At 68.3% G+C, this 111,484-nt stretch carries 105 protein-coding genes, 1 tRNA gene and 14 pseudogenes (2 of these 120 only partly in view); 53 read left to right on the top strand and 67 right to left on the bottom strand.

Features of this window, described 5'->3' with window-relative positions; genetic code table 11:
- From QF027_RS48425 to QF027_RS48400, 6 genes are all read right to left on the bottom strand, one after another.
- Nucleotides 1-2,618, bottom strand: partial view of an FAD-binding and (Fe-S)-binding domain-containing protein gene (locus QF027_RS48425; protein WP_307082050.1) — the 5' portion only. It extends 310 nt beyond the left edge of the window; the window shows 2,618 of its 2,928 coding nt (coding positions 1-2,618); the start codon lies at nt 2,616-2,618; its stop codon lies off the left edge, out of view.
- A 165-nt stretch (nt 2,619-2,783) separates the two neighbouring features.
- A complete protein-coding gene (locus QF027_RS48420; protein ID WP_306972421.1) occupies nt 2,784-3,638 on the bottom strand; it encodes an alpha/beta fold hydrolase in 855 nt (284 codons plus the stop codon).
- Between the two features lie 149 nt (nt 3,639-3,787).
- Nucleotides 3,788-4,513 carry an alpha/beta fold hydrolase gene (locus QF027_RS48415; RefSeq protein WP_306972422.1) on the bottom strand — a complete coding sequence of 242 codons (726 nt, stop codon included), beginning with the start codon at nt 4,511-4,513 and terminating at the stop codon, nt 3,788-3,790.
- A 156-nt stretch (nt 4,514-4,669) separates the two neighbouring features.
- Nucleotides 4,670-5,545, bottom strand: a complete 876-nt coding sequence (locus QF027_RS48410) for an alpha/beta fold hydrolase (RefSeq protein WP_307082048.1) — start codon at nt 5,543-5,545, stop codon at nt 4,670-4,672.
- Between the two features lie 688 nt (nt 5,546-6,233).
- Nucleotides 6,234-6,719 carry a DUF1269 domain-containing protein gene (locus QF027_RS48405; protein ID WP_306972424.1) on the bottom strand — a complete coding sequence of 162 codons (486 nt, stop codon included), beginning with the start codon at nt 6,717-6,719 and terminating at the stop codon, nt 6,234-6,236.
- Between the two features lie 121 nt (nt 6,720-6,840).
- Nucleotides 6,841-9,135 carry an ATP-binding protein gene (locus QF027_RS48400; RefSeq protein ID WP_307082046.1) on the bottom strand — a complete coding sequence of 765 codons (2,295 nt, stop codon included), beginning with the start codon at nt 9,133-9,135 and terminating at the stop codon, nt 6,841-6,843.
- A gap of 165 nt (nt 9,136-9,300) precedes the next feature.
- On the opposite strand from QF027_RS48400, the gene QF027_RS48395 reads away from it, so the two are divergent.
- Complete coding sequence (locus QF027_RS48395) at nt 9,301-9,684, top strand: DUF2630 family protein (RefSeq protein ID WP_307082044.1); 384 nt, start codon at nt 9,301-9,303, stop codon at nt 9,682-9,684.
- Here the strand turns inward: QF027_RS48395 and QF027_RS48390 are convergent.
- Together QF027_RS48390 and QF027_RS48385 are read right to left on the bottom strand one after the other, a co-directional pair.
- The gene (locus tag QF027_RS48390; protein WP_307082042.1) at nt 9,672-12,005 is read right to left on the bottom strand and encodes an ATP-binding protein; all 2,334 of its coding nucleotides are present in this window, start codon (nt 12,003-12,005) and stop codon (nt 9,672-9,674) included. The two genes, QF027_RS48395 and QF027_RS48390, sit on opposite strands and share 13 nt — an antisense overlap.
- 161 nt (nt 12,006-12,166) lie before the next feature.
- Entirely contained in the window at nt 12,167-12,592 is a 426-nt protein-coding gene (locus QF027_RS48385) for an SsgA family sporulation/cell division regulator (RefSeq protein ID WP_307082040.1), read from the bottom strand.
- Nucleotides 12,593-12,817: 225 nt separating this feature from the next.
- On the opposite strand from QF027_RS48385, the gene QF027_RS48380 reads away from it, so the two are divergent.
- Together QF027_RS48380 and QF027_RS48375 are read left to right on the top strand one after the other, a co-directional pair.
- Nucleotides 12,818-14,560, top strand: a complete 1,743-nt coding sequence (locus QF027_RS48380) for a pyruvate dehydrogenase (protein WP_307082038.1) — start codon at nt 12,818-12,820, stop codon at nt 14,558-14,560.
- 356 nt (nt 14,561-14,916) lie between these two features.
- On the top strand, nt 14,917-15,915 hold the full coding sequence (locus QF027_RS48375; RefSeq protein ID WP_306972430.1) for a helix-turn-helix domain-containing protein: 999 nt from the start codon (nt 14,917-14,919) through the stop codon (nt 15,913-15,915).
- A gap of 424 nt (nt 15,916-16,339) precedes the next feature.
- Here QF027_RS48375 and QF027_RS48370 read toward each other — a convergent pair whose 3' ends face one another.
- Together QF027_RS48370 and QF027_RS48365 are read right to left on the bottom strand one after the other, a co-directional pair.
- A complete protein-coding gene (locus tag QF027_RS48370; RefSeq protein WP_307082036.1) occupies nt 16,340-16,540 on the bottom strand; it encodes a hypothetical protein in 201 nt (66 codons plus the stop codon).
- A 250-nt stretch (nt 16,541-16,790) separates the two neighbouring features.
- Nucleotides 16,791-17,141 carry a UBP-type zinc finger domain-containing protein gene (locus QF027_RS48365; protein ID WP_306972432.1) on the bottom strand — a complete coding sequence of 117 codons (351 nt, stop codon included), beginning with the start codon at nt 17,139-17,141 and terminating at the stop codon, nt 16,791-16,793.
- Between the two features lie 353 nt (nt 17,142-17,494).
- On the opposite strand from QF027_RS48365, the gene QF027_RS48360 reads away from it, so the two are divergent.
- From QF027_RS48360 to QF027_RS48350, 3 genes are all read left to right on the top strand, one after another.
- Nucleotides 17,495-18,835, top strand: a complete 1,341-nt coding sequence (locus QF027_RS48360; RefSeq protein ID WP_306972433.1) for a CHASE3 domain-containing protein — start codon at nt 17,495-17,497, stop codon at nt 18,833-18,835.
- Nucleotides 18,836-19,883: 1,048 nt separating this feature from the next.
- Nucleotides 19,884-22,562, top strand: coding sequence for a helix-turn-helix transcriptional regulator (locus tag QF027_RS48355; protein ID WP_307082034.1), 2,679 nt, complete (start codon nt 19,884-19,886; stop codon nt 22,560-22,562).
- Between the two features lie 89 nt (nt 22,563-22,651).
- The gene (locus QF027_RS48350; RefSeq protein WP_306972435.1) at nt 22,652-23,290 is read left to right on the top strand and encodes a response regulator transcription factor; all 639 of its coding nucleotides are present in this window, start codon (nt 22,652-22,654) and stop codon (nt 23,288-23,290) included.
- Between the two features lie 22 nt (nt 23,291-23,312).
- Here QF027_RS48350 and QF027_RS48345 read toward each other — a convergent pair whose 3' ends face one another.
- From QF027_RS48345 to QF027_RS48335, 3 genes and pseudogenes are all read right to left on the bottom strand, one after another.
- The gene (locus QF027_RS48345) at nt 23,313-23,678 is read right to left on the bottom strand and encodes a response regulator (protein ID WP_306972436.1); all 366 of its coding nucleotides are present in this window, start codon (nt 23,676-23,678) and stop codon (nt 23,313-23,315) included.
- Nucleotides 23,679-24,121: 443 nt separating this feature from the next.
- The gene (locus QF027_RS48340) at nt 24,122-25,096 is read right to left on the bottom strand and encodes an alpha/beta hydrolase (protein ID WP_307082031.1); all 975 of its coding nucleotides are present in this window, start codon (nt 25,094-25,096) and stop codon (nt 24,122-24,124) included.
- Between the two features lie 552 nt (nt 25,097-25,648).
- Nucleotides 25,649-25,873, bottom strand: a pseudogene (locus QF027_RS48335) (IS3-like element ISMyma3 family transposase); the annotation flags it as partial.
- 37 nt (nt 25,874-25,910) lie between these two features.
- Between QF027_RS48335 and tpg the strand changes: the two are divergent.
- A pseudogene (gene tpg, locus QF027_RS48330) lies at nt 25,911-26,183 on the top strand (telomere-protecting terminal protein Tpg); the annotation flags it as partial.
- A gap of 123 nt (nt 26,184-26,306) precedes the next feature.
- On the opposite strand, the gene QF027_RS48325 reads toward tpg, so the two are convergent.
- The 3 genes from QF027_RS48325 to QF027_RS48315 all read right to left on the bottom strand — a co-directional run bounded on the left by QF027_RS48325 (nt 26,307) and on the right by QF027_RS48315 (nt 30,119).
- Nucleotides 26,307-27,023, bottom strand: coding sequence for a hypothetical protein (locus tag QF027_RS48325; RefSeq protein WP_307082028.1), 717 nt, complete (start codon nt 27,021-27,023; stop codon nt 26,307-26,309).
- A 720-nt stretch (nt 27,024-27,743) separates the two neighbouring features.
- Nucleotides 27,744-30,044 carry a hypothetical protein gene (locus tag QF027_RS48320; RefSeq protein WP_307082026.1) on the bottom strand — a complete coding sequence of 767 codons (2,301 nt, stop codon included), beginning with the start codon at nt 30,042-30,044 and terminating at the stop codon, nt 27,744-27,746.
- Between the two features lie 3 nt (nt 30,045-30,047).
- Nucleotides 30,048-30,119, bottom strand: a tRNA-Gln gene (locus QF027_RS48315).
- A 133-nt stretch (nt 30,120-30,252) separates the two neighbouring features.
- On the opposite strand from QF027_RS48315, the gene QF027_RS48310 reads away from it, so the two are divergent.
- From QF027_RS48310 to QF027_RS48300, 3 genes are all read left to right on the top strand, one after another.
- Entirely contained in the window at nt 30,253-30,792 is a 540-nt protein-coding gene (locus QF027_RS48310; RefSeq protein WP_307082025.1) for a hypothetical protein, read from the top strand.
- 69 nt (nt 30,793-30,861) lie between these two features.
- Nucleotides 30,862-31,251 carry a nuclear transport factor 2 family protein gene (locus QF027_RS48305; protein ID WP_307082023.1) on the top strand — a complete coding sequence of 130 codons (390 nt, stop codon included), beginning with the start codon at nt 30,862-30,864 and terminating at the stop codon, nt 31,249-31,251.
- 16 nt (nt 31,252-31,267) lie between these two features.
- Nucleotides 31,268-31,651: a hypothetical protein gene (locus QF027_RS48300; protein ID WP_306972442.1), complete on the top strand. Its 384-nt coding sequence runs from the start codon at nt 31,268-31,270 to the stop codon at nt 31,649-31,651.
- A 380-nt stretch (nt 31,652-32,031) separates the two neighbouring features.
- Here the strand turns inward: QF027_RS48300 and QF027_RS48295 are convergent, their stop codons facing one another.
- The 5 genes and pseudogenes from QF027_RS48295 to QF027_RS48280 all read right to left on the bottom strand — a co-directional run bounded on the left by QF027_RS48295 (nt 32,032) and on the right by QF027_RS48280 (nt 34,233).
- Nucleotides 32,032-32,592 (bottom strand): GNAT family N-acetyltransferase, encoded by a 561-nt coding sequence (locus tag QF027_RS48295; RefSeq protein WP_307082021.1) that lies wholly within the window; start codon nt 32,590-32,592, stop codon nt 32,032-32,034.
- 42 nt (nt 32,593-32,634) lie between these two features.
- Nucleotides 32,635-32,818 (bottom strand): annotated as a pseudogene (locus QF027_RS49930) (hypothetical protein); the annotation flags it as partial.
- A 135-nt stretch (nt 32,819-32,953) separates the two neighbouring features.
- Entirely contained in the window at nt 32,954-33,250 is a 297-nt protein-coding gene (locus tag QF027_RS48290) for a hypothetical protein (protein ID WP_306972444.1), read from the bottom strand.
- The gene (locus tag QF027_RS48285; protein WP_306972445.1) at nt 33,247-33,444 is read right to left on the bottom strand and encodes a YlcI/YnfO family protein; all 198 of its coding nucleotides are present in this window, start codon (nt 33,442-33,444) and stop codon (nt 33,247-33,249) included. Before QF027_RS48285 ends, QF027_RS48290 begins: the two co-directional genes overlap by 4 nt.
- 630 nt (nt 33,445-34,074) lie before the next feature.
- Nucleotides 34,075-34,233, bottom strand: coding sequence for a hypothetical protein (locus QF027_RS48280; protein ID WP_306972446.1), 159 nt, complete (start codon nt 34,231-34,233; stop codon nt 34,075-34,077).
- A gap of 427 nt (nt 34,234-34,660) precedes the next feature.
- On the opposite strand from QF027_RS48280, the gene QF027_RS48275 reads away from it, so the two are divergent.
- The 4 genes from QF027_RS48275 to QF027_RS48260 all read left to right on the top strand — a co-directional run bounded on the left by QF027_RS48275 (nt 34,661) and on the right by QF027_RS48260 (nt 37,128).
- The gene (locus tag QF027_RS48275; RefSeq protein ID WP_306972447.1) at nt 34,661-34,867 is read left to right on the top strand and encodes a hypothetical protein; all 207 of its coding nucleotides are present in this window, start codon (nt 34,661-34,663) and stop codon (nt 34,865-34,867) included.
- 245 nt (nt 34,868-35,112) lie between these two features.
- Entirely contained in the window at nt 35,113-35,718 is a 606-nt protein-coding gene (locus tag QF027_RS48270; protein ID WP_306972448.1) for an RNA polymerase sigma factor, read from the top strand.
- Nucleotides 35,711-36,409: a hypothetical protein gene (locus QF027_RS48265; RefSeq protein ID WP_306972449.1), complete on the top strand. Its 699-nt coding sequence runs from the start codon at nt 35,711-35,713 to the stop codon at nt 36,407-36,409. Before QF027_RS48270 ends, QF027_RS48265 begins: the two co-directional genes overlap by 8 nt.
- A 359-nt stretch (nt 36,410-36,768) precedes the next feature.
- Nucleotides 36,769-37,128: a hypothetical protein gene (locus QF027_RS48260; protein WP_306972450.1), complete on the top strand. Its 360-nt coding sequence runs from the start codon at nt 36,769-36,771 to the stop codon at nt 37,126-37,128.
- A gap of 167 nt (nt 37,129-37,295) precedes the next feature.
- Here the strand turns inward: QF027_RS48260 and QF027_RS48255 are convergent, their stop codons facing one another.
- The 5 genes from QF027_RS48255 to QF027_RS48235 form a co-directional block, all read right to left on the bottom strand.
- Nucleotides 37,296-37,976, bottom strand: a complete 681-nt coding sequence (locus tag QF027_RS48255) for a GNAT family N-acetyltransferase (RefSeq protein ID WP_306972451.1) — start codon at nt 37,974-37,976, stop codon at nt 37,296-37,298.
- 210 nt (nt 37,977-38,186) lie between these two features.
- Nucleotides 38,187-38,600 carry a VOC family protein gene (locus tag QF027_RS48250; RefSeq protein WP_307082019.1) on the bottom strand — a complete coding sequence of 138 codons (414 nt, stop codon included), beginning with the start codon at nt 38,598-38,600 and terminating at the stop codon, nt 38,187-38,189.
- Nucleotides 38,597-39,850 carry an IS256 family transposase gene (locus QF027_RS48245; RefSeq protein WP_307082017.1) on the bottom strand — a complete coding sequence of 418 codons (1,254 nt, stop codon included), beginning with the start codon at nt 39,848-39,850 and terminating at the stop codon, nt 38,597-38,599. Before QF027_RS48245 ends, QF027_RS48250 begins: the two co-directional genes overlap by 4 nt.
- Before the next feature lie 201 nt (nt 39,851-40,051).
- Nucleotides 40,052-40,969 (bottom strand): alpha/beta hydrolase, encoded by a 918-nt coding sequence (locus tag QF027_RS48240; protein WP_307082015.1) that lies wholly within the window; start codon nt 40,967-40,969, stop codon nt 40,052-40,054.
- A gap of 89 nt (nt 40,970-41,058) precedes the next feature.
- Nucleotides 41,059-41,226: a hypothetical protein gene (locus tag QF027_RS48235; protein WP_307082013.1), complete on the bottom strand. Its 168-nt coding sequence runs from the start codon at nt 41,224-41,226 to the stop codon at nt 41,059-41,061.
- Nucleotides 41,227-41,521: 295 nt separating this feature from the next.
- Between QF027_RS48235 and QF027_RS48230 the strand changes: the two genes are divergently transcribed.
- Complete coding sequence (locus tag QF027_RS48230) at nt 41,522-41,983, top strand: TSCPD domain-containing protein (protein WP_307082011.1); 462 nt, start codon at nt 41,522-41,524, stop codon at nt 41,981-41,983.
- A gap of 183 nt (nt 41,984-42,166) precedes the next feature.
- Here the strand turns inward: QF027_RS48230 and QF027_RS48225 are convergent, their stop codons facing one another.
- Nucleotides 42,167-42,829, bottom strand: a complete 663-nt coding sequence (locus QF027_RS48225) for a GntR family transcriptional regulator (protein ID WP_307082009.1) — start codon at nt 42,827-42,829, stop codon at nt 42,167-42,169.
- 128 nt (nt 42,830-42,957) lie between these two features.
- Between QF027_RS48225 and QF027_RS48220 the strand changes: the two genes are divergently transcribed.
- The 5 genes and pseudogenes from QF027_RS48220 (at nt 42,958) to QF027_RS48195 (ending at nt 46,371) form a co-directional block, all read left to right on the top strand.
- Nucleotides 42,958-43,389 carry a VOC family protein gene (locus QF027_RS48220; RefSeq protein WP_307082007.1) on the top strand — a complete coding sequence of 144 codons (432 nt, stop codon included), beginning with the start codon at nt 42,958-42,960 and terminating at the stop codon, nt 43,387-43,389.
- Between the two features lie 47 nt (nt 43,390-43,436).
- Nucleotides 43,437-44,090, top strand: a complete 654-nt coding sequence (locus QF027_RS48215) for an NAD(P)H-binding protein (protein ID WP_307082005.1) — start codon at nt 43,437-43,439, stop codon at nt 44,088-44,090.
- A gap of 93 nt (nt 44,091-44,183) precedes the next feature.
- Nucleotides 44,184-45,020, top strand: a complete 837-nt coding sequence (locus QF027_RS48210; protein ID WP_307082752.1) for a hypothetical protein — start codon at nt 44,184-44,186, stop codon at nt 45,018-45,020.
- 200 nt (nt 45,021-45,220) lie between these two features.
- Nucleotides 45,221-45,735: pseudogene (locus tag QF027_RS48200) on the top strand (transposase); the annotation flags it as partial.
- Between the two features lie 468 nt (nt 45,736-46,203).
- Nucleotides 46,204-46,371: a hypothetical protein gene (locus QF027_RS48195; RefSeq protein ID WP_306986849.1), complete on the top strand. Its 168-nt coding sequence runs from the start codon at nt 46,204-46,206 to the stop codon at nt 46,369-46,371.
- Here QF027_RS48195 and QF027_RS48190 read toward each other — a convergent pair.
- The 4 genes and pseudogenes from QF027_RS48190 to QF027_RS48175 all read right to left on the bottom strand — a co-directional run.
- Nucleotides 46,361-46,616: pseudogene (locus QF027_RS48190) on the bottom strand (helix-turn-helix domain-containing protein); the annotation flags it as partial. The gene QF027_RS48195 and the pseudogene QF027_RS48190 overlap by 11 nt on opposite strands.
- Before the next feature lie 98 nt (nt 46,617-46,714).
- Entirely contained in the window at nt 46,715-47,215 is a 501-nt protein-coding gene (locus QF027_RS48185; RefSeq protein WP_307082750.1) for an ATP-binding cassette domain-containing protein, read from the bottom strand.
- Nucleotides 47,216-47,242: 27 nt separating this feature from the next.
- Nucleotides 47,243-48,970, bottom strand: coding sequence for an ABC transporter ATP-binding protein (locus QF027_RS48180; protein ID WP_307082004.1), 1,728 nt, complete (start codon nt 48,968-48,970; stop codon nt 47,243-47,245).
- A gap of 24 nt (nt 48,971-48,994) precedes the next feature.
- Complete coding sequence (locus QF027_RS48175; protein WP_307082002.1) at nt 48,995-50,320, bottom strand: FAD-binding oxidoreductase; 1,326 nt, start codon at nt 50,318-50,320, stop codon at nt 48,995-48,997.
- Nucleotides 50,321-50,449: 129 nt separating this feature from the next.
- Between QF027_RS48175 and QF027_RS48170 the strand changes: the two genes are divergently transcribed.
- The 4 genes and pseudogenes from QF027_RS48170 to QF027_RS48155 form a co-directional block, all read left to right on the top strand.
- The gene (locus tag QF027_RS48170; RefSeq protein ID WP_307082000.1) at nt 50,450-51,415 is read left to right on the top strand and encodes a helix-turn-helix transcriptional regulator; all 966 of its coding nucleotides are present in this window, start codon (nt 50,450-50,452) and stop codon (nt 51,413-51,415) included.
- Nucleotides 51,416-52,124: 709 nt separating this feature from the next.
- Nucleotides 52,125-52,562 carry a hypothetical protein gene (locus tag QF027_RS48165; RefSeq protein WP_307081998.1) on the top strand — a complete coding sequence of 146 codons (438 nt, stop codon included), beginning with the start codon at nt 52,125-52,127 and terminating at the stop codon, nt 52,560-52,562.
- 29 nt (nt 52,563-52,591) lie between these two features.
- On the top strand, nt 52,592-54,016 hold the full coding sequence (locus tag QF027_RS48160) for a hypothetical protein (RefSeq protein WP_307081997.1): 1,425 nt from the start codon (nt 52,592-52,594) through the stop codon (nt 54,014-54,016).
- Nucleotides 54,017-54,411: 395 nt separating this feature from the next.
- Nucleotides 54,412-54,621 (top strand): annotated as a pseudogene (locus QF027_RS48155) (IS110 family transposase); the annotation flags it as partial.
- On the opposite strand, the gene QF027_RS48150 reads toward QF027_RS48155, so the two are convergent.
- The 3 genes and pseudogenes from QF027_RS48150 to QF027_RS48140 form a co-directional block, all read right to left on the bottom strand.
- The gene (locus QF027_RS48150) at nt 54,618-54,926 is read right to left on the bottom strand and encodes a hypothetical protein (RefSeq protein WP_307081995.1); all 309 of its coding nucleotides are present in this window, start codon (nt 54,924-54,926) and stop codon (nt 54,618-54,620) included. The pseudogene QF027_RS48155 and the gene QF027_RS48150 sit on opposite strands and share 4 nt — an antisense overlap.
- A gap of 369 nt (nt 54,927-55,295) precedes the next feature.
- Nucleotides 55,296-55,595 (bottom strand): annotated as a pseudogene (locus QF027_RS48145) (transposase family protein); the annotation flags it as partial.
- 76 nt (nt 55,596-55,671) lie between these two features.
- On the bottom strand, nt 55,672-55,986 hold the full coding sequence (locus QF027_RS48140) for a DUF6223 family protein (protein WP_307081993.1): 315 nt from the start codon (nt 55,984-55,986) through the stop codon (nt 55,672-55,674).
- A 92-nt stretch (nt 55,987-56,078) separates the two neighbouring features.
- Here QF027_RS48140 and QF027_RS48135 point away from each other — a divergent pair, with 92 nt between their 5' ends.
- The 5 genes and pseudogenes from QF027_RS48135 to QF027_RS48115 form a co-directional block, all read left to right on the top strand.
- The gene (locus QF027_RS48135) at nt 56,079-56,654 is read left to right on the top strand and encodes an SMI1/KNR4 family protein (RefSeq protein WP_307081992.1); all 576 of its coding nucleotides are present in this window, start codon (nt 56,079-56,081) and stop codon (nt 56,652-56,654) included.
- 618 nt (nt 56,655-57,272) lie between these two features.
- Complete coding sequence (locus QF027_RS48130) at nt 57,273-57,671, top strand: hypothetical protein (RefSeq protein ID WP_306972477.1); 399 nt, start codon at nt 57,273-57,275, stop codon at nt 57,669-57,671.
- A 59-nt stretch (nt 57,672-57,730) separates the two neighbouring features.
- Complete coding sequence (locus QF027_RS48125) at nt 57,731-59,017, top strand: VanZ family protein (RefSeq protein ID WP_307081990.1); 1,287 nt, start codon at nt 57,731-57,733, stop codon at nt 59,015-59,017.
- A 103-nt stretch (nt 59,018-59,120) separates the two neighbouring features.
- On the top strand, nt 59,121-59,762 hold the full coding sequence (locus QF027_RS48120; RefSeq protein WP_307081988.1) for an HAD family hydrolase: 642 nt from the start codon (nt 59,121-59,123) through the stop codon (nt 59,760-59,762).
- Between the two features lie 5 nt (nt 59,763-59,767).
- Nucleotides 59,768-59,875 (top strand): annotated as a pseudogene (locus tag QF027_RS48115) (IS5/IS1182 family transposase); the annotation flags it as partial.
- Nucleotides 59,876-59,888: 13 nt separating this feature from the next.
- On the opposite strand, the gene QF027_RS48110 reads toward QF027_RS48115, so the two are convergent.
- From QF027_RS48110 to QF027_RS48100, 3 genes and pseudogenes are all read right to left on the bottom strand, one after another.
- Nucleotides 59,889-60,164 (bottom strand): transposase, encoded by a 276-nt coding sequence (locus QF027_RS48110; protein WP_307082748.1) that lies wholly within the window; start codon nt 60,162-60,164, stop codon nt 59,889-59,891.
- A gap of 41 nt (nt 60,165-60,205) precedes the next feature.
- Nucleotides 60,206-60,652 (bottom strand): NUDIX domain-containing protein, encoded by a 447-nt coding sequence (locus QF027_RS48105; protein ID WP_307081986.1) that lies wholly within the window; start codon nt 60,650-60,652, stop codon nt 60,206-60,208.
- Nucleotides 60,653-60,717: 65 nt separating this feature from the next.
- A pseudogene (locus tag QF027_RS48100) lies at nt 60,718-61,671 on the bottom strand (IS481 family transposase).
- A 198-nt stretch (nt 61,672-61,869) separates the two neighbouring features.
- On the opposite strand from QF027_RS48100, the gene QF027_RS49925 reads away from it, so the two are divergent.
- Together QF027_RS49925 and QF027_RS49920 are read left to right on the top strand one after the other, a co-directional pair.
- Complete coding sequence (locus QF027_RS49925) at nt 61,870-62,133, top strand: hypothetical protein (RefSeq protein ID WP_373431991.1); 264 nt, start codon at nt 61,870-61,872, stop codon at nt 62,131-62,133.
- A gap of 425 nt (nt 62,134-62,558) precedes the next feature.
- Nucleotides 62,559-62,978, top strand: coding sequence for a transposase (locus tag QF027_RS49920; protein WP_373432482.1), 420 nt, complete (start codon nt 62,559-62,561; stop codon nt 62,976-62,978).
- A gap of 261 nt (nt 62,979-63,239) precedes the next feature.
- On the opposite strand, the gene QF027_RS48090 is transcribed toward QF027_RS49920, so the two are convergent.
- From QF027_RS48090 to QF027_RS48050, 9 genes are all read right to left on the bottom strand, one after another.
- The gene (locus tag QF027_RS48090; RefSeq protein ID WP_307081982.1) at nt 63,240-64,433 is read right to left on the bottom strand and encodes an ABC transporter substrate-binding protein; all 1,194 of its coding nucleotides are present in this window, start codon (nt 64,431-64,433) and stop codon (nt 63,240-63,242) included.
- Nucleotides 64,430-65,485, bottom strand: coding sequence for a branched-chain amino acid ABC transporter permease (locus tag QF027_RS48085; RefSeq protein ID WP_307081979.1), 1,056 nt, complete (start codon nt 65,483-65,485; stop codon nt 64,430-64,432). Before QF027_RS48085 ends, QF027_RS48090 begins: the two co-directional genes overlap by 4 nt.
- Nucleotides 65,482-66,354, bottom strand: a complete 873-nt coding sequence (locus QF027_RS48080) for a branched-chain amino acid ABC transporter permease (protein WP_307081977.1) — start codon at nt 66,352-66,354, stop codon at nt 65,482-65,484. The genes QF027_RS48085 and QF027_RS48080 overlap by 4 nt, the downstream gene beginning before the upstream one ends.
- A gap of 47 nt (nt 66,355-66,401) precedes the next feature.
- The gene (locus QF027_RS48075; protein WP_373430908.1) at nt 66,402-67,121 is read right to left on the bottom strand and encodes an ABC transporter ATP-binding protein; all 720 of its coding nucleotides are present in this window, start codon (nt 67,119-67,121) and stop codon (nt 66,402-66,404) included.
- Nucleotides 67,118-67,864, bottom strand: a complete 747-nt coding sequence (locus tag QF027_RS48070; protein WP_306972494.1) for an ABC transporter ATP-binding protein — start codon at nt 67,862-67,864, stop codon at nt 67,118-67,120. Before QF027_RS48070 ends, QF027_RS48075 begins: the two co-directional genes overlap by 4 nt.
- A gap of 963 nt (nt 67,865-68,827) precedes the next feature.
- The gene (locus QF027_RS48065) at nt 68,828-69,877 is read right to left on the bottom strand and encodes an ABC transporter permease (RefSeq protein WP_307081975.1); all 1,050 of its coding nucleotides are present in this window, start codon (nt 69,875-69,877) and stop codon (nt 68,828-68,830) included.
- A gap of 48 nt (nt 69,878-69,925) precedes the next feature.
- Complete coding sequence (locus tag QF027_RS48060) at nt 69,926-70,348, bottom strand: hypothetical protein (protein WP_306972498.1); 423 nt, start codon at nt 70,346-70,348, stop codon at nt 69,926-69,928.
- 432 nt (nt 70,349-70,780) lie between these two features.
- Nucleotides 70,781-71,866 carry an MBL fold metallo-hydrolase gene (locus tag QF027_RS48055; protein ID WP_307081973.1) on the bottom strand — a complete coding sequence of 362 codons (1,086 nt, stop codon included), beginning with the start codon at nt 71,864-71,866 and terminating at the stop codon, nt 70,781-70,783.
- Nucleotides 71,867-71,932: 66 nt separating this feature from the next.
- A complete protein-coding gene (locus QF027_RS48050) occupies nt 71,933-72,286 on the bottom strand; it encodes an antibiotic biosynthesis monooxygenase family protein (protein ID WP_306972500.1) in 354 nt (117 codons plus the stop codon).
- Nucleotides 72,287-72,687: 401 nt separating this feature from the next.
- On the opposite strand from QF027_RS48050, the gene QF027_RS48045 reads away from it, so the two are divergent.
- Entirely contained in the window at nt 72,688-72,837 is a 150-nt protein-coding gene (locus QF027_RS48045; protein WP_307081971.1) for a hypothetical protein, read from the top strand.
- A 583-nt stretch (nt 72,838-73,420) separates the two neighbouring features.
- On the top strand, nt 73,421-73,732 hold the full coding sequence (locus QF027_RS48040; protein WP_307081968.1) for a hypothetical protein: 312 nt from the start codon (nt 73,421-73,423) through the stop codon (nt 73,730-73,732).
- Between the two features lie 1,038 nt (nt 73,733-74,770).
- On the opposite strand, the gene QF027_RS48035 is transcribed toward QF027_RS48040, so the two are convergent.
- On the bottom strand, nt 74,771-75,331 hold the full coding sequence (locus QF027_RS48035; RefSeq protein WP_307081966.1) for a TetR/AcrR family transcriptional regulator: 561 nt from the start codon (nt 75,329-75,331) through the stop codon (nt 74,771-74,773).
- 96 nt (nt 75,332-75,427) lie between these two features.
- Here QF027_RS48035 and QF027_RS48030 point away from each other — a divergent pair, with 96 nt between their 5' ends.
- Together QF027_RS48030 and QF027_RS48025 are read left to right on the top strand one after the other, a co-directional pair.
- A complete protein-coding gene (locus tag QF027_RS48030; RefSeq protein ID WP_306986415.1) occupies nt 75,428-76,171 on the top strand; it encodes an SDR family oxidoreductase in 744 nt (247 codons plus the stop codon).
- A 190-nt stretch (nt 76,172-76,361) separates the two neighbouring features.
- Nucleotides 76,362-77,351 (top strand): ornithine cyclodeaminase family protein, encoded by a 990-nt coding sequence (locus QF027_RS48025; RefSeq protein ID WP_307081964.1) that lies wholly within the window; start codon nt 76,362-76,364, stop codon nt 77,349-77,351.
- A 357-nt stretch (nt 77,352-77,708) separates the two neighbouring features.
- On the opposite strand, the gene QF027_RS48020 is transcribed toward QF027_RS48025, so the two are convergent.
- Entirely contained in the window at nt 77,709-78,590 is an 882-nt protein-coding gene (locus QF027_RS48020) for an NmrA family NAD(P)-binding protein (RefSeq protein WP_306972513.1), read from the bottom strand.
- Nucleotides 78,591-78,712: 122 nt separating this feature from the next.
- Here QF027_RS48020 and QF027_RS48015 point away from each other — a divergent pair, with 122 nt between their 5' ends.
- Nucleotides 78,713-79,621, top strand: a complete 909-nt coding sequence (locus QF027_RS48015; RefSeq protein ID WP_307081962.1) for a LysR family transcriptional regulator — start codon at nt 78,713-78,715, stop codon at nt 79,619-79,621.
- Between the two features lie 375 nt (nt 79,622-79,996).
- On the opposite strand, the gene QF027_RS48010 is transcribed toward QF027_RS48015, so the two are convergent.
- Nucleotides 79,997-80,140: a zinc-binding dehydrogenase gene (locus QF027_RS48010; protein ID WP_306972517.1), complete on the bottom strand. Its 144-nt coding sequence runs from the start codon at nt 80,138-80,140 to the stop codon at nt 79,997-79,999.
- A gap of 142 nt (nt 80,141-80,282) precedes the next feature.
- On the opposite strand from QF027_RS48010, the gene QF027_RS48005 reads away from it, so the two are divergent.
- Nucleotides 80,283-81,800: a hypothetical protein gene (locus tag QF027_RS48005; RefSeq protein WP_307081960.1), complete on the top strand. Its 1,518-nt coding sequence runs from the start codon at nt 80,283-80,285 to the stop codon at nt 81,798-81,800.
- Between the two features lie 67 nt (nt 81,801-81,867).
- Here QF027_RS48005 and QF027_RS48000 read toward each other — a convergent pair whose 3' ends face one another.
- Nucleotides 81,868-82,746, bottom strand: coding sequence for a phytanoyl-CoA dioxygenase (locus tag QF027_RS48000; protein WP_307081959.1), 879 nt, complete (start codon nt 82,744-82,746; stop codon nt 81,868-81,870).
- A gap of 119 nt (nt 82,747-82,865) precedes the next feature.
- On the opposite strand from QF027_RS48000, the gene QF027_RS47995 reads away from it, so the two are divergent.
- On the top strand, nt 82,866-83,732 hold the full coding sequence (locus tag QF027_RS47995) for an AraC family transcriptional regulator (RefSeq protein WP_306986416.1): 867 nt from the start codon (nt 82,866-82,868) through the stop codon (nt 83,730-83,732).
- 304 nt (nt 83,733-84,036) lie between these two features.
- Here QF027_RS47995 and QF027_RS47990 read toward each other — a convergent pair.
- Both QF027_RS47990 and QF027_RS47985 read right to left on the bottom strand, forming a co-directional pair.
- Nucleotides 84,037-84,261: pseudogene (locus tag QF027_RS47990) on the bottom strand (hypothetical protein); the annotation flags it as partial.
- Nucleotides 84,262-84,359: 98 nt separating this feature from the next.
- Nucleotides 84,360-84,500: a hypothetical protein gene (locus QF027_RS47985; protein WP_307081957.1), complete on the bottom strand. Its 141-nt coding sequence runs from the start codon at nt 84,498-84,500 to the stop codon at nt 84,360-84,362.
- A 595-nt stretch (nt 84,501-85,095) separates the two neighbouring features.
- Here QF027_RS47985 and QF027_RS47980 point away from each other — a divergent pair.
- Nucleotides 85,096-85,287, top strand: a pseudogene (locus QF027_RS47980) (IS630 family transposase); the annotation flags it as partial.
- A 108-nt stretch (nt 85,288-85,395) separates the two neighbouring features.
- On the opposite strand, the gene QF027_RS47975 reads toward QF027_RS47980, so the two are convergent.
- From QF027_RS47975 to QF027_RS47965, 3 genes are all read right to left on the bottom strand, one after another.
- Entirely contained in the window at nt 85,396-86,202 is an 807-nt protein-coding gene (locus QF027_RS47975) for an SAM-dependent methyltransferase (protein ID WP_307081955.1), read from the bottom strand.
- 82 nt (nt 86,203-86,284) lie between these two features.
- Entirely contained in the window at nt 86,285-86,536 is a 252-nt protein-coding gene (locus QF027_RS47970; RefSeq protein WP_306986269.1) for a DUF397 domain-containing protein, read from the bottom strand.
- On the bottom strand, nt 86,533-87,408 hold the full coding sequence (locus tag QF027_RS47965; RefSeq protein WP_307081954.1) for a helix-turn-helix domain-containing protein: 876 nt from the start codon (nt 87,406-87,408) through the stop codon (nt 86,533-86,535). Before QF027_RS47965 ends, QF027_RS47970 begins: the two co-directional genes overlap by 4 nt.
- Nucleotides 87,409-87,805: 397 nt before the next feature.
- Between QF027_RS47965 and QF027_RS47960 the strand changes: the two genes are divergently transcribed.
- Nucleotides 87,806-88,123 (top strand): inositol monophosphatase family protein, encoded by a 318-nt coding sequence (locus QF027_RS47960; protein WP_307081952.1) that lies wholly within the window; start codon nt 87,806-87,808, stop codon nt 88,121-88,123.
- Nucleotides 88,124-88,338: 215 nt separating this feature from the next.
- Here the strand turns inward: QF027_RS47960 and QF027_RS47955 are convergent, their stop codons facing one another.
- Together QF027_RS47955 and QF027_RS47950 are read right to left on the bottom strand one after the other, a co-directional pair.
- A complete protein-coding gene (locus QF027_RS47955; RefSeq protein ID WP_307081950.1) occupies nt 88,339-89,133 on the bottom strand; it encodes a S1 RNA-binding domain-containing protein in 795 nt (264 codons plus the stop codon).
- Between the two features lie 114 nt (nt 89,134-89,247).
- Nucleotides 89,248-90,059: pseudogene (locus QF027_RS47950) on the bottom strand (telomere-associated protein Tap); the annotation flags it as partial.
- A gap of 291 nt (nt 90,060-90,350) precedes the next feature.
- Between QF027_RS47950 and QF027_RS47945 the strand changes: the two are divergent.
- Nucleotides 90,351-91,019: a Type 1 glutamine amidotransferase-like domain-containing protein gene (locus QF027_RS47945; RefSeq protein ID WP_307081948.1), complete on the top strand. Its 669-nt coding sequence runs from the start codon at nt 90,351-90,353 to the stop codon at nt 91,017-91,019.
- A 451-nt stretch (nt 91,020-91,470) separates the two neighbouring features.
- Here QF027_RS47945 and QF027_RS47940 read toward each other — a convergent pair.
- Nucleotides 91,471-92,031, bottom strand: a pseudogene (locus QF027_RS47940) (alpha/beta hydrolase fold domain-containing protein); the annotation flags it as partial.
- A gap of 874 nt (nt 92,032-92,905) precedes the next feature.
- Here QF027_RS47940 and QF027_RS47935 point away from each other — a divergent pair.
- Nucleotides 92,906-93,109: a hypothetical protein gene (locus QF027_RS47935; RefSeq protein ID WP_307081946.1), complete on the top strand. Its 204-nt coding sequence runs from the start codon at nt 92,906-92,908 to the stop codon at nt 93,107-93,109.
- A 214-nt stretch (nt 93,110-93,323) separates the two neighbouring features.
- Here QF027_RS47935 and QF027_RS47930 read toward each other — a convergent pair whose 3' ends face one another.
- Nucleotides 93,324-93,641, bottom strand: a complete 318-nt coding sequence (locus QF027_RS47930; RefSeq protein ID WP_306972531.1) for an ANTAR domain-containing protein — start codon at nt 93,639-93,641, stop codon at nt 93,324-93,326.
- A 354-nt stretch (nt 93,642-93,995) separates the two neighbouring features.
- Between QF027_RS47930 and QF027_RS47925 the strand changes: the two genes are divergently transcribed.
- Entirely contained in the window at nt 93,996-94,352 is a 357-nt protein-coding gene (locus QF027_RS47925; protein WP_306972532.1) for an STAS domain-containing protein, read from the top strand.
- Between the two features lie 255 nt (nt 94,353-94,607).
- On the opposite strand, the gene QF027_RS47920 is transcribed toward QF027_RS47925, so the two are convergent.
- Together QF027_RS47920 and QF027_RS47915 are read right to left on the bottom strand one after the other, a co-directional pair.
- Nucleotides 94,608-94,958, bottom strand: a complete 351-nt coding sequence (locus QF027_RS47920) for a DUF4333 domain-containing protein (protein ID WP_307081944.1) — start codon at nt 94,956-94,958, stop codon at nt 94,608-94,610.
- Between the two features lie 164 nt (nt 94,959-95,122).
- Nucleotides 95,123-95,614 carry an NUDIX hydrolase gene (locus QF027_RS47915; RefSeq protein ID WP_307081943.1) on the bottom strand — a complete coding sequence of 164 codons (492 nt, stop codon included), beginning with the start codon at nt 95,612-95,614 and terminating at the stop codon, nt 95,123-95,125.
- Between the two features lie 199 nt (nt 95,615-95,813).
- Between QF027_RS47915 and QF027_RS47910 the strand changes: the two genes are divergently transcribed.
- Complete coding sequence (locus QF027_RS47910; protein WP_307081941.1) at nt 95,814-96,137, top strand: hypothetical protein; 324 nt, start codon at nt 95,814-95,816, stop codon at nt 96,135-96,137.
- Between the two features lie 9 nt (nt 96,138-96,146).
- On the opposite strand, the gene QF027_RS47905 is transcribed toward QF027_RS47910, so the two are convergent.
- Nucleotides 96,147-97,037: an NAD-dependent epimerase gene (locus QF027_RS47905; protein ID WP_307081939.1), complete on the bottom strand. Its 891-nt coding sequence runs from the start codon at nt 97,035-97,037 to the stop codon at nt 96,147-96,149.
- Nucleotides 97,038-97,108: 71 nt separating this feature from the next.
- On the opposite strand from QF027_RS47905, the gene QF027_RS47900 reads away from it, so the two are divergent.
- On the top strand, nt 97,109-98,050 hold the full coding sequence (locus QF027_RS47900) for a GlxA family transcriptional regulator (protein ID WP_307081937.1): 942 nt from the start codon (nt 97,109-97,111) through the stop codon (nt 98,048-98,050).
- A gap of 77 nt (nt 98,051-98,127) precedes the next feature.
- A pseudogene (locus QF027_RS50080) lies at nt 98,128-98,424 on the top strand (DUF3885 domain-containing protein); the annotation flags it as partial.
- A gap of 53 nt (nt 98,425-98,477) precedes the next feature.
- Here QF027_RS50080 and QF027_RS47890 read toward each other — a convergent pair.
- The gene (locus QF027_RS47890) at nt 98,478-99,062 is read right to left on the bottom strand and encodes a YrhB domain-containing protein (protein WP_307081934.1); all 585 of its coding nucleotides are present in this window, start codon (nt 99,060-99,062) and stop codon (nt 98,478-98,480) included.
- A gap of 367 nt (nt 99,063-99,429) precedes the next feature.
- Between QF027_RS47890 and QF027_RS47885 the strand changes: the two genes are divergently transcribed.
- The gene (locus QF027_RS47885; RefSeq protein WP_307081933.1) at nt 99,430-99,834 is read left to right on the top strand and encodes a DUF4440 domain-containing protein; all 405 of its coding nucleotides are present in this window, start codon (nt 99,430-99,432) and stop codon (nt 99,832-99,834) included.
- A gap of 631 nt (nt 99,835-100,465) precedes the next feature.
- Here QF027_RS47885 and QF027_RS47880 read toward each other — a convergent pair.
- From QF027_RS47880 to QF027_RS47865, 4 genes are all read right to left on the bottom strand, one after another.
- Entirely contained in the window at nt 100,466-101,782 is a 1,317-nt protein-coding gene (locus QF027_RS47880) for a replication-associated recombination protein A (RefSeq protein WP_307081932.1), read from the bottom strand.
- A 58-nt stretch (nt 101,783-101,840) separates the two neighbouring features.
- Nucleotides 101,841-102,266 (bottom strand): PPOX class F420-dependent oxidoreductase, encoded by a 426-nt coding sequence (locus QF027_RS47875; RefSeq protein ID WP_307081931.1) that lies wholly within the window; start codon nt 102,264-102,266, stop codon nt 101,841-101,843.
- A gap of 73 nt (nt 102,267-102,339) precedes the next feature.
- Nucleotides 102,340-102,702: an MmcQ/YjbR family DNA-binding protein gene (locus QF027_RS47870; protein WP_306972548.1), complete on the bottom strand. Its 363-nt coding sequence runs from the start codon at nt 102,700-102,702 to the stop codon at nt 102,340-102,342.
- An 8-nt stretch (nt 102,703-102,710) separates the two neighbouring features.
- Nucleotides 102,711-103,094: an MmcQ/YjbR family DNA-binding protein gene (locus QF027_RS47865; RefSeq protein ID WP_307081930.1), complete on the bottom strand. Its 384-nt coding sequence runs from the start codon at nt 103,092-103,094 to the stop codon at nt 102,711-102,713.
- Between the two features lie 763 nt (nt 103,095-103,857).
- On the opposite strand from QF027_RS47865, the gene QF027_RS47860 reads away from it, so the two are divergent.
- The 6 genes from QF027_RS47860 to QF027_RS47835 form a co-directional block, all read left to right on the top strand.
- Complete coding sequence (locus QF027_RS47860; RefSeq protein WP_307081929.1) at nt 103,858-104,892, top strand: LacI family DNA-binding transcriptional regulator; 1,035 nt, start codon at nt 103,858-103,860, stop codon at nt 104,890-104,892.
- Between the two features lie 133 nt (nt 104,893-105,025).
- Nucleotides 105,026-106,306, top strand: coding sequence for an extracellular solute-binding protein (locus QF027_RS47855; RefSeq protein ID WP_307081925.1), 1,281 nt, complete (start codon nt 105,026-105,028; stop codon nt 106,304-106,306).
- Nucleotides 106,307-106,401: 95 nt separating this feature from the next.
- Complete coding sequence (locus tag QF027_RS47850; protein ID WP_307081923.1) at nt 106,402-107,331, top strand: carbohydrate ABC transporter permease; 930 nt, start codon at nt 106,402-106,404, stop codon at nt 107,329-107,331.
- A 1-nt stretch (nt 107,332) separates the two neighbouring features.
- On the top strand, nt 107,333-108,244 hold the full coding sequence (locus tag QF027_RS47845; RefSeq protein WP_307081921.1) for a carbohydrate ABC transporter permease: 912 nt from the start codon (nt 107,333-107,335) through the stop codon (nt 108,242-108,244).
- A gap of 79 nt (nt 108,245-108,323) precedes the next feature.
- Complete coding sequence (locus QF027_RS47840) at nt 108,324-109,865, top strand: glycoside hydrolase family 32 protein (protein WP_307081920.1); 1,542 nt, start codon at nt 108,324-108,326, stop codon at nt 109,863-109,865.
- Nucleotides 109,820-111,484, top strand: the 5' portion of a protein-coding gene (locus QF027_RS47835) for a glycoside hydrolase family 32 protein (protein WP_307081918.1). The gene runs 888 nt beyond the window's last position; 1,665 of the gene's 2,553 nt are visible here — the first part of the coding sequence; the start codon lies at nt 109,820-109,822; its stop codon lies beyond the right edge, outside the window. Before QF027_RS47840 ends, QF027_RS47835 begins: the two co-directional genes overlap by 46 nt.

Raw genomic sequence — 111,484 nt, 5'->3', positions numbered from 1 at the left:
ACCGCGCTGTCGACCTTGCGGTGGGCGGTGAGGCCGGGCAGAAGGTCACGGGCGGCCCACACCAGTGAGTCGACGACGTCGAGCCGTTCGTGCCGGTGTCTGTTCTCCGGTGTCAGGTACGGGATGATCTCGTGTCCGATGCCGAGGGTGCAGGAGGAGGCGTCGACGACCAGGGGGAGCCGGCCGCCCTCCGTCCACTCCCAGGCCCGTTCCACCGTCCGGTTGGCCATCAACCTGTTGCCGTCGTCGTAGCCCTTGGAATGCCAGATGGTGGCGCAGCAGGATCCGGTCAGGTCGGAGGGCACCCAGACGGGGCGGCCGGCCCGCTCGGAGAGCTTGACCACGGCCTCCGGCAGGGAGAGTTTCTCCCCGCCCTCGGGGCCGGCGAAGATCCGGTTGACGCAGGCCACGAAGTAGACGGCGGCGGCGCCCCGGCGGTCGGTCGCGGGCAGGCGCGAGGAGGCGGGGCCGGGGATCGCGCTGATCCACTCGGGCACCAGGTCGGGGGTGACCGCCTTGCGGGCGAGCCGGGTGGCGCGGTTCAGCAGGCCGTCGTCGACGTGCTCGGCGATGCCCAGAGTGGCGCGCACCGACTTCTCCACCGCGGCGAAGTGCCGGGCGACCCGCTCGGCGTTCCGCTCGGCCTGTCCGCCGTGCCGCCGGTGGCGGAACCCCTTCATCATGGCACCGGTGTCGATCCCGACCGGGCAGGCGATCTTGCAGGTGGAGTCCCCGGCACAGGTGTCGACGGCGTCGTAGCCGTAGGAGTCGAGCAGGTTGTCGGTGACGGGTGAGTCGGCGGGCTGGCGCAGCATCTCGCGGCGCAGCACGATGCGTTGCCGGGGTGTGGTGGTCAGGTCGCGGCTGGGGCAGACAGGTTCGCAGAAGCCGCACTCGATGCAGGGGTCGGCGATCGCCTCGATGGTGGGGATCGTCTTGAGGTGCTTCAGATGGGCCCGGGGGTCGCGGTCCAGCACCACGCCCGGGGCGAGCACGCCGTCCGGGTCGAACGCCTCCTTGATCCGCCACATCACGTCGGTGGCGACGGAGCCCCACTCGGCCTCCAGGAAGGGAGCCATGTTGCGGCCGGTGGCGTGTTCGGCCTTGAGCGAGCCGTCGAACCGGTCGGTCACCATGGCGCAGAACTCGTCCATGAACGCGGCGTACCGCTCGACGTCGTCGGGGCGGGCGGCGTCGAGGGCGAGCAGGAAGTGCAGGTTGCCGTGGGCGGCGTGGCCGGCCACCGCGGCGTCGTAGCCGTGGCGCCGCTGCAGCTCCAGCAGCGCCTGGCACGCCTCGGCCAGGTGGGAGGGCGGGACCGCGAAGTCCTCGGTGATCAGGGTGGTGCCGGTGGGGCGGGCCTTGCCGACGGCCGTCATGAACGCCTCGCGGGCGTGCCAGTAGGCGTGCGCCGTGGCGGGGTCGGCGACGAAGGCGTTCGTCACCGACGGCACGGGCGTCACCAGTTCCAGTCCCTCGACGACCCGCGCGGCGGCTTCGCGGTGGGCGAAGTGCTCCTCTTCGGTCGCGGCCCGGAACTCGACGAGCAGCGCGGTGTTTTCCTGCGGCACCTCCCGCCAGTCAGCCGGTACCCCGTCCACCGCGGCACAGGCGCGCAGGGTGCTGCCGTCCATCAGCTCCACGGCGCGGGCACCGGCGTGGTTGAACAGTGGCACGGCCGCCGCGGCGGCGGGCAGGTCGGGGAAGAACAGCAGCGCCGTCCAGGTCCTGCGGTCCAGGGGGACGGTGTCGAAGACCGTCTCGGCGATGAAACCGAGCGTGCCCTGGGAACCGACCATGAGCCCGCGCAGGATCTCCACGCCGGTGGTGCCGTCCAGGAAGGCGTCCAGCCGGTAGCCGTTGGTGTTCTTCAGTTCGTACTTGGCGCGGATGCGCGCGACCAGCTCGCCGTCGTGCTCGATCTCCTCCTTGAGCGACAGCAGGGCCGCGTGCAGCCGCGGCTCGGCCTCCCGGAACCGCGCGTCGGCGTCCGGCGCCCCGGTGTCGACGACCGTTCCGGAGGGCAGCACCACGGTCAGGGAGGACAGAAGCCGGTAGGAGTTGCGGATGGTGCCGGCGGTCATGCCGGAGGCGTTGTTGGCGACGACACCACCGACGCAGGCGGCGCTGGAGCTGGCCGGGTCGGGGCCCATCAGCCGCCCGTGCCGGGAGAGCGTGATGTTGGCGCGGCCGATGGTCGTGCCGGGCCTGATCCGTGCCCGGGTGCCGTCGTCCAGCACCTGCACCCCCGTCCAGTGACGGCGCACGTCGACGAGGATGTCGTCGCCCTGGGCCTGGCCGTTGAGGGAGGTGCCGGCCGCGCGGAAGACGACGTGCCGGCCGTGCTCGCGAGCGTGCCGCAGCACCGCGGAGACGTCGTAGACGTCCTCGGCGATGACGACGACGCGCGGCACCAGACGGTACGGGCTGGCGTCGGAGGCGTAGCGCACCAGGTCGGATATCTTGTGCAGGACCTTGTCGGGGCCCACTTCCAGGGCGAGGGCGTTCCGCAGACCGTCCGGAGTACCCGATGCCCGGTCGTCGGCGACCCGGTCGACGGCCGGGCCCTGCGCCGGGTGCGGGCGCAGCTTCCCCGGCTTCGGTTCGAGCAGCGGCATGCGGTGTTCCTTTCTTCGGGCCGGTACCGCCCTGTCACCGCCGAGTCGGCGGTGACAGGGCGGCGGTGCCATGTCGTCGTCAGAACGTGACCCGTCGCGACCGTGGACAGATCGCGGTGGTACGGCGGGACGCCCGTGGGAGTCCGCTTCGGCCGGCGCGTCCCGTCAGTGTCCGGCGCGGCAGGCGTGCGCGGCCTGGTCGAGCAGGTCGGCCACCGGACGCGGGTCACTCACCGCCACCGCGTGCGGAGCGGAGACGGTGACCGTGTGGGCCTTGGCGCGCGAGGCCATCCACCGCTGCGCCTTCGGCGGGATGTTGCGGTCCTCGGTGGCGATGAGGTACCAGGTGGGCAGGTTCTTCCAGGCCGCCGCGGTAGCGGGCTCGTTCAGTGCCGCCACCGTGATCGGACGCTGGCCCACCGCCATCGTCCGGGCCGTGGTGCGGTCGACGCCCGCGGCGAACTGCTGCGGGAACAGGTCCTGCTGGATGACCAGTTCGTCGCCCTGCCCGCCGCCGGCGAGCGGGTACTGCTGGACCACGGTGGTCCGGGCCAGGGAGCTGCCGGGGTACTTGTCACTGAGCGCGGCGGCGCTCTCGCCGACGTCCGGGACGAAGGCCGCTATGTAGACCAGGCCCTTGACCTGGGCGTAGCCGACCGCGGCACGGCTGATGACGGAACCGCCGTAGGAGTGCCCGGCCAGCAGGACCGGACCCTCGATGCTGTCGAGGACGCTGCGTATGTACGCGGCGTCGCCGGCCACGCTTCTCAGCGGGTTCGCCGGGACCACGACACGGTGGCCCTTGCGCTGGAGCCGCTCCACCACGGGGGTCCAGCTGGAGGAGTCGACGAAGGCGCCGTGCACCAGCACGATGGTGGGGAGGTCCCCCCGGCTCGTGGAGGTGCCGGTAGCGGACGGCGTCTGTGCCGGGGCCGCGTGGGCGATCGCAGTGGCGCCCAGGGCGGCGGCCCCGGCCACCATGGACACGGTCACGGTGCGGCGCGGAATCGAGTCGTTCATCGTTCTCTTTCTGCTCGTGGCTGTCCGCCCGCCGGGCGGGCAGCCCCACGCCCACGGCCCATGACCGTGCCCGGAGGCGGCCCGGCGGGAAGGACCGTCTGAGAGGTACTGCTGGTGGTCGCAGGGGGACCGGTCGCAGGGGGACCGGTCTACTTGGAGGTGGCCTCGATGGCTTCCTCGATGAAGGCGACGACCTGCTTGGGGTGGGCGAGCATGACCAGGTGCGAGGAGTTGACCTCGATGGTGGTCATGCCGGCGCGCTTGTAGCCGAAGCGCTCCACGTCCGGGTTGATGGTGTGATCAGAGGAGGACACCAGGCCGAAGGACGGCTTGGACTTCCACGCGGCGGCCGGGGCGGCGTCGGCGAAGGCCTGCGCGGCCAGGGGGCGTTGCGAGACCGCCAGCACCTTCGCCAGCTCGGGATCCACGTCGGCGGCGAAGATCGCCGGGAACTTGTCGACCTGCACCGACACGTCCGTGCCCGGCGTGTCCGAACCCTCGATCGGGAACGGCGTGTAGACGAGCGCGGCGGCCAGGTCGGAGTCGGGGAAGCGGCCCTGCAGCTCGCCGAGGCTCTCGCCTTCCTCCAGGGCGTAACCCGACAGGTAGACCAGCGCCTGGACGTTGTCCTCCACACCGGCCACCGTGATCACGGCACCACCGTAGGAGTGGCCCACCAGGACGACCGGGCCCTCGATCTGGCGCACGACGGAGGCCACGTACGCCGCGTCCCCGATCAGGCTGCGGTTGGGAACGGCCGGGGCCACGACCTTCAGACCGCGGTTCAGCAGTTCGGGGATCACGGCGGAGTAGCTGGACGCGTCCGCGAACGCACCATGCACCAGGACGACGGTCGGCTTCTCGGAACGGGACATGGTCTGACTCGTTTCTCTTTGCTCAGGGAAATGGTGATCGGCTGAGTGATCAGCTGAAAGGAAATCTACTGTCGGGAGATGAGGGGAAGTTGTCTCTATGTGTCTCGCCCCTTGCTCAAGAGCGATGCGTTCCCGCCACGCGCGACGGCGGGACAGTCAGCCGTTCCAGCCCTCCAGGAAGGCCAGCAGCTCCGCGTTGACGACCTCTGGCTTCTCCTCCTGGCAGAGGTGCCCGCACTCGGGGATCGCCACACCGCGGACGTCGCGCGCCATGCCCTTCCAGACGTCCAGGACGTCGTACGCCTTGCCGACGGCGCTGAAGTCCTCGCCCCAGATCGTCAGCACGGGGCAGTCAATGGGCTGGTCCTCGTCCTCGCGGTCCTGCGCGACGTCCTGGGCTGCCGCGCGGTAGTCCATGCACGAACCGCGGACCGCTCCCGGCTGCCGGTAGGCGCGCACGTAGACGTCGATCTCCTCGGCCGACAGCATCTCCGGGTTGTAGGACCAACTGCGGTAGAAGTGCGTCAGCCACGCCTCCTCGTTGCCCGCGATCAGCGCCTCGGGCAGGTCGGGGACCTGAAGGAAGGTGAAGAACCAGTAGCCGGCCCGGGCCATGGCCACGTCGTAGGTGTCGGCGATGACCCTGGTCGGGATGTTGTCCATGGCGACGAACCGGTCGACGCGGTCACGGAAGTCCTTCGCGAAGCGCGTGCCTACGCGCGCGCCCCGGTCATGACCGATCAAGGCGATCTTGTCGTGGCCCAGGTGATTCATCAGAGCGAAGGTGTCATTGGCCATCGTGCGCTTGTCATAGCCGGACGCCGGCTTCTCGGTGTCCCCGTATCCGCGGAGGTCCGGCGCGATGACCGTGTACCTCTCCGCCAGCACCGGAATCTGCTTGCGCCAGCCGTACCAGGTTTCCGGGAAGCCGTGCAGCAGGTAGACCGGGGGTCCCTGCCCCGCACTCACCCAGTGCTGGTTGATTCCGTTGAGCGTCGCGGTGTGATGCCTGATGTCGGTCGGAACTGTCATGCTGACTCGCAGATGTCAGAGGGACGGGAGCTCTTGACCTGGAACGTCGAGACAGACATGCCGCACCCCTGTCGGTGACGGACCGGTCACTCTGCGGTCGAGTCTGTACTCGATCCCGGGGAGGCGCTTGCCCGAGTGCGCATGGTCTCTGTTCCCTCTGTGCCACCATCGCTGCCGCAACGGGTCAGGCGGAGGTACGCGCCAGATGATATTTGCACTGACCTGACAGGACCAACTCGCCTTTCTGATTGCAAATTGTCGCTCGCGCGCTGACGATACTGTCGCTCTCGCTCAACTCAAGAGCAGTCACTATGAGGGTTGGGTACAGGACATCACCGGGATGCACTTCCGCCAGGTACCGGCAAGCCATCTCCAGACACTCACCGAACACCTCTTCAATGAAGCGGGAACGCTGTGACACCGTCACGAAGCTGACCGCGTGTACGTCGGTGAGCGTGCGGCATGCGGATCTCAGTACGTCCCCTACACGGGGAATTGCGAAGTCAGGTCGAGGGCAGGCGACTCTTCGCGTGAACTCCTCAATTCTCAACTTTCTCTCCTCGGTTTCCAGTGACTGTCTCGCGCCTGGAAAGTCGGACCGCGCGGCACCATGCGAAAAGGGCCGCCCGAACGCTCCACAGCGTCAGCGGCCCTCTCAGATCCCGTGCCTGCCGGCTACGAAGGCCGTTCAGCCTTCGAACACTTCACGCAGGCGTGCTTCCTGCTCCCGGTCGAGGTTGGAGCGGATCAACTCCGCGTGCTGCGAGGGGAATACCTCCTTCACCCGGCCGAGCACCTCGTCCTGGGTCAGCAGGAAGAGCGCGGAGGTCCCCTGGGTCACCTGTGACTTCACGGAATCGATGAAGTCGTCGTCGATGCCCACGTCACTCAGCTTGCCGCCCAGTGCGCCGGCAGCGGCGCCGACGGCGGCGCCCAGAAGCGGCATGAGGAAGATCAGACCAAAGAGCAGACCCCAGAAGGAACCGGACAGAGCGCCCGCTCCGACCAGATCGGTGAGCTGCTTCGTCTTGGGCTTCTTCGCTTCCGTCGGCCAGCTCACAGTGGCGGCGTCTAGCACCGTGATCAACTCCTGCTTCTGCAGGGCGAGCAGCTTCTCCTCCACCTGCTGAGCACTGCGAGGAGCGTCGAACTTCCAGACCGTCAACGTGGCCATTCGTTTCCCTTTCGGAGTGGCTTCTGCCCCAGTAGATCGGCAGTGGCGTCGGCACGACACCCGCAACCGCAGCACCGTGCGGTCCTGGCACACTGCCGTGCGTTGAGGGAAAGAAGACCCGTCAGGTCGCGTCGTCCAGGCGGTCGAGACGCCGGTGCGCGTCGGCGAGGACGTGCGGGTCGGCGTCGCCGCCGAGCGCCAGACACGTCCGGAACGCCTCACGCGCCTCGTCCGCTCGTCCCGCGGACAGCAGCACGTCTCCCAGGTGGAGCAGGTGCAGGCTCTTCACCGGGAGATTACCGAGGCCGTCGCTGAGGCTCACTGCGTCACGTACGTACGCGACGGCTTCGTCCCACTGGTCGAGCAGCCCGAGACTTCTGCCCATTCCGGAGGTCACTCCGATGCGGGACGTCTCAGCGATGTACGGCTCGATGAGTTCCCCGGACTCATCCAGGAATGTCAGAATCCGCTGGAAAGCATGAAGGGCAGCGGCGCCTTCTCCTTGCAACAGGAGGTTGTGGGCGAAGCCGTGGCGGGCTTGAAGACTGCCGTGCAGATCGCCCACCGAAGCGAACAGAGGAATCGCGCGGCTGTAGTACTCGGCTGCTTCCTCATGGAACTCACGGACCCGTTGGGCCCAGCCCAAGTAATAGTAGGCCCACGCCTGCTGCCGCGAGTCCTTCCCCCGTTCCGCCGCGGACAGCGCTTCCCGGGCCACGGGCAGGCTGTCCTCGGGACTGCCCTCGCAGACGATGAGGGTCCAGGCGTGGTAATTCAACTGTGTGGCGCGCAGGACGTCGTCGCCCAGGGCCTGAGCGCTGCGAGCGGCCAGGCTGAAAACCTCGGTCCAGTGTCCCCAGAAGATCCACTGGTCCGAGAACCAGTGCAGGGACTCCGCCACCTCCACCACCAACGCGTGCTCACCGGCGTCGGCCATGGCGCCCAGGGCGGCGAGCCAGTTGATGCCCTGGCTCTGCAACCACTGCCGGGCCAGGTCGGCGGAGGAGAGGTCGACCAGCCCGTGCCAGTCCACCGGTGGAGCCCCGTGGTCCGGCTCGAACCAGCGTCCGGCGACGATGGTCGTCTCCAGCAGCCAGCGGTAAAGATCCGTCCGGAGCTGCTCGACTCGCTCAGGGCCCTCCTCGGTCGCAAGACGGCCGCCGGCGTAGAGGCGGAGCAGGTCGTGCAGTCTGAAGCGGTCGCCGTGCGTTCCGAGCAGACCCGTTTCCACCAACTCGTCGAGGATGTCCTCGGCGCTCGGCAGATCCTGTCCCAGGAGTTGCGCGGCACAGGCCGACCCCGCATCGGGCCCCGGCACCAGGGACAGCCTCCGGAACAGCCGGGCCGCGTCGGGTGTCAGCTGCTGGTACGACAGGTCGAAGGCGACGGACACCTTCCTGTCTCCGGCGACCAGGGCCTCCAGACGGCGCCCGTCCACGGCGAGCCGGTCGGCGAGACGCTGCACCGACCATCCGGTCCGGGTCGCCAGCCAACTGCCGGCCATCCGGAGGGCCAGTGGAAGGTAACCACACTGCCGGGCCACCTGGCTCAGTGCCGAGGATTCACGCGCGGCCCGTTCCTCACCGATCATGCCGGCCAGGAAGGCGATGGCCTCGTCGGGAGCCAGCTCGCCCAGCCCGATCCGGTGCACGTTCCGCAGCCCGGTGAGCACCCTTCGGCTGGTCACCAGCACCATGGCGCGCCCGCGGGCCGGGAGCAGCTGCCGTACTTGGGCTTCATCACGTGCGTTGTCGAAGATCAGCAAGCAGCGCCGGTCGGCGAGGAGGTCCTGGTAAAGGGCGGCATGCCCGTGCGGTCCGGCCTTCATCAGGTCCGAGTCGGCGACATGGAACGCCTTGAGCACGCCCAGCATCAGTTCCGCAGGGGACGGAGGGCTCTCGTCCATGCCACGCAGGTCCAGCATCATCTGGCCATCGGGAAAGGACTTCGCCAGTTCCTGGGCCGCGTGCAGGACGAGCGCGGTCTTCCCCATACCGGGCGAACCGGACACGATCATCACCACCGGCCCGGGGCCACTGCTTGAAGGGGCAGTGGTACCCGCCCCGCCCCCCTTCAGCCCCGCTGCCAACGTGGTCAGCGAAACCAGCTCACCGCGGCGTCCGACGAAGTCGTCGACGTCTCTTGGGAACGTGCGGACCGACACGGGCGTCGGCTGGTCGACGCGTCCCGCACGTGCGGCCGCCAAGAGCCGGTCGCGCTGTTCCGCGTCCAGTCGCAGGCCGTCGGCCAGAGCAGCAACGGTGCGCCGCTGCGGGGCCGCCCGGCGCCCGCGTTCCAGGTCCCCGATGCCCCGGACGCTCACGCCCGACGCCTCGGCGAGGCCCTCCAAGGTCAGGAAGACGTTCAACCGCAGTTGTCGCAGCAGCGCTCCGAAGTCCTCTCCCCCGCCACCCACCGTGCCCGTTCCTCCCGTGCTCCACGCCGTGTCAGGCACTCGGGAGCGCATTGAAACAGGAGGTACTGATCCGACACATTCCGACATATGCCGCCAACACGGACCAAGGGTCCGTTGACAAGTGTAACCTCTGCCGTTATTGCGTAGCCCTGCCCTCACCACGTCGTGATCAGCGGTATACGCACGGAACTTGCACCTCAGTGCCCGGCGCCGAACCGCGTCAGGCTCGTGCCGCCGGCGGTCACCGTCCCGCTCGCCCCTCCGCAGGAAGAAACAGGGATGTCGGGACATCGCACTGGAACGACGACTGACACGAAGATCTTCGGCCGGATCACGGAGATGACCGGCGAAGAGAGACAACCGCGCGAGGAGCTCGCGGCCGGCAGCATCGACCGGACGACCGAGCACGGCCGTCCGACCCGCCTGGAGGCTGAACTCGACCAGTGCCGGCATCTTCTACAACAGCGCCGTGCGCATGTGGCGGCCGATGAGGACCCAAAGGAGGCCCGCGTGCGACCGATCGCGCAGGTGGAGCACTACCGGTCCTGAGGTCCGGTCGGGCTGTCCCCCGTGCTCGTGCGGGCGTCGAGGGACGCGATCAGCGCGGCGGCCTCCCGAGCGGCATCAGGGTCCGCGTAAGGCCCCAGAGAGACCAAGCGGCTCAGAGCCTCCCGCGCCTCCACCGTACGCCCCATGCCGAGCAGTAGTTCACCGAGTCGACGGAGGTATCGGCTCTCCAGCCCGATGTTGCCGACGCGTTCGCTGATGTCGACGGACTTTCGCAGATGGGCGACGGCTTCCTGAGTCCGGCCGAGACTCTCGCAGCTGCGCGCCAGCCCTGAGTAGCTGCCCGCCCGTGCGAAGTCCGCGGCATGCGGCTCGATGCGGTCGCCCGCCGTCTCCAGGAAGTCCAGCGCGCGGCGGTAGGCGCCGATGGCCTCTTCGCTGCGACCGGAGTCGGCGAGGATCAAGGCGACTCCGTGCAGGGCGGTGAGGCTTCCCTGCGGGTCCTGCGCGGTCTCGAAGAGATGCCCCGCCCGGCTCATGTGCTCGGCCGCCGTCTCGTACTCGGTGAGTTCGCGGTGCGCCCACCCCTGGTAGACGTACGCCCACGCCTGCTGGCAGGTGTCACCGGCCTGCCGGGCGAGAGCCAGGGCCCGCACCGAGTGGGTGAGGCTGTCGCGGTAACGCCCTTGGCACAGCAGCCTTGCCCAGGCGAGGTAATTGAGGTGGGTCGCCTGCAGGACCGGATCTCCGAGTACCTCCGCGCTGTCGGCGGCCATGCCGAAGACCTCGGGCCAGTACCCCCAGTAGATCCACTGGTCCGAGAACCAGTGCAGGGACTCGGCCACCTCCACCACCAACGCGTGCCTGCCCGACTGGCCGGCCGCGCGGAGTGCGGCCAGCCAGTTCGCGCCCTCGTCCTGGAGCCAGGCGCGGCCTCTGTCCGCGGAGGAGAGGTTGACGTCCCCGTTCGGGGTGCCGGGCGGGGTACCGGCCCCCGGCTCGAACCACCGGCCGGCCACGATCGCGGTCCGCAGCAGCCAGTCGCAGAGTGCGGCCCGTGCCTCGGCCTTGTCCTGCGCGTCCTCCTCGGCGTCCAGTTTGGCCTGCGCGTACAGCCGCAGCAGGTCATGCATCCGGTAACGGTCACGTTCGACACCCAGCAGACCCGCCTCCACCAGTTCCTCCAGGGTGTCCTCGGCGTCGAAGGAACTCTGGCCGCACAGCTGGGCGGCTCCGGCGGCGGAGACGTCGGAGCCGGGGACGAGGGCGAGTCGGCGGAACATGCGGGCGGCCGGGGTGCTGAGCTGGCGGTAGGACAGATCGAAGGCCGCGGAGACCTCCAGGTCCCTGGCCGCCAGCGTCCTCAAGCGCTCCTCGTCGGGCGCCAGCCGCTCCACGAGCCGGGCCACCGGCGCTGTCCTGTTCACGGCGAGCCAACTGCCGGCCAGGCGCAGGGCGAGTGGAAGGTGGCCGCAGTACTGAGCGATCTTGTCGAGTGCGGCGGTGTCGTCGGCCCGCTCGTCGCCCACCAGGGTCGACAGCAGCATCGTGGCCTCGCGTCTGTCGAGTCCGTCCAGGCCGAGACGGTGCACGCCTTCCAGGCCGGTCAGCATGCGCCGGCTGGTCACCACCACGATCCCTGTACCGGATCCGGGCAACAGGGGGCGCACCTGCGCCTCGTCCCGGGCATTGTCGAGGACGAGCGCGAACCGTCGCTGTGCGAGCGTCTGCCGGTACAGGTGGACATGCCCCTCCGGACCTGCTTTCGCCACTTCCCGATCGGCCACCCGCAGTGCGCGCAGTACCCCCAGCATCAATTCCGCGGGCGTCGGCGGCTCGGCATCGAGACCTCGCATGTCCACCACGATCTGGACGTCAGGGAAGTCTTCGGTGAGCCGACGGGCCGCCTGGAGCGCCAGCGTCGTCTTGCCCATACCCGGCGGTCCGGACACCGCCACGACCGCCGGCGGTCCGTCGGGGTCTGTCCTCGCTCCCCCGCCTCGCGGTGCCCGCCTGTCCGCGACCCGCCTCGCGAGCCCGGTCAGGTAGGCGAGTTCCCGTTCCCGGCCGACGAAGTCGAGATGACCGGGGGGCACGACCTGCACGCCGACCGGCGTGTACCCGTCGCTGCGCCCGGCTCGGGCCGTGCTCAGCAGGCGCCGCCGCTGCGGGGCGGCCAGCCGCAGACCATCGGCGAGCGCGTTCACCGTGCGCCGCTGCGGTGCCGTGCGCCGTCCGCGTTCGAGTTCCCCGATACCGCGCACACTGACGCCGGATGCCTCTGAAAGGCCTTCGATGGTCATCGATGCCGTCTGACGCAGCTCCCGGAGGAGTGCGCCGAAATCCGGCTCGTCCTGTGTCATTGCCTCTGAGCCCACGGCCGCCACAACTGAAGTAGGTCCCGCACCGACAGGTCGACCTGTCAGCGTACAGACGTCGGCACGGACACCTGAGTACGGGGTGGAGCGACCTGCTATGCGGCACCTGTGCCGGGTCGACATGGCGGTGGTCCTGCCGGAAGGGATCAGTCGCTGCGGCCCGTGAGCTGTGCCAGTCCGCTGTCGACATCGACATACGCGCTTTCCGTGCCAGGAGGCACCAGTACACCGGTGTCCGCCAGGAAGCGCGAGACTGTCGACGCCGGGAGCTCTATCAGGGCGGCACCGGCGCGGGAGCGCAGGACGACCCGCATGGTGTCCGGCAGGCAGCGGTGCCGGGGAAAGACCAGGACGTCCCCGATTCCGGCCGGCCGGCTCAGTCCTTCGGCAAGCAGGTCACGCGCGAACACCCAGACGACCGGCACCGCATCCGGCGCCCCCAGAAGAAGCCGAACCGCGTACGGATCTTCTCGGCCGTAATGGAGTCGCGCGGGCAAGGGAACCCGTCGGTCTTCCGAAACGCTGACGAGGGCCGGAACGTCACACACGATGGACACGTAGGGCTGACTCATCGGTTCTCCTCAAGGAACTGCAGAGTGTCTTCGGGTGCGACAGCTTAAAAAGCCATATGTGTAATGCCTTGCCGCTGAGCGCATGCGTCGTTGCTCTTCGAAGAACGCGTACCGGACACAATTCCGCCGCAGTGCGCTGTCGGTGTCCACATCGTGCGCTGAAGAGCAACGCGGCGGAGCACTCCCCGCCTAACGTGGCCGCGCCCGAACAATCTGAGGAGTGCCGTGGCCAAGCAGAGCATTGCCGAGCAGTACGTCGATCTTCTGGCCCGCGCGGGCGTACAGCGTGTGTACGGCGTGGTGGGTGACAGTCTGAATCCCGTGGTCGACGCCATCCGGCGGCACGACGCCCTGGACTGGATCCAGGTGCGGCACGAGGAGGTGGCCGCTTTCGCCGCCGGCGCCGAAGCACAGCTCACCGGTCGGCTGGCCGCCTGCGCGGGCTCCTGCGGTCCGGGCAACCTGCACCTGATCAACGGCCTGTTCGACGCGCACCGGTCGATGGCACCCGTGCTCGCCCTGGCCGCGCAGATACCGAGTGGCGAAATCGGCACCGGTTACTTCCAGGAGACCCACCCCGACCGCTTGTTCGAGGAGTGCAGCCACTACTCCGAGCTGATCTCGTCGCCCCGTCAGATGCCCCGGGTGGTGCAGACGGCGATCCAGCACGCGGTGGGGCGGCGGGGAGTGTCGGTGGTGGCACTCTCCGGGGACGTGGCGGACGAGGAGGCTCCGAGCGAGGGGACCGAACTGGCAATTCCGCTGGACCTGCCCGCCATCCGCCCGGCCGACCACGAGTTGTCCCGGCTGCGGGAGATGGTGGACGCGGCCGAGAAGGTGACCCTGTTCTGCGGACGCGGGGTGGCGGGCGCCCACGCCGAGGTGATGGCCTTCGCCGAGAAGATCAAGGCGCCGGTGGGCCATGCGCTGCGTGGCAAGGAGCACATCCAGTACGACAACCCGTACGACGTCGGCATGTCCGGTCTGTTGGGCTACGGTGCCGCTTACGAGGCGATGCACGAGGCCGACCTGCTGATCCTGCTGGGTACGGACTTCCCGTACTCGAACTTCCTGCCGCGGCACGTGAAGACCGTGCAGGTCGACGTGCAGCCCGAGCGGCTCGGCCGGCGCACCTCCCTGGACCTCGCGGTGTGGGGCGATGTGCGCGAGACACTCACATGCCTGACTCCCGTGGTGCGCGAGAAGCAGTCCCGGCGGTTCCTCGACCGCATGCTGCACCGGCACGTCCACGCGCTGGAGAAGGCAGTCGGTGCCTACACCCACGACGTCGAGAGGCTCTCTCCCATCCACCCCGAGCACCTGGCGTCGGTGCTGGATGAGGAGGCGGCGGACGACGCGGTGTTCACCGTGGACACCGGAATGTGCTGTGTCTGGGCGGCCCGCTACCTCACTCCGAACGGGCGTCGCCGCATCCTCGGCTCCTTTGTGCACGGCTCCATGGCCAACGCCCTGCCGCAGGCGATCGGTGCCCAGTTCCTCGACCGCGGGCGGCAGGTGGTGTCCCTCTCCGGCGACGGCGGTTTCTCCATGCTGATGGGGGACTTCCTGACCGCGGTGCAGTACGGCCTGCCGGTGAAGGTGGTCGTCTTCAACAACTCGTCCCTCGGCATGGTCGACCTGGAGATGATGGTCGACGGTCTGCCGCCGCACGGCACCGGATACCCGCACACCGACTATGCGGCGATCGCCACCGCTGCGGGCGCGCGCGGCATCCGCGTGGAGGCCGCGGCCGACGTGCGCGGCGCACTGCGCGAGGCGTTCGCACACGACGGACCGGTTCTGGTGGACGTGGTCACCGACCGCGACGCGCTCGCCATTCCGCCGAAGACGTCCGTCGAGCAGATCAGTGGCTTCGCCCTGTCCGCGAGCCGCACCGTCCTCGCCGGCGGAGTCGGCCGCATGATGCACCTGGCCCGCACCAACCTGCGCAACATCCCGCGGCCCTGAGCGCCGACGGTTGAGTCCGTCGCACGCAGTCACACCGTTTCTCCGCCATTGACGCGGCGTCCGCCCTGCCGGCGGACGCCGCGTTCGGCGTCCGCGACGCCACTTGCCCACCGTCCCTTTCTGCCTGCGATGTGCCTGGAACCGACATCGGTGAACTGATTGGCTGGTCAGGGCGGGGAACCGGGCCGCAGAGCCGCTGTCCGGCTCCCGTCGTGGCGCGTTGGGCGCGACGGGACTTCCGCACTTGCCCTGGGTGATGACCGTCGTCTCCACAAGGAGCCGATTGTCCGCCCGGTCTGTGCGCGCTGCGACTCCAGAGTCTCCGCCCGTGGCAATGGGTTGGAGAGGAGTGCCGGATGAGTCCGGTGTTGTTGACTTCGTTGGTACCCGATGAGAAGAGACTCGCTTACTGGCGCAACGCTGTGAACCGGGCGCTGGTTCCCATGACCGTCGTGCCGCGTGACGAGGGAACCTTCACGGGGAGGATTGCCACCGATCAGGTGGGAGCCCTGCGCGTGTCTGTCGTCGAAGCCGACGCACAGCGTGCCAAGCGGACGCAGGCACACATCGCGCGGACGCCGGTACCGCTTGTGGCGGTCGGTGTCCAGATGACGGGCCGGACGGTACTCGTCCAGGAAGGCCGCCAGGCCACGGCGGACCGGAACGACCTCTTCGTCTACGACACCTCTCGCCCGTACTTCCTCGACCAACCGGAGCGCTTCTCCACCCGCGTGGTACTCATCCCGCGCCGCATGCTGGACTTGCCGGACGAAATTCTCCACAGTGTCAGCGGCACCGTCATCGGCACGGGCAGCGGATGCGCCGCAGTGCTGAGACCCTTCCTCACCACCGTGACCGCATCCGCCCACGTCTACTCGCCGTCCGCCGCGGGCGGGCTCGTGAGCGGGTTCATCGACCTCTTCTCCACCTTGGTGGCGGAGCAGAGCAGGGTGCTGACGGCGGGCGCCGAGACCACACGGAAGCATCTCGTGCGACGCGTCCGCGAGTACATCGACCTGAATCTGGGTGATCCCGCCCTGTCGCCGGATGCGGTGGCGAAGGCACAGCACATCTCGGTGCGGTATCTCCACCGTCTCTTCGAGGACGAGGGCATCACGGTCGGCCGTCTGATCCAGCGCCGCCGACTTGAGGAATGTGCGCACGAACTGTCCCGTCGCAGCCGCACATCGCCCACCGTGTCAGCCATTGCCCAACGCTGGGGATTCGTCAATCCGACCCACTTCAGCCGGGTTTTCCGGGATGCCTACGGTCTCTCACCCCGCGCGTGGCGCACTGTGCGACTTCAGGCGCGTGACGATGTCCACCAGCAGGTCGGCGCGCTCACCCCGTGGTGAGCGACTCCGCTCAGCCCCATCGGTGTGACGTCGTGACGGGCACGTGGGAGGCGGTCGCGGGACCCTCGGCCTCGTCTCTGGTGCGCAAGGCTCACCCGGTGGAGCTGCTCGCGCGCGTCGAGGTGACGCCGAGCCGGTGGTGAGCGGTGCGTGGACCGGGTCTGGTCACGGCAGCTGGGCAGAGGTGTACTGCTCGGGGATTTCGTCGGTGTGTACCCGCGGTGTGCCGTCGGCAGCGTCGGCGAGTGAGGTGGGGTGGCTCGCGGAGACCGCACGACGAACGCGGCCAGGTCGGTCACGTCCGCGCTGTGGTGGGGCGGGTGCTCTCGGCGAGCCCGCCGCGGGAGGCGCCGGTGACACCGGACAGCAGTACTCCCATGGTGCCGTGGCCGGTGTCAGCGGACGCCGCGGGTGGGCCGGATGGTCAGGGCGGGGGCCGGCGAGTGCCCGGCGCCCACGGCCGGCAGCCGCGGGCGACCGACCGCAGCAGGACGGTGGCGATGAGGAGGACGCCGAACTTATCGGCGGCCCCGCCACGGCTGTCGGGCAGCACTTCGGTGACCAGCGCCGTGCCGACGGCGAAACGGAAGCCCCGGCCGAACCCACCGTGCGCCATGGCCGGCATGAGCAGGGGTATCGACGTGCCGAACGGACGCGCACCAGGGACGAATCCCTCAGCGGCCCGCCGTCACACCGGCGGTCCGCTCCCTCAGAAGTGCCACACCGCCCGCCGCGGCCAGCGCCACGGCAGCCGACACCACCATCGCCGTGTCCGCGCCCCGCGCGGTGCCTCCCGCCGACGCCGTGAGGGCGATCGTCGGGGCCGCGCCCCTTCGCGTACGGCGGAGCGCACTTCAGCGGGACGGGCGGAGAGATCAGCCGAGGCGGTCCGCCCAGTCGGTAGGCACCCGTCCCAAGGGTCCGGGAACGGGCTGATCGACCGGGTGGCTCTGGGGAGGGGCCAGCTGCGGACCCGACTCGTACAGGGTGGAGGTGTCGTAGTCCCAGAACCAGCTCTCCCCCGGTTCGAAACTCTGGATGATCGAGTGGCCACTCGTCCGGGCGTGCGCGGTGGCGTGCTTCGAAGGCGAGTCGTCACAGCAGCCGATATGTCCACAAGTGGCACAACGCCTCAGGTGGAACCACCACCCACCGGTGGCCTCGCACTCGCCGCAGCCGGTGCCACTGGGCGGGACGTCCGGATCGATACCGGTCGGGGTGCTCATCGGGTCTCCCTGTGTCGTCATTGAGGGAAGGGGCCGAGACCGCGGAGCCGACGTCAACGGGGCTCGTACCGAGAACCGGCCTCTTCACCGTGAACCTAGACGCGGTGCCGCCTTTGCGTTTTCCGGGAGCGCACCCGCCCATGTCCGTAAGCGCACGGTGACCGCAGGCCCATCCCGACAGGTCCCTCCTCAAAGATCGACCTGTCCCTCAGAGCACACTTGCCCGATCACTCTTCTGTTCTGCTGTGGCCCTATTGCACACTCTTGTCTCAATCAACTTCATCGGTGGGCGGTCCATGAGAACAGCACGGGAACACAGAAGTCGGCGATGGGGGCTGACGAGCCTCACGATCGTGGCGAGCGGTCTACTCGCCCTGCTGATCGGCGCCGGCTTCGCCGTCCTGCTGTGGGCGATCTCCGACGCAAACAGCTCCATCTCGGCCAGGCGCGCGTCTCGATCCGCTCTCGTCGAAGCCGGCACCATGGAAAAGCTCCTCATAGACATGGAGACAGGGCAACGTGGCTACATAATCACCAAGCGTGAGGAGTTCCTCGCCCCCTGGCACACGGCACGCGAAGCATTGCCCGAGGAGGCACAGCAGTTCACTGGGATGACGACCTCACGGGACCAGCGGCGTGCCGCCGAGCGCATCGCACAAGGAGTTGAGTCCTTCCTCTACGACTACTCGGTCCCTCTGGTCGACATGGCTCGTCGGGACGATCCTGCCGCGCTCGACTTGAAGCATGCCGCCGAGGGCAAGGAGCGCATGGACGCCCTACGGCTGCAGTTCGACCATTACGTGGCGGACGAGCGCACTCAGCTGGGGAAGCGGGAAGACGTCGCGAGAGCCAACAGCCATCAGGCGGTCGTTGCCGCCGCTCTCGGGCTTGCTGCGTCGATCGGGCTCATAGCCATTTTTACGGTGCTGCAGCACCGCGCCGTGGTGCGGCCCGTGCGCGGAGCGGCGGCGGCCGCGGAGAAGCTCGCGGATGGTGACCTTACTGCACGGGTGCCACCTAGCAGGGTGAAGGAAATCGGAACTCTGGGCACCTCCTTCAACAACATGGCCGCCTCGCTCCAAGGCAGCCGCCGACGCATCATGGAGAGCACCGCAGCCGTCCACCGGCGTACGGCCCGAGACCTGCATGACGGAGCGCAGCAGCGCCTGGTGAGCCTGATGATCGGGCTCCGGCTGGCACAAGAGATGCTTCCCGGCACGGAGAAGGCCGTATCCGATCTACTGGACGAGTCGATCGAGAACGCTCAGACGGCCGTCAACGAGCTGCGGGAATTGGCCACAGGGATATACCCGCTCGTGCTCACGGTGAAAGGCCTGGTAGCGGCAGTGAACGACCTGGCGCGCCGATGTCCGGTGCCTACGATCGTCGAGAGCACGGACGAACGCAGGATCTCTCCGACCATCGAGTCGAACGCGTACTTCGTGGTGGCCGAGGCCGTCACCAACGCGGTCAAACACTCCCAGGCATCTCGCATCGACGTCCATGTCGAGTTCAGCGACATGCTGCGGATCAGGGTGGCCGATGACGGCATCGGCGGCGTGGACAAGGCGACCGCCGGCAGTGGCATGACCGGACTGGCGGACCGAGTGGCGTCCTTCGACGGCGAGTTGGGCATCGTCTCCCCACCCGGCGGCGGCACCGTCATCCGGATACAGATTCCGATAGGCGACTGATTCATCGCCCTCGGGAGCAATCGGCGCAGGGGGCAAGAAGGGGAATGCGGCCATCAGCAGACCAGCCGATACCGTCACCGCGTTCACCAACTACCGGTCCGCAGGCCCAGCCAGAACACGGTGCTGGATCCGCCGTGCAGCAAGGCCGCAGTCAGTAGGGGGGCAGCCAGGCCCCCGGCAGACAGCAGCCAGCGAACCGTCGTCGACGCCCCGCCCCCGCGTGCGGCGAGCAGTTGCAGCACTCCCTGAGCGGCCGTACACCCCCCAGAGAGTGCTCCGGCGAGGGCCAGAGTCCGCATCCGAGCGACCATCAGCATGCCTCCTGCAGTCGCGGAAAGTAGTGAACCGGCCAGCGTGGCCGCCCGGGTGAGGGTGCCGCCGGGGCCGGCAACCGCCCGGATGCCGGGACGCTCTCAAAAGCCTCGGCGCTCGGTCCCGGATATATCCACCCGTGCCATGTCCGGTTCCTGTTCGCCAGCCACACGTGCGCGACGCGCCACGGTGCGTACCCGTCGAGTGGAAATTCCGTCGGCCCGTTCAGGCCGGCGGGCCCGAGGGTGCCGGGTATGGACCGGAGTCCCGGTCAGATCCCAGGCTCCAAGCCTCTGCCAAGGCCGACGTGAGGTCTGTCGTGTCTTCCCTCACGCTGCCTCGGGACTCCCGTCACTTCCGTAGGGTTTACCCCACAGCTGCCCTGTGGGCCGCCTCCCTGCATGTCTCTGGCGGCCTTTACAGCCGTCGACCACCGCCGTTACGCATCCTGTGTCCGGGGGGCGGAGGACGCGTCTGAAGGCCACGAGAGAGCCGCCGGTTCCGATCGGGACCGGCCTGGTGGTTGTGATGCTCGCGGCCCGTGGCCCGGCGCGAGAGCCGTCCCTGCCGCACGAACCACGGATCACCAATGGGGGCTGTCTTGTTCCGAGCGACTGGCATACCGACGACAGGCACCGCCGACCGAGGGCCCGGGACGATCTCACGTCCGCTTGGAACGCCTCCGCAGCAGCTCCTCAGGACGATACGGCGCCTCGTACACCGGCGCGAGGGCGGAGTGCTGTGGCTGGAGGGCCCCGCGGACTCCGGCAAGTCCCACTTGCTGACACTGGCGGCCGAGGAGGCGGGTGCAGCCGGGGCACTGATCCTGAACGGGCGGGGCGGTGATGGCCTGTCGCCACTGGCACCGCTGCTGGACGCCTTCGCGCCACTGTCCGTCTCCGGCGTCAACGACCCGGGATTCCCACTCCGATCGATGCGCTGGATCGATGACCGGCTGCGGGGATTCGCCCAAGTCCGGCCGCTCCTCGTTGTCCTTGACGATGTACAGCACTGCGACAGTCATTCCCTGCTCACCATACGCACACTCACCTCGCGTCTCCTCGACCTGCCGGTGCTATGGCTGCTCGCCGCACGGTCCCATCTGGACGTACCGGCCGCTTTGACGCTGCGACGCGATCTGATCGGGGAGCGAGCGGCCCGGCTTGAGCTGTCCCCCTGGGAATCCGAAGACGTACAGCTTCTCGTCCGGAACCTGCTGGGGCGACGGGCCGGGGAAGCCGAACCGTACCTGCCGTTTCTCGGCGGTCTGCCCGGCGCCGTCGTGCACCTGTGCTCCCTGCTCGCCGCCGAGTACGGCTTGAGTGGTGATCCCCGCACCGGACGCGACATGGTGACGGAAGCCGTCGTCACCCGTCGTATGGAGCAGTTGACACCGAGCGCGAGGGACCTCGTGCTGACGGCATCGGCCTTGGGCGCCGGTGTCGGTGTCAGGCATCTGTGCCAAATCCTCGGCCGCGACGAGACCTCACTCCTGCGGCCGCTGCGGGAGGTATTGGCTGCTGGACTCATGCGGGCGGAACAGGAGAGCCTCGCCTTCACGCATCCCCGTGTGCGCGACGCCGTCGCCGCCACGCTGCCCTCACCCGTACGGCTGTCCTTGCGCCGCCGCTCAGTCGACCTGCGGCTTTCGGACGGCACCTCCCCGATATTCCTGGCGACGGAGATGGCCGAGATCGCCGAGCCCGGTGACGAGCGCGCCCTGAGCGTCCTGGAGGACGCGGCCCGGGAAGTGGCGCCCACAGCACCGACCACAGCCGCGGCACATTTGCGTCGCGCGATGAGCCTGAGCCGAACCATGCCGTCCCGGCGGATGCGACTGGCCGCCCGACTGGTGCCGCTGTTGCGGGAGACCGGGGAGATCGACGAGGCACGCTCCCTCGCCTGTGACGTGCTCCAGGCACCGCCGGACGCTGCCACTCACGCCCAGGTGTGCCTGGAACTGGTCCGCCAAGGCTATGTGTTCCCGGTGCCCCAGACTGACGCCCACCTGCGCCGGGCATTCCATCACGACGACGTGCCGCCGCCGGTGAAGGACCAACTGCTGTTGGCGCTCATGTTGCGCCGCCTGTTGGCCGGCGAGGCCGAGGAGACGGTTCGAGCGGCGGAAGGGGGCCTGGCACACACTCCCAGCGCACACCCACTCAGTGACATGACTCAGCACACCTTGCGGTCGATGCACGCCGGCCGCCGCCAGCGATGGGCGGATGCTCTCAAGTGCAGTGAGGCCGTGCCGGCGAAAGCCACCGAACTGAATTCGACGGACGGCTCCGCCCTGCCAGAAGTGGTCGTGTCCATCGCCTGGCGTGCCGCGCTGCTGGCCTTGACGGGTGCCGGCCAGGCTGCCTCGGAGCTCATCGAGAGCGGTCTGGCGGACGCGGAGAGGAGCGGCCGGCTGACATACCTGCCCCTGTGGCGGACCGCGCGGGCCGGTCTGTTGCTGGACGCGGGCAGACCAGCCGACGCGGCACGCGAGCTGGCCGCGGTGATGTCCGGACCGCGGCCACCGGGTGCCTCCGCGGCCTATGAACCCGCCGTGGCGTGCACCAGGGCCCGGACCGCCCTCCACACCGGCGACGATGCCGAACTGGAGTCGTGCGCGGCCGTGGCGGACACCTACCTCGCACAGGACCATCCGCGACTACGGGGCGCTGGAGGGTGGATCGCGCTCCTGACTGCGGAATGTCGCAACCAGGTGCTGACACAGGACCAGCTCCGGGCCGCGGCCGCCCATCTGCGCCGCGGATTCCTGTACACCACGTGCTTCGACGCCGGGGACGTGATGCTGCTGGTGGCTGCTGCGATCGCCGCCGGACATCGAGAAGTGGCTGCCGAAGCTGTCGCATTCGCCGAGGAACGGGCCCAGAACAACCCCGGCCTGCCGCTCTTCACCGCCGCCGCCATTCACGCGCGGGGCCTTTTCGCCAACGATCCCGGACTGCTGCTCGATGCGGCGGAACGCCACGGCGATGTCCGTCCTCTGCTACAGGCTCGTGCCCTGGAGGATGCCGGGGACAACACCGCGGCGGTTGGCGGCGCCCTTCCCCACTACGAGAAGGCACTCTCGTTGTACGACGCCGGCGGGGCCGAGCGTGACAGGCGGCGGGTCCGCAGCAAACTGCGCGGGCTCGGCGCGCGGACGCTACCCGTCGCAGGCCCTGTGTGTTCCACCCCCGCGGACACGGAGTGGCGCGGATTGACCAGATCGGAGCTGGGCGTCGTGCGGTTGGTCGCATACGGTGCCACCAACCGGGAGGCGGCACAGCGACTGTTCGTCTCCCCGCACACCGTGAACACTCACTTGAGGCATGCCTTCGAGAAGCTGGGCGTGCACTCCCGAGCTCAGTTGGCCCGCCTGTACGCGCGCGAGGTCGACACGGAGGCCGCCACCGCGTGACACCAGGAGCCTCGCCCATCAGTACCTCGTCATGCAGGCGTGAGGGACCTGAAGGCTAGGATGCGGTCATGAGCCAACCACTTCGGGCAGTGCTCGGGGAAGACCAGCCAATCGTGCGTGTGGGCATCGCAGCCATTCTGCGCACTGCGGGCGTGGACGTGGTCGAGGCCGTCGACAACGCGGTGGATCTCGTGCGCGCCGCCGACGAGCACCTGCCCGACGTGGTGATCACCGACATCCGCATGCCACCGGCACTGGAAGCGGACGGTCTGGACGCAGTGCGCAAGATCCGTGCCGCGCGGCCGGAGACCGCGGTCATCGTCCTTTCCCAGTTTCTCGACGCGTCCTACGCTCTTGACCTGGTCGGGGACGATCCGAGTGGTGTGGGATACCTGCTCAAGGAGAAGGTGGCCAGCCCACAGCTCCTCATCGACGCCGTCCAACGGGTTGTGGCCCGGGACTCCGCACTCGACCCGGACGTCATCTCGGCGCTGTTGGGGCGCAAACGTCCCGAGGACCCGCTGGCCGGTCTGACGCCGAAGGAGCATCAGGTCTTGGCGTTGATGGCCGAGGGCCACTCCAACACGGGCATCTCCGAGCAGCTCTTCGTGAGCGTCGCGGCCGTGGAGCGGCACATCACGGGCATCTTCATGAAACTCGGGCTCAGCCAGGCGACGTCCGGCCGGCACCGCCGGGTGCTGGCGGTATTGCGCTATCTCGGACAGTAGTGGCGGCCGACGGACAGCCCGGTCAGGGCCGGGTGGCGGCGAACAAGGCCCGCAGATCGGCGTCGAACAGTTTGTCCTTGGCCACGAAACGCTCGATGCCCGCGTACTCCAGCTCCTTCTGCGACCAGAACGACTCGTCGGTAGAGGTGAGCACGATCCGTGGTGGGTCGTCTTCCTCGGCTACCTGACGGGCCACGCTCAGACCATCCAGATCGGGCAGGTGCAAGTCGAGCAGCAGCCCATGGGGGCGGTGTGCCCGCACCGCAGCCAGGCACTCGGCGCCGTCCCCGGACTCCGCCACTACACGCAGTCCCCGTGCCGTCAGCAGCATCGTGGCAATGCGGCGGAACTCGGGGTCGTCGTCCACGACGACGATGTTGATGTACATGCTTCCAGCATGCACACCGGTTTCATGTGCGGGCCATAGGGGAAACCCTACGGTCCGTATTCCACTCGTGCAGGGCTGTTTGTTCACCGCCGATGGGCCCCGAAGCCGTGTTCGCGCGAGCGGAAGTCTTTGGACAGAACGCACGGCGGCCCGGTCGACGCCGACCGACATACTTCAGCGGCGAGACCGGACTTCGGGAAAAGGCGACGGCGCTGTGCCGTTCGCGCGCCTGCACCAGGGCGATGCTCTGTCACGGCATTGTATGTGGCCCGCGCCGGACGCGAGGGCGCGCAGAGGTTCGGTGCCACCACGGAGATGCCGTGAAACTGCGTCTCCGTGGTGACACCGGGCCAACTACCAGCCGCCGGAGAGGTCGGGACGAACGGTGCGACCGGGGTGAAGACCATGCCTGTGCGACGTGTGACGAGGGACCAGAGCCAACGTCAGCCGGTGGCGAGTGCGGTGCGCAGGACGGTGGTGGCCTGGGTGATTGCGGCCTGGGCGGCATGGGTCTCGCGCAGGGCGTTGAGCATGACGAAGTCGTGGATGATGGCCTGGTAACGGACGGCCGTGACCGGCACACCGGCTTCCCGCAGCTTGTTGGCGTACGCCTCTCCCTCGTCGCGCAGGACGTCGGCCTCTCCGGTGATGACCAACGCCGGGGGCAGACCGGTGAGCTGCTCGGTGGTGGCGCGCAGCGGCGAGGCGGTGATCTCGGCGCGCTGGGCGGGGTCGGTCGTGTATTGGTCCCAGAACCACTGCATGCCGTCGCGGCGCAGGAAGTAGCCCTCGGCGAACTGGTGGTAGGACGGCGTGTCGAAGTTCGCGTCGGTCACCGGGTAGAAGAGGACCTGCTGGACCAGGGGGACGTCGCCGCGCTCCTTGGCCATCAGGGTGAGGGCGGCGCTCATGTTGCCGCCGACGGAGTCGCCGGCAACGGCGAGACGAGCGCCGTCCAGGTCCTTGGTGGCGCCGTCGGTGACGATCCACTGGGCGACGGCATAGTTCTGCTCGATGGCCACCGGGTAGCGGGCCTCGGGGGACAGGTCGTACTCGGGGAAGACGACGGCCGCGCCGGTGCCGACGGCGAGTTCGCGCACCAGGCGGTCGTGGGTGTGGGCGTTGCCGAAGACCCAGCCGGCGCCGTGGATGTAGAGGATCACTGGCAGGGTGCCCGCGGTCCCGGCGGGCTTGACTATCCGGGCCCGCACCGAACCGGTCGGGCCACCCGTGACGGTGATCCACTCCTCATCGATGGCCGGCTTGTCGATCTCGCCGGACTGCACCTCGTCCACCGTCTTACGGCCCTCGACGGGGCCGAGGTCGGACAGGTAGGGCGGATGGGCGGTCGCCTCGGCGAAGGCGGCCGCAGCCGGCTCCAGGACCGGCTGGACCGGCTCGTACGTGAACGACGACATGTGGACTCCTGAACCTCGTGTTGCGTGTCGGTACTCTCCAACGGGACGGCCCGTCGCCCGGATCCGGGGATCCGCCGGGCCCTCCTCGGCCACACTAGGGCCGCGAAGACAGCGGCCTTTGCGCATCTGCGCACCGACTCTGATCTCACTGTGCACGGCAACGCGCGGTGTGCTGCCGGGCGGCAGCGCCGTCGAGAGCGCCGTTGTGGATCAGCCCATGCCGGCGGCGTTCACATCCGGCATCGCGGTCTGCCGGCTTGTCCGCCTCACAGTTCTCGGCAGGCAGGGTGTCCGGCCCGTTCGCGTCGGCCCGAGGTGGGTGACGGGCGGGTGTGCAGGCACTGGACCGTGCTGGGGAACAGCCGTGCGCGATGCGGGGCCGTGCCCGGGCCATGCCTTCGTCTCGGCACCGGCACGTTCGGACACAGCAGACGGCCTTATGACCCAGCAGCGGTTGCCCGACGGGGCGGCCCTCGTCCGTCTCCCCCGCCGGACTCGTCGCGCGGGTCATGTCCGGCGCCGGCTCCTGCGCCTGGCCGGTACCGGGCCGCCACGCTTGATCTCCGCGGCCTCCTCGGAGGTGACGCCGGGCCGCTGACCACCGTCGACTTCGGCCTTGCGGACCCACGTCCGCACCGTCGCTGCGGCGCCGATGCCCAGCTTGGCTGCGACCGCCTTCATCGCGGCCCACCCGGTCGGGTAGTTCGGGCGGATCTCCGCAACCATGCGCACTGCACGCTCACGAAGCTCAGCAGGATGGGGGGACGGACGTGCCATGACTCGATCCCCTCAGGGAATCGAGCCTCCAGGCCCGGAGCGGTTCACCCGGTTCGGGTACACCGCGCCCATCGGCACCACCGACGACGGACGCTTCCGCCGCCTCACCGTCCACCTCCCCCCGCAATACGCACAACGCCTCTTCGACGCCCGCACCACAGGCGCCAGCGACCAGCAAATGCGCCAGATCATCGCCGAAGGCTTCAAAGAGATCTCCTTCCAAGACAGCAGAAACCGCGCTCTGGGACTCTCCGACGTCACCCTCAACGACATCGACTACCTCGACCTCGACCTCGACCTCGACTACTGAACCTCCACCTGCATCCGGGCAGCAGCTCGACGGATCTGAGCCGAAGCACGATAGTTGCCACAAAGGCAGGCTTGTTGTCACCGAGGTCAGCAGCGCGCGTGGAAAGACGGAAATTTCGTCCGGTCAGGGTGTGGGCGAGGCGTCGGTAAGCGACATCCACTGCCGGACGGTCTCCTGGTGGGAACCGATCGCCGTGCTTGCGGCCACTGCCTCCGCGTCTACGCCGGAGCTCGGCGTTCCTGCGCGGGTCAATAGGACGAGCGGCCACTCAGGGCCCGCTCCGGTCGGCGCTCCGTCGAAGGCGATCCAGTCCCAGGGCCCCACGAATTGCCAGGCTCGCCTGGCTGCGTCGGCGACCTCATCGCCGGGCAGGAGAGCAGCGTACGGCCGCATCAACAGCTCAAAAGCGAAGGGGATCCCGTCACCAGGGTGAAGGGTGTAGCCCCTGCCGTCGAGATGGCTCTCGTCCGTGAATTCGCGGTAGGACAGGCCGCGGCGCAGCACAGCCACGGTGAGGTGCGGGCGCGGTAGCCAGCCCGTCTCCATCGGCGGATCGTGATGGTCGACGCCCGTCACGTGTACCACCGTCGGTGGTACTCCGACCCGGCAGACGTTTCCCGGCTCCAGTTGCTCGGGCGGCGGGTCAGTTCGAAACAGCTCCGCCTTTACTTCAGGCCCGACGCGCCCACCGCAGTTCACGCCCAGGGCGACGACCCCGTTCCAGTGCACGAACTCGCTGTCGGCGTCGATGTCCCACCACGGCCATCGCACCGACACGTGGTCCCACGTCACAGCCTGCTCGACTCTGGCCGGCGTGAATGGACAGACGACCGACAGCACGTCACCGACCCGGAAATCCCCCGCATCCATCATGAGGCCAGGCTAGAGGGGGCCTTCGGGATCCATGGGGCCCTAGCGGGCACAGCGAACCGCTCGGACCTGCCCTGCCGGCCATCTACAACGCTCCTGCGAGCCAACTGGACGCTCAGTCGGCGAGCCTGAGCGGCAGGCGGTGACAGCAACCGTGCCTCCCTGGCTGACGGTGACAAGTAGCGTGCCGACCTGATGACACCTGCGGTGCCTCATCGCCACAAACTCGCACGTCTGCAGGAGCTGCGGGTGACATCTACCGTGCTTCGGCACACGTTGTGACGGAGCGCTTCAGTTGGCGGGTGAGCAGTTGAGTTGGCGGGGCTGAGCGTTTCATCCGGCGAGCTGAGCCATGACAGCTGGGGTACGAGATCCGACATCACGGCCAGCGGCAGCGACGGGTTGGCGAGCCCCCATCGCTTCGAGGCCAAGTGCGTGGCCCCGGCCCGCAACGTGCCGGTCGGCTGCTGGCCCCAGTCCCGCTACCGTCAGACCGCGCCGTCGGGGGCAGCTCTTGGCGCCGGCCTCGGATCCGAGGCGTTCACCCCTCTCACCTGGCGGCACGGATCGAGAGGGGTGTTACGGTCCCGCTTCGCCGCGGTACGCGTACGGCCCGCCGACAAGGCGGTCGAGCGTCCCGATCAAGGCCGCGCCTCGGTCGGACAGCGCGCAGGCGTCCCCCGGGAGGCGTCACCGCATCCAGTGACCGTCGGTGCTCCATCCCAGGAAACGCCTGCTGCGGCAGGCGTCCGCCGTTCCGTCACCGCCGAAGGTGCCGCCCTCGGCGACCAGGGCCAGGCCCGCGAGGGCCGGGGCCAGACGGGGCTCGACGTGGCTGGGGTGCCGGGCCGTCTCCGCGCCCAGGCCCACGATGAAACGTCGCTGCTCCTCGGGCGGGCACAGGGACAGGAAGAACACCATCTGGCGCCACGCGTACGCGGCATCCTTGATGGTGCTCAAGGGGCGCGGGTTGTGGTGGACACGAGCGGTCAGCCGGCACACGGTGACGAATGAGCGGCGCGCCAGGTCGGCCCAGCCGGGCCGTGGAGCGATGCCCACCCGGTGGACCAGCGTGGCCAGGTTGTGCGTGGTGAGGATCTGCGCCTGCTCGATCACCGTGCCGTTCGCGGCGACCGACCAGGAGCCCGGCGTCGTCCCGGCTCGCCCGGTGGCCAGCCGCGCGAACCCGGGAGAGGTCGGGGCACGACGTGAACGGGCCGGGGCCGTGCCGGTTTCGGCGATCGCCAGATCGCGGATCTCCGCGTAGTCGATGCCGTAGTACCGCTCGTACAGCGTGCCGCCCAGCAGGTCACCGGCGATCCGCGCCGCCGTCAGGAACTTCCGGCTGAACTCTCCCATGAAGATGTCGGCGGCCAGCTCCTCCACGAACGGAACGCCCAGGGCGCACTGCCGTTCCAGCACGCTGAGCTCGCGGACCAGCGGGTTGGGCAGGATGGTGCCCGGAAACGCCTGCACGGCCAGTTCGCCCAGCTGTCGCAGCACGGTAAGTGCGCCTTCGCCGTCCGACGTGCCCGATACCGCGGACCGCCGGCCGGACACCGCCCGCACCCAAGGCAGCTCCTCGATACGCACCTGCCGCTCCAGGTTGAGCAGCAGCAGGGAGCGGCGGTTGCGGAACGCCCGGTAGTGGGCGGCCATCAACGCCCGCAGCGTTTCGTCGCCGTACGCCCGCGCGGTGGCAGCGGCGACCAACTGCGGTACCAGCTCGGCCAGAACCTCGGCGGAGGGGACGACACCCCGTTCCACGAGGGTGCCGAGCGGAGCGCTCAGTGCGGACACGACCACTTGACCGATGGCGGGCGGCAGGACGGCCCCGACGGGCAGCCCTGCCGCCCGGCTCTCCTCCTCGTTCACCGGGCGAAGCAGCGGATCCACATCCGGGATGCCCGCCTGCTGGGGAAGGGCGGCGAGTCGGCGCAGCACGAGCTGGGCCAGGGCGTGGTGGGAGGGCAGCTCCGCCTGCGCGGCCTGGCTGCGGCGGAGGGCCGTATGGCCGGGCGAGCCGGGCAGGCCGCGCCGCCGCACCATGGACTGCACCGCGTGCCGCAACAGGCCGAGCCGACGCGCGTCCAGCAGCCGTCCGGCGACGACCTCCTCCAGCGCACCTCGCAGAATGCCCAGGTTCTCCTTGGGGTTGCGGTGCTTGGTGCAGAGCGTGTGCTCCGCGGCGAGCAACCGGTAGCGGCCGAGCAGGACCTCGGCCTGCGCCAGCCAATCGGGGTCCGGGGCGTGTGCCAGGACCCGGCCTTCCTCGGCCGTCCGCAACCAGTGTGCGAGGAGGTCATCTCCGAACGGCTGCCAGACGGTGAGTGCTTCTCGCTGGGTCTCGACGGCCGTGTTCGGTCGTCGTCGCTCCAGGGTGACGACCGCGTCCAGGACGGTGCGCCGGTGGACGGCCGTGCCGGTTTCCGGGGCGGGGCGGTCCGTCGCACGGGGCAGGAAGCGCAGCCGGTCGGCGAACGGTTCCAGTTCCGCCAGGAGGTCCAGCGCCGCGTCCGTCTCCCCGTGCCGCACCAGCCAGGCCATGGTGAGCAGTGCCGCCTCCTCGGGCACGTCGATCCGGTAGCGGCCGCCGTCCAACAGTGCCCACAACCACGTGAGTCCGGGCTCGGTGAGGCAGTGGGCGAAGATCGCACGGCGCTCTGCGGGCACCCCGAAACTCCGGGCCGTCTCGGTCTCGTACGGCTGGAGCGGGCCGGCCGCGCTCGCGGTCCCGGTGGCGAAGCCGCCGCGCAGCACCTCGGGGGTGACCCAGGCCGGGAGCCCCGCGACCGGGGTCCGCGAACCGATCGTGAGCCGGCCCGCGGCCATCCCTGCGAGGACCTCCCGCCAGCGCTGCCCGCGCACCTCGGCGCGGCGCCGGGTGTCGGGGTCCTCATGGGTTAGCGCGGTCATGAACGCCTTGGCCAGCCGGCCTGCGGCATACGAGGGCGTCGCGGTGAGAGGCTGCTGCTCAGCGTTGTCGTTCATAAGCCGACGTGGCAGGTTCTGCCCCTGCGCCCTCCGGGTCCAGAGCCCGGTGCTCTCCTGCTGAGCTACACGCCGATGAGCTCCGAAATTAGCGCGGGGACGGGCAGGGCTCAACCGGATTTCGGTCCATCGGGCGAGGCAGCCGGGACGGCCCTGAATACCCTGGGTGCTCGACGAGGGACACGTGCCGGCGACCGAGCAGGGGATCATGAGCAGCGAACTCACCTACGGGCCACCAGAACTTCCCGAGGACCGCCCCGGCGGTTACGGCGCATCACCCGCCGCCGAGTTGCCGGACGTCCTGCTCGTCGTGGCGACGATGACGGCAACGCCGTTCCTGCAGGCGATCTCCACCTACTTCGGGAACGCTCTGGCCAAAGGGATGGGTTCCGGGACGCGCGACATCATGCACCGGTTCATCCGTCGGCAGGCGCGAGCGAGTCTCGACGAGCCGTCCGACGTCGTGGATCTCATCCACCTGCGGACCGAGGACGGGTGGCTGGTCGAGATGAAGGTGACCGTCGAACCGGAGGCCCTCGCTCAGCTTCCTGAGCTGTGCGCCGCGGAGGCACCGCTCGGCAGGTCCGATCGGCGCCCCGGCACGGCGGCGACGATCCGCTGGGACCACGACGGCTACTGGATCGCGGCGACGGTACGTGAGGACGGCCACCATGTCGCCTTCACCTGGGATCCAGAGGCGAAGCAATGGCGCGAGCGCACGTACCGCCGCTCCCTTCCCGTCACCTAGGACGCGATCTCCGGGCAAGCGGCTGCGGTCGGCTTGCGACGGTCCCGGTGAGCTCGGTGAGATACGTCCATGGACAGTGCGACAGACGATGTGGATCAGGTGATCGCGGGTGAATTGCGGCTCATGGATCCACGTGTCCGCGCCTCGCGGGAGCTTGCCGGGCGTTTCCTCGACCCGCAGTTCGTGGAGGTCGGTGGATCCGGGCGCCGGTGGACGTACGAGACCATGCTCGCCGAACTGCCCGACGATACGGGTAGTTCGCCTGCCGGCCGCCGGTTCGAGCCTTCGGACGTCTCGGGCGTGCTGCTGGCCCCGGGGTTGGTCCATCTGACGTTCCAGACCGTCCTCCGCGAGCGCAGGACCAGGCACAGTTCGATCTGGCGCAAGGGTGACGGGGCCGTGGGGTGGCGGATGTACTACCACGAGGCGACGACTGTGCCTCCCGGCCTCCGGACCTGACGGGCAGACTGCGCTCATGCAGCTGCCCGCCGAAGCCGTTACCGCCACCGTGCTGATCGAGGTCGTACGGATCTCCGCCCTTCCCGCCCGGCGGGACGTCCCGTACCCCGGCACGGCGGTTGCTCACTGGGCCGGGAGCGAGGCCGACGCCGCCCTGGCCTTGATCGAGAGCCTGCCCGGCAGTGAACAGCACCGCTGCGGCTTCTCGCCGGGCTGGAGCGTCCGGGCATACGACGACTCTCTCGATCTGGCGCTGTTCGAGGCGGCGTTCTGCTTCACCTGCCACGAGGTCCGCATGCAGGGAACGGCGGTGCCGCCCGCTCTGGCCACGCAGTTCTTCGACCCGGGCGCCCTGCCGGCCCGGACCCTGCTGGCTCTCTTCCGCAAGGAAACTCCGTAGCCGACCGGCTGGATGAGCGTCTGCCGCGCCCTCCATGGACGCCTCCGCGCCGACAGAGGCCCAGGACGGCACGATGAAGGCATTCTCACTCTCTCCAGGGAGCCCGACCATCAGGAACAGGGTGGCGACACGCGGGTCCTGCATGACGACGGGCCTGGCCACATACGGGCACGGGAAGGGGTATTCGTCCTGTGAATCGAAACGCTGCGGCTGAGACATTGCTCCCCTGATCAGGCAGGACGGCCCGACAGCACGAAGCGAGTGACTGCCGGCAGGACACTGACCCGGCGATACGTCGTGGCACCGGCCCCGACAAGGGGCAGCCATGAGGCCGGTGACCTCGGTGGGGTTGCGGACCGAAAGGCGGGCCGGTCTCGGTCCTAGCGGTCGGCCGTCGGGTGCCACTCGCGGCGGAGGAGGCCGAAGACCCAGGAGTCGGAGACGTCGCCGTTGACGACGCAGTCCTCGCGGAGGGTGCCTTCGCGGACGAACCCGAGCTTCTCCAGGACCCGGGCGGACGCCACATTGCGGGTGTCGGTCTCAGCCTGGACGCGGTTCAGGTCCAGGGTGTCGAACGCCCACCGCAGGACGGCGTACGCGGTCTCCGTTGCGTAGCCGTGGCCCCACGCGGCGGCGTCGAAGACGTAGCCCAGGGAAGCGCTGCGGAAGTCCGGGTTCCAGCTGGTCAGGCCGCACCAGCCGATAAACGCGCCGTCGGAGACGCGGTCGACGGCCACCCGCGCTCCCGTGCCTTCCTCCTCGATCGTCCGGCAGGTCGCGATGAAGCGCTGGGCGCGGGCCGGTTCGGTCCACGGCGGGGAGTCCCAGTAGCGCAGCACGTTGGCGCTGCTGTGCAGTGTGTATAGCGACGTCGCGTCGGCGTCGGTGAACGGCCGCAGTCGCAGGCGAGCGGTGTGCAGCTCGGGGGTGGGCAAGGTCATGCGGAGCATCCTGCCGCGTCACGTGCGCCTCCGACCATCCGTTTATCCGGCCGGTTGGGGCGGTACGTCCGCGGTCACACCGGACGCGCCGTAGAGGGCCGCGAGGCCTGTACTGGGAGAGGCCGGAGAAGTCCGTGCGGTGTGGGGCCGAGGACTCGATGCAGGTGGCGAAGACGGAGAGGGTGCGGTGCTTGTTGTCCACCACCTCGATGATGCGGGCGAGTTGGCAGGACCCGTGGTAGACCTCCTGCCCCAGCGGCCCTCGTCCCGCTCCACCTCCCCCGGCAAAGGCCCCGGGGCGGCTGCACCCGCAGTGTCCAGCACTACGGCGTCGCAGCACCGGTTCTCTGGTAGGGGGCGATTACAGGTCCAGGGCGGCGCGCAACGCCTGGTCGACGCGGGCCATCGCGGCAGGGTCGACCTCACCGAGGAGCTTCGCGCCGTCGAAGCGGGTCACCCGCAGCTGCTGAAGGTTGACGGCGACCGCGGTGCACGGGATCGGGTCTCCGATCACGACCGACATGGCCGTGTCGGGATAGCGGCCGGAGGGATGCAGCACGATCCCGACCACCGCACCGTAGGCCTCTTCCAAGCCGGTCAGGGAGACGATCAGGACCTTGCGCCCGTCGCCGAGGGTCCAGATCTCTCCTCGTCTCACAGAGTGTCTCCCTCGCCCGCCAAGTCGTCGCCGAGACCCAGCGCGGCAAGCTGGTGCGCGGCGTCGAGAGTGGCGGCACGGCGAGCAGCGCGCACAACGTACTGGTTCACGCTCAGGCCGGCCTCCAGGGCAGCCGCCTTGATCGAGGGAGCCAGCTCATCGGGGATCCGCAGGGTCATTGTGGTGACAGACATGACCTCAGACTAGCCACCATTTCACGGTGGCGTAAACCAGTAGCATCAAGCGGCCGGAGCCGGGAGCCGTAGCGGTATCAGGGGTATCCGCACATGGTGGCGCGGCGGTCACGGCAGGTACACACACCGATGGCCCAACTTCTGAAGGACGGATGGAAACGGGATGATCTCAAACCCGCGCGTACACACACGAAGATGGGCGTCAAAGCATCCGGTCTGCACTGGATTGATCTTCGGGGCACTGTTCTATCTCGCTAACCGCCTTCGGTGAGCGGCGACGTGAACGCAAAGCGAAGCGGATCCGCAAATGGCGGTCACCCGCGAGTAGAAAAGCCCACCTCCCACCTCCCACATCCCACGCTATCGAACGAGAATTCGAATGTCTTGTGACAAGGAAGGTTGACCAGCGTCAGTGAAGTTTGAGTAGTGGTGGTTGATCACGCCCAGATGCCATCGCCGAGGTGACCAGCCTGCTCGCGCCAGGTGACGCCCGCCAGTGACGGCGCCGCGGGCGCCCGCCACAGACCGCAGCGGCCAGGTAGAGCCGGCCCGCCACGGTCACCACGCCGATGCCTGGTCCGGCCTGCTGGGCCGGACCAGGCATCGGCGGATACAGGAGGGGTAGCTGGGTCACGCCTCTGCGACGTGGAGCAGCCGGCTGACGGGGATGTCGTCCTCGGTGTCGCTCGCGCTCTTCTTGACGCGGCCGATGGCGATCTTCTGCGTACTCGTCGGGAGCTTCGCGCCGTGGTGGACCCGGCCGCCTGCCTGCGTGACGTCCAGGTCCACGGCGGCGCTAGTTGGAGCCGTCGTGCCAGTTCACCTTGATCCGTGCATCTGCCCAGGCGGAGGCGAAGCTGATCCACATGCCACCCGATCAGTCGGCCTGGTTGGCTGCCGGGACGGCCAGGACGATGCCGTACCTGTAGTGGATGAGCCCGCCGCTCTCGGTGAACGCGAAGCCGGGGGGAATCTCGCCAGTCTGGAAATCCGCTCGCCTGTTCCCAGTCCTACCTGCCACTGCCCGACTCGTCCTGTACGCCCGGCTCGTGCAACCCCGACGTCACCCAGTCGACCATCGCCAGCACCATCTGCGTGTCCGGCTGGACCGGCACCGTCCAGCCCCCACCTCCTACACCAACCCCCTCAAGGCACAGGGCATCATCGACTACGGGTACACCGGCACCACCATGTCGGACTACGAGGGGACCACCTCGTGCCGCTGGAACTCGGCGGTGCACCCCACGACCCCGGCAACCTGTGGCCCGAACCGCACTACGGCACCAAGACCGCCTCTACCAAGGACGGCACCGAGACCAAACTGAAGAACGCCGTCTGCAACGGCACCATCACGCTCTCCGCCACCCGCAGCGCCATCAAATACAACTGGACCACCGCACTCCAGGTCACCGGAATCGGCTGACCTCCAGCCAGGTCCTGGACCCCACCGGGTGATCGCGATCCCAAGGGATCGGCTGGCCGTATCTCTCCTCGGTGGAGTCAGAACTGACCTACCGAGTGGAGTCACTGATGAGGATGGTCGCCAGCGCCGCGGCGACACCGCTTGCGAAGTCGCCGTACTGCTGCGGCCGTGCAACCTGCCACGGTCCTCGGGCGTGACGAGTTGGTGAGGGCACAACCCCTCGAATCAGTGATGTGGAGGGGGCAATGCGCGATGCACGCGACTTCGACGATTTCTACTCCGGCCATGTGCGTCGGCTGACCAGCCAGATGTACGCGATGACCGGCAGTATCCCCGAGGCCGAGGACCTGGTGCAGGAGGCCTTCGCCCGGGCCTGGCAGAACTGGGAGAAAGTATCGGGCTACGCGGACCCGGAGGCCTGGGTGCGTTCGGTGGCCTGCCGTATCCGGGTGAGCGTCTGGCGCAAGGCGGTCAACCGGATCACGGCCCACCGCCGACACGGCGTACCCGACAAGGTTCCTGCTGTCAGCCCTGACTATGTAGCCATCGTCGCGGCGTTGCGGCGCATCCCCTACGAGCAACGGCGGGCGATCGTGCTGCATCACCTGGTCGGGTTGTCCGTCGAGGAGACCGCACGGGAAACCGAAGTCGCGCCGGGAACGGTCAAGGCCCGGCTGTCGCGCGGGCGCCAATCGATGGCGCTCCATCTGTCCGACATCGCGGGCGACAGCCCGGGCGGTGCCGCCCGCCCGCCCGGTCTGCGGCCGGCTATCTCGGCACCCGGCATCGTTCCCGCTGTCGCGACCGACGTCCTCGGCCCCGCCGACCAGGAGGTGCACCACCATGACTGAGGACTTCGAGGCCATCCTCCAGGCAGGGTCTCAGGAACTCGCCGCGCAAACCAGCGCCCGGCCTGCCGCAGTGGTCCGCTCTCGCGGCGACGAGCTGCGGCGCCGTCACCGGATGGCCACCGCCGCACTGGCCGTCGCCCTGGTGGCTGCGGTGGGCGGCGGTGCCTTCGCCGTCACCGGCCATTCCCGCCAGGCCGCTGCGCCCGAGGCGGTCGTGAGCCCGACCACGCCGGCCACGTCCACGGACGAGCCGACCGTGACTCCGAAGACCCCCAGCGCGGCGCCGGACAACCCAGCGGCCACCCCCCCGTCGACCCCTTCACCACCGTGCCGTTCCTTGGTGGTGCCACAAGAGATCAAGGACGCGGTCACCCAGGCGTACCAGCGATCGCAGCCGGAGCTGGTGCACATCGCCCCGGTCAGGGGCACCTTTTACTACGGCGAGTGCGACGGCGTCCTCTACGCGGGAACCGCCTTCACACCGACGGCCGACGCCACCGAAAACGAGCTGGTCCAGCTCCAGGACGAGGGGGGCGCGGAGAAGTACTTCACCAAGGACAAGGCCACGGGCAGCACATGGACCTTTGTGGACAGTGACGGGTTCCCACGCGATCCCCGTGGCTGCGCCGCCATCCACGAGATCCCGGCACGGCTGGCCGCACTCTGGGGTGACTGCCTTGCCCGGCCCTGACCCCCAGACGGCGCCATGCCCGGGACACGACAGTGAGCGAAGGGGCTGCGGGATGTCCGCGACCCGAACAAGCGGCCCGTCAGGGGATCTGCACGAACTCCTCCGCGACACGGCGAGTACCTGTTTCTCAGTCGACCCCCCTCTGGACGAGGCCGTGTACGGGCGTTTGAAGACGGCTGCTGAGAAGCATCCATCCACCGTTGGGACGCGCGTTGGCAGGAAGCGGTGGGGGGAATGGCCAGGTCGTCCAGAGGACAGAAGGTCCTTCCCGGACAGCCCGTGCGCGAGGAGATACCCCGCCTGGCCGCGCTGGCTGGTCATGGGCGACGGGCCTCGCCGCAGTTTGCGGCAGCGTGGTGTTGGTCGCCTTCGCCGCCGTGGTGGCACCCCGGTACCTACTGAGCTGGGACGCTCCCTCGACACCCGCCGCGGACCGGGCGAAGGCGGTCAACGACATCCGCACCACGCTGTTGCAGGGTCTGGCGGGCGTAGCCCTGCTGGCCGGTACGTTCTTCACCTGGCGGCAGCTGGATGTCAGCCGCCACGGACAGATCACCCAACGCTTCACAGCAGCCGTGGACCCACTGGGCAACACCGGCCCGGAAGTGCGGATCGGCGCGATCTTCGCCACGGACTTTGCGAGCTCGCGTGGCTGCGGATCGTTGGACCGGCCGAAGTTGAAGCTGTCGCCTCGATCGTTACCGTCTACACCGCCATGAGCGACGACCGGGCCTCAACGGTTCAAGATCACTTGAGATGACGGCCGCAGCATCACCCGACCCAGCCCTCACGATCGAACATCGGGGTGACGATCCGCGACGGCTCCCCAAGATCTGTGCCAGAACCCGCAACTCGTGAACAAAGCCATCGGCAGTCATGCAGCCGGTTACGAAGCCGCCTCCTGGAGGTCCGCGCGGCTGTCGTCCGAAAGGCCGAACATCGGCAGACAGGGCGACAGCCCGACGATCGAGACCCGGACATGCTGGTGCATCTCCCAGCGGGTTCGCGTCAGCCTCAACCGCCGCATAATTGCAGGCTGGCCACGCACCACATGCCGCTCGACACCGTCGAGTTCGTAACCGTGTTTCATGGACACGGTGAACGAGGACGCGTTGTCCTCGAAGGCGCCCGACATCGCCTCGAGTGCGTTCAGGCCGGCGAAGGCCAGGTGCAGCACTGCGGCACGCATCTCGGTACCGATCCCTTGCCGCTGAAACCGTGCCCCGAGCCAGGAGGCAGTACTTACCTGCCGCAGCACGGCAAAGTCCCGGGCAGCGACCGTCTGCAGGCCGACGACCCGGCCGTTTTCAAAGACAACGAGATTCAGGGCCCAGTTCTCCGGTGCCCAGTTCCCCCTGCGCAACCAGTGGTGCTGCACCACCGAGCGCGCCCGGTCCGCTGGAGGCAGGTCGGTCCACGGCACGAGGAAGGGCATGCGGTCCGGCTCGTGGATGCCTTCTGCCGCAAGCTCGCCCAACTCGGCAAGCTCATCCTCGCTGGGCAATCGCAGCTCCAGGCGCGGGGTACTCAGATGCAGTCCCACCAGGGGCCAGTGGTCAATCAGCATGCGTCATTGTCGAAGACGAGGGCAGCCGCGGTCATCTGATTTCCACGCTCGCGGCAGACGCGAAGTTCTACCTGTGAGTCACCGGCGCGGTGGGCGACGCACAAACTCAAGTGGTGTCACTTCTGATGGACATTCCCAAGCTCGTTGATCAACAAGTGGTGTCCGAACTCAGAGCAATTGTCAATACCTGCGGATCAGTTGAGCTCACCATCACTCGGGTGAGTTGATCGCGACGAGCTCGATCTCGAAGCCGTCGTCGTTCTCCAGGTAGGCCGCGTAGTGCTGGTCGCCGCCGGCGTGCGGGTGGAGCACGGGAAACATCAGGCTCCACCCGTGCTGGGCCGCCTCGATGACCAGCTTCTCGACGGCGGCGGCGTCCTCGACGTGGAAGGCCAAGTGGTTGAGCCCGGGTCGGCGGCGGTCGTGCCGGTCGGCGGTGAGGGCCGGGGACTGCTCGAGAACGACGTAGGTCGGCCCGAGCAGCCAGCTCCGGCCGGTGTCCCAGCTCTGGGAGACGGTGTAGCCCAGCGTCTTCAGCAGCCAGCCCAGCGAGACAAGGGCTCGATCGAGGTCGGGCACCCAGATCTCGACGTGGTGGAGTGTCCCGTGCGTCGGCCGGTTCACGCGGCCACCATCTCAGGGCGCTCGACGAGTTGGCCGCGCTCGAAGCGGGCTCCGGCGCGGACGAGCGGGACGAGGTGGGCGCCGTTGACGGCCCGCCGGCGTGACTGGGCCGACTCGACGAGCTTGAACACCATCGCGAGCGCGGCGGTGCGGGATCCGGCGCCCCGGGTGACCTTGGTGCGGAGCCTCACGGTGGCGAAGGGCGACTCGATGGGGTGGGTGGTCCGCAGGTGGATCCAGTGCTCGGCCGGGAAGCCGGAGAACTCCAGCAGCACGTCGTGGTCGTCGGTGATCTTCTTGACGGCCTTGGGGAACTTCGCGCCGTAGAGCTTGGTGAAGGTCTTGATCGCCTGCTCGGCGTGCTCGCGGTCCTCGGCGTTGTAGATGTCCTGGATCGCCCTTTGGGCCGCCGGCTGGGCCGACTTCGGCATGGCGTCCAGGACGTTGGCCGTTTTGTGAACCCAGCACCTCTGCTCGCGGGTGTCGGGGAAGACCTCGCGCAGGGCCTTCCAGAACCCGAGCGCGCCGTCGCCGACCGCGAGCACAGGGGCGCGCATGCCCCGGCGCGCGCAGTCCCGCAGCAGCGCGGCCCAGGACGCCGCGGATTCCCGGTAGCAGTCGGCCATGGTGACCAGCTCCTTGGTGCCGTCCGCGCGGATTCCGATGATGACGAGGACGGCGGCCTTGGCCTCGTCCAGGCGGATGCGCAGGTGTATGCCGTCCACCCACACGTAGACGTAGTCGGTGGCGGACAGGTCGCTCTCCTGGAACGCGGCGTGGTCGGCCTGCCACTGCGCGGTCAGCCGGGTCCCCGTGGCCGGGGACAGCCCGGCGGAGCTGCCAAGAAACGGTTCCATCGCGTGCACGAAGTCGCCCGAGGACAAGCCGTGCAGGTAGAGCAGTGGCAGGACCCCGGCAATCTTCGGGGACTTGCGGCACCAGAGCGGCAGGATCGCCGAGGAGAACCGCTTGCGCTCGCCGGTGGGCTCGTCGACCCGCTTGTCGTTCACCCGCGGGGCCTTGACCTCGATCACGCCGGTGGCGGTGGTGACCTTCCGGGGCTGGTGGTAGCCGTTGCGGACCACCAGGCGCCGCCCCATCTCGTCCTTCTCGTGGGACAGCTCGGCGATGTAGGAGTTGACTTCGGCCTCCAGTGCCGCGGCCGGCATCCGCCTCGCGCCCTTGCGGACGATCTCGTCCAGCAGGGAGCCGTCTGTTGTGGAGCCGGCGGGATTGGCTACGGGGAGCACGGGGGTGCCTTCCCGACCCGCGCTGCGAACGCGGGCCTACTCGATGACCATCACGGGATCATCGGGAAGGTACGCCCTCCGCTATCCGGCCCATCAGGGCCGCGAACGCATCCTGCCAATGGGCGGGATCTATGCTGTGACCTGCGGCTACCGTCTCTTCGTTATTCCACACAACTCACGATGATCAACCGCGGTCAGTCCCTACGATTGCGTAAGCCGGTCGCGCAGCCAGGAGTTGATGCCGCTGAGCGCCGTGCTGGCCATTGTCGTGGGGTGGTTGGTGAAGCCGTGGGGTGACTCGGGGTAGACCCGCAGCTCGACGTCATTGCCGGCCGCCGACAACCGACCTGCCAGCGCCAGGTTGTCCTCCAGCAGCACGTCTGCGCTTCCGACGATCAGAAGCGTTGGGGGAAGCCCGTCAAGGACGCCGTAGATGGGAGAGATGTCGGGAACAGTGCGGTCTTCCACATGGCTGGCGTACGCCTGGATGAAGTATTCATCCGCGATGCGGCGCCCGGCCGGGGTTTGTGCGCTCAGGTCGTAGGTGCCGAATCGGAGTGCAGCGCCGGTGAATCGGTCAACGGCACCTCTGTCTCTCAGCCTGAGCAGGGTCACCAGGGCGAGTGTGGCTCCCGCGGAGTTCCCGCCGATCGCAAGACGGGACGTTCCGAAGCGGGCATTGGCTTCTTCGACGAGCCAAAGGGCCGCTGCTTCACAGTCGTTGGGTGCCGCTGGCCAGGGGTGTTCAGGTGCCAGCCGATAGTCGACGCTGACAACAGCGAGCTGCAGGGCGTCTGCGAGCTCTCGGTTGCGTTCGTCTCCTCGCGCTGCGGAGTCCATGTAGAAGCCGCCGCCGTGTATATCCAGGTAGACGCCCCGCGGCGGACCGTCGATAGGCGTGAAAATCCTGACCGGGACGCGCGCTTCCGCGGCTTCGATCGTCTCCTCGATGGCAGGCGGATCGGCGACACGAGGAGCAGGCCTCGTCGCTCGTGCCTCCTTGAGCTCGCCCAGCGTGCTGGGACCACGGCCGGCCGCCCTCGACTTGTAGAACTCCCGAGCTTCATCGACCTGCTCCGCGGGCACATCAGCGAACAGTGCGTCCAGCGCGAATCGCACACGCCCTCCTCATTACTCGGGTCTCAACTCCACGCTATCGATGACCCCCGGCGCCGGATCCGCGCACCCAGGAAATGCCGCACGTTCGCCTACCCATCTTCGGACGGTCCGGATGCGGTGGTGCCCAAGTGCTTTGCCAGATCGTGCAGCGTCCAGTCGCCGCCATGCTCGACCGGCGCGGACAGATCGATGCCGAGGCGGGGCCCGAAAGGCATCCAGATCACGACGCAGATGGAGGAGGAAGACACGGAATCCATGGCCCGAACCTACCCAACCCCCTGATAGGGCTGGGCCGTTGCGGACTTCGGTTCAGGATGGCTCTCTCGGCGTGCCGCGTTTGGCAGCGCATCTCTCCCACCTCTACGGTAACCACAACATGTTGTGGTCATCTTCGAGCTGATGCCCACAGTTTGTGTATTGAGGCACAGTCTGCCCAGATTCGCGACTACAGATGGGGATCACTCCGTGGCCGAACGGTTCGGTGACAGGACTACGCGGACGTACAGCGCCGAGGACGCGGCCGGTCCGGCCCGGTCGCACCGTCCGCGACGGATGAAGTCGACGACCCGATCGTTCACCGTCGGCGAGGGCAAGGGGTACCTGACCGTAGCCCGCAATGAGGACGGGGCCCCCGCCGAAGTGCTGATCCGCATGGCCAAGCAGGGCTCCACCCTCGCGGGAATGATGGATGCCTTCTCCACGACCATCACCCAGGGCCTTCGGCATGGAGTCCCGCTCAAGACTTTTGTCGCCGACTACGTCGGCCTGCGCTTCGAACCCGCAGGCCTCACCAACGACCCAGAGGTGAAACAGGCCAGCTCCGTCATGGACTACGTCGGCCGGCGCCTGGCCCTCGACTATCTGCCATACGACGTCCGGGTGGAACTCAACGTCCTCACCACCGAGGAGCGAGCCACCAAGGAAGCCATCGATGGAGTCGGGGACGCCGTATGGACCGACCTGGTCGGCCTGTCCATGTCCGCCCCCGTCGTAGCCCGACCACGCCGTAGCTGAAGCCCGGGACGCATCACCCTGAGGTGGGACGCGAGGGGTGCCGCGCCCCACCTGATGCCGAGACCACTGCCTGGCATGTTCTGCTCGCCGGGCGTCGGCTGCACGAGACGGAGGACGACCGCAAGCGATTCTTCGAGGCGTGGGGCAACGCCTGAGTGCCTGTCCTCATTCGTTTGCCGACACTCAGGCAGTGGTTCCGGCGACCACGTCGACGGCGTGGCGCCGGTGTGCTGCGAAGAGGTCGAGGGCGGTATTGGTGTCCCGGGCGCGCAGTGCGGTGACGAGTCCGTGGTGCTCGCGCGGGATGCAGTCGAGGTAGCCGGCGGTGCTGCGGCCGATCCGGGTCAGCAGGAACAGGTGGACCTGGCAGCGTATGCCGTCCCAGGCGTCGGCGAGGCGCTGGTGCCCTGCGGCGGCGAACACCGCGTCGTGGAAGGCGATGTCCAGGCGCACCATCTCGTGCGCATCGCCGGCCCGCTCCATCATGTCGGCCGTCTTCGCGATGGACGCGAGGTCCTCGTCCGAGGCGTGGGCGATCACCTGCCGTACGGCGAGGTCCTCCAGCGCACCGCGCAGGCTGTCGAGCTCAGCCACGTCCTCGGTGGACAGCGTCGTCACCGTCGTGCCCCGGTGCCACGCACAGTGCACCAGGCCCTCGCGCTCCAGCAGTCGCAGCGCCTCGCGCACCGGGCCGCGGCTGACATCCATCTCGCCGGACAGCTCCACCTCGCGCAGCTGCTCGCCCGGGGCGTAGGCCCCGTTGAAGATGGCCTCGCGGATACGGTCCGCAGCCTCGTCGGCCAGACCCCGGCGGCGAGCCGGGGCCACCTTGCCCTGATCACTCATGCCCGAATTACACCTCCTCCACCAATGACCTAATGTTAACATTCAGACGTTGTCGTGATGTCAACATTAGGACAAGCCGAGCAGGATCGCCCACGGGCCGCTCCGCTCCCCCGCAGGAAGGCAGTGCCATGACCGTTCTCGACTCCCCGATCCCCCGCTTCCACCTGGCCGTGCCGGTCGACGACCTGGCTGCCGCGCGCCGCTTCTACGGCGACGTCCTGGGCCTGGAGCAGGGCCGCAGCGCGGACACGTGGGTGGACTGGAATCTGCACGGCCACCAGTTCGTCACGCACCTCGCACCGGGGCGCGCGCAGCGCATACACAACCCGGTCGACGGCCACGACGTACCCGTGCCGCACTTCGGTCTGGTCCTGACGGTCCCGGCCTTCCAGCAGCTTGCCGAGCGACTGCGGGCGGCGGGCACCGAGTTCGTCATCGAGCCCTACGTGCGCTTCGCAGGCCAGAAGGGCGAGCAGTGGACGATGTTCCTCCTCGACCCGGCCGGCAACGCACTGGAGTTCAAGGCGTTCGCCGACGACGCCCAGGTGTTCGCCGCCTGACCGGCGGCCGGCACCCCACCCCCACACGCGAAAGACGGGACGAGCTCATGAAGGTGTTCCAGATCGGCGCCGCCGGAGGAGTCGGCCGCCGCCTCACCCCACTCCTCACCCAACGCGGTGACGTCGTGACCGGCATGCACCGCGGGCCCGCTCAGGGCGAGACCGTACAGGCGGCCGGCGGAACTCCCGTAATCGGTGATCTCATCGCCGACTCGGTCGACGACCTGGCCAAGAAGATGCGTGGCCATGACGCCGTGGTCTTCTCGGCCGGCGCACACGGCACCGGTCAGGACAAGACGACCCTCATCGACGGCCGCGGCCTTCAAAAGGCCGCCGACGCGGCCGCACTCGCCGAGGTGTCGCGGTTCGTCCTCGTCTCGGTGTTCCCCGACGCCCTGCGCGACGGGGAACGCAGTGAGGGCTTCGAGCACTACATCAAGGTCAAGAAAACTGCCGACGTCTATTTGACCCGTACCGGCCTGGACTGGTTGATCGTCCGTCCCGGAACCCTTCTGGACACCCCCGGCACCGGCGGTGTCACCGCCGGTCCCGCAGTCGAGTACGGCGACGTGCACCGCGACGACGTCGCCGCGTTCCTCGACGCCGCCCTGCACGCGCCGGCCCTCAGCCGCGTGATCGTCGAACTCACCTCCGGTGACACCCCCGTCGCGGACGCCGTCACCCGCCTCACAGCCGCCTGATCTCCCACCCCAGCCGGCGGTAACTGCCACCAGCAAGCAAAGAGAAACCTCATGACCGCCATCGATTCCTACAGCCACGACGTCTCCTGCACGATGCCCGAGCGCCGCAGAGTCCTGTTCGTGACCGACCTCGCCTACCAGGCCCGGGGGCGACGCTACTGCGACGAGGACATCTTCCTGATCTCCCGACTGCGCGACAGCTTCGACATCGCCCTGTGCCACCCGCTGGATGCCGCCGCGCTGATGGATGCCTTCGACGTGGTCGTGGTCCGCAACAGCGGGCCCGTGCTGCACTACCAGAAGGAGTACGACGCCTTCCGGGAGCAGGCCGTGGCCCGTGGCATCCGGGTCTACAACCCGCTGTCCGGCCGGGGCGACATGGCCGGCAAGCAGTACCTGCTGGATCTGACCACCGCCGGATACCCGGTCATCCCCACCATCGACCGGCCCGAGGACCTGCACCTGCTGCCCGAGGTCGGTCAGTACGCGGTCAAGCCGAAAGCGGGCGCGGACTCCATCGGCCTGACCTTCGTGCCCCGAGAGCAGCTGAGCGACCTCGTCTGCGGCGACATCCTGGTCCAGCCGCGCATCGACTTCCGATACGAGGTGTCCTTCTACTACGTCGACGACGCTTTCCACTACGCCCTTCGCGCCCCCGACCCCGAGCGGCGCTGGGTCCTTGAGCCCTACGAGCCCACCGACGCCGACCTGGCCTTCGCCGGGCGCTTCATCGACTGGAACACCCTCGACCACGGCATCCAGCGCGTGGACGCCTGCCGCACCCGGGAAGGCGAGCTGCTCCTCGTGGAGCTGGAGGACCTCAACCCGTACCTGTCCCTGGACCTGGTCTCCGACCGGACCCGTGACGCGTTCGTGGAGAGCATGACGGCATCCCTCCACCGGTTCCTGGACGCTCGGCCCCGCGCCTGAGGTGGCATACGTGATTTCGGCGATCGACTCCAGTACGGCCCGGTCGGCGCCGCCCTGGCTGGAGATGCGCATGCCGGCGATCGCCGCGTTGACGAAGCGGGCAAGTGCCCCGGCGTCGCGGGGAGATGCGATGCTGCCGTCCCGCTGCCCCTCCTCGAGCACCGCGCGCAGTGCCGTCAGCCGACGCCGTGTGTCGCGCCGAAGTCGTCTTCTGCATGGACGAGTTCGGCCCGCTCAACCCCCAGCCCCGCCCCGGCCGGCAGTGGGCCGAGCGTGGCGGACGGCGCAGGGACTCCAACCGGGAGCCGAGGCGCCGCCGACCGGCGGCCTACACCCGCCCGCACGGGGCCCGGCACCTGTTCGCCGCCTACGACCTCGCCAAGGACCAGCCCTACGGGCACATCAAGAAGACCAAGAACAGGTCGAAGTTCCAGGAGTTCTGCCGCTACCTGCGCTCGCTGCACCGGAGGAATACGCATTGCGATCGTCTGTGACAACTACTCTCCGCACCTGACGAAGAAGCGGTGCCAGCGGGTCGCGACCTGGGCGGCGGCGAACATTGCGGAGATCGCCTACCCCGACCAACAGCTCCTGGCTCAACCGGATAGAAGCCCAGTTCACCGCCCTGTGCTACTTCGCTCTCGACGGCACCGACCACGCCAGCCACAAGGAACAGGGAAGCATGATCCGCCGCTACATCTGGCGGCACACACACTGCCGAACGCCCGCTACGTGGAGATACCCGACGCCCGCACCCTCGTCCAGTTCGACAACCCGGTCGGCCTCACCGCGGAGCTCCGTCGCTTCGTCAAGGAACACCCGCTGCCCGGGGAGAGCTGAGCAAGGCGTCGAGGCCGAGCCAGCCACATGCCATCCAGCGCGGGGACCTGAGATGAGCAGGTCTGGAGGAACACGGGGAGCGCGGGTGGGGATGTCAAAGAGCGCCAACAGGATTGAGCGAGACAGCCGATCCGCCCCGTCTCGCTCAAACTGAGGCACTCCAGATCAGGCACTCACGCTCCCTCACCTCGAGCGAGACCGGACAACGTCGTAGGCGTCACCTGCCCTGCACGCTGCCTCCCCGCGAGCGCGAAGGATCTGCCCGCCCGACGAAGTATCCCAACCAGCCGTGACCGAGCCATCCGGCGGTCGCTGTCTCGAGCAGAGTCGCCTCGTGACGTGAGTGAAAGAGCACCTGGCCGGACTGACCGGCCAGCCCGCACCCGACGACACAGTGGTCTGGCACTCGGTGGGCAGCGACATCGCTGACCGGACGGGGTGGAGCGCCCCGGAACGGCACGAAGCACAAGAAGCGGCTCTGCACGCGCACTTCGCCGTCGACGTGCGGTGATCTGGCGCGGCTGGCGGTTGGTTTCGCCACTGGGATCGATGAACCTGCGTCGGTTCAACCCCCAGGGCGCAGGCAAAGTCCAGCAGGCCCAGCTCGCCATGGCGTCGATAACGATTCACCCACTTGGACGCGCTTAGACGTGAGATGCCCATCTCCGCGGCCACGTGGGCGATCGGCTGACTCGCGCAGCGTTCGATCAGACGACGGCGGCCCTCGGGCGACAGAGGCGCGTTGCGGTGGGTCATCGTGGCCGTCCCGGATGCCAGCGGGTGTCTTCTCGCCCATATTGACAAGGCGCGCCCGGTGCGGCGTCATCGGCAGGTCGAGTCTCACTTCGAACTCCTCATCGCGACGAATGCTGGTCGGGGTCCAGAGCTGGCAAGGTGCTCGGCTCGTGAAACTGGTACTGACTGAGCCGGTGATACTCACCGCGGGCTCGCAGTAGCTGCGTGTGCGTTCCCTTCTCCACGATCCGACCGTCCTGCAGTACGACGATGACGTCGGCGTCGCGGATGGTGGAGAGCCGATGGGCGATCACCAGGCATGTGCGGCCATGCCGCAGCCGCGAGGTCGCCCGTTGCAGGAGGAGCTCGGTGCGGGCATCAACCGCACTGGTGGCCTCATCGAGGATCAGCACGGCTGGGTCAGCGATGAACGCGCGCGCGATGCAAATCAGCTGTCGCTCGCCCTCGCTCAGGCGTCCGTCCGCACTGTCGACCACCGTGTCGTAGCCTTGTGGAAGAGCGTTCACGATGTGGCTGACACCACATGCCTGAGCGGCCTGCTCGACCTGCTCGACCTGCTCGACCTGCTCGAGTGTGGCATCCGGCCGCCCGTAGGCGATGTTGTCGCGAATGGTTCCGCCGGCGGCTCATGTCGATGCCCCGATCGCTTCCTGCGAAGCCACGAGCTCCTGGTACGTCTGACAGCTTTCCATCAGTGATTGATGTGTACCGTCGCCGACGATGCTGCCCTCGTGGAGCACCACGATCCGTTCGGCACTGCGGATACCGGCAGTCCGCTGCGACACCAGTAGGACTGTCGCGTCGGCCGTGGCTGTGCGCAGCGCTGCCAGTAGCCGTGCGGATGTTTCGGAATCGAGCGCCGAGACCGGATCGTCAAGAAGGAGGACGCGCGGGGCGGCAACGAGTGCGCGGGCAATGCATAGCCGTTGCCGCTGGCCGCCGGAGACGTTCGTTCCACCCTGGGCGATCGGTGACCCGAGTCCGTCGTCCAACGCGGAGACGAACTCGCGAGCCTGCGCGACCTCCAGCGCCTCCCAGAGCTCGGCGTCAGTGGCGTCCGGCCTGGCCAGCCGCAGATTGCTTGCGACCGTACCTCTGAAAAGCAGCGAACGCTGCGGAACGATCGCGAGCTGACTGCGCAGCACAGTGGGATCGATGGTGCGCAGATCAACGCCGTCCAGCCGGACGGATCCGGATGTTGCGTCCTGAAGTCTCGCGACGATCGACAGCAGGGTCGTCTTGCCGGCACCCATCGATCCGACGAGCGCCACCGTGCCGCCGGGCTCAACCCGTAGGTCGATGCCGGACAGGACGTCAGCATCGGCGCCTGGGTACCGCAGCGCAACGCCGCGCAGCTCCAACTCACCGCGAATCGGGAACGAGCTGGCGGGTACGCCCGATGGCCGGAGCACAGGGGTGGAGTTGAGCACCGCCTGAATACGTTCCGCCGCGACCATCGCCCTTGGCAACATCATCACCCCCGAGGCGGCCATCATGGCTGCCCCAAGGATCAGGCCCAGGTAAGTGACGTAGGCTGTCAGACCGCCGATCAGCAGATGTCCCGACTCGACCCGGTGGCCACCGAACCACACCACGGCCACGATCGACAGATCAGTGATCAGCATGACGGCCGGAACGAACGTCCCCCTCAGCCGCCCCATCGACCGGGTTGCCACCGTCAGCTCGTTGTTCACCTGCCCGAACCGCTCGGCCTCGAAGCGCTCGCGGGTGAACGCGCGAATCACCGTGAGACCCATCAACTGCTCGCGCAAGACCCGGTTGATCGCATCCAGGCGGTCCTGCATCCGGCGCGACACCCGTGTCATCCAGCGAAGGATCACCGCCAACGCCGCACCCAGTACGACAACTGCCACGATGATCAGAAAGGACAGGCCGGCATCCGCACGCAACGCCATATAGGCCCCGCCCAGCATCGTGATCGGTGCGGCGACCACCACTGTGCCGAAGGTGAGCAGGAGCGCCTGTATCTGCTGCACGTCGTCGGTGCTGCGAGTGATCAGCGTCGGCGTGCCGAAGTCCTGATGTTCCCGGATGGAGAACGTAGCGATCTTGTCGTAGACGTCTGACCGCAGGTCGTGCGCAGCGTTTGTGGCTGCGCGCGCTCCAGCATAGGACGAGATCACCGCTGCCAGCAGCTGGACGATACTGACGATCACCATGCACCCGCCGGCTGTCCAGATGTACCCGACGTCCGTGCGCAGGAGGCCGTTGTCGATCAGATCCGCATTGATCGTCGGCAGATACAAGGTGGCGGTGACGCTGACCAACTGGAAGACGGTCACACCAGCGAACCACCTTCGATGCTTGGCAAGCTGAGCAAGGACCAGACGCATCGGTCAACCGTTCGTAGGAGGTGCTCAGGCGATGACAAAGCTGGGGTGCAACAGTCCGGCGGGGTCGTACTTACGGGCCAGCTGCAGCAATCGGTCACGACGCTCGGCGTCGAACAGTCCTGCGGCGGCGCGTTGGTCGGGTCGTCCGAGAGTGAAGTTCGGCGAGCTGCCTACGGCGGTCCCGGACCAGCTGGCCAACAGTTCATCCTGCAGCGCCCACGCACTTGCCGCGTGCGACGTGGTTGTCGGGGCTACCACACCTACGACACACAGCAGGTACATCGCCTCGCGGTGGCTGACTGCGTTCGGCACCCTCGGCGGAGTGGACAGCGCCCCACCGAGATGACGAACCGAAATGATGGAGCGAACCGACCGGCCTGGCGCCGACAGGGCGATGGCGTCGCGGAGGCGTTCCTCGTCGATCGCCCGCAACAAGACATTGTCGGCGACATACGCATGCGGCTGAGCCGGTTCGCTGAAGACGATGTCGGACCGCCGGTACGGGATCTCCTGCACACCGTCGTACGCAGGTTTCAACGCCCGCAACGGGGCCACCAACTCGTCTGCCTCCGCAGCCGAACCCAGGTAGGCGATCTGGACATGGGCCATGTGCCGCTTGGAAACTTCAAGCGTGGTCATCGCCGAGGTCATCTCCGAGGGCATTGTCGCCGTCCAACGCAACCAGGTTGAGACCACCTCCGGCGTCTCGCCCAGGTCGAACATCAGACCGCCCCCGACCAGCCTGGCGACCGGCATCAAGGCCATCTCCAGCGCGGTCACGATGCCGAAGCTCCCGCCACCGCCGCGGAGCGCCCAGAACAGGTCCGGCTCCTCGTGTTCCGAAACCGTCAGCAGGGAGCCGTCGACGGTGACCAGCTCCAAGCGCGTGACATGGTCCGCGGCGAAGCCGTAGCGACGAGCCATCAGCCCGATGCCGCCGCCGAGCGTGTAGGAGACAGCGCCGACACCGGGCATGCTCCCGGACAGCGGTGCCAGATCGTAGCGTGCGGCGGCCTCGATCACGTCGCGCCACCGCGCTCCAGCGCCCACCCGTGCGGTGCCGGCGCCGGGGTCGACATCGACGTTGTCCATCCTTCGCGTCGACACCAATACACCTTCACCGGCGAGCGGGTTGGCGAGCCCATGTCCCGTGGCCTGGACCGCGATCGGCATACATGACTCTGCGGCGCGCCGGACGGCCGCCACGACGTCGCCGGCGGCCCGTGCCGCCACCACGTGGGCTGGCTGATGTTGCTCCCGCAACTGGAAGCCGGCACGGTGCTCGTCGTACTCGGCAGACCCTGGGTGGTACGCCACCGGTGATTCGGCGTCGGTCGTGTCGGCACTCATCGCGAGCACCTTTCTGGATCGGGGGTGCGTGCGCGCACCCACGGCGAACAGGCAGCTCGTGGGTACGCATCCATCAGCCTGATCGGAATATGCGCCGCATCGTGTCGCAATTCCTGAAAAACTTGGTGTGTGACCCCAGACCGTTTCTTCTCCCTGATGCTGCTCCTCGAATCGAGGGATGCCGTGACCACACAGGAGCTTGCCTCGGCGCTCGGGGTGTCCCTTCGAACCATCACCCGGGACCTGAACTGGCTCCGCGACGCCGGTCTGCCGGTGACCGCACACCGGGGCCGCCTCGGAGGCGTGACCATGCTGCCCGGGTCCGGGCTCGACCTCACGCGACTCACGCCGGGCGAGCGTGATCATCTGTCGCTCACCGGGCTGGACGAGAAGCAACGTGCGGAGCTCAACCCATCGGTCGAAAGCCGGCGCGCGCTCTCCAAGATCGTCGCTACACAGTCACGTCGAGGTCATGAGCTCCTGCCGCTCACCGACGTAGTGCACGTGGACAGCCGCCCCTGGCTCCAGGCACGAGCTTCCGGCACGACTCCGGCTTCGCTGATCAGCTCAGTGCGGCGAGGTCGCCGACTACGGATCGAGTACGACAGCCCACGCGAGTCATGCTCACGCGACCTGGTCGTGGATCCCTACGGGCTGTTGGCCAAGGCCGGCATCTGGTATCTCGTCGCCGACTGTGCCCGAGTGCCGCGGATGTACCGACTCGAACGGATCACGACGTGGAAAGAAGTCGACCAGCCACGACGGATCCGCGAGAACCAGACCCTGGCCGCCGTCGCTGCAGCGCTCATTGATCAGTGGGAGCACAACCATGCGATAGAGGTCAGCGCCACCATCGACCAGACCCAGATCGAGCGAGCGCGACGGATCTTTGGCCAACGGCTCGTCCGGGACGACCACGAAGAATCCGCCACCGGCCACAAGGTAACGATCCGCTTCCTGCATCTGGAGGACGTGCGAGCACTCCTGCCGTTCGGGAGCGCCATCACTGTGCACGGCCCCACCGAAGTCAGGGCTCACCTCAGCGACCTCGCCACCAACCTTGCCCACCACTATGCGCCGTCACCAACGTCCTGACCGGCAACAGCTGATATGGGGGGCCTGGGTGTCGAGTGGGCATGCGGATGCCGACTGGATGATCATGTCCCCCGCGCACGTCCTCGCGCGCTCGCACCAGATCCCGCGCGGCTTCCTCCGCCTCGGTGGGCACCCGCACGGCCGGGAGTTCCCCGATCCGCAGCAGCCGGACCGGCCGCTCGGCATCCCTCCGGCCGGTCTTGACCCAGTCACCCGGCGGCCCCTCGACCTTGGACAGGGCCACCACCACGCACCGCACACCCGCCGCCGTCAACGCCTGCCAGCCCGAACCCGGTCGGTCCGGCCCCATACGCCACCGCCACCGGACCAGGCAACGACGCCACCCAGGACACCACCGCGCCCGCCTCCGGCGCCAGCCGCAGCGACCGGATCTCCCCCAAAACCCCATCGATCGCGGCCCCGACGACCGACCGGACATGAACATCCAGCCCGGCATACATACGCTCGAACATGACCGGCACCTCCCGCAATTGCGGCTCCACCGCCACGCAGGATGGCGGCAACCCACGCCAACTCACGAGCGAGGCGCCGGATCTCCACACGGTCTAGGGGGCGGATCGTCCCACCAAGTCGCGGGCACTGCGCCACCGTTCGTGCGTTGTTGAATACAGCACGCCACGGACATCTGCGTTCGGCTGTGCTGTGTCAACGGTACGGTGGCAGCCCTGCCCGCACCAAAGGAGGTTCGATGGAAGCGGAGTTGATCGCACTTGCCGCCACAGGCGCCACGACGTTCGTTCAGCAGATGGCGGCTGACTCCTGGGCGCAAGCTCGTGACCGAATCGTCTCATTCCTTTCGCGCCACCGCGGCAGTGAGGAAAACCTTGTCGAGGGTGAGCTGGAGACTTCGCGCGGAGAGCTGGTCGCCGCGATGCAGGTCGGCGACGAGCAGACCGCGTTGGATGTCGAGGCAGAGTGGCGTACGCGACTGCGGCGCACTCTGCTGGCCCATCCCGACGCTGCTACCGAACTACAGGCAATCCTTGACGACTTGGCGCCCCAAGCACGTGATGATCAGGGCATGGACGTTCACAACACGATCAGCGGAGGCGTGCAGCACGGCCCAGTGATTCAGGCCGGCCACGTGGGCACGCTGAACTTTGGGACCGGTTCCGGTCTGAGCTGAGCTGAGCTGAACGGTCGAACGGAGACGCCATGTGGAAGGCTCCAGTCAACACACACGAGGCCCTGCCCTACATCGTCGACGCTGCGCGACGCGATGGTTACCTCGGTCTCATGGTTATCCTCGCCCGCACCGCAGAAGCCAGATCCTTGCATGAGGAACTGTCGCGAGACTGGACCAGCATCCACGACGTGACCGGCCACCGCATCGCGGTGCTCTGCCCCGATCCCTACTTCGTGGACGATCCGGAGGAAACGCCGTACTACGCGGGTGTGGATGACCGGATCGCCCGGTTCTGGAACAACCTGACGCTCGACGATTGCGTCGACTTCACACACACCAACGTCCTGACCCCCCATAACGTCTGGGGCGGTGTCCCGGTCGCGCGTCCGCCATACCCAAAGGATGTGCAGCATGCTGCGTGGACCGAGGCGGTGTCCCGTTGCGCCGCGTTCTTCGGTATCGCAGAGATGCGCCTTCCCGCCGTTCTCGTTCTCTGTCTCCGGGAGCGCGGAGACGTACTGATCCAGCTTCGCCCGGAGACCAGCCTCTACAAGCTGTGCAAGAAGATCGCGTCGCACCCCGGCTACTCGCCCGAGGACGCCATCCAACTGCAGGAACGGGCCCGCCTCACCGATCTCGTGGAACGCTTCCCTCGGCGCCGGCGCGAGGGGTACGAGTGGCGGAAGGCCGACGACTCCCCGAGAAGTATGGCGCGGCTGCTGGATGTTGAGGCTGTGCGCAAGCAGATCGACGGGCTGCGACACCATATGGCCCAGGTCGTGCACGTCGACCCCAACGCGCACCGTGCCTGGTCGCAGAGCCTTGAGGAGCTGATCCGCACTGACGCCGCCGAAGAGACGGCGCAGGCCCGCCTGGCGGAGATCGTCTGTGAGGTCCGCGAGCACCCCAGGAAGGTCGACTGGCGCAGGCTGGACCACAAGGTCAGGAAGGTCCAGCTCGCTTTACGGAAGGCCGCTGACCCACCCGAGAAGTTCCACTATGTCCCGGAGAGTCAGGAGGAGAAGACAGAGCGAGAGGCCGAGCTCGCCGCTCTGCAGGCCGAGCTAGCCCAGAGGGAACGATGGCTGGACAGCAGGCCGGGGCTGGCAGAAGCCTGCAGACAGGCAGCCCTGGACGAGATCGGCCCGTGCGCCGTCGAATCGCTGGAACTCTCCGAGTACATCGGCCTCAGAAGGGGCTATTCCGCCGAACGTATCCAGGCAATTCGCCCGACAGGCCCGGCGCCCGCGTCCAAGGACGCGGGCAGGCACGTGGGTGCGGGCATCACGGCCAGAACAGACAATGACCTGTCGGGGGTCGTCCACGGCCCCGCCGTACAGGCGGGGCGCATGGGAGACGTCCATGTCCATGTCCACGGGCGGCGACGCCCGCCCGGGACCGAACAGGTCACCTGGCTCCAACGCCTCTGGACCTGGAGGAGACGCCGGGACTGAACGCGTTCCAGCTGCGTCCGGTTACTGACACGACCTCAAAGGCGCGCGTACTGACGGCGCACGCTGATCGCGTCGTCGACGTCCCGGCTGGCGCTCGGCCACGCTTCCCAGCAGACCGCACCCCGGTCGACCGGGAAGTTCCAGCACCTTACGGTCCCTTGGGAGGTCCGAAACCGGCTGGAACTCGTTACACCGACCGGCCTCGTGGTGGCCGGAGTCCGGGAACGGACGAGCGCCGAGCTCGTACAGGTGTTCAGCAAGCAGAATGCCCCCGGCATGAGCGTCCAGGGCGTCGGAGACGATGCGCTCGGATCCCTTGAACCCGCCGATTGCGGCGTCCAGGACGGCGTGAGAGGAACACTCGGCCACCGCGACCATTCTGGCCTGCGGATAACCTCAAACGGGCCTTCCTCGTTTCCGCGTTCGCCGCCCTGGGCGACCCGGTCTCCCAGGCCTACTACGACAAGAAAATCGCCCAGGGAAAGCATCACACCCAAGCCCTGCTCTGCCTCGCCAGGCGCCGGGCCGACGTCCTGTTCGCCATGCTCCGCGGCGGAACCTTCTACGAATCCCAGCCTGTCCGGGCAGTCGCTCCGCAGACCTAGACCATGGTCAGCAGGTGATCCGTGGGTCCGTAGTCGATCTTCCAATCGGCATAGACGCCGGAGAATCCGTCCTTGATGCACTGCAGGCCAAGGGTCACCCAACGGACGGATCCGTCGTCGGCGAGTGAGAACGCGACCGCGGCCTCGAACTCCTCGCTGCCGCACGGGCAGCCGGCCGCACCGGGCTCGTCGCCCTCCCAGGACTCCTCGTTCCAGAACTCCTCGCTGTCCGCGATGAACGCACAGCTCCCACAGCCACAGCACTCGCGTTGCGCTCCGGACGCGTTGACCAGCACGAAGAACACGCGGCCACCGCACCCCTCACAGATGGAAGGAGCGATCTTCACCGGGCGGCCGTCGACAGCGCCCCGGAGGAACACCGCGAGCTCCGCAGGGACACCCTCGCCAACCTGATCATCAGCATGCACTGACACATCGTTCCAGACGCCCCGAACAACCACCCGGCCACCTTGACCAAAGACATAGGGGCACCCCCCAAGTGACCTGGTCGGGGCACGATCCTCTGCCGCGCTGATCACCAACGAGACCGCGAATCGTCCCCCCTGCCGCTGCTGTGTCGAGACATGGAAGGCACTGCACACGCCCATCGGAGTCAAAGCGTATTGCAGAGGACTGCGATTCCGCAGGTCAGGGCCCGGCCGTGGCTGTTCTGATCACGAGGCGAAGACGAGATTGTGCATGTGGGCGACGGCTCGGACCGCGTGGTGGAGGCCGTCTCCGTGCTGTCGGCAGTAGCGGAGGATCTTGTAGTTCTTCAGTCGGCCGATCGCATGCTCGACCCGTGCGCGGACTCGCTGACGTTCCGCGTTGTCGGCTTCTTCGCCGGCCAGCAGGGGTCGGCCGGGTCGTTTGCGGTGCGGGACGACCAGGCCGGTGTTGATGTAGGCGCCGTCGCCGGGCACGGTGACGCCCTGGCACTGCTGCGGCAGGCCGGAGTCGCGCCAATAGTCGGCGGCATCTGATCGTCTTTGGGCAGACCCAGACGCGCGTACATATACGCTGCGGCCAACCCATCAGCTGATCAGCTTGTCACTCGGTTCGGCGGGAGCGGGAACAAGGACGGGCCAGCCAACCGAGTGTGATGGCGATCAGGCCCACCAGCATGGCGACGTAGGCGCCGCCCAGCCCGTTGCCGGTGCCGAGACCGCCGTCGGCGGTGGCCGCGGCCGACCCGCCGACGACCACGGCGATCAGGCCTGCCATGAGGGCCGTGGCGGCCCCGTTCCGCCGAACCCAGGTGTGGATGTGGCCCTGACGGGTGGGGTGGGCCAGGGCCAGGCCGCCGTTGACAGCGCCGAGGAGGCCGACCAGTGCGGCCCAGAGCGTACGGCGGGGGGCGGACATGGCCTGCTCACCACCGCCATATCTGACGGTCCCCGTATGGCGCTCGGGCCCCCGTTGTGTGATGGGTCGGGGCGCAATGGAGGCGTGGTGACATGACCACTGACACACCAGCAGATGTACGAGTCACCCGGGCACGGAGCCGGATCGTGGACTGGCTGGCCGAGTACGCCCTGCAGTCGTACGCGGCTCTCAAGCCCGGCGCCTCCGACAACGAGATCGTGGCTCTCGAAGAAGCCCTCGGCGTGAGCGTTCCGGAGGAGTTGAAGGCGCTGTGGCGGCTGTCCGCCGGTGAGGACGGCGTGGCCGGATCGGGGCTCATGCCGGGCAAATGGGCCCTGATGCCGCTCGACGCCGTGATCAAGGTCAACCAGATGCAGATGCGGTTCCAGGAGGAGAACGGCGAGGATGAGGACGCCCTGGTGCTGTGGAAGCCATGTTGGATACCGTTCTGCTCCTTCAACCCCGACGACACCGTCTACGGCCTCTACCTGAACGGCGAGACCGGGGAAGTATGCAAGTGGACCGGGTTCGGGGAGCGCGAGCGGGAGTACGAGTCGCTGCCCGCCTGCCTGGAACTCATGGCGGTCAGCCTGGAAGCCCCCTTGGCAGCGACCGGCCCGGAGAAGCCCGGCATGATGGGCGGCGCCCTGGTGTGGGGCCCCCTCTGACGAGGAGCGCAGGGACCAGTGGGTGCGCCACCTTGGCCAGGCCCCGCCGCGTCATCCCGCGAAGACTCTCGGCGCGATCCGGGAAACTCTGCCCGGCGATGAGGGTGCAGGGTTCGACGAGCAGCGCGACGCCCTCGACCTGGCCGACCCCGAGGCCGTCGCGGCCTTCCGGGACTACTGGTGGGAGCGTGCCGTGCAGGCCCAGGAGGAACCGGAGGACGACGTTGCCGCCGCGCTGGGCAGGAACATCATGGTCCAGCCCGGCCGCAAGCCGGCCACGGAGTACGAAGCCACGCTGCCGCCCGCCATCCGCTACCTCCCGCCGTCCGTGGACGACATCCGTGCCGCCCTGCGCCAACCGCCCGAGCCCCAAACGACTCGGACGTACGCACCTCGGCCGACGCATCGGGCACGTGCCCCACATGAGCGTCCCGCCGTCCGTCACGCCAGCTCTCCGCTACGGCATCTGCGGACCTTGGCTTCTCGAAGTCCCCATATTTTGAACGGCGTTGACCCTCAGATGGCCCTACACAGGCCGGAAGATCATTTAGGTTCCCCAAGACTCACCCTTTCGGAAAGAGACGAAAGGGAATCAGACAGAAAGAAACAGGGGAACGCGTGTCCATACGCACTCTGGCCACGGCGACCGCCGTTGCCGCCACGCTCGTGGCCGGCGCCGGCAGCGCCTACGCCGCTTCGACGAGCACCTCGCTCAGCAACGGAACGCTGTACTTCACCGCCGAGGACGGTGCCAACGTCACCGGCAACTCCAGCCTCTTCTACTCCACGACCAAGTACAAGAAGACCGGCGGCAGCACGGTGAACGTCTACCTGAAGCTGGACACCTCGGAGGGCATCTGGTCCTCGCCGCTGAAGTCGGTCTCGTCCGGTCAGACCGTCTCGTACTCGTTCGGCGGAAAGAGCATCGCCAACGACGCCCCGGACTGTGAGGCGACCGGTCTGATGGACGCCAGCAACGGCGGCCCCTACTACACGCCGACCGTCAGCTTCTGCTGATCCGGAACTGCTCGGTGGGCGGGACGGCGAGTCCGTCCCGCCCATGTGAAAGGCAAGTCGTGATCGAGGCTTCGATCAGGGCCGTTCCCGGCCTGCTGGTCTCCTTCCTGGTGCTGGCTTCGCTCCTGTGCCTTCCCACGTGGCTGGCCGCACGCACAGGAGGACATCCGCCTCTGGTACGAGTGCTGTTGGCGGCCTCACTCGCGGGTATCGCCACGGTGACGCTGCTGCCGGGGAACGCGGGCGACGCCGGAACCGGCAAGTGCGACACGGGACTGTCCCTCCAGGCGGCACTGGATTCACCGTCCGCCTGGATGAACGTCGCGTTGTTCGTGCCCGCCGTCTTCTTCGCCGTCCTGGCCTTCCGGCGACCGGTCACCGCCGCAGCCGTCGGCATGCTCCTGAGCGGAGTGATCGAACTGGCGCAGACCAACCTGGTGGGCGGACGTTCCTGCAGTGTGACCGATTTCGCCATGAACACGGTCGGCGCCCTCATCGGCGCCGTGGCCGGCCTGGTGTGGCTGCGCGCTCGCGGGCGCGGGGAACACCGCTGGTGGCGGGACGCGGCCTGGGGAACCGGAATCGCCTGCGCCGGGCTGTTGGCCCTGGCCGGCATCGTCCACGCGTCGTCGCCCCAGACCTACGACGCCGCGGCGGTCGAGCACCGGCAGGAAGCCGCGGCCAAGGCCTCCGCGGGCTCCTCCGAGTGGATCACCGGGGCGGCCCAGTCCGTCTTCGGCCAGGGAACCGAGGTCCAGCAGATTGAGGAGATCAAACAGAACGGCGGACTGGTCGCCACGGCCACCACGAACCGCGGCAAGCTGATCGCCTGGTGGCCGCAGCGCAAGCTGGTCGAGGCGATCCCCAAGAACAACCAGGCGGACGCCGGTCCGGTGCGCAGCAAGCAGGCCGTACGGATCGGCTCGAAATTCGCCGCAACCTGGTTCGCCGACGAGATCCACGGCGCCCGCCTCACCACGAAGACCCTCGCCCCGGAGGCCGGCGACCAGGCGATGTACCACCTCACCTACCGCCGCTACGTCGACGGCGTGATGATGCCCATGCGCCTGGACATCACGGTGACCTCCTCGGGCCGCGTCATCGGATTCACCGCCCGCCCCGTCACCGATCCGACCCTGCCGAAGGCCGAGCTCGACAGGAGCGCCGCGGAGGCTCTGGTGCGCGGACGCACCGGAAAGTCCCCCACGGCGGCGGTCCTGCTGGCGCAGAAGGTCGCGGGGGCGTGGCGGCCCGTGTGGATGGTCGGGATGCCCGAGGGTTCCAAGACGCCGGACATGTTCGTCGACGCGGTGACCGGGCGGAAGGTGACGCCACAGATGTCCTGATCGGCCCGGATCACCGCATACGGAACCCTAAGGGGAAGGGCGTGCCATGACTCGATCCTCTCATCGCGCCTGGTCGGCGCGGCTGCCGAAAAGGAACGAGGCCGTGAAGAAATACGTACTCTTCGATCATGATGGCGTCCTGGTCGACACCGAGTTCTGGTATTTCAAAGCCGCGGAACGCGCCCTGGCGGAGGTTGGTTTCGCCCTGGACAAGGATCAGTACCTCCGGGACATGGCCCGGGGATCGGGCTCCTGGGCCCAAGCCAAGACGGCCGGCATCGATGACCGGACCCTCAGCCGGGTTCGCCAGGCCCGCGACGGCTACTACCAGGACTACCTACGGACCGAGGCCATCGAGATCGACGGCGTCGTCGACACTCTCGCCGAGCTGTCGCCGTACGTCCGCATGGCCATCGTGACGACCGCGAAACGGGCCGACTTCGACATCATCCATGAAAAGCGCCAGATCAGGCAGTTCATGGATTTCGTCATTGTTCGCGAGGACTACGAACTCGCCAAGCCGCACCCGGAACCGTACCTGGCCGGCCTGAAACGCTTCGGCGCCGCCAGGGAAGAGACCCTCGTCGTGGAGGATTCGGCCAGAGGACTGACCTCGGCTGTGGCCGCTGGTATCGACTGCGCCGTTGTCCATAACGAGTTCACGAAGACGAACGACTTTTCCCAGGCAAGCTACCGGATCGGCAGCCTGAACGAATTGAAGGACATCCTCCTCGTGGCAAGGTGACGTGCCCGGGACGCAACCACGACCCGACCGCCGCCCGCACCCACACGATCATCCGAATTTGCGAACGCCAGGACGTCCCCGTCCGCGCCGACCCCGCCTACCCCGGCACCGGCACCGGCATGCACATCACGCATGGCGTTCATGGATGGTCTGCCACGGGCCAAAGCGTTCGGGCAGCTTGCACCACTGGCAGCCGGTGCTGAGCTGGTGGATGATCCGGTTGATCACCGGGCGTTGGTCCCGCCACCGGCCGCACCGGCCGTTGCTCCTGGGCAGCAGCGGCGCGAGCACCGCCCACTCGCCATCCGTGAGGGCCCCCTTCCGAGCCTGGCCAGAACACGAGTCACTGGCCGCAGAGACACCTGATGACGAGGCGTCATGCACCAGCCCGCTCGATTCCATAGCCTGACGTGCCAGCTGTGGGGGCGACCAAGCGACGGCGCTCATGCTTCCAGACGATCCAGCCAGGCGTCCTGGCCGTCCGCCAACGGGAAGGTCAGGGGCAGCGGCTCGAAACGGCAGTGGAACGTCATGCCGTTGTCGCGCCCCGCGCCCGTCACGTGGTGGTCCCACGCATCCGGGACATCTGCGTCGTCGTCCACCTCCAGTTCGAAGAAGGTGGTGTGGCGGGGGAAGCGGCGGATCGGGTGCGGCGTGTGCTCCTCCGCGAGGGGGCGCAGCACCCGCACGCAGGTCAGCCCGCACTCCTCCGCGACTTCCCGCAATACTGCCTCTTCCAACGGCTCCTCCCGGGCCACACCCCCCGCCGGGACGTGCGTGCCGGGCGGCAGGTCCGCGTCGTGGTCGAACACGAGCAACTCCGCCGACCGTCCCGCGCGCCGGCGCAGCACATAGGCAGCCACCCGGATACGCAACGTCAACTCCCGCATTCCCGCAGCGTAGGGATTACACATCCTCGATCACGTGAGATCCCATTAGTTCGAAGAGACAGGCCCTAGATGTATTGACCCGCAGGGTTGTTCGCGCGGGTGATGGGTGGCTTGCCGTCGAGTGCGGTGTGGCAGCGGTGGTGGTTGTAGGTGTGCAGGAAGTCTGCCAGGGCCGCTGTCCGTTCGTCGTTCGAGATATAGGCCCCCCCGTAGGCCCATTCGTCGAGCAGGGTGCGGTTGAAGCGTTCGACCTTGCCGTTGGTCTGGGGCCGGTAGGCGCGGGTGAGCTTGCCGACCGCGCCGAGGTCGGCGAGGGCCAGCCGCCAGGCGAAGCTTTTGCGGTAGGGCCAGGCATTGTCGGTCAGGACTCGCTCGATGCGGTCGATGCCCGACGCGATGAAGAAGGCCGCGGCCCGGCGCAGGTGTCGGCCTTCTCGTCGCCGTGGATCTCGCTGGAGGCCGGGCGGCTGTGGTCGTCGACGGCGGAGTGGACGAAGTCGAAGCCCACGGCGCTGCGGGCGGCCCGGCCGGCCTGGCGGCCCAGCACTTTGTGTCCGCCGCCGTTGGGGATCCGGCCGAGTTTTTTGACGTCGACGTGCACGAGTTCGCCGGGCCGGTCACGTTCGTAGCGTCGGATGACCTGGCCGGTGGGCCGGTCCAGGAAGGCGAGGCGGTTGAGGCGGTGGCGGGTCAGGGTGCGGTGCACGGTCGAAGCGGGCAGGCCCAGAATCGGCCCGATGCGGGCCGGGCCGATCTTGCGTTCCCGGCGCAGAAGGCACCCCCGGGCCTCCACCGCTGCCACCCTGCGGTGCGGTGCGGTGCGCTGTCGTCAGGGGGCGGCTGAAACGGTCGTGCAGTCCTTGCTCGCCCTCGGTTCACCAGCGGCGGATCCGCTTGTGGGCGGTCGCGCGGGAGATGCCCATCTCGGCCGCGACATGCGCGACGGGGCGGCCTGCGCGGACACTCTCGACGAGCAGCCGCCTGCCGTGAACGGTCAGCCGGGCACTACGGTGGGACACGAAGACCTCCGTGCGGTGTGTTCCTAGACAGCTCCACCACATCGGAGGTCTTCGCCATGTTCAGGCCCCGCAGGTGTCAACAACGCTCGTGATCAATACACCTAGACCGTGTGGAGATCCGGCGCCTCGCTCGCGAGTTGGCGTGGGTTGCCGCCATCCTGCGTGGCGGTGGAGCCGCAATTGCGGGAGGTGCCGGTCATGTTCGAGCGTATGTATGCCGGGCTGGATGTTCATGTCCGGTCGGTCGTCGGGGCCGCGATCGATGGGGTTTTGGGGGAGATCCGGTCGCTGCGGCTGGCGCCGGAGGCGGGCACGGTGGTGCCCTGGGTGGCGTCGTTGCCTGGTCCGGTGGCGGTGGCGTATGAGGCCGGACCGACCGGGTTCGGGCTGGCAGGCGTTGACGGCGGCGGGTGTGCGGTGCGTGGTGGTGGCCCTGGCCAAGGTCGAGGGGCCGCCGGGTGACCGGGTCAAGACCGGCCGGAGGGATGCCGAGCGGCCGGTCCGGCTGCTGCAGGAAGCCGCGCGGGATCTGGTGCGAGCGCGCGAGGACGTGCGCGGGGACCTGATGCGAGCCCGGCACCGGCTCTCCGCACTGCTGCTGCGCCATGGCCTGGTGTGGCAGGGCACGGCCTGGACGCAGGAGCACGAGGGCTGGCTGCGCTCGCTCTCCTTCGACCGGCTCGGCGTGCAGCTGGCCTTCGAGGAGGCCTTCGACACCGTGCTGAGCACCCATGCCCGCCGCGGGCGGCTGGACGGGGCCATCGAGCAGATGGCCGCCTCCTCGGCGTTCGCGCCGGTGGTGGGGCGGCTGGGGTGCTTGCGCGGGGTCAGCACGCTGACCGCCTTCGGCCTGGCCGTCGAGGTCGGCGACTGGCATCGGTTCACCGGTGCCACCACCGGTTCCTCTTCTGGGACTGGTGCCGTCGGAGGCCTCCGGCGGAGAGCGCCGAGTGCAGGGTCCGATCACCAAGACCGGCACCAGCCATGCCCGCGGGCTGCTGGTGGAGGCGTCCTGGCACCACCGCAAGCAGTACCGTCTTGGCCGCGAGCTGATGCGCCGCCAGGCCAGTCAGCCGCCCGCGGTCCCGGACCGTGCCGACCGGGGCAACCGGCGCGTGCATCAACGGTGGAAGCGATTCGACGCCCGTAACAAACGGCCCACCATCGCCGCCGTGGCCGTCGCCCGCGAACCGGCTGGTGTGGGAGCCTCGTCATGGACGAGCCGTCCTGAGCCCACGGACCGACAAGCAGCCGGTGGGAGACCGGCGCTGGACAGGCGGCGCCAGGAGGACCCGCGGCACAGCTAAGAGCAGTCACGTCCACAGCCGACGTGCCACGCTCGACCCCGGACCCAGCCTCACGTGCCTCGACGGCAAGACCGGTCGGCAGGGCTGTCATTCGAAGGATGACGCACGGACGACCGAAAGCGGTTCGCCGCAAGACCGGGCGGCCACCGGCGGTGAACCTCGTCTGTGACGACGCCGTATGCCGCCGCGCGGGGCGGCATACGGGCCATGTCGGTCGTCGGCCCGGCCCCGGACGGGGCCGGCGCCGCACCATCGGGGACATCAGTTCGCAAGGTGCCAGTCGCCCTTGCGCACCACAAGTACGCCCAGTGATTCGGGCTGGAGGCCGGAGTGCTCCTGCGCCGTGTTGCGGATCGGCCCGGACACTCCGTCGAAGCCGAGTGTCTCGATGGTGTCGCGCAGCTTCGGTCCGTCCGTGGTCCCCGCCTTGGCGATGGCGTTGCGCAGCATCAGGGCGGCGTCCGCCCCGAAGGAGGCGAACCCGGAGTAGTTCTGGTACTTGGCGGTGTACCGGGCCACCCATTCCTTCTGGGCACGGACGGTCTCGTCGTGTGAGGTCACGTCGCCGATCGCCAGAACCCGGGGGAAGACCATGTGGACGCCCTCTGCGGCTCCCTGAGCGCCCCTGACGAAGAGTTCCGCGCCGGCGCCGGCATCCAGATAGACGCCTCCGTCGAATTCCGCGTCCCGCAGGTTCTTGGCGATGATCCCAGCGGCCGGCATGACCGCCCACACGACCACGGCGTCGGGACGGTCGGCGACCAGCCGCTTCGCCTGGACACTCATGTCCTTGTCCTCCTGGCCGAACTGCTGCGTGCCGGTCACCTCGATGCCGGCCTTCTTCACCTGGGCCAGCACCGCGGCGCGGCCCTCCTGCCCATAAGGATTGTCGACGTTGAGCAGGCCGATGCTCTTCACCCCCTTCTTCTTCAGTGCGGCGAGCAGAACCCCGGCGTCCTGAGCGGGATTGGGCGAGATCTTGAAGGTGTACCGCCGTTGCGCCACCGGGCTGGTGATCGCCGTCGCCGAGGCCAGGGAGATCAGCGGTACCTTGCGCTTCTCCACAATGGTGGTGACCGGCACGGTGCACGCCGAACAGCCGCCCGTGATCACTGCCGCGACGTGGTCGTTGTTGATCAGGTCGTTGACATTGGTGATGTTCTGCGCGGGCTTGGTCTGGTTGTCCTTGACGATCAGCCTCAGCTTGCGTCCGCCCAGCAGGCCGCCCTGCTCGTTGATCGAGTCCACTTCGAGTTCGAGGGCCTTCTTGTACGCCGTGCCGATGCTCTGTGTGGGCCCCGACAGCTCCAGGCTGGCGCCGATCGCGATGTCGGCCCCCTTCCCCTGCCCGCCGCCCGTCGCGTCGTCCTTCTCCGACGCCGCGCAGCTGGTGAGCCCCAAGGCACCGACAAGAGCCGCCGCGGTCAGCGCCAACGAGGTACGTGTCCGGATCACTGTGTCTCTCTTTTCTGTGTACGAGCGGTCGCGGCAGGGGCAGGGCCGTCCTGCCGCACCCGAGCCGACCGCTCTCTGAGTACCGCCGACACGCCGCCCACCCCTCTGGGCAGGAACAGCAGGACGGCGATCAAAGCGATCCCGTAGACGATGATGTCGAAATTCCCGGTAGCGGACGGGAACACCTGCGGGATCAAGTCCTTGGACGCCTCGGAGAGCGTGATGATCACCAGAGCGCCGAGCGGTGCGCCCCACGGAGTGCGCAGTCCACCGACCGAGGCGATGACCAGCAACTGCACCGAGTTGAGGAGTCCTGCCTGACCGGGGTCCATGAAGGACGACCAATGGGCGTACAGACTGCCCGCGATCGAGGCGAGCCCGGCCGCGAGCGCCAACGCGCCACGGCGCAGAGTGGCGGCCGAGACACCGGCCGCCTCCGTCGCCACGGGGCTGTCGCCCAGGGCACCCAACGCATCGCCCGCGGGGGACCGTAGCAGCGCGTCCACGGCCAGCACGGCGACCAGCAGCACGCCGGCCACCAGGTAGTAGATCGAGAGGTCCGTGTCCAGCTCCACTCCGAACGGCGCCAGCGACGGGATCCCCGAGAGGCCGTCGGATGCGCCGGTCAGCGGCAGTTGGTTGGCCAGGGAGCTGACCACCAGACCGAACGACAGGGTCGCCAGGGCCAGGTACTGGCCCTGTGCCCGGAAGATGAACAACCCCACTGCGTACGCCACCCCCATGGCCAGGGCGGCCCCGGCAAGCAACGCGAGCAGGGCGTTGACCTGCCATCTGCCGGTGAGGACGGCAGAGGTGTACCCGCCGACGGCGAAGAATGCGGCCTGCCCGAGGGAGATCTGCCCGGCACGGCCGATGAGCGGTACCAGCCCCAGGGCCGCCGTGGCCTGAAGACACATCAGTACCGCCACCGACATCGTGTAGAAGGGCAGCCTCGTGAAGACGGCGGGCACGGCCAGCAGCAGCACGACGAAGGCCGCGTACCCGGCCGCACGGGAACCGAGCAGGGCGCGTGCCCTGTGCGACGTGTTCATACCCGCACCACCGACGGCCGGCGCAGCAGCCCAGTGGGCCGGAGCAGCAGCACCACGAGCAGCAGCCCGTAGGTGAGCGTGTCCTTGTACTCGCTGCTGAGGTATCCGGTGGTGTACGCCTCGACCAGTCCGACCAGCAGCCCGCCGGCCACGGCTCCCACCGGGGAGACGAGTCCGCCGATCACTGCCGCTGTGAAGCCCTTGAGACCGAAGGGAATGCCCACTGACGCGTCCGGCGGTTGCAGAGGAGCCAGGAACACTCCCGCCAGAGCGCCCAGCGCCGCGGCCCAGGTGAACGCCAGCAGGCTCATCCGGGCCGGCGAGACGCCCATGAGCCGGACCGTCTCTGGGTCCATGGCCGTGGCGCGCATCGCGGTGCCCCCCAGGGTCCTGGTGAGGAACGCCCACATCAGCACGACCGCCGCCGCGGTGGCCACCGCGCACCACAGGTATTGCCGGGGCACAATGGCGCCGAACACATCGAAGGCGTCTCCCGGGGAGAACGGCGGGACGAAGTGGGAGTCCGCGCCGAAGGCGAGCAGCGCCGCGCCCTGAAGAGTCACCGAGGCGCCGATCGTCAGGATGATCAGCCGTTCGCTGTCGGCGCCCCGTGCCCTTCTGATGACGATGAGGTCCAGCAGACCACCGACCGCGGCGGTGAACGCGATCGCGGTCAAGGTTGCCGCCCACAGGGGCATGCCCGCCTCGTACAGCACGGCGGAACCGAGCCCGCCGAGCATGACGAAGTCGCCCTGCGCGAAGTTGATCACGCCGGTGACCTGGTACACCAGGGCCACCCCGAGTCCGACCAGGGCATAGGTGGTGCCGGCTCCGAGTCCGGAGAGCGTGAAGTCGAAGAACTGCGACATGGGGGTCTACCGGGTTCCGATCCTGAGTGTGGGCGAGGCGGGTACGTTCATCCGGCGGGCCCTCCGAGGTAGGCCCGAAGGACCCTGGGATCCTTACGCAGTTGGTCCACGGGTCCCGAGGCCACGAGGTCGCCCCGCTCCATGAGGTGGCCGCGGTGTGCCACTCGGAACGCAACACTCGCGCTCTGCTCGACCAGGACCAGCGTGGTACCGCGCCCGGCCAGTTCCACGAGGGCGTCGGTCACCAGCCGGACCGCCTGCGGGGCAAGTCCCAGCGACGGTTCGTCCAGCAGCATCAGTTTCGGACGGCTCATCAGCCCGCGGCCGATCGCCACCATCTGCTGCTCGCCGCCCGACAGGGTGCCGGCGGGCTGTCGCCGACGGCCGGCGAGCGCGGGAAAGAGGTCGTACACCGCTTTAAGCCCGGGCGTGGCCGCTGCCCGCCCCGCCGCGTAACCACCCAGCCGCAGGTTCTCCTCGACGCTGAGCCCGGCGAACACGTGCCGGCCCTCGGGGACGAGCACCAGACCTGCTCGCGCCCGCCGTTCCGCAGACCAGTGGGTCACGTCCGTGCCGTCGAACTCGACGGTGCCCTGCCACGGGCGCAACAGACCCACGAGGGTACGAAGCAGCGTCGACTTGCCCGCGCCGTTGGGTCCGATCACGGTCACGGCCTGCCCGGCGTCCACCGCGACGTCCACGCCGTGCAGGGCCTCGATCCGGCCGTATCCGGACACCAGCCCGGTGGCCCGCAGCATTGCGGTCACCTCTCCTCGCCGAGGTAGGCGGTGCGCACCGCGGGATCGGCGGTGATCCGCTCGGATGTGCCGTCCGCCAGCAGTCGGCCGTGGTCCAGTACCACCACCCGGTCCGACACCGAGAGGACTGCGGCGATGTCGTGCTCGACCAGCAGTACGGTTACGCCTTCGGCGGCGATGTCGGTGAACAGTGACGTCAGATCGGCACTCTCTGCGCGGGCGAGACCCGCGAGGGGTTCGTCCAGGAGCAGGAGTGCGGGGTCTCCCGCCAAAGCCCTGGCGATCTCCACCCGGCGCTGAAGTCCGTAGGCGAGACTGTCCGCAGACAGATGTGCGTACTGGGCCATCCCCACTCTTTCGAGCAGTTCGTGGGCCGTGCGACGCTCGGCGGCGATCCGGCGCCTTGCGGAGGCCAGACCCAGAACGTGGCCCAGAGACAGGCTCAGGCTTCGGGCCGTGCGCGGCAGCATGACGTTCTGCAGCACGGTCAGCGAGCCGAAGATCTGGAGGTTCTGGAAGGTCCTGGTCACACCGAGGCGGGCGGTACGCACCGGGCCGACGCCTGTGATGTCGTGACCGTTGACGCGGATGGTGCCGGATGTCAGCGGCGTCACTCCGGACAGGGCATTCAACAGGGTTGATTTTCCAGCACCGTTGGGTCCGATCAGCCCGATCACACCGCCGCTGGAGTGCGAGAGCGTGAAGTCATCCACGGCCGTCACCCCGCCGTAGCGCACCGTGGCTCCGGACACTTCGACTGCTGTGTTCACCGGCCGCCTCGGCGGACACATATGACTGACACTTCTCTCCTCCACCTTGCCCGACCGGCGGCTGAAACGCCGTCAGCCTGAGTGTTCACGGCGCCACGCGACTCCGCGGAAGGTACGCATACCGACGCGCGCAACCGGCTTGGCGAGTACAGCTGTTGAAGAGAAAGACAGCTGTGGCACCTCGTTTGTGACAGCCTTTCCACGACATGACCGTCGGCGTCCTGCCCTCGTGCCTCCAGGTGCGGGAAAGCTGGATCCCGGGACGCCGGCGGCCACGGCCTTCGGTGCACGAGCTTCCGCTGTCGGAGCGGGGGCCGGGTTCGTCTTCGCCGGTACGACCACTGCCCCGGAGGGCGGCCGGTCGCGTCACGCAAGGAAGCCGACCGTGTCGCCGGGGCCTTCACGCTCACCCACTTCTCCTCTACTTCCTGCTTGGGCGTGGACTCGGGGGGCGTAGAGGGGATGTCAGCCTCCCGACCACGGCCCAACCAGTGTGGTGACCTGCGGATTCGCGAGCGGGCGCGGCACAGGTGCGGCCGGTTGGCGGCGGGGATGCCGACGGGGAGATGAGCCTGGTCGGCGGAGGTGTTGTCGCTTCGTGACCGTGGTCGGGTCGTGATGGCGGGCCTCTGTTCGGGGCCGGGCGCTGACCTTGCCGGTACGCGCGGCGCCGGGCAAGCCGGCACCGTACCGGACGGGAAGCGACGTGGTGATCGGCGTGGACGTGGGCGAGGGGGATCGGCTGACGCTGGCGGTGCTTGGCCTTGTTCACGAGAACCGGTTCTGGCTCAACTTCTGTGACGCGACCACGCCGAGTAGGGGGATCAGCTCGGAGATGGCCCAATCCGGTGGCGAGAACAGGCTGTCAGTTCTCCGCTACCGGCCGCTTGTCCAAGAACTGTTTCGCCGCCTCGATCGCTTCTCTGCTGAGTTCGTCGAAGGAGCTCACTCCGTGCGCAGCGCCCGAGCCGTCCCCGTCCGAGCCGCCCACCCCGCCGGCAGCAACGCGCCCGCCACCGCGATGACCACGCCGCCCAGGGCGAGCAGGACGAGCAGGACGAGCAGGACCAGGATGCCAGGACCGTGTACGTCGATGTCCGCGGCCGGGATCTCCGTGCCGGTCGAGCGGCCCATCCCCGGCAGGACGAGGTGGTGCAGGGCCACTCCGAGGGGTACGCCGATGGCGCCGGCCACCAGACCGGGGGCGGCCACGGAGGTGAGGGCCATGGTGACGGTCTGGCGCGGGCTCATCCCCAGCGCCTTGAACACCGTGAGGTCGTGGACCCGTTCGCGGGTGTCGAGCACCACCGTGTTGAGGACGCACAGGCAGGCCACGACCACGAGCATCGCCGTCAGCATCGCGATCAACGACTGCATCACCACGATGACGGTCGAGGTGCGGCTGTCGTCGGAGCTCGTGGCGACCCCGCCGACCTTCTTCACCTGGGTGTTGAGCCCGTCGAGGCAGTCGCCCTTGTCCTTGCCCGAGGCGAGGTCGACGGTGAAGTGGTCCAGCTTCACGTCCGGCACGATCTGTGCCACCGACGCGGCGTCGGCGCGTACCGCCATGCCCTGGTCGCCGAGGTCGAAGATCTCGCCGACCAGCTTCAGCCGTGCGCTGCGGTCCTGGTCGGTCAGCGTCACGGTGTCGCCGACCTCGGCCCCGGTGGCCTGCAGGAACCGGGCCGGCGCCACCGCCTCGCCGCGTGCGGAGAACCAGCGCCCCGACACCATCACCTGACCGGTGCCCTGGGCGTCACCCTCGTAGACCACGAGCGGTGTACCGCCCTTGACGCCGGCGACGCTCACAAAGGTCTTGCCGGTGCCGAAGTACGATTTCGTGGCGGACTGCGCCTTGATCGCCGCCTCGACCTTGGCCGGGTCGGCCGGCTTCACATCGTCCTGTGGACCCGTCGTCGTACCGGGCGCGCCGCGGCCGTCCTGGTCGTCGCGGGCCGTGGCGCCGCCGTCCGAGCGGGAGTCCGTCCCGGGCACTGTGCCTTCGTCGCCGCGCGTCGGCGCCTGGCGGTCGCCGACTCCGCTCTACTCCGGCGCGCCGGGCCGTCCCATGGTGCTGACGGTGACGTCACCGACCGAGTCCGGGTTGCCATGCGTCTGGATGGCGAGCAGCGAACTGCCCAGCCGCACCGCGAGGTGATCACGAGCGCGCCGAAGCCGACGGCCGCCGCGGTGGTCGCCGCCCGCGCCGGACGCCCGCGGTGTCGCGAGGCCGAGGCTGACGGAACGCGGCACCGGCAGCCGGGCCAGCAGCCCACGGACGTGGCGCCCGCGCCCCTCGCTCGGCGTGCGCCCGACGTTGATCGCCACCGCCGTACGCAGCCGGGCGGCGCGCATGGCCGGGCCCAGCGGCGCTCTCCCTGCGGCTCGCCGGGAACCACCCCGCTGCCGTTCCCGCCCGAGATCCACGCGGGCCCGTGCCGGCGCGAGGGCTTGGGGCGTGGACATGCGCCTGCGAGTACGTCGCCGACGAAGACCTGGGCACCGTGACCCGACGGTACGGCGGCCGGTTGCCCCCGGAACTGGCGGCAGACCTCGGTCGGTCCGCCGGGGCGGCGCCGGCCGGGCTGCACCGGTCTGGAGCCTGCTTGTGCCGCGGCCACCACGACACATAGACCAAACAGGCGTTCGAGTAGAGTGGCGGTGCGGTGCGCTTCCGACGGGTCGCGTCTGACCATGTTCCGCAGCAGCGGCCTTTGGACGACCGAGCCGTTCTCTGGACTCGCTCCCCGTTCGCTCGCTGTCCCTGGTTCCTCCTTTGTCGGTCGATCGAGACGTGCAATGGCCTGGGTCGCCCGGTCCGGGTGCGCGGACCAGAGGTCAGCACAGCCGGACCGGACACGGTGCTACCGGATCGTCGAGGACGTCCCGGCTCGGTGGCTACGGCCGGATGCCGAAGGGGCCGAGTTCGCCGAAGTCGATGCGCAGCGACTCGAGCATGACCATGGCGTTGTCGACGGTGAAGACGTCGGCGGCGGCGAGGACACCGGTGTACTTGGCCACGACAGGGGCTGCCGCCGTCGTGGCTACGGCGTCGAGGTACGTCTTGAAGATGGCCCAGGAGTTTCCGGTCGGCCCGTACTTCTCGTAGAAGGGGGTCGGGTCGACCGACGCCTCGGCGGCACGGGTACTGGCGAGGAGGTCGGTGACGTACTCCCTCTGGATCGTGGCATCGGCGCGGACGCCGAGCCGGCCGAGGTGACCGCCCACCAGGGTCCGCCAGGGATAGTTCATGGCGGTGTCATGTGCCTTGATCCAGGCGGGGATGTCCTGGGACGCGGCGAGGCCCTTGAAGGGGGCCCAGCCCGGGAAGAGCACGTCGACGACCATGAGCGTGGCGTAGTCGGGCGCGTAGACGAAGATGTTGTCGGGGGAATGGTTCGGCCCGTGGTAGGCCAGTTCGAGGCGCTCGCCGCCGACCCGGAGGACGTAGCGATCGTCGAACGTCACCGTCGGCGCCGGACGGTTGGGGTCGGCATCGATGCGCAGCAGCCGACGTGTCTCGGTGTGGCCGATGCGCACCACGTGCTTGCCGAACAGGGAGGCCGCACCAATGTGGTCCGCGTGGGAGTGCGAGTACACCAGGTGTGTAACCCGGGACGGCTTGCCGTTGGCGCGGGTGACCTCCTGGATGGCCCGCAGCAGGTTGTGCCCGAGCGTGGGCGGGGCATCGACGAGGACGACACCCTCCCCCGTCGTCAGGAACATGGCCTGGTAATAGGTGTCGGTGACCCAGTACAGGTTGCCCTTGATCTGTCCGACGAAGTAGCCGTCGGCGTTCATCGCGGGCCCGACCGAGGTGGCCGGGATCGGCGCGTAGTCCGGAAGGCGCGGCACGTCGCCCGCCGCGGCAGTGCCCGGGAAGCCCCCGAGCAGTGAGGCGACGGTCGGGACCGCGGCGGCGACCGACGCCCGCTTCAGAAGCGTGCGGCGGGACGTACCCGAACCCATGGGCTCAGCAGTCATGTTCTGTCCTTGTGAGCGTGGATCGTGAAGAGGGGCCGACTGGCGCTGTCACGACAGTCGTGCCGGTCAGGAGGAGTGGAACTCGACGACGACGCGATAGCTGGCGGGCTCCGACGTGATGTGGAGGCCCGGGTCGTCGAACAGGCGCTTGAGCGCGGCGTGCCACTCCTGATTGCCCGTGGCCTTGTCGAGTTCGGTGCCCGAGGACCACTCAGCAATGTGGACGAAGCGCGTCTCCGGGGCATCGGCCAGCGGCCGGTGCAGCCGGGAGCGAATGAATCCGGGCTGTGTCGACATGATTCGGGCGTTTTCCTGGTACGCCTCGGTGAAGTAGTCGGCCTCCTCCGCGGGCACGGTGTACGTCTTGATGAGGGTGACCGGGCCGGCGGTGTGGGTCTTCGATTTCAGTGAGTCACTCATACCCATTGAGACAGGCGACTCCTCGCCCCTGTGACCAACGGCCGAATTCTTTAACAGCGGATTACCTTGCCAAGATTTTCGTCCGAATTACTTCAGATCCAGCCAATGGTCCGCCATGGTGCCCGATGTCCGGTTCGTGGGGTTGGCTGAGGGTAGCGAGCGATTCTTCTGGGTGTGAGCTCCGAGGAACAGGACCGGATAAATTTTCCTACATATAGAATATTCATCAGCTACGTCTGTATAACTTCACCTTGTCCACATCCGACCTCAAGATTAACTCCCGCGGCATCCCTGATGCAGGATTGATTCGCTATACATCAGTGGCGGGCAGGAAAGTGGAAAATGTTTCCCTTCTCCTGCCCAGCGGTCGATGACGGAAGGAGTCCAAATCGTCCAAATCGATGTCCATGAAGAAATTCCTTACTGCAGGTGCCGTGGACGCGGCGATGCTCGCGCTTTCACTCGGTGCGGCCGGCGCGGAGACACCGCTGCGCCTGCTGGCACGAGCGAATCCCGAGCAGAAGCCGATGGGGATCCTGAAGTATTCCTGATCGCTAGAGCGCTGAAGGATTATGCCCTCCACCCTGCCTGAGTAAGGCTGACGTGAAGGTTTGCCGTCGAGCCGCCTATTGTCTCGGCGGCTTGGCGGTGCTTATGCGTCGTTACAGGAATGCATCCACGGGGGCGTGCATCTATATGATGAGAGCTGCGGATCATGGCGACCGATTAATCATATGGATCTGCAGACAGAAATCTACTCACCTGGTAGCGGGTATTCATCGTACCGAGGGCCGGGCGGACGCAGAAGAAGACCTCAACTCGGCGGTTCATAGACAATTCCGGGGAAGGAATCTGAGTCCGCTCCCGGCCATGGTGAAGCTATGAACATCTCAGCACAGGAGCCGCACTGCGGCAGGGCTGCTCCGCTCACCCGAAAGTGCGTAACACCCCCGGCCTCTGTGCCGGTGCCTACGAGCCGCCGGTCATGCGCGGCCGGCTTGCCGCTGTGCTGGTCGAAAAAGACGATGAGCCGCCGATGACTCCGTCGGCGTGACATCGCCGGGCAACCGCAACCGCAGACGGCCGTGTACGACTCTCCCCTTGCACATCCACCCACTGCTGAAGGAGACCCACGTGACCATCGCCCTTGACCACCACACGCCGCAGACCTTCGTCGACCCCTACGCCGCCGACCCGGCGAAGACCGCCTGGCCTGCTGCCGCAACCGGACAGGACACGGATCACCCGCTGCCGCCGCCCAACCCCTCCGAGCGCCTCAGCATCCTCATCCACCCCCGCGACCAGCACCGCCTGGCCCTGCACGCCGCACTGACCGCCGCCGGCATCCCGCCCCGCCCCGAAGACCGCGACGCCATCGACCAGCTCAGCGCCCTGCCCTCCAGCATCAACACCACCCTGCAACGCTGGCTGCACCACACGGCATGAACTCCGCCGTGGGATCGATACCGAGGTCGAGCGGCTCCGCTGCATCGGCGCTGCCGCTCCGGCGGCGCGTGACCCCGGCCGTCCGGACCGACTCGCGGTGTCCTCTCCGCGACCGGCGCGGACGGGCGCCGGCATCGCCGGGCCGCGCGGACGGCAGCTTTCGGCGCCCCACGGGACGGGCGCGTACCGGCGCCCCGTAGGGGCGTGGGCATCGGCGCGCTCTCCCCGCACCGACGCACGTGACCTTCGCCGCTACGGCGCCGATCCTTCCGGCAGCAGCGACCGGCTCGGTGGGCACAGGACCAGCAGGTAGGGCGCGGCGTTGCAGGTCCGCTGTCTTCGCGGCTCGGGAGGGCCGTCGCGTTTATGGAGCGTGCCTCCGTATACGGCCGACCAGGTGCTGTCGATCAGGCGCAGGCTCCGGTCGCACCGACCCGCCTGGGCCCCGGGAGCAGCCCGATGAGTGTCCTGCTGACCTGAGCGTTGTGCCTGCGGGAGCAGGCCGTAGCAACCTGAGGAGTCGCGTTCGCTGCAGCCGACGGCGAGGCCCGTTGGGGGCGGTCGTCGGTCAGCGCGCCAGGCGGAGATGCGCATGAGGAAGCTGATCAACTTTCGTGCAGATCCACAGGATGCATGCTGGGACGCTCGCCGGGCGGCGTGACCACCCGAGGTCTCGGGCAGGTTCACCATCTCCCCCGGAACGCTGAATCGGCCTGCATGACCAGCACCGTCACCGGCCAAGGCCAGCAACAGCCACGGAACGTCAGGTACCTGATGGAGCGTCACATACTCGCTCGGCGGCGAGGCGTACGCGGTCTCACGCGAGGTCGACTCCAGGACGATCGAACACCATCGTAGGCCTCCGCGACCGCTCCCCAGTGATCTGTACCAGAGCCGAATTTGGGCAGCACTTGTTGATCACCGAGCCGTGAAATGTCGATGAGATGAGCACTGACACCGCCCGGTGGCGGAGTCGATGGTCTCTCCTCAGCTATTTGGTGGGGGTGCTGTTCAGGATGCCCTTGGTGTTCTGTTGCCTCACCGGTCCGCGTCCTGTCGGCGAAGGCCGTCGAGGACAACGTTCATCAGAGGCCGTGCCGTTGATTCCCATTCATCTCGGTCCAGTCGGCCGAGGTAGGCGATGAGCAGGAGGACCCCGTGAGCCTCCACGTCCGTGCGGATGGACCCGGCCGCTTTCCCGGCGTCCAGCAGGTGTCCGAGGGCGCCCTCGATGGGGTTCCGGCTGTGGTCGACAAGGTCTTGCCATGCCGTCGGCTCAAGCACTGCCAGGACGCCGTACTTGATCTCGGCGTAGTCGATCAGTCGGTCGAGCCATTGGCGCAAGGCTTCCACGGGCTCGTGTTCCGCCAGCAGGGCGGAGGCGGCGGTCACGAGTTCTTCGACGTCGCGCCGGTAGACCTCTGCGAGGAGCGCTTCGCGGTTGGGAAAGTTCCGGTAGAGAGTTCCCTGTCCTACGCCGGCGCGCTTGGCGATCTCGTTGAGGTGGACATGGTGGGACTCGGCGAGGGTCGCGCGGGCGGCCTCGATGATGCGGGTTCGGTTCTGCACCGCATCCGGACGGCGTGCTGGCGCGCTCATAGGCACCTCTCCTGGCGTTTGACCTCAACAAGTGGACATGTGTCCGGTAGAGTGAAACACGCAGCGGACACGTGTCCACTTTACTCGGAGGCAGCAGTGCTTTCTCTTCACGGCAAGACCGTCGCTATCACCGGAGCGAGCAGCGGCATCGGCGAAGCCACGGCCCGTCTGCTCGCCCAGGGCGGCGCCGCGGTCGTCCTCGCAGCGCGCCGCAGCGAGCGCATCGACGCCATCGCGCAGGACATCCGGAAGGAGGGGGGTCGTGCTGCCACGTGCGTCGTCGACGTCACCGAGCCCCAAGACCTGCAGCGCCTGGTCTCCACCACCATCGACCAGTACGGCCGAATCGATGTGCTGGTGAACAACGCAGGCATTGCCCCGATCAGCCCGCTGGCCGACCTCGACACCGAAGGCTGGTCGGCCATGATCGATGTCAACCTTCGCGGCATGCTCAACGGCGTCGCCGCCGCGCTGCCCGTCTTCCGCGAGCAAGGAGCGGGCCACCTGGTCAGCATCGTCTCCGTGGCCGGCCTGTACGGCGCGTCCCCCTCGATGGCTGTCTACGCCGCGACCAAGAACGCAGTGCGCACCATCCACGAAGGGCTGCGCACGGAGTCCACTGACGGGGTACTGCGCACCACAGCCATCTCGCCGGGATACGTCCGCACCGATCTCGCCAGCTCCATGGCAGATCCGCAAATCCGCGAGCAGACGCGCAAGAACATGGACGCGATGGGCATCCCTCCGGCGGCGGTCGCCCGCGCAGTGGTCTTCGCCATCGAGCAGCCCGGCGACGTCGAAATCGGCGAGATCAACGTTCGCCCCACCGTGCAGGCGTGACACTTGCGCTTCGGCCGCATGTGCTTCCATCCAGAACTCCCGCTCGGGCAGCTGCCGATGTGCTCAGCCGCGTACGGATGAACGTGCTCAGGCAGTGCGGCGTGTCGTGACCGGGGCGACGGGGGTCGGCGCTCCACGCTTTGGCTGTGCGGTCGCTAGCCGAATGATCGGCAATAGGAGGTTGAGGCGCATGCTCGTTCTGAGCCGCTCGCAGGTCGAGTCCCTGCTCGACGTGGACGCGCTGATCGATGCCTTGTCGTCGGCGATGGCAGACCTCAGTGCGGGCCGTGCCTCGGTACCCGACCGTGTCGCCGCCCTGGTGCCCGAACACGATGGATTTCTGGCGGCCATGCCGGGCTTTTTGCCGTCGGCCGGGATGCTCATGACCAAGCTGGTGTCGCTCTTCCCCCACAACGACGGGGCACAGCTGCCTACCCATCAGGCGCTGATCATGGCCTTTGATCCGGACACCGGCGAGCCCACGGCCCTGTTGGACGGTACGGCCATCACCGCGGCCCGGACCGGCGCCTGCTCCGCACTGTCGGCGCGGCTGCTGGCCCGCGAGGACGCCGCGGTATTGGCGGTGCTGGGCACCGGCGTGCAGGCCCGCTCCCACGCCCACGCGATCTGCCGGGTTCGCCCGATCCGGCAGATCCGCGTGGCCGGCCGGGACCCGGCCAAAGCCGCTGCCCTGGCCGAGGAACTCTCAGAAGTACTAGAGGCCGACGCGCAGGCCGTGTCCGGCTACGCCGAGGCGCTCGACGGCGCGGACATCGCCGCCGCGACGACGCACACTGTCGACCCCGTGATCCGCCGCCCCTGGCTGACGCCCGGGGTGCACATCACGTCCGTGGGGTACAACCCGGCCGGCCGCGAGATCGACGACGCCACGGTCGCCGAGGCGCTGGTGTGCGTCGAATCCCGCCAGGCCGTCCTTGCCCCGCCCCCCGCGGGCAGCAACGATCTGCTCATCCCGATCCGCGACGGCCTCATCACAGCCGATCACGTGCACGCCGAGCTAGGGGAACTCATCGCCGGCAGCAAAGCGGGGCGCACTGCTCCGGACCAGATCACCCTCTACAAGTCCGTCGGAGTGGCCGTGCAGGATGCCGCCGCCACGGCCCTGGTCATCGCTTCCGCCCGCGAGCAGTCGATCGGTGAGGAGATCACGCTGCAGTGATGCCGGTACCAGCCCCGCCCGCCGGCCACAGCTGCGCGGCCGCGAGGCTCCAGCCGACAGCTTCCAGGACAGGACGTAAGCGGCACCGACCCTGCTGCCGCTCCCCTACCGGTCCTTCCACACGCGGCCGGAAGTCTCAGTACTGGTGCGGTACTCCTCGGGACGGGTGGGGGGGATGCGAGAGAGGGAGATACGACAGCAGTTGTCCACCTCCCTGGACGGCGCCCGGCCCTGCTGTCGATGCCGTAAGACCGCGGGGCCGCAGTGGGCAACCGGGGCGGTACACGCACAGACCGCCGCCATCGCCGTACGGGCCAGTGCGTTCCTGCGCTGCGCCGAACGCTGATCAGCGTCGTGTCAGGACCGGGCGGCCAGCTTGAGGGTGTCCTGACACCACTGGCGGAAACCGGTGGCGGTGGCACAGCCCGGGTCGCGGGGTTCGGCGTCGTAGATCCCGTTGTTCTGCGCCTCGACCATGTCCACCATGTCCTGCGCCAGTGCCGGGCTCGCGCCGCGCCGCACCATCGCGGCCTGGAAGTCCGCGAGCGGGACCTGACGGTAGTGGACGGTGCGGCCCAGGGTGTCGGATATGACCTCGGCCATGTCGTCGGGGGTCAGGTTGTCGGGGCTGGCCAAGGGGACGCGGGCCTGCCCGCTCCAGGAGGTGTCGAGGAGGAGCTCTGCCGCTGCGGCGGCGACGTCTCGGGTAGCGATGGTCGGCAGCGGCCGGTCTGCGGCGTTTGCCATGGAGAACGTCCCCTGCTCTGCCATAGCCGTGGCCTGGCGGAGCAGGTTCTCCATGAAAAACGGAAGGGCCAGCGCCCGGTAGTTCACGTCGGCGCCCTCGATCAGCTCGTCCATCGACAGCGCGGCCGACAGGAGCCCGGCCTCGCCCTGGTACCCGTGGCCCAGGGAGGTGACGCCCACCACCCGCACGCCCCGCCTCGCGGCCTCCTGGCCGGCAGACCGGGTGAACTCCAGGTAGTAGTGCTTGGCCCTGTCGGAATCGCGGAATCCGGCCGGGGGCACGAGCCAGAACATCCGGTCAGCGCCATCAAGCGCCTTTGTGATCGTGTCGGCGTCGCCGTGGGAGCCCTGCACCACCTCGGCGTGGACGCGCACGTGCGTCGACAGCCGGGAGGGGTCGCGGGCGATCACGCGGACCGCCTCCCCGGCGTCCAGAATGCGGTTCACGAGCTGTCGACCGATGTCGCCGGTGGGGGTGGTGATGACGATCATGATGTACCTCCGTGAGAGACGGTCGGCGGTGGAACCCCAGAGGGCGTTGCCGGCTTCCGAGTCAAGCTGGCGCGACTACGCACGTGAAGGACCAACCTGGTCGCCATTGATACCCTGGAGGTATGAGTGACCTCGAAGTGCGGCAGCTCCGATACTTCGTCGCGGTCGCGGAGGAACTGCACTTCGGACGGGCCGCCGTGCGGCTGGGCATGGCGCAGCCCCCGCTGTCCCGCACGATCCGGGAACTCGAACGGCAGCTCGGCGTTGTGCTGTTCGAGCGGACCACCCGGCAGGTGAAGCTCACCGCGGCCGGGGAAGTACTGGTGCGCGACGCCCGGACCGTACTGGAAGCGGTCACCGCCGCCGCCCACCGGGCAATACAGGCAGGCAGCGCATCGCCGCGGTTGCGAATCGCGCTCAAGGCCGACATCGACGGCGGTCTGCTGCCGCAGATTCTGGACACCTACGGCGCCGACGACGCGTCCCTGCCGCCGGAACTGGTCCTCGGGGGGTTCGGCGAGCAGCCGCAGGCACTGCGCGACGGCCTCGCCGACGTGGGACTCGTACTGCGCCCCTTCGACGACCGCGGCCTGGACAGCGAGCCGCTGCTGACAGAGCCGGTCCTGGTCGCCCTGCCCGCCGCCGATCCGTTGGCCGCCCGGGACCGGCTGTGCCTGGACGATCTGGCCGACCGCAAGCTCCCCGGCGGCTCTCCGGCCGGCCATGGCCGGCCCGTCGAGCACGCCCCTCAGTCCGGGGCGACGCGGCCGGCGTCGAACCTGTCGGAGATCTTCAGTCTCGTCGAGACGGGCAGCGTCGTGTTCTTCGCGCCCGCCTCGGTAGCCCGACGCTACGCGCGACCCGGCATCACCTACCGCTCGGTCAGCGACCTCCCGGACGCCACGCTGGCCGTCGCCTGGCCCCAGGACGCGCGCTCACCGGCCGTCGCCGCCTTCGTGCGCGCCGCCTGCACTGTCGCAGTCGCGCAGGACGCGCAGGCAGAACCCCTCGTGCAGAGCACCACCACCTGAGCCGCGTCCGCCTCAGCCCGGTGCCACACGCCCTCCCAGCGCACCAGCAGCTCCACACAGGCACCCCTCGCCGACTCGACCTGCGCGACCGCGTCCAAATAGCCGACTACGCCTACGACACGGCGTTGTCCGCCCTGGCCACAACCGCCGCCCCGGACGCAGGGAGCGGGCTCCTGGCCGACCAGGCGCCACGCACGACTCCGGCACCCGAGTCAACCTCCGAAGGGCTTGCGAACTCGACCACCTGGCGCTTCAGTTGGCACCGTGAGCGCTTGAGATGGCACCGGTACGGTCGCTGACGTGGTGCAGTGTGGGACCCCTTCCAGCTCCAGGTCAGCGCGCCGCATCAGCCGATCCGTAGTCCGGCACGCGCGCTCACGGCTGCGGCCAAAGGTCGATCACTACCTTGCCGCGAACATGTCGGGCCGCCTGGAGGTCGACGACCGCGCGGATGTCCTCGACGGGGAAGGTCGCTGCGACGGATACACGCAGGCGGTCGGCTGCGACAAGGCGCGCCATGTCCCCGAGAACATCTGACTGAGCGCTTCAGGTGGCGGACTTCGCCAAGTGCGCCGCTCAGTACGTGCCCAGGTGTCGCCGAACACCCGGTGACGCCGAAAAGCGCGAGCCGTTCGGTCACCGTCCAGGCATGATGCCCTCTGTGAACCATGTCCTGTGCGGACTGGCTGCCAATGCCGCCCTGCCGTCCGATCTGGTCGACCGGCTGATCGAGGTCGCGGACGCTGACATCGCCGCGAACCTCGCCTGTCGCGCGGATCTCAGCCATGCGCAGGCGCTTGCCCTGGCATCGCGCGTCGAGGAGAGCGCTGCCTGGCTTGCGTACGAGGGCCGGCTGACCACCGCCGACATCGATCCTGTGGCACAGCCGCACGCCGCCCTCGCCTTGCTCTGCGAGCATGTTGACAGCCCGGAATGGGCGCGTCTCTTCGCGGCAGATCCACTCGTCGAGCGCCGGGAGAAGCTGGCTGCCTGTCCCCGTCTCCCGTCCGACGTGGTGGAGACGCTCGCCGCTGACACGAACGTACGGGTCGTTGCGGAGCTCGCCTTGTGGACTACGCCTGGAGTCGCCGCGAGGCTCGCGAGGCATCCGCACGCCGAGGTACGCCGCGCAGCAGCAGCCAACCAGGCGACGCCCCCACCCCTGCTGGCGGCACTGCTCACCGGCGAGGACCTGCCCCCCGCGCTGCGATGCCTGGTCTGCGACCGCGAAGAGACGCCGTTCGTGCACGACCCGCAATGCCCGCGAAACGACTGCGATCTACTGCCGGGTGACTCCTGTGACGGCACCCACGAGTCCACCGTGCACGAGACGCAGCGGATGGCACTGCAGAACCCGGCCACACCCACCGGTGCCGTCGTCCGCTTCGTCAATCACCCTTCTCCGCTGCTTCGCTGGGCACTCGCCGCTCGCTGCGACCTGCCGTCGGAGGTGTACGGACAGCTCGCCATGGACCCCCACGCCGGTGTCCGAGCCGACCTCGCCGGAAATCCCGCGATCCAGGACGCTCTCATCCGAGCGCTGGCCGGCGACCGTGGCCACGATGTGCAGCGCAGGCTCGCCCACAATCCGCGCGTGCCGCTCGACGTGCTCATCCGCCTGGCCGGCACCACCAGGATCGGCGCAACCCTGCTGCCGCGGATTGCCGCCGCTTCTCCCGCCGAGGTTGAGGAGCTGGCCAAGTCGCCGGAACCGGCCGCACGGATGCTCGTGGCTCAACGACGCGATCTGCCGACCGGAATCCGAGACGCGCTGGCCGCCGACCCCGACGCGAAAGTGGTCAAGTCCATCGCTTCGCACCCAGGCCTTTCCGAACCGCAGTTGCGCGCCATGGTCGACCGGCACGGAGTCCGCGTCATCGCCAAGGTTGCGGCCAACCCGGACGCGACTCCGGCACTGCTGGAGGATCTGACCCGGCAAGAACCCCCGGTACAAAAAGCGTTCCGCGAGGTCGCCCGGCACCGCAACGCGACGGGCCCGGCGCTGCACAACTGCTTGGCAGACAGGCGGGCGCGGCCCTGTGCCGCCAGTCATCCGGCCCTTCCGCCGCAAGTCATCGCGGAGCTGCTCACCGACACCGACCGGCAGGTGGCTGAAGCCGCAGCCGCCAACCCGTCGCTGCCCCTCGCCGTGATGTCGGATCTCGTGCCCCCGCTGTAATGGCTCAGCTCGCCGGTTGAAACGCTCAGACCCGCCAACTCAACTGCTCACCCGCCGGCTGAAGCGCTCAGTCACACTGCCTGGGGCGGAGCGCGTAGTTGGCGGATGAGTGCTCTGCTTGGCGGAGCAGAGCATTCTGGTTGGCGGGCCCGGCATCCTCCTCGTCGGGACCGGAGGTGGCCTGTCCCAGGCCCCGGCGGATCGCGATCTCCACGGGTGAGTACACGCCGTCGGCCCGCTCCAGTTCGTATGGCGCCGCCGGCATCAGCGGCGGCTGGGCCATGAAGCGCGGCCGCGCCCCGTGGTGCGGCTGTGCCGCGTGGACCAGGAACGGATGGCACAGGAAGACATCACCCAGGGAACCGGTGGCGAGGGCGAGCGGCCGGTGGGCGGATGCCGCTACGAGGTCAGGCGCGACCGCCAGGCCGCTCACGCCCTCCTCCCCGTACGGCTCCAGCACCTTCGGCACGTCGAGGTGGGAGCCGACCCGGATTCGAGTGGGGGCGTCCCTTTCCCCCACCTCGCTGAACAGAAAGAGCATCAGCAAGGCTCTGCCGCGTGAGCGGAGATTGGTGAAGGGCCAGGTCTCGCCCTCCACCGCATAGCTGCCCTCGATGTGCCAACACGCGTCGTCGGGCTCCTGCTCGTGCGGGAAGCGCAGCGGGAAGGTACCGAGCGAGTAGCGCGGCTCCCACCGCCCGGCGCCGACCAGCAGGTCGTACGCCCGGTGCAGGGCCGGGGAATTGGGTGCGGCGGCGAACGGTCCCTGTGCCATCCCGCCGACCCAGTGCACGGGCTGCGTCCACGTCTCCGGATCGTCCGGGTCGCAGCCCGTCTCCCGCCACAGCAGCCGCGCGCAGCTCGCGGCCACGCGGGGCGCGACAGCGCCCTCCAGCTTGACGAAGCCGTCGCGGAGGAACCGGGTTACCAAGGTCGTGTCGTCCATGCCTCCATCGTGCGACGCCGCCCGTCCCGGTCACCCGACACTTGCCGCACCGCTTTTCTCGGGTGCGGCGTGCAGGGTCAAGCCTGATTGAATCGATGGTCGGGAACTTGGAGGCGAGCGTGCTGGAGCGGCTCAATCAGGCCATGGAGCACATCGAGCGGCAGCTTGACAGCTCCGTCGACGTAGGCGAGTTGGCGCGGATCGCGGCCACCTCGGAGTACCACCTGCGGCGGATGTTCTCGGCGCTTGCCGGCATGCCGCTGTCGGAATACATCAGGCGCCGGCGGCTGACCGTCGCGGGCGCGGAGGTACTGGCCGGTGAGCGGACGCTGCTGGAGATCGCGGTGCGGTACGGCTACGGCTCGGGCGAGGCATTCGCTCGGGCGTTCCGCGCGGTGCACGGCGTCGGCCCCGGCGAGGCACGGCGCACCGGCGCGGCGCTCAGCTCACAGCCCCGGATGACCTTCCGTCTCATCATCGACGGGAGCAGCAGCATGCGCTACCGCGTCGTGCACAAGCCGGAGTTCAGCGTCGTCGGAGCGAAGGCCCGGGTCCCGCTCGTGCACTCGGGGCCGAACCAGGCGATCATCAATTTCGTCCGCGGGATCGGCGAGCAGGCAAAGGAGTTGCTGGAGAAGCTGTCCGACCAGGAGCCGCACGGCATCCTCGCGGTCTGCGACGACCTCGATCCCAGCCGGGCGGAGGGCACCGACCTCGACTACTACCACGGCGTCGTCACCTCGGCGTCCGCGCCGGACGGCATGGCCACGCTGCCCGTGTCGGCCGGGACATGGGCAGTCTTCACCACCTCGGGGCCGGCGCCGGAGGCGATCCAGGCACTGTGGCGGGATGTGTTCACCGAGTGGTTCCCATCGAACCCGTACCGGAGCCGCCCCGGGCCGGAGATCCTTCGTACCCGGATGTCGGCGGACGGCAGCGAGGCGGATGCCGAGCTGTGGCTGCCGGTGGAACGGGAGACCAATTGAGTGGAATCCCTCCCTGGCGGCCCTGCTCGCCGGGGTCCGGCGTGCTGGTCCCGGCGAGAAGGCGGACAGCCATCCGGCCGCCGACCAGAACGCTCAGCTCCGCCAAGTACAGTGCCCATCCGCCAACCAGCGCGCTCAGTCACAGGTGCGGAAGGACGATAGTTGTCACCGGCGGAGCCTGATGAGCTGGCGAACGGGGCCGGTCGCAGCAGCCTGGTTGTCACAAGCAAGGCACGCGGCTTGTCACATGATGCCCATCAACAGCTTTTCTGTCACCAGAAACGAGCCTGGGAGCCCCCAGCTCTCAGCCTTCCGGGTGCGGCGGTGCGGAAGGCAGCGGAGAGAGCGACCAGCGGACGGGGTTGCCGTCGGGACCGTCGGTGAGCCAGGAACCGTCGCGCAGGGGCACCAGTTCGTACGGGTTGGTCACCTCGACAGTGATCTCGGCGCTGAGCGTGCCAGTCCGCACGTCAATCAGGTGGCAGCGGATCCACTCCTCCTCGTCCTGGCCCTCACCGCCCAGCGTGGTCGTTGACGAGGTCGGCACGGCGGCGGACGAAAGTCTTGTGGTCGGCGGCTCTCTCGTCGCCTGGCCGGAGCACGGGGACAGCCAGGGGCCCACCGTGCTCACCGCGCCTTCGGCAATGCCTCCAGGGAGCGGCGCTCCTCCCCCGCGCCGCGGCCGGCCACACGCCACACCGGCTCAGCGGGCCCGTGCAGGGTCAGCTGTGCCGGCGGGGTGGTCGCCACGATGATCCGGTAGTCCACGCCGTGGACGTGCCGGGCGCGCTGGTGGAAGGCCGCTTCCCGGGTGGCCGGGGCAGCGCGGCGGAGCCGGGGCGAAGACGAACAGCACCGGCGGGGAGGGCCGGTCCGGGGACGGCCGCGTAGATCTCCTGACAGTGAGAGCGCGGGGCCCGGGCGGCGTTGCCGCGACCGCCCGCCGGTGCGTTGCGGTAGGCGTCGTAGCGCTCCAGCTTCGCGACCATGCGGGCGTAGACACCTCAGCCGCTTATCGCGTCAAGTTGGGTGTCGGGATCGGTCGAACAGGCTTGTGCTCCTTCTCCGTGAAGGCGTGGGACGATCGGGACTTGGCGAGTCCTGATCCCGCGTTGCGCCGTCCCCTCCTGATGGAGGCGCTCACCGTGTTGGCGGCGCCTGCGCCGGCCTGGACGGCATGACTGGAGAAACACGGCGTCGTGACGGACTAGATCGCCCTCGACTTCGATCACGCGTTCCGCATGGCCGAGCGCCTGGTCGAGGAGGGACTCCTCAGCTGTGGTGCACTACCTGACCTGCGGATGATCGGCTCGATCTTCGACACACGATTGACTCACCGTCGATCAACTCCGCTCTTGCGCACCGAATCCCCTCATACGCACCGGATTTGAACCCTGTCGAGGGCGTCTGGTCGCTGTTGCGGCGCGGACCGATGGCCAACGTTGCCTTCACCGACGACGAACACCTCGAACGCACCCTCCGCCATGGCTTACGTCATATCCAACTCCGGCCCGACCTCACCGACGGCTGCCTGGCCGGCACCGGACTCACCCTCATCCACCGGCCGACCAGTCCGAAGACCTCAGCAACCCGGGAATTCCGAGCGACCGCCGTCCTCGCCGTGCGGGGACACTGCGCTCCCGCACGGCGGTCTACCGCGGTGCTACGGCTTGATGCCCACTCCGGTCCACAGGCTGACTTCGGCGTCCGAGGCGGTGGATTCCTCGTCGGCGCGCCAGCGGTGTCCGACCGTGACCCCGGGGTCGAGCAGGTCGAGGCCTTCGAAGAACCGGGCGACCTCCGCCTGGCTACGGAACTGCACCGGCGTGCCCGCGTTGGTGTAGATGTCCGTGACCTTCTGCCAGGTCTCCGGGTCGAAGTCGGGCGTGCAGTGGCTCAGGGCCAGCGCGCTGCCCGAGGGAAGCTCGGCCAGCAGGCGGCTGACGATGCCGTAAGGGTCCTGCGCGTCCGTGACGAAGTGCATGAGTGCGTTGAGGGACAGTGCCACCGGCAGACGCGTGTCCAGGACCTCGGCCAGTTCCGGCGCGTTCAGCAGCGCGTCCGGGTTGTTGACGTCGGCCTCGATGTAGGTCGTGCGGCCCTCAGGCGTGTTGCGCATCAGGCGCTCGGCGTACCTGAGGACCAGGGGGTCGTTGTCGGCGTAGACCACGCGAGCCTCGGGGACCACGGACTGCGCGACCTGGTGCAGGTTCGGCTCGGTGGGGACGCCGGTGCCGATGTCGAGCCACTGGCGGATGCCGTGTTCGCGGGCGAGGACGCGGGTGGCGCGGTGCATGAAGGCACGGTTCTCGCGGGCGCACGTGAAGATGCCGGGGTAGGCCGCCGCGACGGTCTCGGCGGCCTGCTTGTCGACGTCGAAGTGGTCCTTGCCGCCGAGGTAGTAGTCGTACATCCGGGCGGAGTGGGGCCGGCTGGTGTCGATCTCCCGCGCGGCGTGCGAGTTGGTCATCCTGTCCATACCTTTCGGTGCTGTGCGTGGGGGTTTCGGGCAGCTGGTGGCCGGGGGCCGGCTCAGTCCTACCGGTCCGGATTCAGCCGGCCGCGAGATGGTCGGCGAGGCCCCGCTTGACGCCCGCGACGAACGCGGCGATCTCCTGCGGGGTGTAGATCAGCGCGGGTCCGGCCGGATCGGTCGACTGCCGCAGCGCCACCCGGCCGTCGGCCAGCAGCTTCGTCTGTACGCACTGGCCGCCGTTGGGACCGCTCCACGGCGACTCCCAGCCCTGCTCGCCCAGGTCGGTGGCCGGCATCCCGTTGTAGACCTGGCAGTCGGTGCTCGTCATGAGTACTCCTTGCGCATGCGGTTCAGCAGCGCCTTGCTGTCCGTGTCCGAGGTCAGCAGGGACATGCGGTTGTGCGCCTCCAGATGCGCCGACACGTCCGAGCGCTGATCCAGGTACATCGCGCCGGAAAGGACCTCGGTGTACACGATGTCCGGCAGCTCCGGCTCCTCGAAGCGGAAGTAGGTGAACGGGGCGCACGCGCCCACATGGGCGCCGGCGGTGAACGGCACCACGTCGACGCTGACGTGCTCCAGCTCCGAGACCTCCAGGAGCCGGTCGATCTGCTCCCGCATGACCTCGGAGCCGCCGACCACCCGGTGCAGTACGGCCTCTTCCATCACCACCCACAGCGTGGGCGCGTCGGGTCTCTCGAGCAGGCTCTGGCGGCGCAGCCGCAGATCCACACGCCGCCCCAGATCCTCGTCGGCCTCGCCCGGGAAGCCGCCGCGCAGCACCCCGCGCGCGTACGCGTGGGTCTGCAGCAGCCCGGTGACGTAGTGGGGTTCGTAGGTGCGCAGGGTCCGGGCCCCGGCCTCCAGGCTGACGTAGGCGCTGAACCAGTTCGGCAGGACGTCCCGGTAGGTGTGCCACCAGCCGGGCGCGTTGGCCCGCTCGGCCAGGACGACGAACTCGTCGATCTCCTGCCGGTCCGCCCCGTAGGTCTCCAGCAGCTTCTCCACGTAGAGCGGCTTGAGGGCGACCTCGGCCTTCTCCAGGCGGCGGATGGTCAGGGACGTCACCCTCAGGGCCCTGGCCGCGTCCTCCAGCGAGGCCCCCGCGTCCTGGCGCCGCTCCTGCAGACGGCGGCCGAGGATCATGCGCAGCACGGTGGGAGCACTGGTGCCACCGGTGCCCGTACGGCCTTCGCTCACGCCCTGACCTCCTGAGGGACTGTCACCGGATCGAGTCTGACAGCCACTTGATGACGCCACCAGACGGATATCGGCTTTCTGAAATTATCAGGGAGCTGGTTGCACATTGAACTGGGGTACGTGGGCGATGCCTTGTGTGCTGTGCGCTTCGAGCGCATGCACGGCCCCGGTCAACTCACCCGCCCACAGCGGATATTGGATGATTCCGCCATTTGGGGTGGACATGGCGGTGCCCACCTGATCTACGAGGCACCGCGGACCTGGGGCCCTCCGAAGCAGGCGCGGACGCACGCGTACGGCCCCGCAGGGCAGAGCGGCACCGGCGACCCGCGCCGTCCGTGCCGGGAAGGCCGCCCCGTCCCGACTGAGTGAGCGAGACCGTGCCGTCGCCGCAAAGGTGGCGGCCAGTGCCGCGCAGACGCGCCCGGCACTCGACTGGGCCGCTCCACAGCCGACCTGCCTCCCGCCCCCAAAACCGTCCACCGGGTCCGGCACATGCCATGGCGCTCTCCTCGTCGCCATGGGCCACCTGGACGCGTTCCACCTACTGGGAGCCGACCCCTGGGACATACCCGCCCTGGTCCCCATCATCAAGGAGGCTGGCGGCGCGTTCAGTCACCTCTTCAGAACGCGGGAGAAGAACAGGCAAGTCGCGCTGTTCTCCAACGTCAGTCTCCACAGACAGATCGTGGAGATCGCTCAATCAGCAAGCTGAACGGATCACCGGTGACTTGACCGTCGCCTGGTGACCGCAAACCTGCCATCGCGACGGCTGCCGCGCTCCGACTCACCGAGCCTGGACACACTGGTTGGAACCAGCGGGGCTCGGCGAGTTGGTGGTTTCTGGACGGTCGGACGCTCTTGTTGGCACCAAGTTGTCACGCTTCTTGCGACCAACCGCGAGTTGACAGTCTTCTTGGCACCAGATCGCTAGCTTCTGTCCGCTCCACCTGTGGCGCTCAGACGCACTCGGTGACGCTGGAGGTCGACCTCGGTGACCTCCACCGTGATCAGCTCACCCTCGTCGACGAGCTTGTCAGGGGTCTCGACCGGCTCGTCGGCTAGCTCTGAGAGGTGGAGGAACCCCACAACGTCGGGAGCAAGCTGCACGAACACACCAAAAGGAACGATCTTGGTGATCGGCCCAGTGAGAACCCGGCCGACCTGATCCGCAAACCGAATGAGTGGATCATCCTGCAGAGCCTTCAGCGAGAGCGTGACCTGTCCGGTTCGGGTCTCGGCAATGATCACCTCAGCAGTGATTCGCTGGCCGACTTCAACTGCCTCGGAAGGGTGGTTGATCCAGCCCCACGTCAGGTCCGGCCCCCGGATGAAGCCGGTGCACAAGCCGTCCGGTTCGCCATCGACGTGGACGAAGACCCCGAAGTTGTGAACCTCGGAGACCGTCCCGTCGACGACCTGCCCTCGTTCAAACGCGAGGAGGAAGGACCGCAAGGCTGGAATCTCGCACGCCCTGGCAGAGAGGTGAAGCTGACCTTCACGCCAACGCCCGATCTCTTCGGCGTTGATCTCCTGGCCGACCTCGAACAGCTCGGATGGATGGTCCATCCGACGCATCGACGCCTCCTGTCGAGGAATCCGAGCTATTTCGGCTTTCCCGCCTTCGGCATCTACCAGCTGCACCAAAACGTCCGCTCCCTCGAACCCGGTGACTCTCGCCGTTCTCACCGCCCCCGGCCGGAGCTGGTTGATCAAGGACTGCATGCGAGGGTCAGGGACTGGATCGGACACGGGGGTGAGCCTAGTCGGCGCCGGCCGCACTGGTTCCAACTAGCGTGTCACGGCTCGCTCACGGAGCGAGGACTGCTCCAGTTGCTGCTCCAGCCGTGACACGGCCGTCGACCCGCGCGGGGTGATGACCCACTGGGCGTAGGCCCCGAGGACGCGGGAGACGTCGGCCGGCTCCCGGGAGTCGAGCGCGTCCCACGGCAGGATGGCGAGCTGCACGCACTGCCGCTCGCGCCTTTGCGCCTTGCGGTAGATCCGGGCCCACGGGCCGAAGCCGGGCTGGGTGAGCTGCCACTTCGCCTGCACCACCGGCTTGATGACCGGCTGGTCCTCGGGCAGGCGCAGGCTCCGGCGGTCCTCGAGGTGTTCGGGCAGCCCGAGCTTCACGGCGGCCACGGTGGTGAGGACGATCAGCGGGTCGGCGTCCTTGCCGTGGCGGCTGGGCTTGGGCGCACCGAGGCCGGCCTCGCGCAGCGTCCACTCCACCAACTCGGGGATCGTGGCCGCCGGGCAGTCGAGCACGATGCCGTCGACGCCGTACGCGAAACCGTCACCGTCCAGCACCGCGAGCGGGCCACGTGGGAACCGCGGGTCGGTGACGGGCTTCGCCGCCTTCTGCGCAGCCGGTCAGCGCGATGACGCTGCCGGACGGCAGGTCGCGGGGCGCTCCGGCGCGGCGGGGCCTGGACGGCAGTCTCCGGCTCGGTGGCCTCGCGTGCGGCCGCGCCGGTGAACGTCTGCGGCACCTCCGGATGCGGGCCCGCCAGCCAGGACGAGAGCGGCCGTGGCGGGGCGCCGTGCGCGGAGTACTTCGCCGACCAGCCCTTCAGAAGCCGCTGGTACGCCTCCAGGCGCGGCGGCTTGGGCTTGCAGCGGCCGTTCTCGTAGTTCTTCACCGTCTGTCTGTCCGGGCAGTCTCAGAGATCACCGGGCAACCAGGCCGAGCGTCCTGTACAAGTCCGGGCGCCTCTCGGCATTCGCCCTGGTCACGGGCGCGGTGACTCGTCCCGCCGACCCGCTGCACCAACGACTGTCCGGACTTCTCCGGGACGCCGGACACGCGAGGCATGGCAACAGCCACTGAATGGTGGGCCGACCGCACCGGCTACGCCTGGCGCCGGTTCGCGGACGCCGCCGAAGCGATAGGTCCTGAGTTCGTTGCGTGCGCCCGTCAGCCGTGCTTGGCTCGCCCGATGAACCTTCTGTTGACGGCGAGTGGCCTGCGCAACAAGACGCTGCGGGATGCGCTGTGGGACATGCTGGGAAAGCCGTTCGGATCGGCGAACATCGTGTACGTTCCCACGGCATCAGTCGCCGAGCCCGGGGACCATGGCTGGTTCGTCGCGAACATGAACCGGCTGCACGGCCTCGGCTGGCGGGAGTTCGACATCCTGGAGCTGAACGGCCTGCCCCGGCAGATGGTGCTCGACCGGCTGCTCCACGCCGACGTCATCTATGTCGAGGGCGGCAGCCACTACCACCTCGCGCGCAGCATCACCGGCAACGGCCTGGCCGACGGCTTCCTGGAGGCGCTGGAGAACCGGGTCTATGTGGGGGTCAGCGCCGGATCAATGATCTTCAGCCGTCATCTCACCGGACATTCCGCCGACGTCATCGGGGACACCACGGACCTTCACGTGCTCGGCGCGACGACCGTGGAGCCGCCGTTCGGCCTCTTCGACTGGTATCTCAAGCCCCACCTGTACTCGCCGGATTTCCCCGAGCGGGACGACACCTGGGCTGATCGCATCGCTGCGCGGGCGGACTTCCCGATCTACTTCATCGACGACGAGACGGCCGTACGCGTCAGGGACGGCAAGGTGGATGTCATTTCTGAAGGCCGGTGGCGGTTCCATCCGTGACTCAACGCGTCGTGGGGAGCCCCGAACAAGGCCGAAGTGCGCACTGACCATCGGCCGCTGGTACTCCCCGTACGACGACCAGTACTTCGATACAAGGCCCGCCAGTTCGACGTCCACCTGGTACCGCGCGCTGAGGCCTGGGACTCCGCGCCTCGGCCTGGACGGCAAAGGAGCGCGAGACCCTACGCCAACGACCTCGGCGGTCCCGCGCGCTGATCGGGTTTTCGCGGCCTCCAACCGGTCCAAGGCCGACCAGGACCCGGCCACCTGGCAGCCACCCGCCGCTACCGCCGCACCTGTTCCGCCGACTGAGTGGCCGTCAAAACCAGCTGGCAGCTCACCATCGACGATCGCGGTGCTTCGTCCGGTGCTGGCGCCCGTGACGATGGTGACCTTCTTGGTGTTCCCCCTGGGGTGCCGGGGGGCGTGGGTTGTGCATGCGCCGGCAGCGTCATGCGGCGGGGTTCGGGGGCAGGAGTCGGGCGAGCCAGGCAGTGCGGGTTCGGCGGGCTGTTGCCGAGATGCGCGCTTGCGGGTACAGCGCGTCGAATCCGTGGAAGCCGCCTGCCCAGACGTGGAGTTCGGCCTGGCCGCCGGCCGCCCAGATGCGGGTGGCGTAGTCGGTGTCCTCGTCGCGGAAGACTTCGGCGGAGCCGGTGTCGATGTAGGTGGTGGGCAGGCCCGAGAGGTCGTCGGCCAGCGCCGGCGAGACGTACGTAGACACCTCCTCGTCGCTGAGGTCGCCGAGGACGGCGCGCCATCCGAACTTGTTCATTTCGCGGGTCCAGATGCCGGGCCCGTCAGAGTACTGGCGGCTGGAGGTGCTGGTGTTGCGGTGGTCGAGCATGGGGCAGATCAGCATCTGGGCAGCGATCGCCGGGGTGCCGAGGTCGCGGGCCAGCAGGGTCACACCCGCCGCGAGCCCGCCGCCCGCGCTGGCGCCGGCGACGACGATCGCGGCTGGGTCGATGCCCAGTTCTTCGCAGTGTTCGGCGATCCAGAGCAGTCCCCGGACACGACCGGGTGGCCGTACCGGCGACGGGGGGGGCCGCGTCGGAGGCCGTGTTCGCCACGCGCCGGCTGCCTGCGACGTGGGTCCTGTGCCCGTCGACCACCGAGGTCGACGTCGTACGGGGGGCTGACACGGACGTCGGTCGGAATGGAGGACGTGGTCTTCAAGGGGCTGGACGACGTCTACCGGCCTCGGCCAGCGGCTGGCAGAAATACAAGGTCCGCGAGACGAGCGAGGTGGTCGTCGGCGCGGTCGGCGACGTCGCCCGCGACGCCTCGGGCCGGTGAAGCCATCCCGCACGCTGGCACCGCGCCCGCCCCGACCTCTCCCCCGCCGACGTTGCCCCGCCGGTCGCCGCCGTCGCGCTGACGGCAGCCCGGCGCGGCGGCCCCGGCCAACGGGCAACACCGGCGAGCAGCCCCGATCCCCGGTTGGTCCGCGCCACCCCACTATTGGGATGGTGTCGTGCTCGGTGTCAGAACGAGGATGCCATCTTCCTCCGGCGTTGTGACGGTATGTCCGCGCTGCATGAGGACGCCCCCCACCGCGGCCTGCACGACCGCTCGTATGCCGCCGTCCGGTGCACGGCCGGACTGGCCGGCCGCCAGCGCGTGGAACCCGTCGGACGCCACCCACCTGACCAGGACGCCTGCGGGCGTCTCACTCAGCTGCAGGCCCGACGTTCCGCTGTCCGTGTTTGCGACCAGGTGGAAGCCCGCCTCGCTGAGAGCGTGCCGTACCTGGACGGCAAGAGATGCAGGCGGCGGCATCCCGTCCTGCTTCCCCGGATCGCCCAGGCCACGCCATCGGATCTCACGGGGCTGTGCGGTCGGCGACGCTCCCGCCTGGATCGTCGGCCGGCGCGATCACTGCCGTGACGGGTTTCCGACCGGTCCCAGCGCACGTCGTAGGCCTGGCCGACGGCCAGGGTGATCTCCAGGCCATGCCGCCCCACTCGCTGCGGGTCGGTAGCGGCGACATCCCGCAGGACCGGATCGCTGTCCCACACCGACACCCGCACCGCACCCTCACCAATCCGGAGATCGAGCATGACCGGGCCCTGCGCGTACTTCACTGATCGCACGACGGTGTTCTGTCGACTGTCCCGCCGGCTCCCTACGTGCCGGTGGAACCGTTCGCACTGACTTCGAGAGTCACCGTCCGGCTCGTTTGCGGCGATGCCACTGGTTGAGGCTTGCGGCAGGTTGGGTGGGCGGGGAAGCGGCATCGACCTCCCCAGGCGTTCCGCCGCTTCCCCGCCAGCACGGCCCGGCTACCCGGAGGCGCCGGTTCTACTCTCGCCCGTCACCTCGAGGCCGGCGCGCCGCCACCGCGGCGGTCAGTTGCGTCTGCAGATGCTCCGGCATCGGCTGCTGCTGTGTCGTTGCGATCACGGCTTCGGCGATGGCGTGCACTTTCGTGTTGGTGTTCTGGGAGACCGTTACCAAGATCTCCCACGCTTCTTCCAGCGTGCACGACCAGGCCGCCATCAGCACTCCGCGGGCGATATCGATGACCGGCCTGCGCTCCAGTGCCTCCTTGAGCTGTTCGGTCTCCACACGCAACAACTCGGCTCGCTCGGCGAGGGGCAGTTCGATGTCATCGGACATGCGGGAACGGGCAATACCGTCGCGCGGCGCGCCACCTGAAAGCTCTGCTCCGGTGCGGCCACGCCGGGGGCCCGGGCGTTGGGAAGGTCGCATAGCCGACGCCTTCCCGGCAGCATGCCCCGCATTCCGCCTCCGCGCCGTGACGTAGGTAAGAACAGCACAAGAGTGACCTACCGCCGCGCCGGCACCCTTGCGGGAATCACCACATGTCAGCAGCATCGATCACGCCGGGCGTTGCAAAGCCTGCCCGGGGCTCTTCATCCTGGCTTGACCGCGAGGCGGTTGACATCGTGGTGCGGCATACGTTTGCGTCAGCAGCGGACGAGTGGCCACCACGGATGGAAAGGAGGCGGTATGAGTCAGGCCAGCTTGACCGTCTCTCAGCACACCACCGCCGACGGCGTGCATGTCCTCGCCCTGGCCGGGGAGATCGACCACAACACGGCCGACGTCTTCCGCCAGGCGCTCACCGCAGACGACGGCTCCAGCCGGTGCACGGTCGTCGACTTCCACGACGTCACCTTCATGGACTCCAGCGGCATCAACGTCCTCGTCGCCGCGAACAACGCCGCCCGGGCCCACGGCGGCCGGCTACGTCTGGCCCACACCCCCAACCGCGTGCTGGACCTCCTGCGCATCGTCGGCCTGGACGACGTCATCCCGCTCTACGCCACCCTCCAACAGGCCCTCGCGCCGGAAGCCGTCGCCTGATCCCCCAGGCGTCTTCCCCGGTCCGCGCCCCACGCCGTCCAGAAGGCTGCCCGGGGCGCGGCGTTCTCTCGCGAACTGCTCAGCTTGTTTTTTTATCTACCAAGATCTTCCGGGTTTGGCGATGGCCTTGAGAGTCTCGGGGCGTTCGACGGTCTTACCCCTGGCCTGGGGCTCTAGGTGGCGCACTACTGTCGCCGGCAGGGGCCGGGACGGCCCCGATGTCATGGCTGCGTTCCCGAATCGCTCTGCCGTTCCTCAGCCCAGTGACAGGTCACCCTGATCGTCCTTGACCTTCACCTTGACCCAGGCATTGCCGCTGCTGTTTCCGTCGCCGACGCCGTCGACGTTGCACTTGAACTCCCGGCCCGCCTCGACGGGGACGGAAGCGGGGCAGCTGACATCGTCGATGGTCGGGGGCCTGGCGAAGTCGGCGGATTTGACGTTGTTGAGCACCGCCCGCGCCAGCGCGTCCTGATCCAGGACGCGCTGCGGCTGCACGGCGGGACTCCCGGCCAGCAGCATGATCGTGAAAGTGAGCGCACAACAGGCGATCACGGCCAGAGACAGCGCGATGACGGTACGGGCGAAGCTGCGTTGATCAGTCACGCGGACAGTCCTATCCAGCTGTCCGCGCTCATACAACCCCCTGTGGTGACGTGAAGTTGCCTCTCGGTCCCTGCGGAGTGTTCCCGCACCACTGCCTGCGCGGCCGGGTGGAACTTGTGCACCCCTGCTGGACGAGGAGTGGGGCGGGCGCCGCTTCTTGTTCGTCATCTTCCGGCATCGAATGGTGTCTCGCACTGGCCCAACTCTCGTGTGAGTCGGGCGAGGTAGACGTCCAGGGGTTGGACGCGTCCCGGCAGGTCGTCCTGCAAGTTCCACCAGCGGATAGCTGCAATCTCCGCGTTGGTCTGGAAGCCGCGGGCAGTGGTGGCGTGCCCGGTGAACAGTGCCGCGTACTCAGCTCGCCGGTCGGGAGCGAGCACGAAGGCTGCGTAGCCGACGAAGCGCAAGGGTCCATCCGGGTCCTGACCGGTCTCCTCCAGCAGTTCGCGTGCAGCCGCCTGACGAGGGGATTCGCCTGCCTCGATTCGCCCACCGGGCAGCTCCCACGACTGGCGGAAGCGATCGAAGACCATCAGGACACGATCGGCGCGCCACATGGCGACCAACGCCGCCGGCAACGGCGCGTCAGACGGCGGTGAGCCTTCCGCTCCGCGTCCGAAGGAGACCAGGGCGTTACCGCGGTCATCGATTGCCAACGGTGGGGCTCCGGGATGAGACACCTCGCTAGGATTCCCAGTCCTTCGCCGCGACAGTCCTGCCGATCAAGGCGAGTGAGTCTCGACGCGGGTGAGCGGTTTCGGAACGCCGCCTCTACGACTGGTCTCGTCGCCCATGCGACGGAACACCTCTGCGCGAGCGACCGACCATGCGAGCAGCGCTCATGACCATCAACACTTGGCCTCGCATAGTTCTCTCTCGCGCCCGGCACAGGTTAAAACTCACGCTGACGCCGACCGCCGCACCGTCGGCGGCCCTGGCGCGGCGGCCCCGCCCGGCGCGCAACACCAGGGAAGGCGCCCCGATCCCTGGCTGCGTCCGTGCCGCCCATCCCTGCCCTTCTTCGCGCTCAACGGCACCGATCACCGCAGCCATGAAGAGCAGAACGCCGCCATCGCCGCCTACGTCCGCTGGCGCAATGCCCGCGCCAACCCGAAGATGAACTTCGCACCCGCCTCACCCATCCGTTCGTGGAGCGAATACCCGGCCAAGGCCGCATGAGCAGCCGCTCTAGATCACTTCCCGGAGCACGTCGTTCGCCGGGGTGGCGCTCACGCCGAATACCTTCTCGGTCTCGGAGTAGTCGATGACGAACGGGTGGCCGGGCTTGGTGAGCACTTCGTGCATTTCCGCCCAGAACGGCTCGGTGAACGCGAGCAGGGTCAGATCGCGTTCGGTCATCTCTTCCATCCGCGGTTCCGGTGCCCCCGCGAGTTCGGCGAGTCGCACGGCCAGTTCTCGAACCGACAGGGTCGAGGTGGGTACGTGCCAGGCCCGTCCGTACGCCTGCTCGTTGCGACTCGCGGCGACCAGCGTGCGTGCGGTGTCGCCGATCGCCGAGTAACTGTGGGGCACGTCGAGTTCTTGCGGCACCAGGACCAGCCTCCCTTCCAGGACCTGCCGCTGCACCATGAGGCTGAACACCGAGAAGGCGCCGGCGCCGTAGAACTGGGCGGCCCGCACCTCGGTGACCTTCACCCCTGAGGTGGCGGCTTCCTCCCATGCCCGCGCCCTGGTCCGCCCCTTGGGGCCGCTCGCGGCCAGGGGAAAGTCCGGCGTGATCGGCCCGCTTGCGGGCCCATAGGCGTAGAGGTTGCCGAGCATGACGTACGCGGCTCCGGTCCGCTTCACTGCGCTCAGGAGCGATCCCGACAAGATCGGAAACTGCTCGGGCCAAAGGTGGTACGGCGGCGCGGCAGTGGTGAACAGCGTGTCGGCCCCCTCCGTCAGCTCGGTGAGCCGGTCGGCGTCGGTCGCGTCCGCTGTGACCTTGTCGATGAGCGGGTGGTCGGGCCCGCCGCCGGTTCGGCTGATCATTCGCACCCGCTCGCCGTCCTCGGCCAGCAGCAGAGCGGTCTTCGACGCGGCGGCCCCGCGGCCCACGATCACATGAGATTTCATGCTGACAACGGTGCCGATCCACGGCCTCGTAGGATAGTGGCCGGAATGCCAACCCTCCGGAGGATCTGGCCATGCACCGCGTCGCCGCAGTCATCGTGCCGCCCGTGCTCAGCTTCGACGTCTCGATCCCGCTCATGGTGTTCAACAGCGTCCCGCACTATGACGTGCGCGTCTGTACGGCTCGGCCCGGCCCGATGCCAACCGTCAGCGGCCCCGACATCGTGGTGCCGGACGGCTTGGAGGCGGTGGAGGGCGCCGACACGGTCATCGCTGTCGGCAGCGGCGGCGAGCAGGCTCCCACGGAAGCCCTCGACGCCCTACGGAAAGCCGCGGCCACCGGCGCGCGGATCGCCTCCCTGTGTACGGGCGCTTTCGTACTGGCCCAAGCAGGCCTGCTCGACGGGCTACGCGCCACGACCCACTGGGGACTGGCCGGCGACCTCGCCACTCGCTTCCCGTCCATCGATGTGCAGCCCGACCTCCTCTTCGTCGAGGACGGCGGGGTCTTCACCTCGGCGGGCGCAGCCGCCGCCATCGACCTGTGCCTGCATCTGGTCAGAATCGACTACGGCGCGGCGGTCGCCAACACGGCCGCGCGGCTCGCTGTCGTCCCTCCCATACGGCCGGGCGGGCAGTCCCAGTTCATCGAGACACCGCTACCGCCGGAGCGAGGCACCTCTCTCGCGCCCACTCGTGTCTGGGCGCTCGAACACCTCGATCGCCCGCTCACCCTGGCCGACCTGGCCGCTCACGCCAAGATGAGCGTGCGCACCCTCAGCCGGCGCTTCCACGCAGAGACTGGGCTGAGCCCGCTCCAATGGTTGCTGCACCGGCGCATCGACCGGGCCAGAGAGCTGCTGGAGATGACCGAGCTGCCCATGGATCAGGTAGCCCAGAAGAGCGGTCTGGGCAGCGCGGACTCCCTCCGCAAGCACATGGTCGGCCGGGTGGGACTCACTCCCACGGCCTATCGTGCGAGCTTCAACCGAGCGCCCACTGGTGCCTCCCGCTGAGGTTGGAAGCATGACCACGCTGCGACGAGAGCAGGTGCACCGTCGTCCTGAAGCGTTACAACACCGTCCTCGATGAGTTGTTCGCCGGTGCGGACGTGTATGTGATCACTCCGCTCCGGACGACCGAAGCCGAGGTTCCGTCATGGGAAACCGTCACGGGGTATGGGCAGAGCCTCCTGGTGAGGGACGATCCTGACCCTGAGTTCCGTACGTACTGCCACCTCTTCGCCGTCCGCCGGCCCTGGCAGCGCCGCTGCATCGACGAGTCGCTCCGAGAAATCGCCGACGACAGGGTGGCGGGAATCCTCATCACCGACACCCGCATGCAGCGCATCCACCATCCCTACGATGGTGGCGCCGACGTCTTCCTCGCCACGCCCGAGGAACGGGACCGGATGCGCGATCGGCACAGCGACTGGCTTTCCAGTCATCCCTCGGGTCTCCGACCGGCTCGGATCGCCGCCTCGCTCAGGATGGTCGCCACCGCGAGTACCGGGTTGAGGGGCTCCACGAGTTCCTTGGCGGCGAGGGCCACGAGGCGCACGGGCGTATCACCGTCCAGCAAGGCGCTCACGTATTCGATGGCCTCCGCGGGCGAGAGCACAGGCAGCCTCTGGCGCAGTGTCCGCACAGCGTGCATGCGTCCGCGCGCAGCGGCGACTCCGCGGAGCGCATCGTGTAGATCGTCTACTGCGGTGCGCACCGGCAGCCCACGTATCCGGGCTCGGTAGTCGTCCTCCCACTCTCCGGTTTTCGCGGAGACGACGCCGATCTGGTGCATCCTTCCGTCGACGCGGTCGACCAGGTACGGCCCATTGCCAATCAGCGCGTACTTCGACTTCCGGGTGCGTACGAAGTCCTCGGACTGCCAGGAGACGATCCACACCAGCTCGTGCTCCTTGACACGGACCACAGCCATCCTCATCGCGTCCGCGCTCACAGCCCGCCACTGCTGATAGTCGCGCTCCAGCTGCTCTTCGACAGCCCGAACGGCGGCTTCTCGCTCGATCACGCGTGCAGCATCCCGTACGAGCCCGGTTTCGACCAGCGAATTCCCACGACTCAGGGCCACACAGAAGGGGCCAACGAACCTTCTCCCCCAGGAATACAACAGCTGAGAAACAAGTGCTCTGAGCCAATACGGCTGAAAACCCTCGGCAATTGACTTCTCCGAACTGCCGGGATCGATGTCGGCGTCCTCACGCGGTCCGGCGTTCAGGTGAGCGGGAAGCGTCAACGAGCACCGCAAGTGTTTCCGGCGACTACCCACTTGAGGAGTGCGGATCGAGTCGACCGACCAAGGGCGTCGACGGTGGCCGACACGCTGGCAGTAGGCGACGATCAGTCGCGAGGCGTTCACCCCCTTCGGAGGAGTACCCGTGTCCGACGTCAAGGCCGAGCTCGACCAGCTGATGCGTGTCTTCCTCGGTGCGTTCACCAACACCGGTGGCAGCCGGCCGAACGTCGCCGCTGTCCGAGAGGTGTTCATTCCTCAAGGAATGATCATCAAAAACATCGGGGGCGTGCCTGTGATCTACGACCTCGACGCGTTCGTCGAGCCCCGGGAGAAGATCCTCACCGATGGGACGCTGACGGAGTTCTCCGAATGGGAAGTCGCCGATCGGACCGAGGTTTTCGGGTCGATCGCGCACCGGTTCAGCGAATACCGCAAGTCCGGTTTCCTCAACGGCGAGTGGTTTGAGGGCTCCGGTTGCAAGACCACCCAGTTCGTCCTGACGCCTGCCGGCTGGAGGATGAGCTCGATGGCCTGGGATGACGTGTAGGGGCCCAACCCCGCTGTCCGTCCCGAGGCTCCGGCCAGACTGCTGCCAACACCGCTTTCATCGCGCGGAACCCAACACCGTGCTCGCGCATCAAGGCGGTACGACATCCCTGCCGGGCATCACAGCGGATCGCCGCGTACAGGTTGACCTTGGACTTCGGTGGCGCCAGCGACCTCGATGTTCCCCCCGCAAGACCCAGGGTGTTGTTCTGGCGCAACCTCTGCTCGAGCGACCCGGCAAGCATCGAGCAGGAGATGGGGCCACTGCTCACGCTCTACCAGGCCCTACCACCGTGATGGTCGGTGCCGCCGAGTCCCTCCCGGCACCGACCCGGACCGCTGCCGCCTCAGCATCACGTTCCACACCGCCCGCGACCAGGTCCAGGCCACCGGCATCGTCACCACGGACACCGATCGGGGCCCCCTTCTCGGGACGATCGACCGTCGGATCCTGAGCCTGCTCCCGACCCGCCGACAACGGGACAGCAGTTGCTCGCGCATGGGCGCGAAGTCGTCGCCGGCACGCTCGGGCAACGTGAAGAACGCGGCGGCCTCCCGGTGCTCATGGTCGACATGCTCTTGTTGCACGTGGGGGCCTCGGGAACGCGGTTCGTTCCGTCGGATGCGGGTCGTCAGTCGTCGGGGTCGGGGTGGGGCCCGCGCATGGCCGACCACCGGTCCAGTCGGCGGCGTATCTGCCCTTCGTAGCCGCTCCCGGTGGGGTGGTAGAAGGTCTCCCGGTCCATGCCCTCGGGGAAGTAGTCGGCGCCGGAGAATCCCTCCGGGGTGTCCGGGTCGTACTGGTAGCCCTCTCCGTAACCGATGTTCTTCATGAGCCGGGTGGGCGCGTTGAGGATGTGCAGCGGAGGCATCAGGGAGCCGGTGCGGCGGGCGCGATGCTGTGCGGCGCCGAACGCGCGATAGACCGCGATGGACTTGGGAGCGGTCGCCAGGTAGGTGACGGCCTGCGCGATGGCCAGTTCGCCTTCGGGTGAGCCGAGACGTTCGTACACGTCCCAGGCCGCCAGGGCCTGTTGTACCGCCTGTGGATCGGCCGTTCCGATGTCCTCGTTGGCGAAGCGTACGAGTCGGCGGGCGATGTACAGAGGGTCCTCGCCGCCGTCGAGCATGCGGGCGAGCCAGTACAGAGCCGCGTCGGGGTCGGAGCCGCGCATGGACTTGTGCAGCGCCGATATCAGGTTGTAATGGCTATCCTGGGCTTTGTCGTACAGCGGAGCCCGCCGCTGGATCTGCTCGGCGAGACCGGAGGTGTCCAGTGGCGGTGTGCCGTCGGGCAGCGCCTGGAGCTCGGCCATGTTGAGCAGGAACCGGCCGTCGCCGTCCGCCATGGCCATCAGGGCCCGGCGGGCCTCGTAGTCCAACGGCAGTGCGCGCCCGGTCAGCTCCTCGGCGCGCGCGATCAGGGTGTCCAGGGCCGTGTCGTCGAGGCGTTTGAGGACGAAGACCCGGCAGCGGGAGAGCAGCGCCCCGTTCAGCTCGAAGCTGGGGTTCTCGGTGGTGGCCCCGACGAGGGTGACCGTGCCGTCCTCCACGTACGGCAGGAAGCTGTCCTGCTGGGCACGGTTGAACCGGTGGATCTCGTCGACGAACAACAGCGTGCCCTGGCCGATCCCGCGCCTGCGCCAGGCCGCCTCGAAGATCTTCCTCAGGTCGGCCACGCCGGAGAACGTGGCCGACAGCGGCTCGAAGGCCAGCTCGGTCCGCTGCGCCAGGAGCCGGGCGATGGTGGTCTTCCCGCATCCGGGCGGCCCCCAAAGGATCGCCGACACCAGCCGCCCCTGCTCCACCATGCGTCCGAGGGGGGCGTCGGACGCGAGCAGGTGCTCCTGCCCGACGACGTCCTCCAGGGTGCGCGGCCGCAGCCGGTCGGCCAGCGGGCGCTGCGTGTCCTCGTCGAACAGGGGCAGCGCTTGCGCTTCGTGCTTCATGGGCGTGTCCTTGGCTCCGGGCCGCACGCGGTCGGTGTGGACAGCGGCCGGGTGTTCATCAGTCGGTGACGCCGCCGTAGGCGATGACCTTGGTGGGGTGCAGGCGGACGACGAGTTCGCCGGGGGCGGCGTTGCGCTTGCCGAATGCCTCGGCCTGGTCCGCGCCCATGTACCGGGCGCCGGCCCGGGTGGCGACATCGAGGAGTTCGTCGAGGTCCTCGCTGAGCGTGACCTCGCCGCGCGCTTCGACGTAGGCGAAGGGCGGCGCGTCGTCGGCGACGCAGAGTGACGCGCGGGGGTTGCGGCGCAGGTTGCGGACCTTGGCCGTCGCGCCGCCTGTGGTGAAGAGGAAGGCCTCGCCGTCGTAGACGTACCAGACGGGGGTGATGTTCGGGGTTCCGTCGGCGCCGACGGTGGCGAACCGTCCGGTATGCGCGCCGCGGGTGACGAAGGCGTGCCATTCCGCGGTCGACATGCTGTGCATGGGCGATCCTTGTCCGTGCTCGGTTCGTCGGTTGCTCGGTGGTTGGTCGGTCAGTTGGTCGGTCGGTCCGTAGTCATCCAGGGCGGCGGTTGCGCGGAACCGTCTCCAGGACGAGGTGGTAGGACTGGTCGACGAGTTCGGCGACCAGGTCCGCGGTGACGCCCCGGCCGGCTCCTACGGAGATCCAGTGCCGCTTGTCGAGGTAGCGGCCCGGAGTGAGCGACGGGTACTGGTCTTGCAGCAGCCGCCCGTACTCCGGTTCCGCCTTGAGGGTGACGATGAGTTCGTCCGGGTCGTCGGTGACGATCAGGAACACCTTGCCCGCCACCTTGTAGACGTCCAGCTGCTCGGTGAACGGGCGCCCGTGGCCGACTCCCGGGAGCGCGAGTGCGGTGCGGCGCGCGGTGTCCTGGAGCTTCGTGCCGTTGAACGACATGCCGGAGGTCAGGCGCGACGGCCGTAGGTGTGCGGGTCGACGGGCTGCTGTGACTTGGCGAGCCCGCTGACGACAAGTCGGTAGGAGTCGGTCACAAGCTCCTTTACCAGCATGTCGTCGATCGTGTTCCCGCCTTCCAGCGTGATCCAGTGCTTCTTGTTCATGTGGTAACCGGGGGTGATCTCTACGTGCTCGTGACGCAGGGCGGCCGCCTCGTCGGGGGCCGATTTGAGAATCACCAAGGGCTCACCCGTCACCTGCGTCATGAGCATGAAGACCTTGCCGCGCACCTTGTACACCTCCCACTCGGGCCCGAACGGGTGCTCCAGCCCGGCCCCGGGAAGTTCCTCGGCGCAGTCGGCCGCGGTCTTCTGCAGCGTCTCTCCGTCCATGGTCATCAGCTCCTTCATCGATCGAAAGCCCCTACCGGTGGTCAGGGCGCTGGGTGTCGCTTCCGGCGTGATCAGTACGAACAGCAGGCGCCCGGCATCCGCGCTGTCCCGCGTAGGCGCCCTCCGCGGAAAAGGCGACGGGCGATGTCCAGGAGGATCTCGCCGCCGTCGCGTCCGGGAAGCTCGTTGCCGGTGCGAGCCATTGGCCGACGGCACGCATGCGCGGGCCGCGGTCCCCATCCTCTTCCCGCGGACGACAATTCGGTCGGCAAACTGCGGACACATGATGGTCGGCAGGCGACACTCGCCCGGGTCGGAGGGAGGTTCCGCCGCCCTCTTCGTCTCGCGGCCCGACTCCGCCGCACGCCCAGAGCCCAGTCCGTCCCGCTGTACGGCTTCCAGCCGCCGGTCGGTGCGCCCGTACGGCCAGGAAGTGACCACCGTCGAGGACTTCCACGCCCACCACGACGACTGGCCGTGGAATCCGCCCCGTCCGGGCCGGGCCACCTTCCACTACCTGATCCTGGTCACGGAGGGTGAACTGCGGCACGACGGCGACAGCCACCGCCTTCGGAGCAGGCAGTGGTCGCGAACTGCCTGCTTTCTTTCGTTGGTTGCCGCCTGCCGGATCAGGGGCGACTGTAGCCGTTTCCGTGTCGCGTCGACATTGCATGGCCACGAGTTCGTAACGAGCCGTTGACAGGCGCGCCTCGCGTGGCGCAATCTCGTCCCGCACTCAGTTGCCAAAACGATTGGGCACGACATGGGCAGGCGGATCGGGATCAAGGACGTGGCGGCTGCCGCCGGAGTCTCGGTGACGACCGTCTCCCACATCCTCAACGAGGTCGAGGGCAAGCGCATCAACGCCGAGACCCGGCAGCGCGTCCTCGAAAGCGCCCGGGAACTGGGGTACGCGCCCAACGGATTGGCGCGGGGGCTGCGGCTGAAGCGGTCGAACACGATCGGCTTCGTCAGCGACCAGATCGCCACCACCCCGCATGCCGGACGGATCATCCTGGGGGCGCAGGAGGAGGCGGCGAAGCACGATCTGCTGCTGCTGATGCTGAACACCGGCGGCGACGCGGAGCTGGAGCGCAGGGAGATCGACCTGCTGTTGCAGCGCCAGGTCGACGGCGTGCTGTACGCGTCCATGTACCACCGGGTCGTGGAGGTTCCGGAGCGGTTGCGGTCGGTCCCCACGGTGCTGCTGGACGCGCGCTCGAACGACCCCGGGGTGCCCTCGGTCGTACCGGACGAGGTCCTTGGCGGGGAGACGGCGGTGCGCGAACTGGTCCGCCACGGTCACCGCCGGATCGGCTTCATCAACAACGTCGACGACATCCCGGCCACCCACGGACGCCTCGAGGGCTACCGGCGTGCACTGGCCGAGGCGGGCATCGCCGAGGACTCCCGTCTGGTAGTGGCCGAGACCGCCGACGCGGGCGGCGGGTACCGGGCGGCGCTTCGACTGCTGCAGGCGGAAGGACGGCCCACCGCGTTGTTCTGCTTCGCCGACCGGGTGGCAATGGGCGTCTACCGCGCCGCCGCCGAACTGGGGCTGTCGATCCCCGAGGACCTGTCGGTGATCGGCTTCGACGACCAGGAACTGATCTGTGACGGCTTGTTCCCCGGGCTGACCACCGTGGCCCTGCCGCACTACGAGATGGGGGCGCGGGCGGTCGCACAGCTGCTCGTGCTCACGGGCGCGCAGGACCAGGGGGCTGGTTCGGCCGCTCAGGAGATGCTGCCCTGCCCGCTGGTGGTACGGGCATCGGTCGCTTCGCCGCCCCGACTCTGACCTCGGAGCGGCGAAGCACCACCGATACAGGCGGCCGTCATCACCGGCCGCCGGCACGGTCTGCCAGGACCGTACCCAGTGAAATTGGAGGACCCCAGTGAACCCAGTGGAATCGAGATCCAGGCGCCTCGCGGTGTCGAGCATAGCCGCCCTGGCCGCGGCGGCGCTCGTGGCCGGCTGTGGCGGCGGTGGCAGCACCGGCTCGTCGGGTGCCGACGGCAACACGCTGACCCTGTGGACGCACAATGCCGGCAACGCTGCCGAGTACGGCGTCGTGAAGCAGGTCGTCAAGGACTTCAACGCCAGTCAGAGCACGTACAAGGTCAAGATCCAGGCGTTCCCGCAGGGTTCCTACAACGACTCGGTGGTGGCTGCGGCGTCCGCCAGGAAGCTTCCGTGTCTCCTCGACGTCGATGGCCCCAATGTCCCGAACTGGGCCTGGGGCGGATACCTCGCGCCGCTGGATCTGTCCAAGGGCCAGGTCGCAGTGAAGGACCAGTTGCCCAGCACGGTCGGCACGTACCAGAACAAGACTTACGCGTCCGGCTTCTACGATGTCGCTCTGACCCTGTACTCCCGCAAGTCTGTCCTGAAGAAGTACGACATCCGCGTCCCCACCCTGGACAAGCCCTGGACCAAGGCCGAGTTCACGGACGCGCTCGCCAAGATCAAGGCGGGCGGCACGTTCAAGAACGCGCTGGACCTCGGCACCGGCGACCCCGGCGAGTGGTGGCCCTACGCCTACTCCCCGATGCTGCAGAGCTTCGGCGGCGACCTGATCGACCGCTCCACCTACAAGACCGCCAAGGGCGCGCTCAACGGTGACAAGGCCGTCGAGTGGGGCAAGTGGTTCCGCTCGCTGGTCACCAAGGGCGACGCGCCGCAGAAGTCCAGCAAGAGCCCCGGCGACGACTTCCGCAACGGCAAGACCGCCATCCAGTGGGACGGCAGCTGGTCCGCCCAGGCCAACATCGACAAGTTCGGCAGCGACCTCGCCATCCTCCCGCCCGTCGACTTCGGCAACGGACCGAAGATCGGCGGAGCCTCCTGGCAGTGGGCCATGAGCTCCACCTGCTCCAACAAGGCAGGCGCCCAGGCATATCTGAACTTCTCCCGGCAGACGAAGTACTTCGTGGACTTCGCCAAGGCCACCGGCACCATCCCCGCCACCGACGCGGCGGCGCAGCAGGTGAAGGGCTACGAGACGGGGGGCCAGTTCAACATCTTCCTCAAGGAGGCGCAGAAGTTCGCGGTGGTGCGGCCCGTGACCCCGGCCTACCCCTACATCTCCACGGTGTTCTCCAAGACAGCCATGGACATCCTGGCCGGCGCCGATGTCAAGGGCGCCCTTGATCAGGCCGTCAGCCAGATCGACAACAACCTGTCGACCAGCAACTACGCCACCGGCAGCTGACCACGTCCGCCCGTCCCGGCGGATGAGCTTCCTCTCTCCTCCTCCGCCGGGGCACGTACCTGCCTGGATGTCCCATGGCCACCACAGTGACCCCAATGTCCACTCGACCCGCCGCCGGTGCTCCACCGACTCGGCCCGCAACGCAGGGCCGTGCACGGCGCAGGGAAAGCCTCGCCGCCCTCGGCATGGTGAGCCCCGCCGTCTTCCTGCTGTTGCTGTTCTTCGTCGTCCCGGTGGTGCTGGCCTTCGCGCTGGCGTTCACCAACGCCCGCCTGGTCTCCCCGGTCCCCGCCCAGTTCACGGGCCTGCAGAACTTCCGCACGCTGCTGGACGACCCGCTGTTCTACAAGTCGCTGCGCAACACCTTCTACTTCGCCGCGGTCGTCGTTCCGCTGCAGGGCGGCCTGGCGCTGGTGCTCGCGCTGCTCGTCAACGCCAAGGTCAAGGGCGTCAACTTCTTCCGGACCGTCTACTTCATCCCGGTCGTCACGTCCATGGTGGTGGTGTCCATCCTGTGGACGTTCATGTACCAGAAGGCGGGGCTGGTCAACGAGTTGATCTCCCACCTCACCTTCGGCCTCGTGCACGGACCGGACTGGCTGAACAACCCGTCCACGTCCATGCCCGCCATCATCCTCATGTCCGTCTGGCAGGGCGTCGGCTTCCACATGATCATCTGGCTGGCCGGCCTCCAGACCATCCCGCAGGACCTGTACGAGGCGGCCGACATCGACGGCGCCACCCGCTGGGTCCGCTTTCGGTACGTGACCTGGCCCGGCCTGCGCACCACCCGCACGTTCGTGCTCATCACCATCACGATCGCCGCGTTCAGCCTGTTCGCACAGGTCAGCGTGATGACGCAGGGCGGTCCCCTGGACTCCACCACCACGGTCGTCTACCAGGCCGTGCAGACCGGATACGCGCAGCAGCAGACCGGATACGCGTCCGCGATCTCCCTCGTCTTCTTCGTCCTGGTGCTGGCCGTCTCCCTCGTCCAACGCTTCCTCACCCGGGAGAAGGGCTGACATGACCTCCGCATCCCCCGCCCCCGCACGTCCGGGCCGCCAGAGGTCGCTGCTGCGCTCGCTCGCCGTGCAGGCGGCGCGCATCGCGCTCGCGCTGTTCTTCGCCTTCCCGATCGTGTTCATGCTGGTGTCGTCGCTGAAGCCCGACCAGCAGATCTTCGGCGACCTGGACGGCATCAAAGCGTTCCTGCCGGTCGGCCATCTGTCCCTGGACAACTACAGCGGGGTCTTCGACCGGGTGCCCGCCGCTCGGTTCCTGCTCAACTCCATCGGGATCTCCGCCGTCACCGTGGTACTGGGCATCTTCGTCAACAGCCTCGCTGCCTTCGCCCTGTCCCGGATGCGCTGGCGCGGCAAGAAGATCGTGCTCACCGCCGTGATCGCGACACTGATCGTGCCGTTCGAGACCTTCGCCCTGCCTCTGGTGTGGTGGGTCAACCAACTGCCCTGGCTCCAGGTGAACGGCTTCCACCTCACCCTGGCCGAGGGCTGGCTGGACACCTACCAGGTGCAGATCCTGCCCTTCGTCGCCAACGCCTTCTCCGTCTTCCTGTTCCACCAGTACTTCCAGAGCATCCCCAAGGAACTCGACGAAGCCGCCGTGATCGACGGGGCGAGCTGGTTCGGCATCTACCGGCGCATCGTCATGCCGCTGTCCGGCCCGGCGATCGCCACGGTGGCCATCCTGACCTTCCTGCCGGCCTGGAACTCCTACCTCTGGCCGCTGATGGTCGTCCAGAGCGAGAACCTGCGCCCGGTCATGGTCGGCATCCAGTACTTCTTCCAGCTCAACCCCTCCTGGGGCCAGATCATGGCCTACTCGTCGATGATCACTGTGCCGGTGCTCGCACTGTTCGTGGCATTCCAGCGGGCCTTCGTCAGCAGCATCGCCTCCAGCGGCGTCAAGGGCTGACCCCCGCCGGGCCCACGCCCGCCGCCCCCACTTTCTTCTGCCACCCCCTGTGCCTCACGCATCCTCCGAAAGGCCCCGTGTGTCCACGCCGCCCGCCGACCCCCACCTGCCCGCCGTGCACCTGCGCCCGCCCCGCAACTGGATCAACGACCCCAACGGGCTGGTCTTCCACGACGGCCACTACCACGTGTTCTTCCAGTACAACCCGCACGGCCCGCAGCACGCGAACATGCACTGGGGCCACTTCCGCAGCCCCGACCTGGTCACCTGGGAACAGATGCCGGTCGCCCTCGCTCCCACCCCCGGCGGCGATGACGCCGACGGCTGCTTCTCCGGCAACGCCGTCTCCGTCGACGGCCGGCTCCTGGCCTTCTACTCCGCGAACCGCACCGGCCGCTGGTGGCAGCCGGTCACCACCGCCGCATCGCACGACGGCGGCCACACCTGGACCAAGCGGCCGGAGCTGCTCATCCCGCAGCCACCCGCCGAGACCACGATGTACCGCGACCCCTACGTCTGGCAGCAGGACGGCCGTTGGCGGATGCTGGTCGGCTCCGCCCTCGCCGACGGCCGGGGCGCCGCGCAGCTGTACGAGTCGACGGACCTGGACAACTGGCAGTACCTGGGCCCGTTCGCCGCCGACGCCCCGAGGCCGCTGCCCGGCGGCACCGACACCGGTGCCGGTTGGGAGTGCCCCCAGTACGCCTTCTGGCCGCTGCCAGACGGCGCGGGGCGGCAGGGCCTGCTGATCATCAGCACCTGGGACACCGAGGCCGGCCCCCAGGCCACCGCCGCCTACCCCGGCCGCGAGACCCCCGACGGCACCTTCCACCCCTCGGCACCTGTCCGGCTCGACCACGGCCCGGACTTCTACGCCCCCGCACTGCTGCAGGCCCCGGACGGTCGATGGTTGCTGTGGGCCTGGTCGTGGGAAGCCCGCGAACCCACCTGGGTACGAGCGGCGGGCTGGGCGGGACTGCTCACCCTCCCCCGCGAGATCACCCTCGCGGCCGACGGCACCGTCCACCAGCAGCCCGCCCGGGAAGTCGCCGGACTGCGCGGCGAGCAACTCCTGTACGCCACCGGCCGCGCCCAGGCAGATCCGGCCGCACTCGGCGAAGTCGGCAGCACCTTCGACCTCACCGCCCGGCTCACGCCTTCGCCGGGCCGGCCAGGCGGTCTCCGGCTGGTCACCTCGGCCGACGGCAGCGAGCACCTGGACGTCACTGTCGACACCGTCGCCGGCGACGTGGTCGTCGACCGCTCCCACGCCTCCCGCGACCCCCGGGCCGTCGCCGGCACCTACCGCATCCCCTGCCCGGCGGCCCGCTCCGGGGCACCGGTCGAAGTGCGCATGGTGGTCGACCGGTCCGTTCTCGAACTCTTCCTCAGCACCGGAGAAGCCCTGACCCTGCGCTTCTACCCGGTCTCCGATGCTCCCTGGTCGCTGCAGGCCCGAGCCGTCCACTTCACCGTCCAGGCATGGAGTCTCGCCGCCCCCGCGGAGCCCGTCCCCGGCACCGCAACCCAAGACGCCCCCCACGCGCACCACCCGATCCCCGCACGAGGAGCGCCATGTCCAGAACCACCCGTCCCCGCCGCAGGCTTCTCACGGCCCTGACCGTCCTGTCCGGGCTGGGCCTGCTCGCCGCCACGCCGGCCGCCGCCGACACCCTCTACCACGAGAAGTACCGCCCCCAGTTCCACTTCAGCCCGGCCCAGAACTGGATGAACGACCCCAACGGCCTGATCTGGTACAAGGGCAAGTACCACCTGTTCTTCCAGTACAACCCGTCCGGCAACAGCTGGGGCAACATGTCCTGGGGCCACGCCGTCAGCACCGACCTCGTCCACTGGAAGCAACTCCCGGTCGCCATCCCCCAGGACGACAACGAGATGGTCTTCTCCGGCAGCGTGGTGCTGGACAAGAACAACACCACCGGCTTCGGGACCCAGAAGAACCCGCCGCTGGTCGCCGTCTACACCAGCCTGGTGAAGTCCACCGGTGTCCAGCGGCAGTCACTGGCATACAGCACCGACGGCGGCACCACCTGGACCAAGTACTCCGGCAACCCGGTCCTCGACCTGAACTCCGTCAACTTCCGTGACCCGAAGGTCTTCTGGTACGCCCCCACGCACAGCTGGCTGATGGCCGTCGCCCTCTCCGACCAGCACCAGATCGCCTTCTACAGCTCCCATGACCTCAAGCACTGGAACCACCTGAGCGACTTCGGCCCGGCCGGGGCGACCGGCGGGGTGTGGGAGTGCCCGGACCTGTTCCCGATGCCCGTGGACGGCAACCCGAAGAAGACCAAGTGGGTGCTGGCGGTCAACCTCAACCCCGGTGCCATCGCGGGCGGTTCCGGTGCCCAGTACTTCGTCGGCGACTTCGACGGCAAGAAGTTCACCGCCGACGACAGCGGCACCTACACCCCGCCGAGCGGCACCGTGCTGCAGGACTTCGAATCCGGTTCCTTCGGCGGCTGGACGGCCGACGGGAGCGCGTTCGGCACAGCGCCGGCGACCGGCCCGGTGGACGGCCAGGGTTCGGTCACCGGCTTCGACGGCAAGGACTTCACCAACAGCTTCCACGGCGGTGACGCCTCCACCGGCACGCTCACCTCGCCCGCGTTCACCGTGACCAGCAACTACATCAACTTCAAGGTCGGCGGTGGCAACCACCCGTACCAGACCGGCTCCATCCTGGGCGACGAGCCGACGCCGACCGGCGAAACACTCGCCGACTTCGAGGGCGGTACCTACTCCAGCCCCATCGGCGACTGGACCACCACCGGCGACGCCTTCGGCACCGGACCGGCGCAGGGAACCCTCCCCAACCAGCAACAGGTCACCGGCTACCTCGGAGGTGGGCTCGCCAACAGCTACCTGAACGGCGATGCCTCCACGGGCACCCTGACCTCCCCGCCCTTCACCATCGACAAGAAGTACCTGGACTTCCTCATCGGCGGCGGCTACCACGCCGCGAGCTACGACGCTCCCACGGCCGTCGAACTCGTCGTCGACGGCAAGGTGGTGCGCTCGGCCACCGGTGCCAACGGCGAGGCCCTGAACTGGTCCTCGTGGGACCTGTCCGACCTGCAGGGCAAGCAGGCCCAGATCAAGGTCGTGGACGCCAACACCGGCGGCTGGGGCCACATCAACCTCGACCAGGTCGTCCTCTCCGACACCCAGGCGAAGCCCCACTCCAACGAGACCGGCGTCAACCTCCTCGTCGACGGC

This window comes from Streptomyces canus (genome assembly GCF_030816965.1).
GTDB classification, from domain to species: domain Bacteria; phylum Actinomycetota; class Actinomycetes; order Streptomycetales; family Streptomycetaceae; genus Streptomyces; species Streptomyces canus_E.
Note: the sequence above shows the minus strand (reverse complement) of the source record. Positions and strands in the feature narration are given on the sequence as shown.

What these genes read in the sequence shown, in the direction of transcription:
- QF027_RS48270 (WP_306972448.1), top strand. Translation starts at nt 35,113, where the DNA reads ATGCGCGATGCACGCGACTTCGACGATTTCTACTCCGGCCATGTGCGT.
- QF027_RS48320 (WP_307082026.1), bottom strand. Translation starts at nt 30,044, where the DNA reads ATGAACGACAACGCTGAGCAGCAGCCTCTCACCGCGACGCCCTCGTAT.
- QF027_RS48080 (WP_307081977.1), bottom strand. Translation starts at nt 66,354, where the DNA reads ATGTCGCAGTTCTTCGACTTCACGCTCTCCGGACTCGGAGCCGGCACC.
- QF027_RS48020 (WP_306972513.1), bottom strand. Translation starts at nt 78,590, where the DNA reads ATGATCGTCATCACCACCCCCACCGGCGACATCGGTCGACAGCTCGTG.
- QF027_RS48085 (WP_307081979.1), bottom strand. Translation starts at nt 65,485, where the DNA reads ATGAACACGTCGCACAGGGCACGCGCCCTGCTCGGTTCCCGTGCGGCC.
- QF027_RS48160 (WP_307081997.1), top strand. Translation starts at nt 52,592, where the DNA reads ATGTGGAAGGCTCCAGTCAACACACACGAGGCCCTGCCCTACATCGTC.
- QF027_RS48340 (WP_307082031.1), bottom strand. Translation starts at nt 25,096, where the DNA reads ATGTCGTCGTTCACGTACGAGCCGGTCCAGCCGGTCCTGGAGCCGGCT.
- QF027_RS49925 (WP_373431991.1), top strand. Translation starts at nt 61,870, where the DNA reads ATGTTCGAGCGTATGTATGCCGGGCTGGATGTTCATGTCCGGTCGGTC.
- QF027_RS48025 (WP_307081964.1), top strand. Translation starts at nt 76,362, where the DNA reads ATGCTCGTTCTGAGCCGCTCGCAGGTCGAGTCCCTGCTCGACGTGGAC.
- QF027_RS48345 (WP_306972436.1), bottom strand. Translation starts at nt 23,678, where the DNA reads ATGTACATCAACATCGTCGTCGTGGACGACGACCCCGAGTTCCGCCGC.
- QF027_RS47970 (WP_306986269.1), bottom strand. Translation starts at nt 86,536, where the DNA reads ATGACGAGCACCGACTGCCAGGTCTACAACGGGATGCCGGCCACCGAC.
- QF027_RS48420 (WP_306972421.1), bottom strand. Translation starts at nt 3,638, where the DNA reads ATGAACGACTCGATTCCGCGCCGCACCGTGACCGTGTCCATGGTGGCC.
- QF027_RS48295 (WP_307082021.1), bottom strand. Translation starts at nt 32,592, where the DNA reads ATGACCTTGCCCACCCCCGAGCTGCACACCGCTCGCCTGCGACTGCGG.
- QF027_RS48230 (WP_307082011.1), top strand. Translation starts at nt 41,522, where the DNA reads ATGAAGTCGACGACCCGATCGTTCACCGTCGGCGAGGGCAAGGGGTAC.
- QF027_RS48300 (WP_306972442.1), top strand. Translation starts at nt 31,268, where the DNA reads ATGCAGCTGCCCGCCGAAGCCGTTACCGCCACCGTGCTGATCGAGGTC.
- QF027_RS47860 (WP_307081929.1), top strand. Translation starts at nt 103,858, where the DNA reads ATGGGCAGGCGGATCGGGATCAAGGACGTGGCGGCTGCCGCCGGAGTC.
- QF027_RS48140 (WP_307081993.1), bottom strand. Translation starts at nt 55,986, where the DNA reads ATGTCCGCCCCCCGCCGTACGCTCTGGGCCGCACTGGTCGGCCTCCTC.
- QF027_RS47865 (WP_307081930.1), bottom strand. Translation starts at nt 103,094, where the DNA reads ATGGACGGAGAGACGCTGCAGAAGACCGCGGCCGACTGCGCCGAGGAA.
- QF027_RS47845 (WP_307081921.1), top strand. Translation starts at nt 107,333, where the DNA reads ATGACCTCCGCATCCCCCGCCCCCGCACGTCCGGGCCGCCAGAGGTCG.
- QF027_RS48385 (WP_307082040.1), bottom strand. Translation starts at nt 12,592, where the DNA reads ATGAGTCAGCCCTACGTGTCCATCGTGTGTGACGTTCCGGCCCTCGTC.
- QF027_RS47925 (WP_306972532.1), top strand. Translation starts at nt 93,996, where the DNA reads ATGAGTCAGGCCAGCTTGACCGTCTCTCAGCACACCACCGCCGACGGC.
- QF027_RS48390 (WP_307082042.1), bottom strand. Translation starts at nt 12,005, where the DNA reads ATGACACAGGACGAGCCGGATTTCGGCGCACTCCTCCGGGAGCTGCGT.
- QF027_RS48285 (WP_306972445.1), bottom strand. Translation starts at nt 33,444, where the DNA reads ATGTCTGTCACCACAATGACCCTGCGGATCCCCGATGAGCTGGCTCCC.
- QF027_RS47875 (WP_307081931.1), bottom strand. Translation starts at nt 102,266, where the DNA reads ATGCACAGCATGTCGACCGCGGAATGGCACGCCTTCGTCACCCGCGGC.
- QF027_RS47870 (WP_306972548.1), bottom strand. Translation starts at nt 102,702, where the DNA reads ATGTCGTTCAACGGCACGAAGCTCCAGGACACCGCGCGCCGCACCGCA.
- QF027_RS47900 (WP_307081937.1), top strand. Translation starts at nt 97,109, where the DNA reads ATGCACCGCGTCGCCGCAGTCATCGTGCCGCCCGTGCTCAGCTTCGAC.
- QF027_RS48375 (WP_306972430.1), top strand. Translation starts at nt 14,917, where the DNA reads ATGAGTCCGGTGTTGTTGACTTCGTTGGTACCCGATGAGAAGAGACTC.
- QF027_RS48405 (WP_306972424.1), bottom strand. Translation starts at nt 6,719, where the DNA reads ATGGCCACGTTGACGGTCTGGAAGTTCGACGCTCCTCGCAGTGCTCAG.
- QF027_RS48180 (WP_307082004.1), bottom strand. Translation starts at nt 48,970, where the DNA reads ATGCGTCTGGTCCTTGCTCAGCTTGCCAAGCATCGAAGGTGGTTCGCT.
- QF027_RS47880 (WP_307081932.1), bottom strand. Translation starts at nt 101,782, where the DNA reads ATGAAGCACGAAGCGCAAGCGCTGCCCCTGTTCGACGAGGACACGCAG.
- QF027_RS47930 (WP_306972531.1), bottom strand. Translation starts at nt 93,641, where the DNA reads ATGTCCGATGACATCGAACTGCCCCTCGCCGAGCGAGCCGAGTTGTTG.
- QF027_RS47975 (WP_307081955.1), bottom strand. Translation starts at nt 86,202, where the DNA reads ATGACCAACTCGCACGCCGCGCGGGAGATCGACACCAGCCGGCCCCAC.
- QF027_RS48415 (WP_306972422.1), bottom strand. Translation starts at nt 4,513, where the DNA reads ATGTCCCGTTCCGAGAAGCCGACCGTCGTCCTGGTGCATGGTGCGTTC.
- QF027_RS48175 (WP_307082002.1), bottom strand. Translation starts at nt 50,320, where the DNA reads ATGAGTGCCGACACGACCGACGCCGAATCACCGGTGGCGTACCACCCA.
- QF027_RS48055 (WP_307081973.1), bottom strand. Translation starts at nt 71,866, where the DNA reads ATGACTGCTGAGCCCATGGGTTCGGGTACGTCCCGCCGCACGCTTCTG.
- QF027_RS48305 (WP_307082023.1), top strand. Translation starts at nt 30,862, where the DNA reads ATGGACAGTGCGACAGACGATGTGGATCAGGTGATCGCGGGTGAATTG.
- QF027_RS48010 (WP_306972517.1), bottom strand. Translation starts at nt 80,140, where the DNA reads ATGGCGCGCCTTGTCGCAGCCGACCGCCTGCGTGTATCCGTCGCAGCG.
- QF027_RS48265 (WP_306972449.1), top strand. Translation starts at nt 35,711, where the DNA reads ATGACTGAGGACTTCGAGGCCATCCTCCAGGCAGGGTCTCAGGAACTC.
- QF027_RS47905 (WP_307081939.1), bottom strand. Translation starts at nt 97,037, where the DNA reads ATGAAATCTCATGTGATCGTGGGCCGCGGGGCCGCCGCGTCGAAGACC.
- QF027_RS48235 (WP_307082013.1), bottom strand. Translation starts at nt 41,226, where the DNA reads ATGGATTCCGTGTCTTCCTCCTCCATCTGCGTCGTGATCTGGATGCCT.
- QF027_RS48135 (WP_307081992.1), top strand. Translation starts at nt 56,079, where the DNA reads ATGACCACTGACACACCAGCAGATGTACGAGTCACCCGGGCACGGAGC.
- QF027_RS47945 (WP_307081948.1), top strand. Translation starts at nt 90,351, where the DNA reads ATGAACCTTCTGTTGACGGCGAGTGGCCTGCGCAACAAGACGCTGCGG.
- QF027_RS48035 (WP_307081966.1), bottom strand. Translation starts at nt 75,331, where the DNA reads ATGAGCGCGCCAGCACGCCGTCCGGATGCGGTGCAGAACCGAACCCGC.
- QF027_RS48410 (WP_307082048.1), bottom strand. Translation starts at nt 5,545, where the DNA reads ATGACAGTTCCGACCGACATCAGGCATCACACCGCGACGCTCAACGGA.
- QF027_RS48370 (WP_307082036.1), bottom strand. Translation starts at nt 16,540, where the DNA reads ATGCCGGCCATGGCGCACGGTGGGTTCGGCCGGGGCTTCCGTTTCGCC.
- QF027_RS47850 (WP_307081923.1), top strand. Translation starts at nt 106,402, where the DNA reads ATGTCCACTCGACCCGCCGCCGGTGCTCCACCGACTCGGCCCGCAACG.
- QF027_RS48225 (WP_307082009.1), bottom strand. Translation starts at nt 42,829, where the DNA reads ATGAGTGATCAGGGCAAGGTGGCCCCGGCTCGCCGCCGGGGTCTGGCC.
- QF027_RS48015 (WP_307081962.1), top strand. Translation starts at nt 78,713, where the DNA reads ATGAGTGACCTCGAAGTGCGGCAGCTCCGATACTTCGTCGCGGTCGCG.
- QF027_RS48165 (WP_307081998.1), top strand. Translation starts at nt 52,125, where the DNA reads ATGGAAGCGGAGTTGATCGCACTTGCCGCCACAGGCGCCACGACGTTC.
- QF027_RS48215 (WP_307082005.1), top strand. Translation starts at nt 43,437, where the DNA reads ATGAAGGTGTTCCAGATCGGCGCCGCCGGAGGAGTCGGCCGCCGCCTC.
- QF027_RS48050 (WP_306972500.1), bottom strand. Translation starts at nt 72,286, where the DNA reads ATGAGTGACTCACTGAAATCGAAGACCCACACCGCCGGCCCGGTCACC.
- QF027_RS48310 (WP_307082025.1), top strand. Translation starts at nt 30,253, where the DNA reads ATGAGCAGCGAACTCACCTACGGGCCACCAGAACTTCCCGAGGACCGC.
- QF027_RS47955 (WP_307081950.1), bottom strand. Translation starts at nt 89,133, where the DNA reads ATGCAGTCCTTGATCAACCAGCTCCGGCCGGGGGCGGTGAGAACGGCG.
- QF027_RS48060 (WP_306972498.1), bottom strand. Translation starts at nt 70,348, where the DNA reads ATGTCCACGCCCCAAGCCCTCGCGCCGGCACGGGCCCGCGTGGATCTC.
- QF027_RS48365 (WP_306972432.1), bottom strand. Translation starts at nt 17,141, where the DNA reads ATGAGCACCCCGACCGGTATCGATCCGGACGTCCCGCCCAGTGGCACC.
- QF027_RS48105 (WP_307081986.1), bottom strand. Translation starts at nt 60,652, where the DNA reads ATGCGGGAGTTGACGTTGCGTATCCGGGTGGCTGCCTATGTGCTGCGC.
- QF027_RS48220 (WP_307082007.1), top strand. Translation starts at nt 42,958, where the DNA reads ATGACCGTTCTCGACTCCCCGATCCCCCGCTTCCACCTGGCCGTGCCG.
- QF027_RS48210 (WP_307082752.1), top strand. Translation starts at nt 44,184, where the DNA reads ATGCCCGAGCGCCGCAGAGTCCTGTTCGTGACCGACCTCGCCTACCAG.
- QF027_RS48000 (WP_307081959.1), bottom strand. Translation starts at nt 82,746, where the DNA reads ATGGACGACACGACCTTGGTAACCCGGTTCCTCCGCGACGGCTTCGTC.
- QF027_RS48045 (WP_307081971.1), top strand. Translation starts at nt 72,688, where the DNA reads ATGTCCATGAAGAAATTCCTTACTGCAGGTGCCGTGGACGCGGCGATG.
- QF027_RS48255 (WP_306972451.1), bottom strand. Translation starts at nt 37,976, where the DNA reads ATGCTGATTGACCACTGGCCCCTGGTGGGACTGCATCTGAGTACCCCG.
- QF027_RS48110 (WP_307082748.1), bottom strand. Translation starts at nt 60,164, where the DNA reads ATGGAATCGAGCGGGCTGGTGCATGACGCCTCGTCATCAGGTGTCTCT.